This is a genomic window from Falsiroseomonas algicola, from assembly GCF_011040385.1.
GTDB lineage: Bacteria > Pseudomonadota > Alphaproteobacteria > Acetobacterales > Acetobacteraceae > Falsiroseomonas > Falsiroseomonas algicola.
Genome location: NZ_JAAIKB010000002.1, coordinates 448,610 through 563,952, shown reverse-complemented (window position 1 = coordinate 563,952; position 115,343 = coordinate 448,610). Strand labels below are relative to the sequence as shown.

74 protein-coding genes and 2 pseudogenes (1 of these 76 cut by a window edge) are annotated in these 115,343 nt (G+C 72.7%); 51 read left to right on the top strand and 25 right to left on the bottom strand.

What is annotated here, in order from left to right; all coding sequences use genetic code 11:
* The 9 genes and pseudogenes from G3576_RS32235 to G3576_RS07770 form a co-directional block, all read left to right on the top strand.
* A protein-coding gene (locus tag G3576_RS32235; protein ID WP_164693788.1) for an SDR family NAD(P)-dependent oxidoreductase crosses the window boundary here: on the top strand, window positions 1–1,828 show its 3' portion. It extends 1,688 nt beyond the left edge of the window; only the last 1,828 of its 3,516 coding nucleotides appear in the window; its start codon lies beyond the left edge, outside the window; its stop codon occupies window positions 1,826–1,828.
* Window positions 1,825–2,919, top strand: a pseudogene (locus G3576_RS32785) (condensation domain-containing protein); the annotation flags it as partial. The gene G3576_RS32235 and the pseudogene G3576_RS32785, both read left to right, overlap by 4 nt.
* Before the next feature lie 12 nt (window positions 2,920–2,931).
* Window positions 2,932–4,515: pseudogene (locus G3576_RS32780) on the top strand (amino acid adenylation domain-containing protein); the annotation flags it as partial.
* 303 nt (window positions 4,516–4,818) lie between these two features.
* On the top strand, window positions 4,819–5,544 hold the full coding sequence (locus G3576_RS32775) for a phosphopantetheine-binding protein (RefSeq protein WP_456237331.1): 726 nt from the start codon (window positions 4,819–4,821) through the stop codon (window positions 5,542–5,544).
* Window positions 5,541–11,201, top strand: coding sequence for a beta-ketoacyl synthase N-terminal-like domain-containing protein (locus G3576_RS07790; protein ID WP_164693786.1), 5,661 nt, complete (start codon window positions 5,541–5,543; stop codon window positions 11,199–11,201). Before G3576_RS32775 ends, G3576_RS07790 begins: the two co-directional genes overlap by 4 nt.
* Window positions 11,198–20,644, top strand: coding sequence for an SDR family NAD(P)-dependent oxidoreductase (locus G3576_RS07785; RefSeq protein ID WP_164693785.1), 9,447 nt, complete (start codon window positions 11,198–11,200; stop codon window positions 20,642–20,644). Before G3576_RS07790 ends, G3576_RS07785 begins: the two co-directional genes overlap by 4 nt.
* Window positions 20,631–26,642 carry a type I polyketide synthase gene (locus G3576_RS07780; protein WP_164693784.1) on the top strand — a complete coding sequence of 2,004 codons (6,012 nt, stop codon included), beginning with the start codon at window positions 20,631–20,633 and terminating at the stop codon, window positions 26,640–26,642. Before G3576_RS07785 ends, G3576_RS07780 begins: the two co-directional genes overlap by 14 nt.
* Window positions 26,635–27,096, top strand: coding sequence for a nitroreductase family protein (locus tag G3576_RS07775; RefSeq protein ID WP_164693782.1), 462 nt, complete (start codon window positions 26,635–26,637; stop codon window positions 27,094–27,096). Before G3576_RS07780 ends, G3576_RS07775 begins: the two co-directional genes overlap by 8 nt.
* A complete protein-coding gene (locus G3576_RS07770) occupies window positions 27,093–27,989 on the top strand; it encodes a methyltransferase domain-containing protein (protein ID WP_164693780.1) in 897 nt (298 codons plus the stop codon). The genes G3576_RS07775 and G3576_RS07770 overlap by 4 nt, the downstream gene beginning before the upstream one ends.
* Before the next feature lie 3 nt (window positions 27,990–27,992).
* Here G3576_RS07770 and G3576_RS07765 read toward each other — a convergent pair whose 3' ends face one another.
* The 3 genes from G3576_RS07765 to G3576_RS07755 are packed head-to-tail and all read right to left on the bottom strand — an operon-like array spanning window position 27,993 to window position 31,330.
* The gene (locus G3576_RS07765) at window positions 27,993–29,282 is read right to left on the bottom strand and encodes an MBOAT family O-acyltransferase (RefSeq protein WP_164693778.1); all 1,290 of its coding nucleotides are present in this window, start codon (window positions 29,280–29,282) and stop codon (window positions 27,993–27,995) included.
* A gap of 58 nt (window positions 29,283–29,340) precedes the next feature.
* Complete coding sequence (locus G3576_RS07760) at window positions 29,341–30,963, bottom strand: radical SAM protein (protein ID WP_164693776.1); 1,623 nt, start codon at window positions 30,961–30,963, stop codon at window positions 29,341–29,343.
* Window positions 30,956–31,330, bottom strand: a complete 375-nt coding sequence (locus tag G3576_RS07755; RefSeq protein WP_164693774.1) for a MaoC/PaaZ C-terminal domain-containing protein — start codon at window positions 31,328–31,330, stop codon at window positions 30,956–30,958. Before G3576_RS07755 ends, G3576_RS07760 begins: the two co-directional genes overlap by 8 nt.
* Window positions 31,331–31,529: 199 nt before the next feature.
* On the opposite strand from G3576_RS07755, the gene G3576_RS07750 reads away from it, so the two are divergent.
* From G3576_RS07750 to G3576_RS07725, 6 genes are read left to right on the top strand one after another with little or no spacing between them, the layout of a single operon-like run.
* On the top strand, window positions 31,530–33,395 hold the full coding sequence (locus G3576_RS07750; protein ID WP_164693773.1) for an HAD-IIIC family phosphatase: 1,866 nt from the start codon (window positions 31,530–31,532) through the stop codon (window positions 33,393–33,395).
* Window positions 33,388–33,633, top strand: a complete 246-nt coding sequence (locus G3576_RS07745; protein ID WP_164693771.1) for an acyl carrier protein — start codon at window positions 33,388–33,390, stop codon at window positions 33,631–33,633. The genes G3576_RS07750 and G3576_RS07745 overlap by 8 nt, the downstream gene beginning before the upstream one ends.
* Entirely contained in the window at window positions 33,630–34,778 is a 1,149-nt protein-coding gene (locus G3576_RS07740; protein WP_164693770.1) for a hypothetical protein, read from the top strand. Before G3576_RS07745 ends, G3576_RS07740 begins: the two co-directional genes overlap by 4 nt.
* A 19-nt stretch (window positions 34,779–34,797) precedes the next feature.
* Window positions 34,798–45,834: a non-ribosomal peptide synthetase gene (locus G3576_RS07735; RefSeq protein WP_164693769.1), complete on the top strand. Its 11,037-nt coding sequence runs from the start codon at window positions 34,798–34,800 to the stop codon at window positions 45,832–45,834.
* Window positions 45,831–47,270: a cytochrome P450 gene (locus G3576_RS07730; protein ID WP_164693768.1), complete on the top strand. Its 1,440-nt coding sequence runs from the start codon at window positions 45,831–45,833 to the stop codon at window positions 47,268–47,270. Before G3576_RS07735 ends, G3576_RS07730 begins: the two co-directional genes overlap by 4 nt.
* Complete coding sequence (locus G3576_RS07725; RefSeq protein WP_164693766.1) at window positions 47,270–48,496, top strand: cytochrome P450; 1,227 nt, start codon at window positions 47,270–47,272, stop codon at window positions 48,494–48,496. The genes G3576_RS07730 and G3576_RS07725 overlap by 1 nt, the downstream gene beginning before the upstream one ends.
* Before the next feature lie 6 nt (window positions 48,497–48,502).
* On the opposite strand, the gene G3576_RS07720 is transcribed toward G3576_RS07725, so the two are convergent.
* Window positions 48,503–49,297 carry an IclR family transcriptional regulator domain-containing protein gene (locus G3576_RS07720; protein ID WP_164693765.1) on the bottom strand — a complete coding sequence of 265 codons (795 nt, stop codon included), beginning with the start codon at window positions 49,295–49,297 and terminating at the stop codon, window positions 48,503–48,505.
* Between the two features lie 93 nt (window positions 49,298–49,390).
* On the opposite strand from G3576_RS07720, the gene G3576_RS07715 reads away from it, so the two are divergent.
* Genes G3576_RS07715 through G3576_RS07685 form a run of 7 tightly spaced genes read left to right on the top strand, consistent with a single transcriptional unit; the run spans window position 49,391 to window position 56,458 of the window.
* The gene (locus G3576_RS07715) at window positions 49,391–50,713 is read left to right on the top strand and encodes a Rieske 2Fe-2S domain-containing protein (RefSeq protein WP_164693763.1); all 1,323 of its coding nucleotides are present in this window, start codon (window positions 49,391–49,393) and stop codon (window positions 50,711–50,713) included.
* Complete coding sequence (locus G3576_RS07710) at window positions 50,710–52,134, top strand: glutamine synthetase family protein (protein ID WP_164693762.1); 1,425 nt, start codon at window positions 50,710–50,712, stop codon at window positions 52,132–52,134. The genes G3576_RS07715 and G3576_RS07710 overlap by 4 nt, the downstream gene beginning before the upstream one ends.
* 42 nt (window positions 52,135–52,176) lie before the next feature.
* Window positions 52,177–52,950 carry an ABC transporter ATP-binding protein gene (locus G3576_RS07705; RefSeq protein WP_164693761.1) on the top strand — a complete coding sequence of 258 codons (774 nt, stop codon included), beginning with the start codon at window positions 52,177–52,179 and terminating at the stop codon, window positions 52,948–52,950.
* Window positions 52,940–53,701, top strand: a complete 762-nt coding sequence (locus tag G3576_RS07700; RefSeq protein ID WP_164693760.1) for an ABC transporter permease — start codon at window positions 52,940–52,942, stop codon at window positions 53,699–53,701. Before G3576_RS07705 ends, G3576_RS07700 begins: the two co-directional genes overlap by 11 nt.
* A 14-nt stretch (window positions 53,702–53,715) precedes the next feature.
* Window positions 53,716–54,681, top strand: coding sequence for an ABC transporter substrate-binding protein (locus G3576_RS07695; RefSeq protein WP_164693759.1), 966 nt, complete (start codon window positions 53,716–53,718; stop codon window positions 54,679–54,681).
* Complete coding sequence (locus tag G3576_RS07690; RefSeq protein WP_164693758.1) at window positions 54,681–55,442, top strand: ABC transporter permease; 762 nt, start codon at window positions 54,681–54,683, stop codon at window positions 55,440–55,442. Before G3576_RS07695 ends, G3576_RS07690 begins: the two co-directional genes overlap by 1 nt.
* 59 nt (window positions 55,443–55,501) lie before the next feature.
* Window positions 55,502–56,458, top strand: coding sequence for a radical SAM protein (locus tag G3576_RS07685; protein ID WP_164693757.1), 957 nt, complete (start codon window positions 55,502–55,504; stop codon window positions 56,456–56,458).
* Between the two features lie 157 nt (window positions 56,459–56,615).
* Here G3576_RS07685 and G3576_RS07680 read toward each other — a convergent pair whose 3' ends face one another.
* Window positions 56,616–57,305, bottom strand: a complete 690-nt coding sequence (locus G3576_RS07680; RefSeq protein ID WP_164693756.1) for a cyclase family protein — start codon at window positions 57,303–57,305, stop codon at window positions 56,616–56,618.
* A gap of 208 nt (window positions 57,306–57,513) precedes the next feature.
* Here G3576_RS07680 and G3576_RS07675 point away from each other — a divergent pair, with 208 nt between their 5' ends.
* Window positions 57,514–58,449 carry a glutathione S-transferase family protein gene (locus G3576_RS07675; RefSeq protein WP_407926103.1) on the top strand — a complete coding sequence of 312 codons (936 nt, stop codon included), beginning with the start codon at window positions 57,514–57,516 and terminating at the stop codon, window positions 58,447–58,449.
* Here the strand turns inward: G3576_RS07675 and G3576_RS07670 are convergent.
* Window positions 58,425–58,940: a MarR family winged helix-turn-helix transcriptional regulator gene (locus tag G3576_RS07670; protein ID WP_164693753.1), complete on the bottom strand. Its 516-nt coding sequence runs from the start codon at window positions 58,938–58,940 to the stop codon at window positions 58,425–58,427. The two genes, G3576_RS07675 and G3576_RS07670, sit on opposite strands and share 25 nt — an antisense overlap.
* Before the next feature lie 134 nt (window positions 58,941–59,074).
* On the opposite strand from G3576_RS07670, the gene G3576_RS07665 reads away from it, so the two are divergent.
* On the top strand, window positions 59,075–60,121 hold the full coding sequence (locus G3576_RS07665) for a glycosyltransferase family 2 protein (RefSeq protein ID WP_164693752.1): 1,047 nt from the start codon (window positions 59,075–59,077) through the stop codon (window positions 60,119–60,121).
* Here the strand turns inward: G3576_RS07665 and G3576_RS07660 are convergent.
* Together G3576_RS07660 and G3576_RS07655 are read right to left on the bottom strand one after the other, a co-directional pair.
* Entirely contained in the window at window positions 60,100–61,680 is a 1,581-nt protein-coding gene (locus G3576_RS07660) for a DUF6311 domain-containing protein (protein WP_164693751.1), read from the bottom strand. The two genes, G3576_RS07665 and G3576_RS07660, sit on opposite strands and share 22 nt — an antisense overlap.
* Window positions 61,681–61,783: 103 nt before the next feature.
* On the bottom strand, window positions 61,784–61,987 hold the full coding sequence (locus G3576_RS07655) for a hypothetical protein (RefSeq protein WP_164693750.1): 204 nt from the start codon (window positions 61,985–61,987) through the stop codon (window positions 61,784–61,786).
* Window positions 61,988–62,270: 283 nt separating this feature from the next.
* Here G3576_RS07655 and G3576_RS31225 point away from each other — a divergent pair, with 283 nt between their 5' ends.
* The 8 genes from G3576_RS31225 (at window position 62,271) to G3576_RS07615 (ending at window position 70,278) form a co-directional block, all read left to right on the top strand.
* Window positions 62,271–63,020, top strand: a complete 750-nt coding sequence (locus G3576_RS31225; RefSeq protein WP_235951566.1) for a sugar transferase — start codon at window positions 62,271–62,273, stop codon at window positions 63,018–63,020.
* A gap of 72 nt (window positions 63,021–63,092) precedes the next feature.
* Window positions 63,093–64,646, top strand: coding sequence for a flippase (locus G3576_RS07645; protein ID WP_164693748.1), 1,554 nt, complete (start codon window positions 63,093–63,095; stop codon window positions 64,644–64,646).
* On the top strand, window positions 64,643–65,701 hold the full coding sequence (locus G3576_RS07640) for a glycosyltransferase family 4 protein (RefSeq protein ID WP_164693747.1): 1,059 nt from the start codon (window positions 64,643–64,645) through the stop codon (window positions 65,699–65,701). The genes G3576_RS07645 and G3576_RS07640 overlap by 4 nt, the downstream gene beginning before the upstream one ends.
* Entirely contained in the window at window positions 65,698–66,819 is a 1,122-nt protein-coding gene (locus G3576_RS07635) for a glycosyltransferase (RefSeq protein ID WP_164693746.1), read from the top strand. The genes G3576_RS07640 and G3576_RS07635 overlap by 4 nt, the downstream gene beginning before the upstream one ends.
* Entirely contained in the window at window positions 66,816–67,694 is an 879-nt protein-coding gene (locus G3576_RS07630; RefSeq protein ID WP_164693745.1) for a glycosyltransferase family 2 protein, read from the top strand. The genes G3576_RS07635 and G3576_RS07630 overlap by 4 nt, the downstream gene beginning before the upstream one ends.
* A complete protein-coding gene (locus tag G3576_RS07625) occupies window positions 67,694–68,566 on the top strand; it encodes a glycosyltransferase family 2 protein (RefSeq protein WP_164693744.1) in 873 nt (290 codons plus the stop codon). The genes G3576_RS07630 and G3576_RS07625 overlap by 1 nt, the downstream gene beginning before the upstream one ends.
* Window positions 68,566–69,363, top strand: coding sequence for a YdcF family protein (locus tag G3576_RS07620; RefSeq protein ID WP_164693743.1), 798 nt, complete (start codon window positions 68,566–68,568; stop codon window positions 69,361–69,363). Before G3576_RS07625 ends, G3576_RS07620 begins: the two co-directional genes overlap by 1 nt.
* A 120-nt stretch (window positions 69,364–69,483) precedes the next feature.
* Entirely contained in the window at window positions 69,484–70,278 is a 795-nt protein-coding gene (locus G3576_RS07615) for a calcium-binding protein (protein WP_164693742.1), read from the top strand.
* 4 nt (window positions 70,279–70,282) lie between these two features.
* On the opposite strand, the gene G3576_RS07610 is transcribed toward G3576_RS07615, so the two are convergent.
* On the bottom strand, window positions 70,283–71,161 hold the full coding sequence (locus G3576_RS07610) for a LysR family transcriptional regulator (RefSeq protein ID WP_164693741.1): 879 nt from the start codon (window positions 71,159–71,161) through the stop codon (window positions 70,283–70,285).
* A gap of 84 nt (window positions 71,162–71,245) precedes the next feature.
* Between G3576_RS07610 and G3576_RS07605 the strand changes: the two genes are divergently transcribed.
* Both G3576_RS07605 and G3576_RS07600 read left to right on the top strand, forming a co-directional pair.
* Window positions 71,246–72,391: a mandelate racemase/muconate lactonizing enzyme family protein gene (locus G3576_RS07605; RefSeq protein WP_164693740.1), complete on the top strand. Its 1,146-nt coding sequence runs from the start codon at window positions 71,246–71,248 to the stop codon at window positions 72,389–72,391.
* A complete protein-coding gene (locus G3576_RS07600; RefSeq protein ID WP_164693739.1) occupies window positions 72,388–73,350 on the top strand; it encodes a tripartite tricarboxylate transporter substrate binding protein in 963 nt (320 codons plus the stop codon). The genes G3576_RS07605 and G3576_RS07600 overlap by 4 nt, the downstream gene beginning before the upstream one ends.
* 16 nt (window positions 73,351–73,366) lie before the next feature.
* Here G3576_RS07600 and G3576_RS07595 read toward each other — a convergent pair whose 3' ends face one another.
* Entirely contained in the window at window positions 73,367–74,920 is a 1,554-nt protein-coding gene (locus G3576_RS07595) for an ArnT family glycosyltransferase (RefSeq protein WP_164693738.1), read from the bottom strand.
* Between the two features lie 268 nt (window positions 74,921–75,188).
* Window positions 75,189–76,169, bottom strand: a complete 981-nt coding sequence (locus G3576_RS07590; protein WP_164693737.1) for a Bug family tripartite tricarboxylate transporter substrate binding protein — start codon at window positions 76,167–76,169, stop codon at window positions 75,189–75,191.
* A 127-nt stretch (window positions 76,170–76,296) separates the two neighbouring features.
* Here G3576_RS07590 and G3576_RS07585 point away from each other — a divergent pair, with 127 nt between their 5' ends.
* Window positions 76,297–77,274 carry a Bug family tripartite tricarboxylate transporter substrate binding protein gene (locus G3576_RS07585; protein WP_164693736.1) on the top strand — a complete coding sequence of 326 codons (978 nt, stop codon included), beginning with the start codon at window positions 76,297–76,299 and terminating at the stop codon, window positions 77,272–77,274.
* A gap of 97 nt (window positions 77,275–77,371) precedes the next feature.
* Here G3576_RS07585 and G3576_RS07580 read toward each other — a convergent pair whose 3' ends face one another.
* From G3576_RS07580 to G3576_RS07570, 3 genes are read right to left on the bottom strand one after another with little or no spacing between them, the layout of a single operon-like run.
* Window positions 77,372–77,800, bottom strand: coding sequence for an acyl-CoA thioesterase (locus G3576_RS07580; protein WP_207622701.1), 429 nt, complete (start codon window positions 77,798–77,800; stop codon window positions 77,372–77,374).
* On the bottom strand, window positions 77,797–79,026 hold the full coding sequence (locus tag G3576_RS07575; protein WP_164693735.1) for a thiolase family protein: 1,230 nt from the start codon (window positions 79,024–79,026) through the stop codon (window positions 77,797–77,799). Before G3576_RS07575 ends, G3576_RS07580 begins: the two co-directional genes overlap by 4 nt.
* Complete coding sequence (locus tag G3576_RS07570; RefSeq protein ID WP_164693734.1) at window positions 79,023–80,882, bottom strand: feruloyl-CoA synthase; 1,860 nt, start codon at window positions 80,880–80,882, stop codon at window positions 79,023–79,025. Before G3576_RS07570 ends, G3576_RS07575 begins: the two co-directional genes overlap by 4 nt.
* 117 nt (window positions 80,883–80,999) lie before the next feature.
* Between G3576_RS07570 and G3576_RS07565 the strand changes: the two genes are divergently transcribed.
* The 3 genes from G3576_RS07565 to G3576_RS07555 all read left to right on the top strand — a co-directional run bounded on the left by G3576_RS07565 (window position 81,000) and on the right by G3576_RS07555 (window position 83,082).
* Complete coding sequence (locus tag G3576_RS07565; RefSeq protein ID WP_164693733.1) at window positions 81,000–81,470, top strand: MarR family winged helix-turn-helix transcriptional regulator; 471 nt, start codon at window positions 81,000–81,002, stop codon at window positions 81,468–81,470.
* A 65-nt stretch (window positions 81,471–81,535) separates the two neighbouring features.
* On the top strand, window positions 81,536–82,309 hold the full coding sequence (locus tag G3576_RS07560) for a crotonase/enoyl-CoA hydratase family protein (protein ID WP_164693732.1): 774 nt from the start codon (window positions 81,536–81,538) through the stop codon (window positions 82,307–82,309).
* A gap of 2 nt (window positions 82,310–82,311) precedes the next feature.
* Window positions 82,312–83,082 carry an SDR family NAD(P)-dependent oxidoreductase gene (locus G3576_RS07555; protein ID WP_164693731.1) on the top strand — a complete coding sequence of 257 codons (771 nt, stop codon included), beginning with the start codon at window positions 82,312–82,314 and terminating at the stop codon, window positions 83,080–83,082.
* 254 nt (window positions 83,083–83,336) lie between these two features.
* Here the strand turns inward: G3576_RS07555 and G3576_RS07550 are convergent, their stop codons facing one another.
* From G3576_RS07550 to G3576_RS07510, 9 genes are read right to left on the bottom strand one after another with little or no spacing between them, the layout of a single operon-like run.
* Entirely contained in the window at window positions 83,337–84,056 is a 720-nt protein-coding gene (locus G3576_RS07550) for a PP2C family protein-serine/threonine phosphatase (protein WP_164693730.1), read from the bottom strand.
* Window positions 84,053–84,559 (bottom strand): type VI secretion system-associated protein TagF, encoded by a 507-nt coding sequence (tagF, locus tag G3576_RS07545; RefSeq protein WP_164693729.1) that lies wholly within the window; start codon window positions 84,557–84,559, stop codon window positions 84,053–84,055. Before tagF ends, G3576_RS07550 begins: the two co-directional genes overlap by 4 nt.
* A gap of 2 nt (window positions 84,560–84,561) precedes the next feature.
* Window positions 84,562–88,059, bottom strand: coding sequence for a type VI secretion system membrane subunit TssM (gene tssM / locus G3576_RS07540; protein ID WP_164693728.1), 3,498 nt, complete (start codon window positions 88,057–88,059; stop codon window positions 84,562–84,564).
* Between the two features lies 1 nt (window position 88,060).
* Window positions 88,061–89,428 (bottom strand): type VI secretion system protein TssL, long form, encoded by a 1,368-nt coding sequence (gene tssL, locus G3576_RS07535; protein WP_164693727.1) that lies wholly within the window; start codon window positions 89,426–89,428, stop codon window positions 88,061–88,063.
* Window positions 89,425–90,765 carry a type VI secretion system baseplate subunit TssK gene (tssK, locus tag G3576_RS07530; protein WP_164693726.1) on the bottom strand — a complete coding sequence of 447 codons (1,341 nt, stop codon included), beginning with the start codon at window positions 90,763–90,765 and terminating at the stop codon, window positions 89,425–89,427. The genes tssL and tssK overlap by 4 nt, the downstream gene beginning before the upstream one ends.
* 47 nt (window positions 90,766–90,812) lie before the next feature.
* Window positions 90,813–92,213, bottom strand: coding sequence for a type VI secretion system-associated FHA domain protein TagH (gene tagH, locus G3576_RS07525; protein WP_164693725.1), 1,401 nt, complete (start codon window positions 92,211–92,213; stop codon window positions 90,813–90,815).
* 7 nt (window positions 92,214–92,220) lie between these two features.
* Window positions 92,221–92,523, bottom strand: a complete 303-nt coding sequence (locus G3576_RS07520; protein ID WP_164693724.1) for a PAAR domain-containing protein — start codon at window positions 92,521–92,523, stop codon at window positions 92,221–92,223.
* A gap of 1 nt (window position 92,524) precedes the next feature.
* Window positions 92,525–93,115 (bottom strand): DUF6931 family protein, encoded by a 591-nt coding sequence (locus G3576_RS07515; RefSeq protein ID WP_164693723.1) that lies wholly within the window; start codon window positions 93,113–93,115, stop codon window positions 92,525–92,527.
* A 2-nt stretch (window positions 93,116–93,117) separates the two neighbouring features.
* Window positions 93,118–95,100 carry a type VI secretion system Vgr family protein gene (locus G3576_RS07510; protein WP_164693722.1) on the bottom strand — a complete coding sequence of 661 codons (1,983 nt, stop codon included), beginning with the start codon at window positions 95,098–95,100 and terminating at the stop codon, window positions 93,118–93,120.
* A gap of 276 nt (window positions 95,101–95,376) precedes the next feature.
* Between G3576_RS07510 and G3576_RS07505 the strand changes: the two genes are divergently transcribed.
* Together G3576_RS07505 and G3576_RS07500 are read left to right on the top strand one after the other, a co-directional pair.
* Window positions 95,377–96,405: a glycine zipper domain-containing protein gene (locus tag G3576_RS07505; protein ID WP_164693721.1), complete on the top strand. Its 1,029-nt coding sequence runs from the start codon at window positions 95,377–95,379 to the stop codon at window positions 96,403–96,405.
* 2 nt (window positions 96,406–96,407) lie between these two features.
* The gene (locus tag G3576_RS07500; protein ID WP_164693720.1) at window positions 96,408–99,362 is read left to right on the top strand and encodes a caspase family protein; all 2,955 of its coding nucleotides are present in this window, start codon (window positions 96,408–96,410) and stop codon (window positions 99,360–99,362) included.
* A gap of 86 nt (window positions 99,363–99,448) precedes the next feature.
* Here the strand turns inward: G3576_RS07500 and G3576_RS07495 are convergent, their stop codons facing one another.
* On the bottom strand, window positions 99,449–99,928 hold the full coding sequence (locus G3576_RS07495) for an Hcp family type VI secretion system effector (protein WP_164693719.1): 480 nt from the start codon (window positions 99,926–99,928) through the stop codon (window positions 99,449–99,451).
* A 65-nt stretch (window positions 99,929–99,993) separates the two neighbouring features.
* Window positions 99,994–102,645, bottom strand: coding sequence for a type VI secretion system ATPase TssH (gene tssH, locus G3576_RS07490; protein ID WP_164693718.1), 2,652 nt, complete (start codon window positions 102,643–102,645; stop codon window positions 99,994–99,996).
* Window positions 102,646–102,818: 173 nt separating this feature from the next.
* Between tssH and tssA the strand changes: the two genes are divergently transcribed.
* The 11 genes from tssA (at window position 102,819) to G3576_RS07435 (ending at window position 115,208) form a co-directional block, all read left to right on the top strand.
* The gene (gene tssA / locus G3576_RS07485; protein WP_164693717.1) at window positions 102,819–103,937 is read left to right on the top strand and encodes a type VI secretion system protein TssA; all 1,119 of its coding nucleotides are present in this window, start codon (window positions 102,819–102,821) and stop codon (window positions 103,935–103,937) included.
* A gap of 193 nt (window positions 103,938–104,130) precedes the next feature.
* Window positions 104,131–104,637, top strand: a complete 507-nt coding sequence (gene tssB, locus G3576_RS07480) for a type VI secretion system contractile sheath small subunit (RefSeq protein ID WP_164693716.1) — start codon at window positions 104,131–104,133, stop codon at window positions 104,635–104,637.
* Between the two features lie 3 nt (window positions 104,638–104,640).
* Window positions 104,641–106,134, top strand: a complete 1,494-nt coding sequence (gene tssC, locus G3576_RS07475; RefSeq protein ID WP_164693715.1) for a type VI secretion system contractile sheath large subunit — start codon at window positions 104,641–104,643, stop codon at window positions 106,132–106,134.
* A gap of 22 nt (window positions 106,135–106,156) precedes the next feature.
* Entirely contained in the window at window positions 106,157–107,689 is a 1,533-nt protein-coding gene (tssC, locus tag G3576_RS07470) for a type VI secretion system contractile sheath large subunit (protein WP_164693714.1), read from the top strand.
* Between the two features lie 29 nt (window positions 107,690–107,718).
* On the top strand, window positions 107,719–108,498 hold the full coding sequence (locus G3576_RS07465; RefSeq protein WP_164693713.1) for a type VI secretion system accessory protein TagJ: 780 nt from the start codon (window positions 107,719–107,721) through the stop codon (window positions 108,496–108,498).
* Entirely contained in the window at window positions 108,495–109,004 is a 510-nt protein-coding gene (tssE, locus tag G3576_RS07460; protein ID WP_164693712.1) for a type VI secretion system baseplate subunit TssE, read from the top strand. The genes G3576_RS07465 and tssE overlap by 4 nt, the downstream gene beginning before the upstream one ends.
* Before the next feature lie 2 nt (window positions 109,005–109,006).
* Window positions 109,007–110,836 (top strand): type VI secretion system baseplate subunit TssF, encoded by a 1,830-nt coding sequence (tssF, locus tag G3576_RS07455; protein WP_164693711.1) that lies wholly within the window; start codon window positions 109,007–109,009, stop codon window positions 110,834–110,836.
* Window positions 110,833–111,807 (top strand): type VI secretion system baseplate subunit TssG, encoded by a 975-nt coding sequence (tssG, locus tag G3576_RS07450; RefSeq protein WP_164693710.1) that lies wholly within the window; start codon window positions 110,833–110,835, stop codon window positions 111,805–111,807. Before tssF ends, tssG begins: the two co-directional genes overlap by 4 nt.
* On the top strand, window positions 111,804–113,345 hold the full coding sequence (locus G3576_RS07445; protein ID WP_164693709.1) for a class I SAM-dependent methyltransferase: 1,542 nt from the start codon (window positions 111,804–111,806) through the stop codon (window positions 113,343–113,345). Before tssG ends, G3576_RS07445 begins: the two co-directional genes overlap by 4 nt.
* A gap of 83 nt (window positions 113,346–113,428) precedes the next feature.
* A complete protein-coding gene (locus tag G3576_RS32225) occupies window positions 113,429–114,109 on the top strand; it encodes an OmpA family protein (protein ID WP_164693708.1) in 681 nt (226 codons plus the stop codon).
* Between the two features lie 22 nt (window positions 114,110–114,131).
* Window positions 114,132–115,208, top strand: a complete 1,077-nt coding sequence (locus G3576_RS07435; RefSeq protein ID WP_164693707.1) for a hypothetical protein — start codon at window positions 114,132–114,134, stop codon at window positions 115,206–115,208.
* Window positions 115,209–115,343: the final 135 nt, after the last annotated feature.

Below are 115,343 nucleotides of genomic sequence, written 5' to 3'. Positions count from 1 at the left end.
GCCCGATGGAGCACTCCGCGTCGCCTCCCGCGCCGGCTCGGGCTGGCTGTCGCACGCGACGGCGCGGGTCGCCGTGCCGGCCGCGCCGCTGGCCCTTGCCGCGCCATTGACCGAAACCACCGACACCCGCGCGACCTGGATCGCGCATCTGGCCGCGCTCGGCATCGATATCGGCCCGACCTTCCAGGGCATCGCCCGCATCGCCCGTGGCGAGACCACGCAGGCGACGATCGAGGCATTGCCCGCCATCCCCGGCGCGCCCTTCCACCCCGCGCTGCTCGACGCCGTGCTGCAAGCGGCAGGCGGCACGCTGCCGGCGGAACCCGTGCTGCCCATCGGCATCGCGCGGCTCGACCTGCATGCGCCGCTCGCCGGCCCGCTCACCGTCACCGCACGGCGGCAGGGCGAGGTCATCGACCTGCTGGCAACCGGCGATGCCCCCATCGCGTCCATCCACGGCCTCGCCATCCGCCGCCTGGCGGAGGCGCAGGCCGCGCCGGTGCTGGCCGCCCTGTCCTGGGTGCCCGCGCCCCCGCCCGCACCCGGGCCGCCCGCCACGGCGATCGAGGATCCCAGCCTCGGCCAGGCGCTGGCGCTGGTGCACCGGTCGCTGAGCCCGCCCGCGCCGCTGGCCTTCGTCACGCGCGGCACCGGATGCCAGGCGCAGCTGCATGGCCTCGCCACCGCGCTGGCGGCGGAACGCCCGGAACTGCGCGCCCGCGCCATCACTGTCGCGCCCGATGCGCCACCGGCGCTGCTGCGCGCGGAACTCGAGGGCGATGGCGCAGAACCCTCCGTGATGCTGCGCGCCGAGGGCCGCTTCGTGCCGCGCCTCGCGCGGATCGATCCCCCCGGCGGCCAGGTCGCACTCTCCGGCACCGTGCTCATCACCGGCGGCCTTGGCGGCATCGGGCGGCAGGCGGCGCGCTGGGCGCTGGACCGGGGGGCGCAGGCGCTGCTGCTCATCGGCCGCACCGCGGCCGAGGCGCCCTTCCCGCAGGCACGCGTGCTGGCCTGCGACATCGCCGCCCCCGACGCCACCGCCCGCATCGCGCAGGCGCTGTCCGGCATGCCGCCGCTGCACACCATCATCCATGCCGCCGGCGTGCTCGACGACGCGATGATCGAGGACCAGACCGAGGCCCGGATGCAGCGCGTGATCGCGCCGAAGCTCGTCGGCGCCCAGGCGCTGCACGCGCTGCCGCAGCGGCCCGAGCACTTCCTGCTCTTCGGCTCCGTCGCCAGCGTGATCGGCGCCGCCGGCCAGGCGGGCTATGCCGCGGCCAATGCGGCGCTCGATGCCTTCGCGCTGCAGCGGCGCGCGCAGGGCCTGCCCGCGCAATCCATCCTCTGGGGCCGCTGGGCCGAGGTCGGCATGGCCGCGGCGCTCGACGCCGCCCGCGCGACGCGCGTCTCCGCCCGCGGCCTGCTGCCCATGGCGCCGGATCGCGCCATGGCCGCGCTCGACGCCGCCATCCTGTCGCAAGAGCCCGCGGTGATGATCGCCGCCTTCGACTGGGCGCGCTTCGCCGAAACCGCCCCGCCCGCCTTCGCCCCCTTGCTGCCCGCCACCACGATGAGCGACGGCCCGGTGCGGGACCAGGTCGCGGACCTCATCCGCCAGATCCTGGGCGAGGTGCCGCCCCCCGGCCGCGCCCTCGTCGCCTGCGGGCTCGACAGCCTCATGGCCATGGACCTGCGCAACCGCATCAACCGGCGCTTCGGCACCGCGCTCGGCCTGGCGGACCTGCTCGGCGGCGCCGATGCCGAAACGCTGGCCGCGCGGATCGAGGCCGAGGCGGAGGAGACGGAGGTGCTGACGCTGTGACCACCGCCGCCTTCCTGCAGGACCTGGAACGCCGCGGCGTCACGCTCTCCGTCAGCGGCGACGAAGTCTCGCTGCGCGCGCCGCGCGGCGTGCTGACGGAAGCCGATCGCGACCGGCTGCGGGCAGAGAAGGCGGCGATCCTCGCCCTGCTGCGCGGCGATGACACGCCCGCCGACGAGCCCTTCCCGCTGACGGAGATCCAGCAGGCCTATCTGGTCGGCCGCTCGGCCGAACTCGAACTCGGCCGCGTCGGCTGCCACGCCTACCGCGAATTCGAATCCGACAGCATCGACCTCGACCGGCTGGAGGAAGCCTGGAATCGCCTGGTCGCGCGCCACCCGATGCTGCGCGCCGTCGTCACGCCCGATGGCCGCCAGCGCGTGCTGCCGGAGGTCCCGCGCGTGACGATCGAGCGCATCGACCTGCGCGAGGCCGCCGATGCCGGGGCCGTGCTGGCGGCGGAGCGGGAGACGCGCTCACACCACGTCTTCGACCCGCAGGCCTGGCCGCTCTTCTCGCTGAAGGCCGCGCTGCTGCCGGACGGGCGGGTGCGGCTCGGCGTCGGGATCGACCTGCTGCTGGCGGATGCGGCCGCGCTGGTCACGCTGTTCCGCGACTGGGGCGCGCTTTACGCCGCGCCGGATGCGGTGTCGCCACCACCCGCCGCGCGCTTCGCCGACCATGCGCGGCGCCTGCCGCAGCCGAGCGATCGCGACCGCGCCTATTGGCAGGCGCGGCTGGCCGATTTCCCGCCCGGGCCCGATCTGCCGCTGCTGCCGGTCGCCGGCCCGCCGCGCTTCACGCGCCGCACGCATCGCATCCCGGCCGCCGAGTGGCAGGCGCTGCGTGCCGCCGCCGCCGCGCGCGGCATCACCGCCTCCGTCCTGCTCGCCACCGCGCTGGCCGATGCGCTGGCGGGATGGAGCCGCCGGTCACGCTTCGCCATCACCCTCACGCAATTCGCCGCACCACCGGGGATGGAGGGCGTGGTCGGCGACTTCACCTCCACGATCCTGCTGGAAGCGGACGTCACGCCGCCGCGCTTCGAGGATCGCGCCCGTGCGCTGCAGGCGCGCCTCGCCGCCGATCTCGACCATGCCTCCATGAGCGGCGTCGCGGTGCTGCGGGAGATCCGGCGCCTGCGGCCGGAAGCCGCGGCCGTGCCCGTCGTCTTCACTTCCACCGTCGGGCATCCCTCGCTGGGCGGCGCGACCTCGCCGCTCGCCTGGCTGGGCGAGACGGTCTTCGCGGTGACTCAGACGCCGCAGGTGGTGCTGGACCACCATGTGTTCGAGGAAGCCGGCGCGCTGGTGCTGGGCTGGGATGCGGTGGAGGCCGCCTTCCCGCCCGGCGTGCTGGACGCGCTGGTGGCCGCGCAGGCGGGCCTGCTCGCCGCGCTGCTGAGCGGGGAAGGCTGGACGCGCGACGCCAGCGCCTGCCGCCCGTCCCAGCCCCGCGCGAGCCTGACCGAAGCCGCCCCGCCACGCCTGCTGCACGTGGCGCTGGAGGAAGCGGCCCGCGCCACGCCCGACCGCCCGGCGGTGATCGATGCGGAGCGCGTGCTGGACCACGCGACCCTGCACGCCGCCGCCGGCCATTTGGCCGCGACGCTGCGCGAGCGGCTCGGCGGCGAGACGCGGAATCGCCTCGTCGCCATCGTGCTGCCGAAGGGCTGGCGCCAGGTCGTGGCCGTGCTCGCCGTGCTGAAGGCCGGCGCCGCCTACCTGCCCGTCGACCCCGCGCTGCCGTCCGAACGCCGGCGCCACCTGATCGCACAGGGGGAGGCGCTGCCGATCAAGGATCCTGCCGACATCGACGCGGCGCTCGCCGCGGCGCATCAAGGCCCGCCGCCCGCGCTGCCCGCCATCGATGACCCCTCGCGCCTCGCCTACGTCATCTACACGTCCGGCTCCACCGGCCAGCCCAAGGGCGTGATGATCGAACACCAGGCGGCGGTGGCCACAGTGGATGAGATCAATCGCCGCTGGGCCATCGGCGCGGAGGATCGCGCCTTCGGCCTCTCCGCGCTCGGCTTCGACCTCTCGGTCTGGGACATCTTCGGCCCGCTCGCCAAGGGCGGCGCGGTAGTGCTGCCGCCGCCGGAAGCCGCGCGCGATCCCGGCGCCTGGGCGGCGCTGCTGGCGCGCCACCGCGTCACGGTCTGGAACAGCGTGCCGGCGCTGATGGCGATGCAGATGGAACACGGGCTGCCCGTGGGCCATGCGCTGCGCCTCGTGATGATGTCGGGTGACTGGGTGCCGGTGGAACTCGTCCGCCGCCTCCAGGCCGCGCTGCCTCAGGCCGCGCTGGTCGCGCTCGGCGGGGCGACCGAAGCGGCGATCTGGTCCAACGCACATGAGATCGGCGCCCTCGACCCAGCCTGGCCCAGCATCCCCTATGGCCTGCCGCTGGCGGGCCAGATGCTGCATGTCGTCGATGCGCGCGGCGCGCCCTGTCCCGATTGGGTGACGGGCGAGATCGAGATATCGGGCGCGGGCCTGGCCCGCGGCTATTGGCGCGACCCCGTCCGCACGGCAGAGCGCTTCGTCACCAACCCCTTCACCGGCGAACGCCGCTACCGCACCGGCGATCTCGGCCGCTTCCGGCCGCATGGCGATGGCACCGGCCCGACGCCGATCGAATTCCTCGGCCGCGAGGATTTCCAGGTGAAGATCCAGGGCTACCGGATCGAATTGGGGGAGATCGAGGCCGCGCTGGAATCGCACCCCGAGGTCGCCGCCTCCTGCGCGACGGTGGTGGAGGGTCCCGGTGGCAAGGCGCTGCACGCCTTCGTCGCACCGCGTCGCGAATCCTGGGACCGCGCGCGCCGCGTCCTCTGCCGCCCCGGTCTGCGACGAGACGGTACCGCGCGCCTTCCCCTGCCGCATCGCGCGAGCGAGGAGAGCTACGACACCCGCCGCACCATCCGCCGCTTCACGGAGGCCACGCCGCCGCCGGCCGCGTTGGAAGCGGTGGTCGCGGCCGCCGGCATGCCCGTGACCGTGCTGAACCGGGCGGAGGCCGGCTGGCCCGGCATCGCCATCCCCGATCCCGCCACCGCCCGCGTCGCGGCCGCCGCCGGCGCGCTGCTGCTGCTGGAAGCGCCGCGCAGCCGCACCGCGCTGCTCGCCGCCGGGCGCGCCGGGCAGCGGATGATGCAGGCGGCGGAGGCGCAGGGCCTCGGCCTCTGCGCCATCGGCCTGCTGCTGAAGGATGGCGCGCCGGTGCTGCACGCCTTCGCCTGCGGCGTGCCCGCCACCGAGGTCGCGGGCATCGACCTGGCCGGCGCACTGCGTGAACACTGCGCCGCGCTGCTGCCCGCCTATATGGTCCCGCGCCACCTGCATCTGCTGGAATCGCTGCCGCTGAGCGCCAACGGCAAGGTGGACCGCGCCGCGCTGAAGCCGCCGAGCCAGGAGACCGCTGCGCCCGCGGGCGCCACCGAATCCGGCGTGGCCGCGCTGGTGGCGGAAGCGCTCGGCCAGGCCGTCGCGTCGCAGCGCAACCTCTTCGATGCCGGCGCCACCTCGCTGCACATGGTGCGCCTCCAGCGCCTGCTGGCGGAACGCATGGGCAGCCGCCTTTCCGTCGTGGACCTGTTCCGCCTGCCGAGCATCGCCGCCATCGCCGGTGCCCTGGCCGGGGAGGCAGCGGAGGGCGCGGTGCAGGGCGGGCTCGACCGCGCCGCGCGCCGCCGCGCGGCCCAGCGCCGATGAGCGGCATCGCCATCATCGGCATGGCCGGCCGCTTCCCCGGCGCGCCGGACCTGCACGCCCTCTGGTCGCTGCTCGCGAACGGGCACGAAGGCATCACGCGCCTCGACCGCGCGACGCTGCTGGGCGAGGGCGTGCCCGCGGCCGCGATCGACGATCCCCGCTACGTCCCCGCCGCCGCGGTGCTGGACGGCATCGACCGCTTCGACGCCGGCTTCTGGGGCATGGCCCCGCATGAGGCCGCGCTGATGGACCCACAGCAGCGCGTGCTGCTGGAGACCGCCTGGCATGCGCTGGAGGACGCGCATTGCGACCCGCGCCGCACCGAGGGCCAGGTCGGCGTCTTCATCGGCAGCGCCATCAGCACCTACCTGCTGTTCCGCCTCCGCGGCCGGATCGAGGGCCCGAGCCGCGCGGGCCAGCTCCTCGCCATGGCGGGGAACGACAAGGATTACGCGGCGACGCAGCTCGCCTATCGGCTCGACCTCAAGGGCCCGGCCATCGCGGTGCAGACCGCCTGCTCCTCCTCCCTCGTCGCCGTGCACCTGGCCTGCCAGAGCCTGCTGTCCGGCGAATGCGACGTCGCCATTGCCGGCGGCGTCAGTATCCGCGTGCCGCATCGCGTCGGCTACCGGCATGAGGAAGGCGGCATGCTCTCGCCGGACGGGCATTGCCGCAGCTTCGCGGAGGGCGCGGCCGGCACCATCTTCGGCAGCGGCTGCGGGCTGGTGGTGCTGAAGCGGGCAGAGGATGCGGCGGGCGACCGCGTGCGCGCGATCATCCTCGGCACCGCCGTCAACAACGATGGCAGCCAGAAGGTCGGCTTCGCCGCGCCGAGCCAGGACCGCCAGGCCGCCGTGATCGCGGAGGCGATGGGCGTCGCCGGCATCACGCCCGCCGAGGTCGGGCATGTGGAAGGCCATGGCACCGGCACGCCGCTCGGCGACCCCATCGAGGTCGCGGCGCTCGCCGCCGCCTTCCGCGGTGCCGCGCCGGGCAGCGTCGCGCTTGGCAGCCTGAAGAGCGCGATCGGGCACACGGAAACGGCGGCCGGCGTCGCGGGCCTCATCAAGACCGTGCTGATGCTGGAACAAGGCCGCATCGCGCCGACGCTGCACGCGGCCGAACCCTCCCGCCGCATCGACTGGTCGCAGACGCCCTTCCGCCTGGCGACCGAGGCGCGGCCCTGGACGGAGCGCCGCATCGGTGGTGTCAGCTCCTTCGGCATCGGCGGCACCAATGCCCATGCGGTGGTCGCCGCCGCGCCGGCCCGTGGCGCCATCGCGCGCCAGGTCCGGCCACGCCTCGTGATCACCGCGAAGGACCCGGCAGCGCTGGAGGCACTGCGCGCCGCCTATGCCGCGCGCCTCGCGGAACCGGGCGCCGATTTCGCCGCCATCGCCGCCGCCGCCGCCCGCCGCCCGCGCCTGCCGCTCGCGCTGGTGGCCGACAGCGCCTCGGCGCTGGCCAGCGCGACCCCCACCAGCGACCTGCCGCCGGAAGCCCCACCGGAGCCGGGCCTGCCGGTGGACCTGCCCGCCTATCCCTTCCAGCGCCGCCGCCACTGGGCCGCGACGCCGCGCCTCGGCACTCCTATCGCGCTGCCTTCCGGGGAAACGCTGCGCCTCGCCACGCCGGAGCCCTGGCTGCGCGACCATGTCGTGGACGGCGTCGCCCTGCTGCCCGGCGCCTGGCACCTCGCCTTGCTGGCGGAAGCCGGCGCCGCCACCCTCGCCGACCTCGCCTTCACCGCGCCCCTTCCGCTCGATGCCGCCGGCGCGATCCAGCTCTGGCAGGACCAGGCCGGGCGCTTCCGCCTGATGGCGGAGGTCGAGGGCAGCTGGCGCCAGGTCGCCGAGGCGCGAGCCGGCACGGCGGCACAACCCGCCGCGGCCTTCGACATCACGCCCGCCGACATGATCGAGGGCGAGGCCTGGGCCCAGACCCTGGCCGAGGCCGGCCTCGCCTTCGGCCCTGCCTTCCGCCGCATCACCCGCCTCGAACGCGGCGCCGATGGCGTCGTCGCGGCGATCGCCGAGGACAGCGAGGAGGTCGCGATCCTCGATGCCGGCTTGCAGGCGCTGGGCGCCGCGGTGCGCGACGCCGGCCTCGGCTTCCGCCCCGCCGCCATCGCGCGCTTCGCGATCCATGCGCCCGTCGCCGCCTGCCGCCGCGTCGTCGCACGGCTGACCGAGGACGGCTTGGAGACCAAGAGCGGCGATGTCCTCTGGCTCGACGCCGCCGGCGCCGTCCTGGCGGAAGCACGCGGCGTCGCCTGCCGGCGCGCGGGGGGCACGACCTCCCGCCTCCTCTTCACGCTGGGCTGGCGCCCCGCCACGGACCCGGCGCTCACCGCGCCGCATGAGGCGCTGGAGCGCTTCGCCCGCCTCTTCGCCCGGGATGCGCTGGCCGCCGTCCCGAACCCGACGCGGCCCGCGCTGCGCGCCCTGCTGGCGCCGCACGCCGCCGCGGCCGATGCCGGGGACGCGGCAGCCGGCTGCGCCGCCCTCGCCCGGCAATTCCCGGCGCAGGCGGCGGAGATCGAGCTCGTCGCCCGCTGCGGCGCGGCGCTGCCCGATGTGCTGGCCGGACGACGTGATCCGCTGGACCTGCTTTTCGGCGATGGCAGGCCGGACGGCGCCTATCGCGGCAGCCCCCTCGCCCGCCACCTGAACGAGGTGGCCGCCGCGGTCGCCAAGGGCGCGCGCCGCGTGATCGAGATCGGCGGCGGCACGGGCGCCACCACCACCGCATTGCGCGCCGCCCTGCCCGGCGCCCGCTACCTCTTCACGGATATCGGCACCGGCTTCCTCGACGCCGCTGCACGCCGGCTTGGGGTGGAGACGGCGCGGCTCGACATCGCCGCCGATCCCGCCGCGCAGGGGATCGATTGCGGCGCGCATGACCTGGTCGTCGCCGCCAATGTCCTGCATGCCACGCCCGATCTGCGCGCCGCCATCCGCCACGCCGTGGCGCTGCTGGCGGCCGGCGGAAGGCTGCTGCTGGTGGAAGGCACGGGCCCGCTCGCGCGGCTCGACATCACCTTCGGGCTGACGGAGGGCTGGACGACCCGCAGCGACCACGACCTCCGCCCCGACCATCCGCTGGTTTCCGCCGATCGCTGGTGCGCGTTGCTGCGGGAAGCCGGCCTCGACAGCCGGATCGTCGTGGCGGAGGCCGGCGGGCAGGTCGTCATCACCGCGACGCGTGCCGCCCTGCCCTGGGTTACCCTGGCGCCCGGCGCGGCGCTGCCCACCGCGCCCATCGCCGGCGCCATCGTCCAGGCGCCGATCGCCCCGGAAGCCCTGGTCGCGCTGGCCGATGCGCTGGCCGCGCGGCCCGAGGCACCGCGCCTTCTGCTGGCGGCGCGCGGGGCCGAGGCCGTGGCGCCCGGCGAAATCCTCGCCCCCGATGCCGCCGCCCTTGGCGGCCTGTTGCGCACGCTGGCCCGCGAATATCCGGGCCTCGCCGCCCGCGCCGTCGATCTCGACGGCACCGACGACGCCGGCGCGCTGGCCATCGAGGCCGCGCTTCAGGACGGCGAGGACCGCGTCGCCTGGCGCCAGGGCCAGCGCCACCTGGCGCGCCTTGCCCGGCCACAGCCCGCCGCGCTGCCGGGCCCGGCAATCCTCACGCCCGCGCTCAACCTCGCCCCGCGCGATCCGCCGCGCCCCGGTCCGGGCGAGGTGCTCATCCGCATCCGCGCCGCCGGGCTCAACTTCAAGGATGCGCTGACCGCCGCCGGCCATGTCCCTGCAATCGGCCCAGGCCTCGGCGGCGAGGCCTCGGGTGAGGTCATGGCGCTCGGCGAGGGCGTCACCGGCCTGCGCGAGGGCGATGCGGTCCTCGCCGTCGCGCCCGGCGCGCTGGCCACGCATCTCGTCGCCGATGCGCGGCTGGTGCTGCCCCTCCCGCGCGGCCTGTCCTTCACCCGCGCCGCTGCCCTGCCCATCGCCGGCGTCACCGCCTGGCACGCGCTGCGCCACCTGGCACCGCTCCGCCCTGGCATGCGCGTGCTGGTCCATGCCGCGACGGGTGGCGTCGGCAGCATCGCGCTCCGCCTCGCGCGCGCCGCCGGCGCCACCATCATCGGCACCGCCGGCAGCGAGGCGCGTCGCGCCGCCCTGCGCGCCGAGGGCATCGCGGAGGTGCTGGATTCCCGCGGCGCCAACCTTGCCACCACCGCGCCGCTCGACGTCGTGCTCGGCGCCCTGCCCGCGGCCCTTCGCGACGCCGCGCTGGATCGGCTGCGCCCCGGCGGAACCTATATCGAGATCGGTCGCCTCGGCATCGCGAGCCCCGCCGAGATCGCCGTGCGCCGTCCCGACATCGCCTATCACGTGGTGGCGCTGGACCAGGTGGAGGCACCGGTCTTCGCCACCCTGCTGCGGGAATTGCTGGCCGCCGTCGCGGCCGATCCCTCGCTGCTGCCCCCCGTCACGACGCTGCCGCTCTCCGCCGCGCCGGCCGCGCTGCAATCCATGCTGCGTGCGGAGCATCGCGGCAAGCTCGTCGCCATCCCGGACCTGCCGCGCGCCATCCGCGGGGATCGCACCTACCTCGTCACCGGCGCCGCCGGCGGGCTTGGCCCCGCCATCACGGCGTGGCTGCGCGCCCGCGGGGCCGGCGGCGTGCTGCGCCTGGCGCGGCGGGGCGATCCCGCGCCCGACCTCGTGCTGGGCGACGTGACCGATGGCGCGGCACTGGCCGCCGTCACCGCCCGCGCGGCAAGCCTCGGCCTGCCACCGATCGGCGGCGTGATCCATGCGGCGGGGCTGCTGGAGGATGGGCTGGCCGCCCACCTCGCCCCCGGTGCCTTCGATCGCGTCGCGGCGCCGAAGCGGGGAGGGCTGGCCGCCATCCTTTGCGAATGGCCGCATCTCGACCTGCTCATCGGCTTCTCCTCCGCCGGCGCGCTGTTCGGCTCCGCCGGCCAGGCCGCGCACACCGCCGCCAGCGCCGGCCTCGATGCCGCGCTGCGCCTCGTCGCGGCCGAGGGCATCGGCGCCGTCGCGGTGGATTGGGGCGCCTGGCGCGGCATCGGCGCGGCCGCCACGCGCGGCGTGGACGTGACCGCCGCCGGCATGGGTGACTTCAGCGCCACCGAAGCCTTCGAGGCCCTCGACCAGATCCTGGCGCTGTCGCTCCCCCAGGCCGCCGTGCTGCCGCTGCGGGAGGAGGCGCTGCGGGAAGCCGGCGCGCCGCCTTTGCTGCGGGACCTGCTCGACACGCCCGTGGCGCCGGCGCCGCCGCCTGCAGCCGATCCCTCGCCCCCCGACATGCCGCCGGAGGATCGCCGCGCCTGGCTGCGGGACCGCGTCGCCGCCGAATGCGCGGGGCTGCTCTCCCTACCCGGCCCGATCGACCCGAAGCGCGCCCTGCAGGAATACGGCCTCGACAGCCTCGGCTCGCTCGAGCTCCGCAACCGCCTCTCCCGCCTGGCCGGCGTCGCGCTGCCCGCCACGCTGCTCTTCAACCACCCGAGCATCGCCGCCATCGCGGAGCATCTCGCCGTCACGCATTTCGGCGCCGCCGCGAAGGCCGCGCCCGCGAAGCCCGACGCGGTCGAGGCGCCGGACGACCTGGCGCAAGCCTCCGACGAGGAACTCGACGCCGCCCTGGCCGGCTTCGCCGCCCTGCTGGGGGAGGAGGCGCGATGAGCACCGACCGGCAGGTAAAGGAACAGGCCGTCCGCCTGCTGCAACGGATGCAGGAGAAGCTGGATGCCGCCGAGGCCCGCTTCCGCGCGCCCATCGCCATCATCGGCATGGGCTGCCGCTTCCCCGGCGCCGAGGATCCTGACGCCTTCTGGACCATGCTCGCGGAAGGCCGTGATGCCGTGCGCCCCGTGCCGCCGGATCGCTGGGCCGCGCCGGCCGAGGGCGGTACCGCGCAGGGCGGCTTCCTCGACGGCATCGACCTCTTCGACGCGACCTTCTTCGGCATCGCGCCCCGCGAAGCCGCCGCGATGGACCCGCAGCAGCGCCTGGTGCTGGAAGCCGCCTGGCGCGCGCTGGAGGATGCCGGCGTCTCGCCCGACCGGCTGGAGGGCACGGCGACCGGCGTCTATCTCGGCTGCTGCACGGCGGATTACGCCCGCATTGGCGACCCGGCCGCGATGTCGGAGGAAGGCTACGCCGCGACCGGCGGCGCGCCCGGCGTCGCGGCGGGCCGGCTGGCCTATCTGCTCGGGCTGCAGGGGCCGGCGCTGGTGGTGGACACCGCCTGCTCCTCCTCCCTCGTCGCCACGCATCTCGCGGTGCAGGCGCTGCGGGCGGGCGAGTGTTCGCTGGCGCTGGTGGGCGGCGTGAATTTAACGCTGCTGCCCTGGGGCGCGGCAACGCTCGACCGGCTGCACATGCTCTCCCCCGATGGACGCTGCCGCGCCTTCGATGACGGCGCCAACGGCTTCGTCCGCGCCGAGGGCTGCGGCGTGCTGGTGCTGAAGCGCCTCGATGACGCGCTGGCCGATGGCGATCGCGTGCTGGCCGTCATCCGCGGCAGCGCGGTGAACCAGGATGGCCGCAGCAGCGGGCTGACGGCACCGAACGGCCTGGCGCAGGAAGCGGTCATCCGCGCGGCGCTGGCCAATGCCGGCCTGGCGCCGGCCGATATCGACGCGATCGAGGCGCATGGCACCGGCACCACGCTCGGCGATCCGATTGAGATGCAGGCGCTGCGCGATGTCTTCGGCGCAGCGCGCGAAACGCCGCTCCGCGTCGGCTCGGTGAAGACGAATATCGGCCATGCGGAGGGTGCGGCCGGCGTCGCCGGGCTGGTGAAGGCCGCGCTGATGCTGCGCCACCAGGCGGTGGTGCCGAGCCTGCATTTCACCCGCCTCAACCCGCATATCGACCTCGGCGGTGCCGCGATCGAGGTGCCGGTCGCGACCGCACCGGCCGCGCTCCGCCGCGTCGGCGTCAGCAGCTTCGGCTTCTCCGGCACCAATGCGCATCTGATCCTGGAAGCACCGCCGGAAGTGCCGGCGCGCGAGATCGAAGCAGCAGAGTCACCCCGCCTGTTGCTCAGCGCCCGCACCCCGGCGGCGTTGCGCGCGATGGCGGCGGCGACACTGACGAAACTGCGGGAAGGCGCCTTCAGCTTCGCCGATGCCTGCCACACCGCCGCCGTCGCGCGCCCGCGCCTGCCCTGGTGGATCCTGGCCGACAGCGTGGAGGCGCTGGCCACGGCCGAACCCTCCGACGCGCCGATCCCCGACCTGCCCGCGCCGCCCGGCCGCCGCGTGGACCTGCCGGGCCATCCCTTCGACCGCCAGCGCTTCTGGCTCGACGAGGTCGAGCTGCTGCCGGGCCGCCGCCTGACCCAGGCCGGCCAGGCCCCGGTCTTCGAGGCGCTGCTGATGCCCGGCGCCCGGCTGCTGGCGGACCATCGCGTGCGCGGCACCGCCCTGCTGCCCGCGGCCGACATGCTGGAACGCCTGCGGGCTTCGGCCGAGGCCTCCGGCCAGGGCGGCGCCCTCACCGACATCACGCTGGATCGCCCGCTGCCCGTCACCGTGCCGCGCCGCGTGCAGGTCGTGGCCGGGGAGGAACTCGCCCTTTTCGCCGAACAGGATGCGGGCTGGGATCGCCACGCCACCGCCCGCGCCGCCGCCGCCGCCGCCGCCGCGCTGCCGGACCAGCCCCTCGCTCCGCTCCGCGCCGCCTGCGCGGAAGCACTGGACGCCGGGGCCTTCCACGCCTGGCTCGCCGAGGCCGGCATCGAGTTCGGCCCGCATTACTGCTGCATCGAGGCGCTGTGGCGCGGCCGCGGCCAGGCGCTGGCGAAGCTCGGCCCGGCCCCCTTCCCCGTGCTGCTGGACGCGGCGCTGCGCACGGCCGGCGCCATCGCCATGGGCAGCGGCGGCGCGGCCCGCCTGCCCGCCGGCGCCGCCCGCTACGCCCGTGCCCCGCGCGCGCCCGGCGCCACCTGCTGGGCGCATGCCGCCATCACGGGCGATGCCCGCGGCGTCACCACCGCCGATATCCGGCTGCTGGACGAGGACGGCACGGTGCTTGCCGCCGTGGAGGGCCTTCGCCTCGCCGCCGCGCCGGAAGCCTGGCGCGGCTGGTGCCACGCCATCAATTGGGTGCGCCGCACGCACCCCCTCGGTGAATTCACGGCGCTGTGCCAGGGCCTGGACGACCACGCCCATCGCGAGGCGCTGGAAGGCGCCGCCACGCTCCATGCCCGCGCCGCCATTGCTGCCCTGACGGCGGAGGAGGTTGCGCCCCGCCACCGCCGCCTGTTCGCGCATCTCGGGCGCCTCGCCGCCCGGCCGCTGCCAGCAGACGCCCCACGCCCCGCCCCGACGCCGGAAGCCGTGCTGCTGGACCGCTGCGGCACCGCCCTGCCCGATGTCCTGCGGGGCATCGCCGATCCGCTGAAGCTGCTGTTCGAGGGTGATGGCGTGGCGGCCATCTATCGCGACAGCCCCGCCTATGCCGCCGCAAACCACGCCATGGCTGCGGCGGCCGACGCCGCGGCGCCACCCACCGGCCGCCTGCGCGTGCTGGAGATCGGCGCCGGCACCGGCGCCACTGCCGCCGCCATCCTGGCCCGGCTGGACCCCGCCCGCATCGACTACTGGTTCACCGATATCGGCCGTTCGCTGGTGGAACGCGCACGCGGGACCATCCCCGCCCAGCATTTCGCCGTGCTGGACATCGAGGCCGATCCCATCGCGCAAGGCATGCCGGAGGCGGGCTTCGACCTCGTCATCGCCGCCAATGTCCTGCATGCCACAAGGGATCTGGAAGTGGCGCTGCGCCATGTCGCCACCCTGCTGGCGACGAATGGCCGCCTGCTGCTGCTGGAGACCAATCCCCAATCCCCGGCGGGCGGTTCCACCCCCGGCGGCTGGGTGGACCTGGTCTTCGGCCTGACCGAGGGTTGGTGGCGCTTCGCCGATACGGCGCTCCGCCCTGACCACCCCCTCCTGACCACCCCCGCCTGGCTGGCTTTACTGGAACGCCTCGGCTTCCAGGCGCTCGCCAGCATGGGCCTTCCCGGCAACACGCTCCTCATCGCGCGCCACGCAGCGCCGGAGCTGATCTTCACCGACCCCGGCGGCCCGGCGGAGGCGCGCTGCGCCGCCCTGCTCTCGGCGGTGCAATCCTTGAAGCCCGACCAGCGCCGCATCACCCTGCGGACACGCGGTGCGCAGGGCCCCGCCCCCACGGACCCCGACGGCGCAGCGCTCTGGGGCATGCTGCGGACGCTACGGCTGGAACGGCCCGAACTCGATATCCGCCTGGTGGATGGCGAGGGCGATGCGTGCCTCGACGTGGAACTGGCCGAGCCCGATATCGTGATGCGAGACGGCGAGGTGCTGGTACCGCGCCTCGGCCCTGCCAGCGATGGCCCACCCGCCGCGATCGATCCGGACGGTCCCATCCTGGTGACCGGCGCCTTCGGCGGCCTTGGCCGCTTCGCCGCGCAATGGCTGGTGCGGCGCGGCGCGCGTAACCTGGTGCTGACGGGCCGGCGCATCCCCGACGACCTCGGCTGGCTGGAGGCGCTACGGGATGCCGGCGCCACTGTGGTGCTGGAAGCCTGCGACCTCGCCGATGCCGCCGCCCGCGCCGCGCTGATCGCGCGCCTGCCACGGCTCCGCGGCATCGTCCACGCCGCCGGCACGCTGGCGGATGCCACGCTCGCCCAGGCCACGCCGGCCGATTTCGCCAAGACGCTGGCGCCGAAATTCGAGGCCGCGCGGGACCTCGACGCCGCCTTCCCGGACCTTGACTTCTTCCTGCTGTTCTCCTCCGCCGTCAGCCTGTTCGGCCAGGCGGGTCAGGCCGCGCATGTGGCGGCGAGCGCCGGGCTGGATGCGCTGGCCGCTGCGCGCCGCGCCCGCGGGGGCCGGGCAACGAGCCTCGGCTGGGGGCTCTGGCGCGACATCGGATCGCAGTCCGGCAATGCGGCGCTGATCGACCGTCTCGCGGCCCAGGGCCTCGGCACCATCCCGACCGAGGCCGGCGAGGCGCTGCTGGACTGGGCGCTCGCCACGCCGGAGGCCTCGAGTGCCATCCTGCCGATCGACCGCCCGCGCTTCCTCGCGAGTTTTGCGGCCACGCGCCCACCGGCATCGCTGCGCGGTTGGGCACTGGCAAAGCCCGTCGCCGCCGCGGCGGTCACCACGCCGCAGGCCGCCCCCACGGCCGCGCTGGCGGACCTGATCGCCGCGGAGGCCTCTGCCGTGCTCGGCGTGCCGCCGGGCCAGGCGCTCGACCGCCGCGCGAATCTCTTCGAACTCGGCCTCGACAGCCTGATGGCGGTGGAACTCCGCAACCGGCTGCAATCGCGCCTCGGCCGCGGGGCGCTGAGCGCCACGCTGCTCTTCGACCACAGCAGCGTCGCCGCGCTGGCCGCGCATCTTGGCGACGCCCCCGCCCCGGTCACCGCGCCCGCGCGGGCGACCGCCAGCGAGGAGCCCATCGCCATCATCGGCATGGGTTGCCGCTTCCCGGCCGGCGGCGAGGACCCCGACGCCTTCTGGCAGGCTCTCGCGGAAGGTCGCGACGGCATCACCGACCGGCCGGAGGGCCGCAGCCTCGGCCCGCAGGACCTGGCCGGCCCGCCAGCCGGCTACCTGCCCGATGTCGCAGGTTTCGATCCGCTGGCCTTCGGCATCGCCCCGCGCGAGGCCCCCTTCATGGACCCGCAGCACCGCCTGCTGCTGGAAGTGGCGTGGGAGGCGCTGGAGGATGCGCTGATCCCCGCGGACAGCCTGGCCGGCAGCAGCACCGGCGTCTTCATCGGCCTCTGCAACTACGACTACGCCCAGCTGGCGGCGAGCGCCGAGGGTGCCGAGGCCTTCGCCGGCACCGGCGGCGCGCCGAGCATCGCGGCGGGCCGCATCGCCTATCTCCTCGGCCTGAACGGCCCCGCCCTGGTGCTGGACACCGCCTGTTCCTCCTCCCTTGTCGCCCTGCACCTGGCGGTGCAGGCGATCCGGCGCGGCGAATGCGGGATGGCGTTGGCGGGCGGCACGAACCTGGCGCTCGGCAGCGGCACGACGAGCGCGCTGCAGGGCCTGTCGATGCTGGCGCCGGATGCACGCTGCAAGGCCTTCGATGCCCGTGCGGATGGCTTCGTCCGCGCCGATGGCTGCGGAATCGTCGTGCTGAAGCGGCTGAGCGACGCGGAGGCAGCGGGCGACCGCATCCTCGCCGTCATCCGCGGCACCGCGGTCAACCAGGATGGCCGGAGCAGCGGGCTCACCGCGCCCTCCGGCGCCGCGCAGGAAGCGGTGATCCGCGCCGCGCTGGCCGATGCGGGCCTCGTGCCCGGCGACATCGACGCGATCGAGGCGCATGGCACGGGCACCGCGCTCGGCGACCCGATCGAGATGCATGCGCTGCGCAACGTCTTCGGCCCGGGGCGCGACCGGCCGCTGCTGGTCGGCTCGGTCAAGACCAATATCGGCCATGCGGAAGCGGCGGCCGGCATCGCGGGCCTCATCAAGGCGGTGCAGATGCTGCGCCAGGGAGAGGTCGCGCCGAGCCTGCATTTCGGCACGCTCAACCCGCATATCGATCTCGGCGGCGTCGATCTGCGCGTGCCGGTGGCGCGCGCGCCGGTCGCCTTCCGCCACATCGGCGTCAGCTCCTTCGGCTTCTCCGGCACCAATGCCCATGCGGTGCTGGAAGCGCCCCCCGCGCCACCACCCGCGCCGCCGCCGCCAGCCGCGCCGCGCCTGCTGGTGACCGCCCGCAGCGAGGCAGGCCTGAAGCGCCTCATCGCCGCCTACCAGGCGCGGCTGGACGCGGGCGCCGATTTCGCCGCGCTCGCCGCCAGCGCCGCCACGGGCCGCGCACGCCATCCCTGGTGGGTGCTGGCGGAGACGCCGGAGGCGCTCGCCACCGCCGTGCCGAGCAACGCGCCGCATCCCGAGCTGCCGCCGCAATCCGGTGCCCGCATCGCCCTGCCGCTGACGCCCTGGGACCGGCAGCGCCACTGGGCGAAGCCGCTCCGCGCCGCGCTGCCGCCCAGCGCCCATCCGCTGCTCGGCCGGCGCCTGCGCAGCCGTCGCGGCGAACGCCTCTTCGAGGCCGACCTCGCCCCGGACCGCCCCGCCTGGCTTGCCGACCACGCGCTGGCCGGCCGCGTCGTGCTGCCCGCCGCCGCCATGGTGGAGATGCTGCTGGCCGCCCTGCCGCCGGAAGCAGCCGCGGTGCTGGAGGACGTCACCTTCGACCGCCTGCTCGCCCCCGCCGAGACGCCGGTGGTGCAGACGAGCCTGGAGGACGGCGCCCTCACCCTCTCCGCCGCCGCCGAGGACCCCGACGCCGCCTTCGAGACGGTCTCGACCGCCCGCGCCGGCCAGCCTGGCGCGGCGCTCGCGCCCCCGCTCTCCGAAGCCCGCGCCCGCTGCACGCGCGCCATCGACATCGCCGCGCTCTACGACCGCTTCGCCGAGGCGGGCCTCGCCTATGGCCCCGCCTTCCGGGGGCTCCGCGCCCTCTGGGCCGGGGATGGGGAGGCGGTGGCGGAACTCGCGGAGGGCAAGCCCGGCTTCCGCATCGACCCCTGCGTGCTGGACGCCGCCTGGCAGGCGCTCGCCGCCGCACTGCCGCCGGATAGCCGGGACGCGCTGGTGCCGCAGGGGCTCAAGCGCTTCACGCTGTTGGGCGGCACGCCGCGCCACGCCGCGCTCCGCCTCTCCGCGCCCGATCGCGCGGAGATCGTGCTCTATGACGCCGCCGGCGCGCCTGTCGCGCTCTGCGAGGGCCTGGCGCTCGCCGTCGCGCGCCCCGGCACGGTGGTGCAGGAGACGGTGTGGGAAGCGCTGCCCCCGGGCACCGAAACGCCGCTCTGGATCGATTTGCGGGCGGAGGCGGATGCCGTCGCCGCCGCCTGGCGCGTGCTGGAAGCCGCCCGCGCCGCCCCCGCCCGCCTCGCCGTGCTGGCGACGCTGGAGGCCGGCCCCGCCCAGGCCGCACTTGCCGGGCTGGTCCCGACGCTGGCGCTGGAACACCCCGAGCTGCGCCCGGTGCTGCTGGACCTGCCCGCCGGCGCCACGCCCCCCGCCATCCCGGCCGAATCCCCGCCGGTGCTGGCGTTCCGCGACGGCACGCTGACGGCCCGCAGCCTCGCCACCCGGCCGACGCCGCCACCCAGCCCCGCGCCCTTCTTCCTGGCCCGCGGCGCCGATGCCTCGCTGGAGGCGCTGCGCTGGGACCGCGCCGCCCGCCCCGCGCCCGGACCCGGCGAGGTCGAGATCGAGATCGCCGCCACTGGCATCAATTTCCGCGACGTGATGAACCTGCTCGGCGTCTATCCCGGCGATGGCGGGGCGCCTGGCGTCGAATGCGCGGGCCTCGTCACGGCGATCGGTTCGGGCGTCGCGGGCCTGGCGCCCGGCGATGCCGTGCTGGCCATCGCGCCGGGCTGCTTCGCGAGCCATGTGGTCGCCGATGCCCGGCTCGTCCGCCCGCTGCCGGAAGGCCTCGGCTTCGCGGAGGCCGCGGCGCAGCCCGTCGCCTGGCTGACCGCGCGCCTCGCGCTGCTTGAAGTGGCGCGGCTGCAGCGCGGCCAGCGCGTGCTGATCCATGCCGCGACCGGCGGCGTCGGCCTGGCCGCCGTGGCGGTGGCGCGCGCGGTCGGTGCGACGGTGGTCGCCACGGCCGGCAGCCCTGCCAAGCGCGCGCATCTCGCCGCACTCGGCATCGCGGAAATCCATGACAGTCGCGGCACGGATTTCGCCGCCGCCGCGCCCGTCGATGTCGTGCTGAACAGCCTGACCGGCCCCGCCATCCCGGCCGGGCTAGGCCTGCTGAAGCCCGGCGGCGTCTTCCTCGAGATCGGCAAGGCGGAGATCTGGGACAACGACCGGGTCGAGGCGGTCCGCCCCGACATCCGCTACCGCCCCGTGGCGCTGGACGGCCTCATCCTCTCCAACCCCGCCCGGGTCGGCGAGATGCTGGAAGCGCTGTGCGACGATCTGGCAGCCGGCCTGGCGCCGCTGCCCGTGGAGCGCTGGCCCTTCGCGGAGGTCACGCCGGCGCTCCGCCGCATCCAGGCCGCACGGCACATCGGCAAGCTGGCGCTGGCGCGCAGCCTCTTCCGCGGCGATGCGACCTATCTGCTGACTGGCGGCACCGGCGCACTCGGCCAGCATCTGGCGCGCTGGCTCGTGGCGCGCGGCGCGCGGCATCTGGTCCTGCTGGCGCGCAACCCCGGCGAGGTGGCGATCGAGGGCGCGGAAATCCGCGTCGTCGCCGCCGACATCGCCGACCCCGTCGCGCTGCGCCGCGCCCTGGCCGGGCTGAAGCACCCGCTCCGCGGCATCTTCCACCTCGCCGGCGCGCTGCATGACGCGACGGCGGCGCGGCTGGATCGCGACAGGCTTGCCGCCGCCTTCCCCGCCAAGCTCGCGGGGGCGGAGGCGCTGGACCGCATCGCGAGCGCGCATCCCATCGAGCATTTCGTGCTCTTCGGCTCCCTCGCGGCGCTGCATGGCTCCGCGGGCCAGGCGAACTACGCCGCGGCCAATGCCGCGCTCTCCGCCATCGCCGCGCGCCGCCGCGCCCGGGGCGAGCCCGCGACGCTGGTGCAGTGGGGCGCCTGGCAAGGCGCCGGCATGGCGGAGGGGCGATCGGGCCTGTCGCCGGAGGCCGCGCTGGCCGCGCTCGATTCCGCGTTGTCGGCGGGGCTGGCGGAGGTCGCCGTCTCCACCGCCAGCGCCGCCGCGCCGCCGCCGCGCCTTGCGCTGCAGGAAAGGCTTGCCGCCGCCATCGGCAGCGCGAAGCGGGACGCGCTGGCCGATGCGGTGGCGGAGGCAATCGGGCGCATCCTCGGCCTCGGCGACACGCCGCTCGACCGCGCGCGGCCGCTGGCGGAACTCGGGCTCGACAGCCTGATGGCGGTGGAGCTCCGCAACACGCTCTCCGCCGCCATCGGCAGGCCGCTCCGCGCCTCGCTCGTCTTCGACCATCCGAGCGCGGAGGCGCTGATCGCGCATCTTTCCGCCGAACTCGGCCTCGGCGCCACGCCGCGGGCCGAGACGCCGCCACCGCCGCCTGCCGAAGCCCCCACCGACGACGACGACGCGATGCTCCTGCTGCTCGAACGGAAGCTGGCCCATGCCGGGTACTGACACAGCCGCCCGCGAAGCCAGCGCGGTCCGCCGCGCCCTGGCCATGATCCAGGACCTGGAAGGGAAGTTGGAGGCCGCCGGCCGCGCCGCACGCGAACCCATCGCCGTGATCGGCATCGGCTGCCGCTTCCCCGGCGGCGCGGAAGGCCCGGACGCCTATTGGCAGCTGCTTTCCCAGGGCCGCGATGCGGTGACGGAGGTGCCGCCGGATCGCTGGGACGGCGCCGCGCTGTTCGACACCGATCCCGATGCGCCGGGCCGCGCCAGCAGCCGCTGGGGCGCCTTCCTCGACGCCATCGACCGCTTCGACGCCGCGCTCTTCGGCATCTCCCGCCGCGAGGCCGAGGCGATGGACCCGCAACATCGCCTGCTGCTGGAGAATGCCTGGGCGGCGCTGGAGGATGCCGGCATCGCGCCGGATCGCCTGGCGGGCCACCCGATGGGCGTCTTCGTCGGCCTCAGCACGGCGGATTACGGCACGCTGCTCGGCCGGCAGCGGGATCTCGGCTGGATCGATGCCTATGCCAGCCTCGGCAATGCGCCCTCCATTGCCGCGGGCCGCATCGCCTATGCGCTCGGCACGCAGGGGCCGACCATGGTGGTGGACACGGCCTGTTCGTCCTCGCTGGTTGCCACGCATCTCGCGGTGCGCGCGCTCCGCAGCGGGGAGTGCAAGGTGGCGCTGGCGGCCGGGGTGAATGCGACGCTGTCGCCCGAGCTCACCATCGGCTTCTCCAAGGCCCGCATGCTGGCGGGCGACGGGCGCTGCAAGACCTTCGACGCGGCGGCCGATGGCTATGTCCGCGGCGAGGGCTGCGGCGTTGTCGTGTTGAAGCGCCTGTCGGATGCGGTTGCGGCGGGCGATCGCGTGCTCGCCATCATCCATGGCAGCGCCGTGAACCAGGATGGCCGCAGCGCCGGCCTCACCGCGCCCTCCGGCCCCGCCCAGGAAGCCGTGCTGCGCGCGGCGCTCGCGGACGCATCGCTGTCGCCCGCCGACATCGACGCGATCGAGGCCCATGGCACCGGCACCGCGCTCGGCGATCCCATCGAGATGCATGCGCTCCGCAGCGTCTTCGCCGGTGATCGTGCGCGCCCGCTGGCCGTCGGCTCCGCCAAGACGAATATCGGCCACACCGAGGCCGCCGCCGGCATCGCCGGCCTGATCAAGGCCGTGCTCATGCTCCGCCACCAGCAGGTAGCGCCGAGCCTCCACTTCACCCGTCTCAACCCGCATATCGACCTCAGCGGCGCGCAGATCGAAGTCCCGACGCGGCTGGAAGCCGCGCCGCTCCGCCACATCGGCGTCAGCTCCTTCGGCTTCTCCGGCACCAACGCCCACATCGTCCTCGGCGCCGCACCCGTGGCCGAGCCCGCGGTCGATCCACGGCCCGCGCAGGTGCTGCCCCTCAGCGCCCGCGATCCCGCCGCGCTGACCGCGCTGGTGGCGCGCTGGCAGGGGGCGCTGGCGACGCCGGGCGCCGACCTCCCCGCACTCGCCCGCACCGCCGCCACCGGCCGCGCCGCGCTCCCCCGCCGCATCGCCATCGTCGCGTCCGATGCCGCCTCCGCCGCCCAGGCGCTGTCCGTAGCGCAGGCCACCACCGCCGGCCGTCCGCGCATCGCCTTCCTCGTCACCGGCCAGGGCAGCGCCTTCCCCGGCATGGCCCGCGGCCTGGCCGAGACCGCGCCCGTCTTCCGCCGCGTGCTCGACCGCTGCGACGCCGTGATGGGCCTGCCCGCGCCGCTCGCCCGCCTTTTCGAGGATGGCGCCGCCCTCGCCCGCGCCGACATCGCCCAGCCCGCCCTCTTCGCTCTCTCCGCCGGCCTCGGCGCGCTCTGGCGAAGCTGGGGCGTGGAGCCCGTGGCCCTCCTCGGCCACAGCCTCGGCGAATACGCAGCCGCCCATCTCGCCGGCGTGCTCGCGCTGGAGGATGCGGCCCGCCTCGTCGCCGCACGCGGCCGCCTGACGCAGGCGCTGCCGGCCGGCGGCGCCATGGCCGCGGTGCTCGGCCCCCATGGCCAGGCCATCCTCGCCCGCCACCCCGCGCTGGAACTCTCCGGCGAGAACGGGCCGGAGGCCATCACCGTCGCCGGCCCGCAGGCCGCCATCGCCGCGCTGCTCGACGATCCCGCGCTGGCGAAAACGGGGCTGGAGGCGCGGCCCCTCGCCGTCTCCCACGCCTTCCACTCGCGCCTGCTCGACCCGATGCTGGACGCGCTGGAAGCGGAGGCGCGCGCCATCCCGCACAACCCGCCCGCCATCCCCGTCATCGGCAACCTCGCGGGCAGCGTCGTCGCGCGGCACGACGCGGCCTATTGGCGCGCCCATGCGAGGCAGCCCGTCCGCTTCGCGCAGGGCCTCGCGACCTTGGCCGCGATGGGCGTCACGCATGCCGTCGAGCTCGGCGCCTTGCCGATGCTGTCCGGCTTCGCGCGCGCGGCCCTGCCCGCCCTGGTCACGCTGCCCTCCCTGGCCCGCGCGCGGCCCGGACAGGATGGCGCGACGCGCGGCTGGACGACGGCGATGCAGGGCGTGGCCCGCCTCTGGCAAGACGGCGCGGAGATCGACTGGCCCGCCTTCCACCAGCCCTACCCCACGCGCGCCACCTCCGCGCCCACCTATCCGTTCCAGCGCCAGCGCTACTGGTTCGCGCAGGAAGCCGCCGCGCTGCTCGATGCGCCCATCGCGTTGGCCACCGGCACGCGCCTGGCCCAGGCCCGCTTCGACACGCAGCGCCTGCCCTTCCTGGCCGACCACGTCGTGATGGGGGACCTCATCGTCCCCGGCGCCAGCCACGTCGTCGCCATTCTGGCCGCCAGCGGCGGCACGGCGCTGCGCGACATCGTCTTCGCCGCCCCCTTCAAGCTGCCCGCCACCGGCTGCGCCGTGCAGGTCCTGGTGGAGGGCGACCAGGTTTCCCTCCATGCCGATGCCGGCGGCACCTGGACGCGCCACGCCGCCGCCACCCTCGCGCCTGCCCCTGCGGCCCCCGCGACGCAGGACCCGCAAGCCCTCGCCACCCGCGGTGTCGAGGAGCAAGGCGGCGCCGCCGCGCTGCACGCCATGCTGGCGGAGCGCGGCATCACCCTCGGTCCGACCTTCCGCGGCATCCGCCGCGTCTTCCGCGGCGCCTCCGAAGCCATCGTCGATGTCGAGCTGCCGGAAGGCACGCCGGCCATCGCGCCGCTGCACCCCGCGCTGCTCGATGCCTGTTTCCAGGCGCTCGGCGCCACCTTCAGCGGCCAGGGCGAATCCGGCGCCTTCCTGCCCCTCGCCATCGATGCCGTCGTGCTGCACAAGCCCCATGCTGGCCCCGTCCGTGCCTGGGTCCGCGCGCGCCCGGCCAGCGGCGGCGGCGTCGCCACCGGCGATGTCGAGATCATCGACACCGACGGCGCGCCCGTCATGACCGTCACCGGCCTCACCATCCGCCGGATCGAGGCCGGCGGCGCCGATCCCTCCGACCGCTGGACCTATGAGGTCGAGTGGGTCGCGCTGCCGCCGGAGACACGCATCCCGCCCCTCGGCGAAGCCGCCGCCCGCGCGGGCTCCGCCACCGCACCCCGCGAGGAGCCGGGCTTCGCAGAGGCGCTCGAATCGCTCGCCGCCGGCTACGCCGCCCGCGCCCGCGCCGCGGTGCCGGAAGCCGCCGTCACACCCGCGCTCGCGCGCCTGCACCGCCATCTCCCCGCCATGGCGGAGGGCGCCGCCGCCGACCCCGATGCGCTGGCCGCTGACCTCACCGCCCGCCATGGCGACCGCATGGAAATCGGCCTCGCCCGCCGCGCCGGCACCGCTCTCCCCGCCGTGCTGCGCGGCGAGGCCGATGCCCTGGCCGCGATCTTCGGCGATGGCGGCTCCATCTACGCGGACCCGCCCTTCGCCCGCATGCTGAACGCCATGCTGGTCGCCGCGATCGGGGAGGCTATCGCGGCGTTGCCGGAAGGCCGGAAGCTTCGCCTGCTGGAGATCGGCGCCGGCACCGGCGCGCTGGTCGCGGCGCTGGCGGAGGCCGGCCTCACCGACCGCCTCGCCATCACCTTCACCGACATCTCCGCCGGCTTCCTCGATGCCGCGACCGCACGCTTCGGCACGGCGATCGCCGCCGCGCTGCCGCTCGACATCGAACGCACGCCCGACTCCCAGGGCTTCGCGCCAGGCAGCTTCGACCTGGTCGTCGCCAGCAACGTCCTGCACGCCACGCGGGACATCCGCGACAGCCTGCGCCACGCCGCCAGCCTTCTCGCCCCCGGCGGTGCGCTGCTGCTGCTGGAGGCCTGCCGCCGCAGCAACTGGGCGGACCTGGTTTTCGGCTCCACCCCGGGCTGGTGGCGCTTCGCCGACACCACGCTCCGCCCCGACCACCCGCTGCTGGCGCCGGAGGCCTGGCATGCCGTGCTGGCGGAAGGCTTCGGCGCGGTGGAGGTCGTGCCCGCCCCCGGCGGCGCCCAGGCCATCGCCATCGCGCGCGCGCCCCGCGCCGCCCGCGCCTTCCGCGTCGTCGAACCCGCAAGCGCTGCCGACGCCCTGGCCGCGGCGCAGCAGGCCGCGTCGGCCACCGAACCCACGGCGCTGCACCTGCTGACCCGTGGCGCCCAGCCGATCGGCCCGGTCACGCGGCCAGACCTTGCCGCCATCATCGGCCTGGGTCGCGTCGTCGCGCTGGAACACGCCGAACTCGACCTCCGCCTGCTGGACCTGCCGCCCGGCGAGGCCCCGCCCCCGCCGCCCGAAGCCGAGCGTGAGGCCGCCTGGCGGGACGGCGCCTGGCACGTGCCGCGACTGAAGCGCGTGGCGCTGCCGCCCGGCCCCGGCTTCGCGACCAGCGGCAGCCACCTCGTCACCGGCGGCCTCGGCGGCCTCGGCCCGCTGCTGGCCGAATGGCTGCTGGCCCGCGGGGCGGAGCGCGTCGTGCTGCTAGCGCGGCGTCCCGCGGCCGGCACGCCCCTGCCGGCGCGCTGCGACGTCATGGCCGGGGACGTGGCCGATGCCGATGCGGTGCGGCGCATCCTCGCCGCGATCGAGGCGGAGGGCCCGCCCCTGCGGGGCGTCTTCCACCTCGCCGGCAGCCTCAGCGACGGCGCCATCCTCCGCCTCGGGCCGGAGGACCTCGCCAAGGTCGCCGCCGCCAAGGTGCAGGGCGCGATGAACCTGGAGGCCGCGACCGAGGGCCGGGCGCTCGACGCCTTCGTCCTCTTCGGCTCCTCCGCGGGCCTGATCGGCAATGCCGGCCAGGGCGCGCATGCCGCGGCCAATGCGGTGCTGGGCGCCATGGCCCATGCGCGCCAGGCGCGCGGTCTGCCTGGCCTCTGCATCGACTGGGGCGCCTGGGGCGAGGCCGGCGCCGTCGCCGCCACGCCGGCCGGCGCGCGGCTGACGGCCGCCGGCGCGGCGCTGATGGCGCCCAAGGATGCGCTCGGCGCCCTCGGCCGCGCGATCGCCTCCGGCAAGCCGCGCCTGCTGGTCGCCGCCATCGACTGGCCGCGCTTCCTCGCGGGCTATGGCGCCGCCGTGCCGGGCTTCTTCGCCGCCGTGGCGCCGCCCCGCACCGCCGCGCCCCGTCCGCGCGCCGCCGCCCCCGGCGCCGATCCCCGCGCCAGCCGCGATGCGTTGGCAGGCTTCATCGCCGCCGAAGCCGCGCGCGTGCTGCGCGTCGGCAGCGGGGAGGCGCTGGCCCTCGACCAGCCGCTCAGCGATGCCGGCCTCGACAGCCTCATGGCGCTGGAATTGCGGAAGGCGCTCGGCGACGGGCTCGGCCTGACGCTGCCGGCGACGCTGCTCTTCAGCTATCCGACGGTGGAGGCACTGGCCGCGCATCTGTCGGAACAGCTCGGCCTGGACGCCCCGCCCGCCGAGGCCGCGCCGCGTCCCGCCCCACCCCCGCCACCCCCGGATGACGAGATCGAGGCCAGTGTCATGCGCATGTCGGAGGATGAGATGATGGCGCTCATTGCTCAGGAATTCGCTTTGGCCACGGAGGATGGCCGTGGCTGACCTGTCGAGCGACAGCCTCGGCCGGCTGCTCGGCGTCCTGGCCAGCCGGCCGGGCCCGCTGCCGAAATACCGCTACGCCTCCGCCGGCACGCTCTATCCCGTGCAGGCCTACCTCTCCGTGCCTGCGCCTGGCCTGCCCGGCTTGCCGCCCGGCTGCCACTACCACGACCCGGAGGCGCATGCCCTGGCGCCCCTGTCCCCGCGCCCGGTAGGCGAGGCGCCGCTGCTGCTGCTCGTCGCGCAGATGGCCGCGATCGAACCCGTCTATGGCGCGCTGTCGGAGGATTTCTGCATGCTGGAAGCCGGCTACATGACCGCCGCGCTGGAGGACGCCGCCGCCGAGGCCGGCCTCGCACTCACCGATGCCGGCGACCCCGCCAGCTGGGCCTGCACCGCCCTGGCACTCGATGCCACGCACAAGCCACTCCTCGCCCTTCGGATCGATGCGGCATGAGCACCACCATCCCGGCCCGTGGCAAGCTGCGCGAAGCGCTCGACTACATCCTCTGGTTCTACACGCCCTTCAAGCGCATGAGCGCGCGGGACATCTACGAACTCGTCTCCACCCATTCCTTCAGCAAGCGCGGGCTCTACCTGAACCTCGGCTACTGGCGGGACGCGAAGACCATCGACGAGGCCTGCGAGGCCATGGCGATGCTGGTGGCGGAAAGCGCCGGCGTCGGGCCCGGCATGGATGTCGTCGATGTCGGCTTCGGCTTCGCCGACCAGGACATGCTCTGGATGCAGCGCCTGGCGCCGCGCTCCATCACCGGCCTCAACGTCACGACATCCCAGGTGCTGACAGGGCAGAAGCGCGTGGCGGAGGCCGGCATGGCGGACCGCATCACGCTGCTGGAGGCCTCTGCCACCGCCATGCCGCTGCCCGATGCCAGCGCCGATGCGGTGCTCGGCGTCGAATGCGCCTTCCACTTCGACACGCGGGAGCAGTTCTTCGCCGAAGCGATGCGCGTGCTGCGCCCCGGCGGGCGGCTCTCGCTGGCCGACGTCATCCGCAATGACCCGGAAGCAGGCACCTTCGGCCGCCGCGTGCAGGACTTCAACTGGAAGTTCTTCATGCAGAAATACGCGGTGCCCGAAGCGAACGCCGACGACCGCGCCAGCTACGCCGCCAAGCTGCGCGCCGCCGGCTTCACGGATGTCGAGGTCCGCTCCATCCGGCACGAGGTCTATCCCGGCCTGCACCACTTCATGGCGACGGACCCAGAGATGCTGCAGCGTTTCCACCCCATCGCGCGCATGCCCTACAAGCTCTCGCTGCGCTTCAGCCACGAGAAGGTCTACAACGCCTATGACTACGTGCTGGCCACGGCGCGCAAGCCGGGCTGAGCGTCAGAAGAACTGATAAAGCAGCGGCGGCGGTGAGAGCCCGAGAGCGAGCGCCGCCACGAGCACCACCAGCTGCATGGCCGCAAGCTGCCCGCGATGGGCCTCGATCCGAAGCGCGGCGCGATCCGCGACGACGCGGCCGGCCGGCAACACCGTCGCCAGCACCGCTGCCACGATCAGCGCCGCCGGCAGGATCGCCAGGGACACGGCCTCGGCCGGCAGCCACAGGAACATCAGCGCCATGACGAAGGTCCCGACCGCGCCGACCGATGATGCCAGCGCATAGTCCCGCCGCCGCTTGAGCGCCGCATAGCCCTGCTTGCCGAGCCGCCGAGCCAGCAGCGTCTGCGCCGCCTTGTTCACCCCCGCCGCGACGCCAAGCAGCAGGCCGTAAAGGGCGAAGCGCCAGCCGATGCCATGCCACAGCCCCATCAGCAGGAAGGTGACGACATAGGCGATCGCGCCCAGCCAATGCGCCTGCTTCGTCGCGCCGGTCGTCGCCAGCAGCATCTTCAGCAGCGGATTGAAGACATAGAGCCGGAACCAGTCGGACAGGCTGATATGCCAGCGAGACCACACGGCCAGCATGGTCTCGGCCGCCCAGGGCCGGTCGAAATTCTCCGGCAGCCGCACGCCCATCAGCGCGGCGAGCGAGACGGCCAGCCGCGAATACCCCGCGAAGCTGATCCAGAGCCAGGCCGCGAAGCCAAGCGCCGCGGCCGCCAGCCCCACCGCACCCGGCGCCGCCAACCCCTGCCGGAACACCCACCACGGCCCCGCCGCCAGCACCACCACCCCGAACAGCCCACCCACGATTCCCGCGCCATGGCGCAGCCAGGCATCGCGCGAGGGCCAGGCCGCCGGTGCCGCCAAATCCTCGAGAAAGTCCTGCGCCCGCCCAATCGGCCCAGCGAGGAAGCTCGGCGGGAAGAGCAGCCAGGCCAGCAGGGACAGCAACGGCGCCTCCGCCGACGCCTCGCCTTCCGCCGCATCGACCAGCAGCTGGACCAGGCGGAACATGACGTAGGACAGCCCGATGCTGCCCCCGAGCCCGATCGGCGGCAGCCAGCCCAGCGCCGGCAGCACCTCCCGCACCAGCAGGAACAGCCCGACCAGCGCCGCGATGGACGCGGGCAGCAGGCCGGGCCGCCGCGCGACCGGCCGCAGCATCGCGCAGCCCGCCAGCGCCATGGCCGGCACCGGCAGCATCGCCGCCGGCGTGGGCGCCAGCCAGGCCACCAGCGCCAGCCCGCCCGCGACGAAGGCGACCGCCCGCGCGCGCCGCGCCAGCACCAGCGCCGCCGCGATCAGCAGGAAGACCGGCGAGACGAGGTCCCAGGCCGGCGGCAGGTCACTCGGCAGCTTGGGTGAACTCCGCAGCCTCTGGCAGCGCGGCGAGGTTGCCCGCGGCCAGCTGGCGCTTCATCAGCGCATTGATCTCCGCCTGCCACTGGCGGATCTGCCCGAAGTCGTAGCCCTGGTCATACAGGTACGCCATGTACCAGAGCGAGGTATCGGGATCGATATGCGTGCTCTCGATCGCCTGGAACATCTCCAGCTTGATGCGCGAGGCCTGCTCGTGGCTCATCGTCGCGTGCGACCATTTGTTGCCCATGCCGGTCAGGCCGTATTCCGCGCGCTTCTCATGCACCAGCGTGTGGGGCATGTAGTAGAATTCCTTGAGGGAATAGAACCGCACGCCGTTGTCGCGGATGAAGTCGATATTTTCCTGGATCGTCCCGTCATCCTCGCCCGGGAAGCCCAGGACGAAGGCCGCGAGGTAGTCGATGTCGTGCTTGTTCAGCAGTTGCACGCCCTCGGCGAATTGCCGTGACGTCGCGCGCTTGTTCATGTTCCGCAGCACCTTGTCGCTGGCGGATTCGATGCCGAGGTACACGCCCTTGCAGCCGCTATCCTTCATCATGCGGACGACCTCGTCATCCACATACTGCACCCGCAGGAAGGAGAACCATTCGAAGCGGTACTCCGCGAAGATCTTGATCAGCTCGCGGAAGCGGTGGGGGGGCACGTTGAAGGTATCATCGATGAAGATGATGCGGTCGATGGTGCCGATGCGCATCAGGCTGTCGAGGTGCGCCCGCACATGGTCGGCCTCCACCGTCTGCCAGGGCCCGGCCGTGGTGGGGTAGGAACAGAAGGCGCAGGCGAAAGGACAGCCGGAGGCGGTGCGGATCTGGATCGTCCGGTTCAGGAATGGCAGATGGTGCTGGTCCCAGGTCGGCGGACAATCCTTCAGCGACAGCAGCGGCTCGTTCCACACCTTCGGGCCCAGCTCGAAGCTTCCGCCCGCCAGCTTCCCATCGATGCGCGCCAGGTTGCGTACCGCATCGATCGCGGCCTTGCCCCGCCGTGCCGCCAGCAGGTCCCGCAGATCGGTCTCCGAATTGAAGGCATGCAGCACGTAGCGGATGCCGTAGCGCCGCATGCGCTGCGCGAAGGCGGCGGGGTCGCCGTTGATCGTCTCCGCATTCGCGAAGGCGCCGCCAAGCACGATGTCCATCTCCGGGTCCAGCGCCCGCAGCCGCTTGGCCACGCCGCCCACTTCCTTCCAGGAGAGGTAGAAGGTGGAGGAGATGCCCACCAGCGGCGGCCGCCGGCAGTTGCGATAGGCCTCCTCGAACCAGTCCCATTCGCTGTCGAGGTTGTTGATGACGCGGACACGGTAGCCGAACTGGGCGAGGTAGTTGATCAGGTGGACACCCGCCATGGAGGGCAGGTTCCAGATATTCAGCATCTCCCGCCGCTGCGCCATCGTGCCCTGGTCGAAGTAGCGGCCATGCACACGGCGGTTGATGTAGTCGAGGTGGGAGCGGAACCGCCCCTCATGCAGCACCATCCGCGGATAGACGAGGTGCTTGTAGAGGTCGCTGCGGTCGAGCGGCAGATTGCCGAAGCCTTCGTAGTCCACGACGTTGGACTGCGTGACGAGGATGAGGTCGAGCTGGTCATCCATGCGCCGCGACCTCCTGCGTGAAGCCGATCGTCGCCTTCCCCCGCGCCACGACGGCGCCGCCTTCGTCCCGCGCCTCGATCTTCAACACCACGGACCGCACGGCGTCGGACACCTGGTCCACGACGCCCGCCACGGTCACGCGCGTGCCGGCGATGACCGGCGCGACGAAGGACATGTTCACCCCCAGCAGCAACGCGTTCCGCCCCGGCAGCACCATGCCCACCAGCTGCGAGACATAGCCGACCAGCAGCGCCCCATGCGCCACGCGGCCGGCGAACCCGCGGGATGTTGCGAAGGCGGCATCGAGATGCAAGGGGCTGCGGTCGCCGGTCACGGCCGCAAAGGCATCGATCGCGTCCAAATCCATGAGACACGTGATCTCCGCCCGGCGGCCGGGCGCGAGATCCTGGAACTCCAGCGATGACGCCCCGCCTGCCACGCGATGCCAGTCCCCAGCTTCAATTCCTTCTGCCACGACGCCGCTGCGCGGATCAAGCAGAACGCTTTGCAAGCGAAAGCGGCGCCGGTATCGTGCCACCGCCGATCAGGGGGATGGGCACGTCAGAATGCCGCTGGACATGGTGGACCGAACCCGGGTGAAGGACGGCTTGGCCCGCGCCCGCGCGGCCATCGCTGCCGGCACTCCGGGTGCCGGCCTCGCCATCCTGCGGGAGACGACCGGCGCCGGAACCGATTTTCTCGACCAGCTTCGCGCGGCAAGGCTTGTCGACGGAATTGATGCCGCGGCCCTCGGCCTGCGCCCGATCCGCCTCGCCATCGCGGGCGCCAGCACGCTCGACCATGTCGTACCGCTGCTGCGCTACTGGCTGACCATCGCGGGCTTCGCACCCACCATCCATCTCACGCCCTTCGATACGGCGACGGCCTCGGTGCTCGATCCCGCCAGCGCCCTGCATGACTTCAAGCCGGATGTCGTCTGGCTGTTCACCACGCATCGCGACCACGCCTTGCAGGTGCCGCCCGGTGCTGCGCCGGAGACCCTGCGCGACGCCGTTGCCCGCGCCATCGCCGCGCGTCGCGCGCTGTGGGATGCGCTGCGCGCGAAGGCCTGCCTGGTCATCGACAATCTCGCGGACCTGCCAACGGAGGATCCGGCAGGCAACCTGGCAGGTGCCGCGCCCTGGGGTCACCGTACCGCGCTCCGCCTCCTCAACGCCGAACTGGCTCTCACGGCGCCTCCCGGTGTCGTGCTGCTGGATCTCGACCATCTCGCAGCGCGGCACGGCCGCCAGCGCTGGCACGACCCGCGCTACTGGCATCATTCCAAGCACGCGGTCGCGCCCGATTCCTCCGGCGTGTTGGCCCATGCCGCCGCGCGGCTCATCGCCGGCGCCCGTGGCCTGGCGCGGAAATGCCTGGTCCTCGACCTCGACAACACGCTCTGGGGCGGCGTCATTGGCGATGACGGGCTGGCCGGCATCGCCCTCGGCAGCGGTGCGGCCGGCGAGGCCTTCGTGGCCTTCCAGGCGCATGTGAAGGCGCTGAAGGACCGCGGCATCATCCTCGCCGCCTGCTCCAAGAACGAGCCCGCCACCGCCTCCCTGCCCTTCCGCGAACACCCCGACACGGTGCTGCGCATGGAGGATTTCGCCGTCTTCCGCGCGGGCTGGGGCAACAAGGCCGATGTGGTGCGCGACATCGCCACGACGCTCAACATCGGCCTCGATGCAGTGGTCTTCGTCGATGACAACCCGATGGAGCGCGACATCGTCCGCCGCCATCTGCCGGAAGTCGCGGTGGTAGAGATGCCCGACGATCCGGCCCACTACATCGCGGCGCTGGAAGCCGGCGCCTGGTTCGAGGCCATCGCCTTCAACGCCGAGGACGCCGCCCGCACCCAGCTCTATGCCGAGAATGCCCGGCGCGACGAACACCGCGCCGGCTTCGTCGACATGCAGGCCTATCTCGCGAGCCTCGACATGGTGGCCGCGACCGGCGGCGCCGATCCCTTCCACCTGCCGCGCATCGCGCAGCTCATCGGCAAGAGCAACCAGTTCCACCTGACCGGTACGCGGCCGACGGAAGCCGAGATCGCCGCCCTGGCGCAGCATCCCGACTGGACGGTCCTGCACATCCGCCTGCGCGACCGCTTCGGCGACAATGGCCTGATCGCGGCCCTGCTGCTGCACCAGCAGGGCCAGGACCTCGTCATCGACACCTGGGTGATGAGTTGCCGCGTGCTGGCGCGCGGCGTCGAGGAATTCACCGCGAGCCTGGTGCTGGCCGAGGCGCGCCGCCGCGGTGCCACCCGAGTCCTCGGCCGCTACAAGCCATCGGCCAAGAACCAGATCGTCGCCGGCCTCTATCCGAGGCTCGGCTTCGTGCCGGCGGGCGAGGATGGCGGCGCGTTCCTTTTCTCCACGCCCGCGGATCGCGATCCCTGGCCCAGCATGGTGCAACACGATGCCTGACCGCGCCGCGATCGTCGATCGCCTCACCACCGTCTTCCGCGAGGTGTTCGAGGACGAGGCCCTGGTGATCCAGGACAGCACGACCGCCGACGACATCGACGAATGGGACAGCCTGCAGCACATCGTCCTGGTGCTGGCGGTGGAGCGCGAGTTCAAGGTGCGGCTGAACCCGGCGGAGGTCGGCAAGCTCGAGAATGTCGGCGCCATGGCCGACCTGCTGGCCGCCCGCGCCGCATGATGCGCCTGCTCAGCCCGAACGAGGCGAAGTTCTGGCTGCTGGACCAGGTGGCGCCGACCAACAGCATCGTCGTGCTGCAGCGCGCCGAAGGCGGATTCCCCATGCAGGCGCCGCCGGGCTTCGACCTGCCCGTGGCGCGCCTCGGCCGCCGCGCCCGGCCGCGCTGGACGGCCGCGACGCGGCCCGGCGTCATGGCCCGTATCACGCTCGCCGCGGAGGCCGATTGGGTCGGCGTCGCGGAGGATCTGCTCGATGCCCGCATCGGCACCGATGACAACCCGCCCTGGCAGGCGGTAGTCGCGGACCATCCGGGCGGGCAGACGCTGCTGCTGGCCGTCAGCCATGCGCTGACGGATTACCGCACCGCGCTCGCCATCGGCCGTGCCTTCGCGGAGGGCACGCCCGTTGGCGACCTCGCCCCCGCCTGCGAGGAATTGCTGCCCGGCCGCGTCTTCGCCGATGCCGAAGCGGGCGACCTGATCGAGGGCTGGTGGTCGGACCGCGCCGGCGCGCGGTGGGAAGCGCTCGGCCTTCAGCGCCTCACCGCCATCCTGCCGCCGGCGTCGCGCACGCAGCTCACGCTGCATCGCTACGACGAGACTGAGACGGCGCGCATCCTGGAGCGCTGCGACGCGGAAGGGGCGAGCCTCAACAGCGCGCTCGCCATCGCGCTGCGCGATGCCGCGGGCACGGATGCCTGTGCCTTCTCTGTCGATCTCAGCCGCTTCATCCGCCCGGCCCTGCCGCCCGGCCCCGGCATGGCGATCAGCCATGTCTATGCCGACCTCGCCCCCGGGGAGTTCTGGGAATCCGCGCGGGACAACCGCGCCGTGGTGTTCGAGCGCATCGAGGGCGGCGAGGCCGGCGACAGCCTGCTGATCCTGCCGCGCCTGCTGCAACGCCCGGGCACGCCGCCGGAATGGCGGCGCAGCGGCCTCACCATCACCGGCGCCCCCACCTGGCGCGCAGCCGGGGAGGATGGCTACGACCAGCAACTGGTGCTCAGCGCCGCGCGCGCCGGCGGCGGCGTGGTGATCCCGACGCTGTGGCGCGGGCAGCTGCAACTGCTCGGCTGCTCGCCGGAGGACGATGTCGCCATGCCGCTCGCATCCCTCGCCGCCGCGCTGCTGCGGGCCTGCGACTGATGGCAAGGGATCGCGCCTGATGCTCGACCGCCCCGCCATGACACCGATGCAGCAGGCCGTCGTCGCCCTGCAGCGGCTCCGCGCCCGCAATGCGGAGCTGGAACGCGCCGGCAGCGCGCCCATCGCCATCATCGGCATGGGCTGCCGCTACCCCGCGGGATCGGACAGCCCGGACGCGATGTGGCAGGCGCTGCTGGAAGGCCGCGACGGCAGCCGCGAAGTGCCGCGGGACCGCTGGGACATCGACGCGCTCTACGACCCCGAGCCCGGCCGCGCCGGCCGCATGTATGTGCGGAAAAGCTGCTTCCTCGACCGCGTCGATGGGTTCGAACCGCTCTTCTTCCGCATCTCGCCGCGGGAGGCGATCGGCATCGACCCGCAGCAGCGCCTGCTGCTGGAAGTCACCTGGGAAGCGCTGGAGGATGCGGGCATCGCCCCGCCCTCCCTCGTCGGCAGCCGCACCGGCGTCTATGTCGGCATCAGCACCAACGACTATTCGGCGCTGCTGTCGCGCACGGCGCATGGGTCGGGCAGCAATGCCGCGGCCGGCGCGGGCAATGCGGCCTCCGTCGCCTCGGGCCGCATCAGCTACAGCTTCGGCTTCCAGGGCCCCTGCATGGCGGTGGACACCGCCTGCTCCTCCTCCCTCGTGGCCACGCATCTCGCGGTGCAGGCGCTGCGGGCGCGGGAATGCGGGCTCGCCATCGTGGCCGGCGTGAACCTCATGCTCACGCCCGACATCACGATCAATTTCTGCCTCGGCCGCATGCTCTCCCCCGACGGCGCCTGCAAGACCTTCGATGCGGGCGCCGATGGCTATGTGCGGGGCGAGGGCTGCGGCGCGCTGGTGCTGAAGCGGCTGTCGGATGCCGTGGCGGATGGCGACCGCGTGCTCGCCGTCATCCGCGGCAGCGCCGTGAACCAGGATGGCCGCAGCGCCGGCCTGACGGCGCCGAACGGCCCCGCGCAGGAAGCCGTCATCCGCGCGGCACTGGCCAATGCCGGAATGACGCCCGACGACATCGACGCGATCGAGGCGCATGGCACCGGCACCGCGCTCGGCGACCCCATCGAGATGCATGCGCTCCGCGCCGTCTTCGGCAAGCGCGCGGAACGCCCGCTGCATGTCGCCTCGGTCAAGACCAATATCGGCCATTGCGAGGCCGCGGCCGGCACGGCGGGGCTGATCAAGGCGGCGCTGATGCTGCGCCACCAGGCCATCCCGGCCAGCCTCCACTTCACGCGCCTCAACCCGCATATCGACCTGGCCGGCGCCGATATCCGCGTGCCCACCGAACCCGTCCATGGCGGCGTCCGGCGCGTCGGCGTCAGCAGCTTCGGCTTCTCCGGCACCAACGTGCACATCGTGCTGGAAGCCCCGCCCCCGCCGCCGGTCATCGAGGCGGAGCCCGGCGAGGCGCCGGTGCTCTTCCTCTCCGCGCGGACGGAACCGGCGCTCCGCGCCCTCATCGCCCGCTACCGCGACCACCTGACGACGACGACTGATGGCTTCGCCGATATCTGTCACACCGCGCGCGTCGGCCGTGCGCGGCTGCCCTGGTGGGTCGCGGTGCGGGCGCCGGGCGAACTTGCAAGCGCCATCCCCTCCAACGCCCCGCCGCCCAGCCTGCCCGCGACGCAGGGTCGCCGCGTCGCGCTGCCGACCACGCCCTTCCAGCGCGAACGCTTCTGGATCGACGCCCCCGCCGAAGCCGCGCCCGTCGCGACGCCGGATGATGACGGCGCCCATCCGCTGCTGGGCCGCCCCATCCCGCTGCCGCTGTCCAGCGAACGCCGCTGGTCGTCCACCATCGACCTGGCCCGCCCCGCCACCGCCTTCCTCGCGCAGCACCGCATCGAGGGCCAGGCGATCCTGCCCGCCAGCGCCTATGTCGAGATGGCGCTCGCCGCCTTCCCCGGCCAGGCGATCGAGGCGCTGGAGATCACCGCGCCGCTCCGCCTCTCCGATGCCGCGCCCGCGCATCTCCATACCATCGCCGCGGACGGCGCCTTCCGCATCCTGAGCCACAGGCCGGAGGATCCCGCGTCCGCGCCCGTCATCCATGCCACCGGCCGCCTCGCCCCCCGCGCCGCGCCTTCCGCGCCGCCCGCGGCTTCCGGCGACACGCCTGTCGATCCCGCCGCGCTCTATGACGCGCTGAACCAGCGCGGCATCCAGCACGGCCCCGCCTTCCGCCTGCTCGGCACCATCCGGCGCGGCCCCGGCACCGCCAGCGCCACGCTCGCGCCCCCTGCGCCGGAGCCGCGCTTCGCCCTGCATCCCGCGACGCTCGACGCCGCCTTCCAGCTCGTCGCCGCGGCCGTGGCGGCGGAGGCCTGGGCCACGCTCATCCCCGGCGGCATCGGCCATATCGCGCTGCATCGCCGCCCCGGCCCCGCGCCCCGCGTCACCGTCACCGCCCTGCCGGAGGGCGATGGCATCACCGCCGACCTCGCGCTGATCGATGATGAGGGCGTGGCGCTGGAGGTCCGCGGCCTCCGCTTCCTGCCGCGCCCCGGCAGCCAGGCCTTCTGGCACGAAGCCCGCCACCCCGCACCGCTGCTGGAGGGCCTGGCCCCGCCCGCCTTCCTGCCCAGCGCCGCCCGCCTCGGCGCCGCCCTGGCGCCCGAAGCCGCGCGCCTGGCCGCGCTGCACGACATGGATGCCTATGCCCGCCAGGGCGAGGCGCTGGAATCCGTCGCCACCGCCTATGTCGTGCAGGCGCTCCGCCGGCTCGGCCTGCCCTTCAAGCCCGGCGCGCAGCTGACCTTCGGCGCGCTGTCGGAAGCGCTCGGCATCGCGGAGCGGCACCACCGCCTCTTCCGCCGCCTGCTGTCCATGCTGGCGGAGGACGGCATCCTGAAGCGCGATGGCCGCCGCTGGACCGTGCTGCGCGCACCGCCGGAGGCACCGCCCGCCATCGACGCCGTCCTCGCCGCCGCCCCCGCCATGCAGGGGGAGGTCGCGGTGCTGCGCCGCTGCGGCGAGGCGCTGGCCGATGTCCTCACGGGGCGTACCGAACCCCTCGCACTGCTCTTCCCGGCGAATGAGGCCGGCGCGGGCGCCTTCTACGAAACCTCCGCCTATGCCCATACCGTCAACGGCCTGCTGCGCGCCGCTGCCACGCGCCTGGCCGCCGCGACGCCGAAGGGCCGCCGGCTGCGCGTCGTGGAGGTCGGCGCCGGCACGGGCGGCGCCACCGGCGCGCTGCTGGAAGCCCTGCCGGAAGCCGCGCGCCACTACCGCTTCACCGATGTCTCCCAGGCCTTCCTGACGGCGGCCACGCGGAAATTCGCGGGCGCGGACCTCTCCACCGCGCTGCTCGACATCGAACGCGATCCCGCCGCGCAGGGCTTCGCGCCGGGCTGCGCCGATGTCGTGCTCGCCGCCAATGTCCTGCACGCCACCGCCGATCTCGGCGCCACGCTCGCGCATATCCGCGGCCTGCTCGCCCCGGGCGGCGTGCTGCTGCTGGTGGAGAGCACCGCGCGCCGCCGCTGGATCGACATCGTCTTCGGCCTGACCGAGGGCTGGTGGCGCTTCGCCGACACCGCCCGCCGCCCCGACCATCCCCTCCTCACGCTGGACGCCTGGCGCGCCCTGCTGGCGGAATCCGGCTTCGAGGTCCCGTCGGACGCGACCGGAGAGGTCATCCTCGCCCGCCGCCTGCCCGAACGCCCGGCCGCCGGGCCTTCCTGGCATGTCTCCGGGGAAGCCGGGCGCGCCGCCGCCCTGCTGGCCGGCGCCGGCGCGCGCCTCGCCGGTGTATCCCAGGCCGAGGCGATCCTGCACGTCCTGCCGCCCGCCGCTGCGACGGCGCCCGCCCAGGAAGCGCTGCTGGCCGACCTCGTCTCGCTCGCCCGCGAAGCGATGGCCCGCCCGACGCCGCCCCGCCTCGTCATCGTCGCCGACGGCACGCTCGGCCATGCCGGCCTGCCCGGCTTCGTCCGCTCCCTCGCGCTGGAAGCCCCCGCCCTCGCCCCCCGCCTGCTCGTCGCGCCGCCGAGCGCGGAGGCGCTGGTCGATGAGGTGCTGGCCGGGGACGGGGAAGCGGAGGTCGGCTGGGATGCGGAGGGCCGCCGCACCGTGCCGCGGCTGCGCGCCACCCCCGCGCCCCGCGCGCCGGATCGCGTCGGCGGCACCTGGCTCATCACCGGCGGCAGCGGCGGCCTGGCGCGGGAGATCGCGACCTGGCTCGCCACCCATGGCGCCGCGCGCATCCTGCTGCTGAGCCGCCGTGCCGCGACGCCGCCCAGCCTGCCCATCCCGGTGCAGCACATCGCCGCCGATGCCGCCGACACGGCCGCGATCGCACGGCTGCTCGCAGCCACGCCCGACCTGCAGGGCATCGTCCACGCGGCCGGCCTGCTGGCGGATGCGCCGATCGCGGCGCAGGACGAAGCGACCATCGCCCCCGTGCTGGGCGCGAAGATCGCCGGCGGGCTGGCGCTGGACGCCGCCATCCGCGCCCTGCCGGAGGCCGCGCAGCCGCGGCACCTGATCTTCTGCGCCTCCGCCGCCGGCGTCATCGGCTCCGCCCGCCAGGCCAACCACGCCTTCGCCAGCGCCTTCCTCGACGGGCTCGCCAGCCTGCGCCGGGCGGAGGGCATGCCCGTGATCAGCCTGGACTGGGGCGTCTGGCGCGGCACCGGCTCCGCCGCCGCGCTCGGCTTCGACCGCCAGGCGGAGGGGCTCGGCCTCGGCTCCATCGCGCCGGAGGAAGGCCAGCGCCTGTTCGGCGCGGCGCTCGGCGCCGATGCCGCGCGGCTGATCCTGCTGCCCTCCGTCGATTGGCGCCGCTTCGCCGGGCTGTTCGGCGCCACACCCCCCGGCCTGTTCCGCGATGTCGCCGCCGCCCCTGCGCCGCGCGCCCCCGCGCCCGCGCCGCAGCCCACGGCCGCGCCCGCCGCCCCGCGCCCCGATGTCGCGCGGATCGTGGCGGAGGTGCTCGGCCTGTCGGGCGCGGTCGCCACCGATGTGCCGCTGCACGACCTCGGCCTCGACAGCCTCATGGCCGTCGAGATCAGGAACCGCCTCGCCGCCGAGGCCGGCCTCGATGTCTCCGTCCGCGCGCTGATCGAGGGCGCGACGATCGCCTCCCTCACTCCCGCAGGTGCCGCGCCCCCGTCGGCCCCGGCGCGTGGCGATGTCGCGCGGATCGTGGCGGAGGTGCTGGGCCTCGCCACCACGCCGGATGCCGCGACGCCGCTGCACGATCTCGGCCTCGACAGCCTCATGGCGGTGGAGATCCGCAACCGCCTCGCCGCCGAGGCCGGCATCGATGTCTCCGTCCGCGCGCTGATCGAGGGCGCGACCATCGCGTCGCTGACACCCGCCGGCAGCGCGCCCACGCCTGCCCCCGCGCGCGGCGAGGTGGCGCGCATCGTCGCGGAGGTGCTGGGCCTCGCCACCGCCCCCGATCCCGCGACGCCGCTGCACGATCTCGGCCTCGACAGCCTCATGGCCGTGGAAATCCGCAACCGCCTTGCCGCCGAGGCCGGCATCGACGTGCCCGTGCGCATGCTGATCGAAGGCGCCACCATCGCGAGCCTGCTCGGCGCCGCCCCCGCGCCGGCCACGCCCGTGCCGACCCAGGCCGCGCCGCGCGCCCTAGTGCCGGACCTCGCCCGCCGCCACGAGCCTTTCCCGCTGACGGACATGCAGCAGGCCTATTGGCTCGGCCGCCGCGGGGACCTCGCCCTCGGCGCCACCGCCTGCACGCTCTACACGGAATTCGACAGCACGGTGATCGACCTGGCGCGTGCCGAGGCCGCGCTCAACGTGCTGATCCGCCGCCACGACATGCTGCGCGCCATCATCCTGCCGGACGGCACGCAGCGCATCCTGGCGGAGGTGCCCCACTACGCCATCGAGACCCTCGACCTCGACGGCGATCCCACCGCGCGGCTCGCGGCGCTGCGCGAAACACTCGCCACCCGCGTGGCGGAACCCGATCACTGGCCGCTCTTCGACATCCGCGCGACGCGCTTCGGGGGCACGACGCGCCTCCATCTCTCCTTCGACCTCATCGCGCTCGACGCGGCCTCGATCCATGCGCTGCGCCAGGAATGGGGCCGGCTCTACGAACAGCCGGATGCCGCGCTGCCCCCCATCGGCATCAGCTTCCGCGACCATGTCCTGGCCGAGATCGCCTTCCGGGAGACCGCCGCCTATCAGCGCGACCTCGCCTATTGGGCCGCGCGCAGCCTGCCGCCGGGGCCGGACCTGCCGCTGCTGGGCGATCTGGCGGACGGCACGCGCCGCCCCTTCCGCCGCCATCGCGCCACCCTGCCCGCCACCCAGGCGGAGGCGCTGAAGCGGGAAGCGCGCGCCCAGGGTCTGACGCTGCCGACGCTGCTTGCCGCCGCCTATGCGGAGACGCTCGCCGCCTGGGCGCGGCAGGACCGCTTCTGCCTCACCGTCACCGCCTTCAACCGCCCGCCCCGCCACCCCGACATGCCCCGCGTGCTGGGTGACTTCACCTCCACCATCCTGCTGGAGGTCGATGCCCGCCCCGCCGGCTTCGCCGCCCGCGCCCAGGCGCTCGCGCGCCGCCTGGCGGAGGACATGGACCACGCGACGGTCAGCGGGATCGAGGTGCTGCGCCAGGCCGCGCGCCAATCGGGGGAGGCCGCCGCCTACAGCCCCTATGTCTTCACCAGCGCGCTCGGCTTCCGCCGCGCCGGCGATGCGCCGGAGACGGATGCGACGGGCTTCGACCGCCTCGGCCGCACCGTCTTCAACGTCTCCTCCACCCCCCAGGTCATCATCGACCACCAGGTGTCGGAGGAGGATGGCCAGCTTCTCTGTTCCTGGGACGTCGTCGAATCGCTGTTCCCGCCGGGCACCGTGCCCGCCATGGTCAGCGCCTGGCGCGGCCTGCTGGATGACCTCGCCGCCGGGCGTGGCTGGAATCGCAGCGTGGCGGCGATGCTGCCCGCCCTCTCCCGCGCGCCACTGCTGCCGGCCGCCGCCCCCGAACTCCTCCAGGCCGGCTTCGAACGCCAGGCCCGCGCCAACCCCGCCGCCACCGCGCTGGTGACGCCGGAGATCACGCTGGACTACGGCACGCTCGACGCCGCCGCGACCCATCTCGCCTCCACGCTGCTGGAACGGCTGGGTGGCGATCCGCGCGACCGCCTGGTGGCCATCGGCTACCCCAAGGGATGGCGCCAGATCGTCGCGGTCCTCGCCACGCTGAAGGCCGGCGCCGCCTACCTGCCCGTCGATCCGGCGCTGCCCGCCGACCGCCGCGCCCTGCTGGTGGAACGCGGGGAGGCGCTGCTGCTGGAGGAGGCCGCGCCCGCCGATGCCGCGCTCGCCGCCGCCCGCGCCGCCGCGCCGCTACCATGCCTGCCCGCGGTCGAGGACCCGACCCGCCTCGCCTATGTCATCTACACCTCCGGCTCTACCGGGGAGCCGAAGGGCGTGATGAGCGAGCACGCCGCCGCCATCGCGACGGTGGCGGAGGTGAATCGCCGATGGGGCATCGGGCCGCAGGACCGCGCGCTCGGCCTCTCCCAGCTCGGCTTCGACCTCTCGGTCTGGGACATCTTCGGCATCCTCGCCGCCGGCGGCGCGCTGGTGCTGCCCGCGCCGGAAGCCAGCCGCGACCCCTCCCACTGGGGCGAACTCTGCGCGCGCCACGCGGTGACGGTGTGGAACAGCGTGCCCGCGCTGGTCGCGATGCAGGTGGAATACGGCCTGCCGCCCGACCACCGCCTGCGCCTCGTCATGATGTCCGGTGACTGGGTGCCGCTCGACCTGATCCCGCGTCTCCGCGCCCAGGCCCCGGCCGCACGCCTTGTCGCGCTGGGCGGCGCGACGGAGGCCGCCATCTGGTCCAACGCGCATGAGATCGACTCGCTCGATCCCGCCTGGCCCAGCATCCCCTACGGCCTGCCGCTGGCCGGCCAGATGCTCCACGTCGTGAACCGCCGGGGCGAGCCCTGCCCGGACTGGACCATCGGCGAGATCGAGATCTCCGGCGCCGGCCTGGCGCGCGGCTATTGGCGCGATCCCGTGCTGACGGCGGAACGCTTCATCCGCAACCCGCTGACCGGCGAACGCCGCTACCGCACCGGTGACCTGGGCCGCTTCCGCCCGCATGGCGAGGTCACCGGCCCCACCCCCATTGAATTCCTCGGCCGCGAGGATTTCCAGGTGAAGGTGCAGGGCTACCGAATCGAACTGGGGGAGATCGAGGCCGCGCTGGCCAGCCACCCCGCCGTGGCGACGGCCGTGGTCACGGCGAACCCCGTGGGCGGTAGCCGCGATCGGGTGCTGCACGGCTTCTACGTGCCGAAGGCGGATGCGCGGCAGCGCACGGCCCGGCTGCTGGAACGCCCGGGCCTTCGCCGATCCCCGCCCGCCACCCTGCCGCTGCCGCACCGACCCGCCGACGCCACCTATGAGGCGCGGCGAAGCCACCGCCACTTCGCGCCGGACGCCCCACCGCCCGGCACGCTGGAAGCGCTGCTGCGCGAAGGCGGCATCGATGCGCGCATCGTGACCCCTGGCGGCGGCCATCGCTGGCAACAGGCCGGTGCGGCGCTGCGTGACGCACCGCGCCCCGCCATCACGATCCCCGATGAGGCTAATCTCGGTATCGTGGAGCAGGCCGCCTTCCTGCTGCTGCTCGAACCACACAAGGCGGGGCGCGATGCACGCCTGCTGGCTGGCCATGCCGCGCAGCGCCTGATGCAGGCCGCGCCCGCGCTCGGGCTCGGCCTCTGTCCCATCGGCCGGGTCCTGGCCGATGGCACGCTGGCAGTGCATGCGCTGGCGGGCGGCATCCCCGCACCGGACGCCTCCGCCGCCGATCTCGGCGCCGCGCTGCGCGCCCATCTCCGCCAGCGCCTGCCCGCCTACATGGTCCCGGCGAGCCTCACGCCGATCGACCGCGTGCCCCTCTCCTCCAACGGCAAGGTGGACCGCAAGGCGCTGGTGCCGAAGCTGCTGGCGGGCGAGGACGGCCAGCGCCAGGGCCTGGCGCGGGATGTCGCCGCGGATGTCGCCGCCGTGCTCGGCGTGCCGGTGCCGGAGGCTGATCGCTCCCTCTTCGAACTCGGCGCGACCTCCCTCTCCCTCGTCTCCATCCAGCGGCGGCTCGCGGAACACTACGGCCGCGCCATCCCGCTGCAGGCGATCTTCGCCCGCCCCACCGTGGCGGCGCTGGTGGAGGAGCTGCAATCCGGCCGCGCCGCCACCAACGCCGTCGTCACCTTCGGCCAGGCTACCGAGGACCGGCGCCCGCGCCTGGTGCTGATGCCGGGCATCCTCTCGCTGCCCTTCTACCTGCGGGACCTCGCCGCCGCGGTCAGCCGCTTCGCCATCATCTCCGTCCAGCTGCCCGGCCTGGCGGAGGGCGAGACGCCGCTCGACAGCATCGAGGCCCAGGCCGACTACGTCGTGGCGAAGTTGCGCCAGGACCAGCGCCACGGCCCCTACCTTCTGGCCGGCCATTCCTTCGGCGGCCTCATCGCCATCGAGGTCGCACGCCGCCTGCGTGCCATGGGTGAACAGGTGCCGCTGCTGCTGCTGGGCGACACCGTCCGCACCACCGCCACCTTCGATGACGTGCAGACCGACGAGATCGCCTACACCGCCATGACGCGGGGACTGGAGGCGCTGTACGGTGCCGCGTTCCCCGTCGAGGAACAGGACGCGGAGGCGCGCTTCCGCGCCACCGCCGCCGCCATGCAGGCGGCCGGTCGCTTCGGCCCGCTGACCCTGCCACTCGACCGCATGGTCGCCATGTTCAAGGCGAATTTCCGGGCGCTCGGCGCCTATCGCCCGGCGCCGATCGAGGGCGATGTCGCGCTGATCCGCAGCGATGAGGGCTTCCCCGCGGAGCTTCGCGGCTTCGACAGCGGCGCGGCGGGCGAGGATCCCCATCTCGGCTGGGGCGATGTCGTGCAGGGCCGCATCACGCTGCGCCACCTGCCCGGCGACCACCTCGCCATGCTGTCGGCCGCGAACCTGCCGCGCATGGCGGCGCTGATGACGGAACTGGCCGAGGCCGCGACCGCCATCGACCCCGCGCTGGTGCAGGCGGCGCGGGAGGCCGCGACGCGCGCCGGCCAGCCCGTGGCGGAAGCCGACTTCGCCGTCACCGCCGAGACCTTTCGCGACCAGGCCGCCGCCGCCGCCGCCGCCGCGATCCGCGCCATCACCGGCGGCACCGCGCCCCCCGATGCCGCGACGCTGGTGGCGCGGCATGGCGTCATCCCGCGCTACCGCTTCTGGCTGGAGCGCATGCTGCCGGAGGTGGCGCGCATCGGCGCCGATGCCGTACCGCCCTCCACCCATGCCATCGTCGGCGTCGATCGCCTCGGCTTCGGCCCGGCGGCACGGGACTTCCTCGACCGCGTCATCGCCGGCCTGCCTGGCCTGCTGACGGGGCAGGAGCACGCGGCCGCGATCTACCTGGCTGACGAAACGCCCGATGTGTACGGCAAGCTCTTCGCCGAGCCCAATGCCGCGCTGGCCGCCATCCTGGCGCGGCTTGCCACGGCGCGGCCGATCGAGGTGCTGGAACTCGGCGGCGGCCTCGGCACCACCCTCGCCGCCATCGAGGGTCGCTTCCCACTGGGCCGCCTGCGCTACCGCTTCACCGACCTCAACGCCCATCTGCTGCGCCGGGCGGAGCGCCGCTTCGCGGGGCGGGACTGGCTGGCGTTCGGCACGCTGGACATGGACCAGCCGCCCGCGGAGGCGCAGCGCTTCGACGTGGTGCTGGCCTCCTCCGCCCTGCACGCAGCGCCGGATATCGCCCGCGCGCTGCGCCATGCCCGCGCCTGGCTCAAGCCCGATGGCCTGTTGCTGGCGCTGGAGGAGACTCGCTTCTTCCCCTGGTTCGACCTCGGCATGGGCCTCCAGGCCGGCTTCGATGACCGCACGGACCTGGCGCTGCGCCCGCTCCATCCGCTGCTGTCGCGCGAGCAATGGCAGGACGCGCTGGCGGAGGCCGGCTTCCGCGCCAGCGCCTTCGTGGCCGGGAATGGCACCGTCGCCGCCCGGCTCGGCTTCGACGTGATCCTGGCGGCGCCATGACAGGCTGCCCCGTGCATTTCGACCTGCTGGATCCCGCCATCCAGGCCGATCCGCACGCCGCCTATGCGGCGCTCCGCCAGCATGCGCCCGTGCATCGCCTGGATCGCCCGCCGATGTGGCTGGTGACGCGGCATGCGGAGGTGGAGGCGGTGCTGCGCGATGCCGCGACCTTCGCCTCCGACATCGGCATGGACGTGCCGATCATGTCCATGGTGATGAAGGACGCGCCGGACCACACCAGGCTGCGCGGCACGGTCAACAAGGCCTTCACGCCGCGCGCCATCCAGCACCTGGCGCCCCGCATCACCGCCATCGCGGAACAGCTGGCGGAGGCGCTGCCGGAGCGCGCGGAGATGGTGGAGGGCTTCGCCAACCCGCTCTCCGTCACCGTGATCTGCGAGATGCTGGGCGTGCCGCTCGACCAGCGGGATGCGATGAACCGCTATGCCCGGGACGCGCTGCTGGCCGGCTTCGCCGCCACGGGGATGGGCCCGCCCGAATTGCTGGCGGAAGCGCGCATCGGCCTCGACGCGCTGATGCGCATCCTGGATGCCGCCATTGAGGATCACCTGGCCCATCCCCGCGACGACATCCTGGGCACACTGGTGCAGGAGGAAGCGCACGGCACGCTGACGCGCGTGGAGCTTCGCAACCTCTGCGCCCTGCTGCTGATCGGCGGGCATGAGACGACGGCGAACCTGATCGCGAGCGGCCTGCACTGGCTGGCGCGGGACGCCGCGCTCTTCGCCCGGCTGCGCGCCCAGCCCGACCTCATCCCCCGCTTCGTGGAGGAGCTGGCGCGCCTCCTGCCGCCCTTGCAACGCATCGCGCGCCGCACCACGCGCGCCGTCACGCTGGGCGGCACCGCGCTGCCGGAAGGCGCGATGCTCATGCTCTTCCCCGGCGCCGCCAATCGCGACGAGGCGCGCTGGCCCGCCCCCGATACGCTCGACCTCGCTCGCGACAATCGCGGCCATCTCGGCTTCGGCACCGGCATCCATACCTGCCCCGGCGGCCCCCTCGCGAGGCTGGAAGCGCGCATCGCCTTCGAGGCGCTGCTCGCGCGCCTGGACGGCATCACGCTCGACCCCGCGCGCAAGCCGCAGCCGATCGTCGGCTACGCCGCCGGCAATCTCGGCTGGAACACGCTCCCGCTGCTGCTCAGGAAACGCATGAGGCCCGTCATGGTGGAGGATGTCTTCGGGGCGCTGCGCGCGCTGGTGGCGGAGACGCTGGAGATCGACGCCGAGGACATCACCGCCGGCACGAACGCCAAGACCACGCCGGAATGGGATTCGCTCGGCCATATGCGCATCCTGGCGGCGGTGGAGAAGCGCTTCGGCGTGAAGCTCCCGCGCCTCGCCGCCTATCGCGTCAAGGATGTGGGTGAGTTGGCCGCGCTGATCGAGACGACGCAGTCGCAGGCGGGCGCCTGATGTCCGGCCTGCGGCGGACGGTCTTCCGCCCGCTCGACCCCGATTTCCTCGAAGATCCCTACCCCACCTATGACCGGCTGCGGCGGGAGCACCCGATCGGCTGGGCGACGACGCCGGCGCAGGGCTATGCGGGCTTCTGGTTCGTCAGCCGCTATGCCGACGTCAATGCCGGGCTGAAGGATGACCGCTTCGGGCGGGAGGTCGCGAAGGTCCTGCCGCCGGAGGCCTTCGTGCCGATCCCGAAAGCGCATCGCCCGCTCTACGGCATGATCGCGCAGTGGATGCTGTTCAAGGACCCGCCCGACCATGCGCGCCTCCGCCGCATTGCCGCGCCCGTCTTCGCACTCCGCCAAGTCAACGCCATGCGGCCGCGGATCGAGGCGCTGATCGAGAGCGCCTTCGCGCAGGTGCCGGACTACGGCCCCTTCGACATCATCTCCGACTTCTCCTCGCCGCTGTCCATCGACATCGTCTCAGACCTCATGGGCGTGCCCGAGGCCGACCATCCGCTGGTGCGCGGCTGGGTGCGGGAGATCACGCTTTCCCTCGACCTGGTGCGCACGCCGGAACGCATCGCCGCCGGCAGCCGTCGCGCCGCCGAGCTGGTCGCCTATTTCGGCGCGCTGGTGCGCGAACGGCGGACGAAGCCGAAGGACGATTTCCTCGGCCTGCTCATCGCCGCGCATGATGCGGGCAGCTTCCTGACGGAGGAGGAACTCCTCGCCTCCTGCGTCCTGTTCCTCTTCGCGGGGCATGAGGCGTCGTCGCTGCTGATCGGCAACGGGCTTTTCGCGCTGGCCCAGAACCCCGCCGAATATGCGCGGCTGCGCGCCGGCGAGACCCAGGGCCGCCTCGTGGTCAGCGAATTGCTGCGCTACGACAGCCCGCAGCAGATCGCCTTCCGCCATGCGCTGGAGGATGTCGATTTCCTCGGCGTGTCGATCCGCAAGGGCCAGACAATCGGCTTCGGCCTTGGCTCCGCCAATCGAGACCCGGATGTCTTCGCCGATCCCGATCGCCTCGACCTCGGGCGGCACGAAACGCGCCACCTCGCCTTCGGTGCCGGCATCCACACCTGCGCGGGATCGAGCCTGGCCAACATCGAGGCCGAGATGGTCTTCGCCACCATCGCGAAGCGCTTCCCCCGCATCGAGATCATCGCGGCGCAGCGGCAGGAAAGCATCCTGGTGCGCGGCCTGACCCGCCTCATCATCGATTGCGGGTAGCGCGCCCTACAGCAGCAGCGGCGACGCCGCCGCCGCCTCCTCCCGCAGCCTCGGCAACCAGCGCGCGCGGAACTCCTCCGCGCTGCCGCCTTCCGTGTGCATGCCGATATTGAGCGCGGCGACCACGCGCCCATCCTGCCGCGGCAGCGGTACGGCGAGCGAGCGGAACCCCCACTCCGCCTCCTGCTCCACCAGCGCATGCCCCTCCGTCGCCGCGGCCGCGACCAGGACCTTGAGCCGCGCGGCGTCCGTCTCCGTCCGCGGCGTCACCGCGAAAGGCGCCGCCAGCGCCGCCTCGCGCTCCGCCTCCGGCACCCCCGCCAGCAGCACGCGACCCAGCGCGGTGCAGAAGGCGGGCAGGCGGCTGCCCACCATGGTGGAGACGTTCAGCATCAGCCGCGGCCGGCCATAGGCCACGAAGACGATCTCCGCCCCGTCCAGAACCGCCGCGGAACACGGCCCGCCGGCCTCCGCCGCCAGGCGCTCGCAGAGCGGCTGCAGCACGGTCGCCACACCGCTGGCGCCGAGGTAGCCGGCCGCCAACCGCAGCACCTGCGGCGTCAGCCGGAACAGCCGCCCATCGGTCTCCACATGCCCCAGCACCACCAGCGTGTGCAGCGCTCGGCGCACGGTGGCGCGGGGCAGGTCCACCGCCCGCGCGGCCTCCGCCAGCGTCATCTGCCGGCGCTCCGGCCCGAAGGCCTGCAGCACCGCCAGGCCCCGCGCCAGCGCTTCCAGGAAGTCGGCGCCATGCCCCGCCTCCCGCCGCCGCGCCGCATGTTCCTCCCCGATCCGGGGCATGGACCCTCCAACACTGTCTTGCCGCCACTTCCGGCTTGCCTCTATCATCGCACAGACGTTCGGTCAGTGAACACCTGTCCAGGAGCAAAGCCTGTGATCAGTGCGGAACAGAATGAACGGCTGACCCGCGTCGGCCCCGGCACGCCGGGCGGCCGCGTGCTGCGCCACTACTGGCAGCCCATCGCCCTGGTGGATGAGCTGGAGGGCAAGCGCCCCGTCCGCCCCGTCCGCGCGCTGGGCCAGGATTTCGTGCTGTTCCGCGACGAACAGGGCCGCATCGGCCTGCTGGACCGGGACTGCCCGCACCGCAACGCCGATCTGGCCTTCGGGCGGCTGGAGGATGGCGGGCTGCGCTGCCCTTTCCATGGCTGGCTCTTCGACGTGACGGGCAAGTGCCTGGAGACGCCGGCGGAGCCGGAGGGCAGCACGCTCTGCACCCGCATCAAGCAGCGCAGCTATCCGGTCGAGGTCCGCAGCGGCATCATCTTCGCCTATCTCGGCGAGGGTGCGGCGCCCCCCTTCCCCGCCTTCGACTGCTTCGCCGCGCCCGATACCCACACCTTCGCCTTCAAGGGCCTGATCGAGTGCAACTGGCTGCAGGCGCTGGAGGTCGGCATCGACCCCGCCCATGCCAGCTTCCTGCATCGCTTCTTCGACGATGGCGACGAGAAGGAGGCGTACGGCAAGCAGTTCCGCGCCACCAGCGACGGCTCCGACCTGCCGATGACCTATGTGCTGCGCGAATTCCCGCGCCCGCGGATCGAGGTGGACAACACGCCCTACGGCCTGCGCGTCACCGCGCTGCGCAGCATCAATGACGCGACGACGCATGTGCGCGTCACGAACCTGTTCTTCCCCCAGGCCTTCGTCATCCCGATGAGTGCGGAGATGACCATCACCCAATGGCACATGCCGGTCGATGACACGCGCTGCTACTGGATCGCCATCTTCACCAGCTTCGCCGGCCCCGTGGACCGCGCCCGCATGCGCGCGCAGCGGCTGGAGAACTATTCCCTGCCCGACTACCTGCCGAAGAAGGGCCGTCAGAACGACTACGGCTTCGACCCCGATGAGCAGGAAAGCAAGACCTACACAGGCATGGGCGAGGACATCAACGTCCATGACCAATGGGCTGTGGAGTCGCAAGGCGCCATCCAGGACCGCACCCGCGAAACCCTCGCCAGCAGCGACAAGGCCATCGCCGCCAATCGCCGCCTGCTGATGCGCGCCATGGCGGCCGTCGAGGAGGGCAAGCGCCCCGCCCTGCTGCAGGAAGACACAACGGCGGGCCTCACCGGCCCCGGCACCATCGACACCATGGCCCCCGCCGCGACGTGGGAGAGCCATTGGCGCCAGGCGGTGGAACGCCGCCGCGGCGCCGCGCCCTGGGCGCCCCCGGCCCTCGCTGCCGAATGACCTTCGCTGACCGATACGGCCTGACCACGGCCGAGGCGCGGGCCGAAGTCCTCGACCGCATCGCGGAGGATGGGATCGAGGTCGTGCGCCTCGCCTGGCCCGACCAGCACGGCATCCTGCGCGGCAAGACCATCGTGGCCAGCGAGGTCGCGCGCGCCCTCGAATCCGGCGTCGCGATGACGACGACGCTGCTGCTGAAGGACACCTCGCATCGCACCGTCTTCCCGGTGTGGAGCGCGGGCGGGGGCCTCGGCGAACGCGCGCTGGAAGGCGCCGCGGATGCGCTGCTGGTGCCGGATCCCAGCAGCTTCCGCCGCCTGCCCTGGGCGCCCCACACCGGCTGGATGCAATGCGAGGCCTACTACCAGGATGGCCGCGTCGTCCCCTTCTCCACCCGCCACCTGCTGCAACGGCAGATCGCGAAGGCGGAGGCGCTGGGCTTCGACTACGTCACGGGCCTCGAGGTCGAGTTCCACCTGTTCCGCGTGACCAACCCGCGCATGGCGCCGGAAGATTCCGGCCAACCCGGCACGCCGCCCGACGTCTCCCTGCTGACGCAGGGCTACAACTACCTGACCGAGCTTCGCTACGACCAGCTCGACCCGGCGCTGGAGATTTTGCGGCGCGAAATCCAGGCCCTCGGCCTGCCGCTGCGCTCCATGGAGGTCGAGTTCGGGCCGAGCCAGGTCGAGTTCACCTTCGCCGCGCAGGATGCGCTGGCCAGCGCGGACCTGATGATCCTGTTCCGCTCCGCGGTGAAGCAGGTGGCGCGGCGGCATGGCTTCCACGCCACCTTCATGTGCCGCCCGCGCATCCCCAACGTGATGAGCAGCGGCTGGCACCTGCACCAGTCGCTGAAATCCCGCGCCACCGGCCGCAACGCCTTCGCGACGGAAGGCGATGGGCTGCTGTCACCGGTCGCGAAGCACTTCCTCGGCGGGCTGCTGGCCGAAGCCCGCGCCGCCGCCGCCTTCGCGACGCCGACCTTGAACGGCTATCGCCGCTACCGTCCCAACAGCCTGGCGCCGGATCGCGCCATCTGGGGCATCGACAATCGCGGCGTCATGCTCCGCGCCCTCGGCACCCCCGGCGACAGCGCCACGCGGATCGAGAACCGCGTCGGCGAACCCGCGGCCAACCCCTATCTCTACATGGCTTCCCAGCTCGCCTTCGGCCTGCACGGCATCGCGACGCAGGCCGACCCCGGCCCGCCCGCCGATACGCCCTATGAGACCAAGGCCGCGCCCCTGCCGCGCAACCTGTCTGAAGCGCTCGGCGCCCTGGAAGCCAGCACCGTCGCGCGCGAGGCCTTCGGCAGCGCCTTCATCGACTACTACCTCCGCCTCAAGCGCGCGGAGATCGCCCGGTTCGAGGCCGAGGTCTCGGAATGGGAACAGCGGGAATACTTCGAACTTTTCTGAGGGCGGAAAACGCCGCACGGATTCCTCTGAACGGAAGACACGATGCGGTTCCTGGAACTGGATGAGGTCACGAAGGAATACCCGACGCGCGGCGGCCCACCAGCGCGCGTGATGGATCGCGTCTCGCTTTCCGTGCAGGAGGGCGAGTTCCTCGCGGTGCTGGGTCCCTCCGGCTGCGGCAAATCGACGCTGTTGCAGATGGCCGCTGGCCTGCTGCCGCCCACCAGCGGCGCCGTGCGGATCGCCGGCCGCCCCGTCAACGCGCCGCCGCCGGAAGCGGTCTATGTCTTCCAGCAATACAGCCGGTCCCTGCTGCCCTGGCGCAGCGTGCGGGACAATGTCGCCTTCGCCACCGAACACCGCCTCGGCCGCCGCCGCGCGCGGGAGGCTGCGGATGAGCCGCTGAAGCTCGTCGGACTCGAGGGTTTCGGCGACCATTTCCCCTGGCAATTGTCGGGCGGCATGCAGCAGCGCGTCGCCATCGCCCGCGCGCTGGCGGCCGAGCCTGCGATGCTGCTGATGGACGAACCCTTCAGCGCGGTGGACGCGCTGACGCGGCTCGACCTGCAATCCCTCGTGCTCGACATCTGGTCCCGCCGCCGCCTGACCGTGATGCTGGTGACGCATGATGTGGAGGAAGCGATCCAGCTCGCCGACCGCATCATCGTCCTGACCAACCGCCCCACCACGGTGGCGGAGGAGATCGCGGTCGCCCTCCCCCGCCCACGCGACCCGATCGCGACGCGCGAACACCCACGCTTCCTCGAACTCCGCCACCATTTGCTGGAAAGGCTGCTGGCGCGCCATGCGGGTTGACCGCCTGCTGGCGCCGCTCTCGGGCCTGGTGGTGCTGGCCGCGCTGCTGCTGGGCCTGGAATGGGCCGTCGAGGCCGGCCTCATCCGGCGCGCGCTGATGCCGGCACCCAGCACCATTGCGCTCCGCCTCTGGGACCTGCTGGCCAGCGGCGATGCGATGGCGCCGATGATGCAGACGCTGCGCCTGGTCTTCACCGGCTTCGCCATCGGCAGCGCCATCGGCATCGCGGCCGGCCTCGCCATGGGATGGTGGCCATCCGTCTTCCGGCTGCTGGAGCCGCTGGTGGAACTGGTCCGCCCGATTCCTAAATCCGCGCTGGTGCCGCCGCTGATGCTCTTCCTCGGCATCGGCTTCGCCATGAAGGTCACCTCCGTCGCGCTGGTCGTCACCTTCCCCGTGCTGGTGAACACGCTGCAGGGCGTGCGCGGCGTGGATCGCGTGATGCTGGATGCCGCGCGCACCCATGGCTGGCCCGCACGCCACACGCTGCTGCACCTCGTCCTGCCCGCCGCGCTGCCGCTGGTGCTCGCCGGCATGCGCATCAGCCTCGGCCTCGCCATGGTGCTGGCCGTGCTGTCGGAGATGCTGGCAGGCGAGGGCGGCCTCGGCTTCCTCATTCTCGACATGCAGCGGAGTTTCCGCGTGCGCGACATGTATGCCTGGCTCGTCATCCTCGCCGTGCTGGGCCTCGCGCTGAACTGGCTTTTCATCCTCGCCGAACGTCGCGCGCTGCATTGGCAGCGGCGCTGAACAGGAGACATCGCATGAGCCTCACCCGCCGCACCGCGCTGGCCGCCGCGCTCGCGACACCGCTCGCCGCCCCCGCCTTCGCGCAGGGCGCGCTGACCCGCATGCGCGTCAGCGTCATCCCCGTGCTGGACGTGGCGCCGCTGCATGCCGCGATCCGGGAAGGCTTTTTCGCCGCCGAGGGAATCGAGATCGACACCTCCACCACCGCCGGCGGCGCCACCGGCCTGCCGGGGCTCGTCGCGGGCCAGTTCCGCGTCGTCTTCTCCAACGTTGTCTCCATCATGCTCGGCGTGCGGGAGGGGCTCGATTTCCGCTTCGTCTCCGGTGCCTCCCGCGCCAAGGACAGCCCGCCGGACATCCTGGCGCTGTTGGTGCGCAAGGGCAGCGGCATCCGGACGGGCCGCGACCTGGAAGGCAAGCGCCTCGCCTCCAACACCCGCAACAACATCGTCTGGCTGCGCGGCATGGCCTGGGTGGAGAAGACCGGCGGCGACTGGCGCCGCGTCAACACCGTGGAGGTCCCCTTCCCGCAGATGGCGGATGCGCTGGCCGGCGGCCAGGTGGATGCCGCCATCTTCTCCGAACCCTTCGTCGCCGCCGCGCTCGAAACCCATGGCGACCGGCTGGAGCGCATCGGCTGGCCGATGAGCGAGACCGCGCCCGGCGGCACCAACGCGCAATACGTCGCCATGGCCGATGACCTGGCCCGCAACGGCGACCTCTTCGACCGTTTCGGCCGCGCGCTGCACAAGGGCGTGGACTGGGTGAACGAGCGCCAGGGCCAGCCCGCGCTGCTGGAACTGATCTCGGCCTTCTCCCGCGTCCCCCTCGCGCGGCTGCAGAACACCGCGCTGCCCGCCTATCCGAAGGCGGTCACATCAGCGGAGCTGGATGAGATCGTGGCGACCATGACGCGCTACGGATTGGGCGGCCGCTACCCCGCCAGCGCCTCCCTCATCTTCCGCACCGCCCGCGGCTGATGCGGATCACCTCCGGCACCTGGCTCATCCTCGGCCTGCTGGCGCTGTGGGAGGCCTCCGCCCGGCTCGGCTGGGTGGATTCCCCCAATTGGCCGGCGCTGAGCCAGGTGCTGGCGGCACTCGCCGCCGACATGGCGACGGGCGAACTCCCCGCCCGCATCTGCGGCTCGCTCTGGCGCATGGGCGCCGGGCTGGCGGCGGGGGGCCTGGCGGGCGTGCTCACCGGCCTCGCCTTCGCCCTCATCCCCCTCACGGCCCGGCTCTTCGGCGTGGTGGTGGAACTGCTGCGCCCCATCCCCGTGCCGGCCGTGATCCCGCCGCTGGTGCTGTTCCTCGGCCTCGACGATCCCATGAAGATCACCGTGGTCGCGCTGACGGTCTTCTTCCCCGTCCTGACCAACACGCTGCAGGGCGTGCAGGCGGTGGAGCCCGATTCCATCGCCATGGGCCGCACCTTCGGCATCGGCCCGCTCCGCCGCGCTGGCTTCATCATCCTGCCCGCGGCCCTCCCCGCCATCCTCGCCGGCTTCCGCGTGGCGCTCGCGCTGGCGCTGGTCGTGACCGTGGTGGCGGAGATGATCGCGGGCGAACAGGGCATCGGCAGCTATCTGGTCCTGATGCAGTTCGCGGGCCGGGCGCCGGAGATGTATGGCGTGATCGTGCTGCTCGCCGCCCTGGGCTACGCCCTCAACCGCGGCTTCGTGGCGCTTGAACGCCGCCTCATCGCCTGGTGGTACGCCGCGGGGCGGGAGGCCGCGTAACCCCTCCCCTATTCCGCGCGAAGCCCTATCTTCAGGCTACCGCGTCGAAAGCACCGCCCTTGTCCATCGCCCTGCCGAAGCCGCTCCTCCCCGGCAAGTTCCAGGACCCCGTCACCACGCTGAAGGGGGAGCGCCGTGCGACCGTGGCGCTGACGGGGCTGCGCACCCTCTGGTTCAACACCGGCACGCTCTGCAACATCACCTGCCAGGGCTGCTACATCGAGAGCAGTCCGCGCAACGACGCGCTCTCCTACCTCTCGGCCGCCGATGTCACGACCTTCCTGGACGAGGCCGAGGCGGACGGCTTGGCCCTGGAGGAAGTCGGCTTCACCGGCGGCGAGCCCTTCATGAACCCGGCCCTGGTGCCGATGCTGGCCGACGTCCTGTCCCGCCCGGGCCTGCGCGCCCTGGTCCTCACCAACGCCATGCAGCCGATGCGCCGCTACGCGCAGCCGCTGCTGGAGCTTCGCGACCGCTTCGGCACGGACCGCCTGACGATCCGCGTCAGCCTCGACCATTTCGAGGCCCGCCACCACGATGCCGAACGCGGCGAGGGCAGCTTCGCGAAGACCATGGAAGGCCTGGCCTGGCTCGCCCGGGAAGGGTTCCGGCTGAACGTCGCCGGCCGCGCCAGCTTCGGCGGCCAGGACGAAGCCGCGATGCGCGCCGGCTTCGCCACCCTCTTCGCCGCCCACGCCATCCCGATCGACGCAAGCGACCCCGTCGCGTTGATGCTTTTCCCGGAAATGGATGCCCGGGTGGATGTGCCGGAGATCACCGAGGCCTGCTGGGGCATCCTGAACAAATCCCCGGACAGCCTGATGTGCGCGTCATCCCGCATGGTGGTGAAGCGCCGCGGCGCCGCGGCGCCGGCCGTCATCGCCTGCACCCTGCTGCCCTATGACAGCCAGTTCGAGCTGGGCGCCACCCTGGCGGAGGCCGCGCGCCCGGTCGCGCTCAACCACCCCCATTGCGCCAAGTTCTGCGTGCTCGGCGGCGCCGCCTGCAGCCGCTGAGCGCGCATCTGGAAGTCGGCGGCCGGTACAGCGGATTTAGCCCTTTTAGTGCTTTTAGCACCGATTCCGAGGGCCCCCGCCGGGCGCAGGGGTGGCGTTGATGTTCCGAACATAGCAGGAACATCGCGCCGGGGCCAGCGAAACCGGGCCGCCGCCCCTATTCGAAGATGGCCACCGCCCGGATCGGGCTCGCCGTCCCGCCCCGGATCTTCAGGGGGAAGGCCACGAAGCGGAACCGCCCGCGGCCGACCAGCGCCTCCAGGTTATACAGGCACTCGATATGCGTGATGCCCCGCTCGGCGCAGGCCATATGCGCCAGGAAGTTGGGCTCCCCCTCCGGCGCCGGGCTGATCGCCTCAACCCCGAACATGCCGATCCCGCGATCAGCCAGCCAATGCACGCTCTCCAGCGCCAGGCCCGGGAAATCATGCAGGTAGCCCGGCTTGCCGAGCAGCCGCGCATTCACGCCCATATGGATCAGCACCGTGTCGCCGGGCCGGATCTCCTGCCCGCTCGCCGCCAGCGCCGCCTCCATCTCCGCCACCTCGATCGCGTGCTTCAGGGGCACATGCGACAGGTCCAGGCAGATGCCCTGGGTGTAGAACTTTTCCAGCGGCACCTGGTCGATGGAGGCCGCGCCCGGGCGCGGGTCGAAATGCACCGGCGCGTCGACATGCGTCCCCGCATGGTCGCTCATCGCCAGCGACATCGCCTTGCTGCTGAAGGTGGTCTTCCCCGCCACCTTCTTCTCCGCATGGTCGTTCCACACCGTCATCACCACCGGCGGGTGGGAGGGGTGGGTCTGCGTCCGGTGGAAGATCTCCCGGCTCAGATCGACGAATTCCATGCATCCCTCCCTGGAGTGCGATCGCCTGAGGCGGAATCGCCGAAAGGCGTGAATCGCACGACAAACCAAAAGGCTAGAGTCTGTCGGGCGCTTCTATCTGCGCCTGACAGACTTCAGGCATCACGACCCGCATCAGGGCCGCTGACGCGCGCCCCGTCCAGCCCCACATCCCACCTCTCAGGCAGGAGCACGCGCATTGGGCCAATTGGTGGACGGCATCTGGACCACGGAGGACCGCAAGACCGGCAGCGACGGTGCCTTCCAGCGCGCCGCGACCAGCTTCCGCGACCGGATCGAACCCGGAGGGCGCTTCCCGCCGGAGGCCGGTCGCTACCGCCTCTACGTCTCCCTCGCCTGCCCCTGGGCCCACCGCACCCTCATCTTCCACGCGCTGAAGGGCCTGGCGGACCTCATCCCCGTCTCCGTCACCCATTGGCACATGGGCGAGAATGGCTGGGGCTTCGCGCCCGGCCCCGGCGTGGTGCCCGACCCCATCTTCCACGCCCGCCACCTGCATGAGGTCTATACGGCCGCCAAGCCGGACTTCACCGGCCGCGTCACCGTGCCCGTTCTGCTGGACACCCACACCCGCCGCATCGTGAACAACGAATCGGCTGAGATCATCCGCATCCTGAACTCAGCCTTCGATGCCATCGGCGCCAAACCCGGCGACTACGCGCCCGCGGACCTGCTGCCCGAGATCGAGGCGGTCAATGCCCGGGTCTACGAGACGCTGAACAACGGCGTCTATCGTTGCGGCTTCGCCCGCAGCCAGGCCGCCTATGACGCCGCCATCACCCCGCTGTTCGAGACGCTGGACTGGCTGGAGGACCGCCTCTCCCGCCAGCGCTTCCTCTGCGGGGACCGCATCACGGAGGCCGACTGGCGGCTTTTCACCACCCTCATCCGCTTCGACGCCGTCTATCACGGCCACTTCAAGTGCAACCTGCGCCGCATCGCCGACTACCCCGCCCTCGACGACTACCTGCGGTCCCTGCTGCATTGGCCTGGCGTGGCGGAGACGGTCGATCTCCACCACATCCGTCATCACTATTACGGCAGCCACCGCCACCTGAACCCCTCCGGCATCGTGCCGGCGGGGCCCATCCTGGACCTGTCTCAGCCCGGCTCCCGCGGTCCCTGATCCACCAGCGCGGCCTGGCGCCGCGCCTCGGCCGTCAGCAGGCGGATCGCCTCCTCCAGCATCGCCAGGCTACCCTCCGGCAGCGCGGCCCGGAACGCCGCCTCCCGCTCCCGCGCCGCCCGCATCAGCCCCTCCTGAACCCGCGCGCCCTCCGCGGACAGGCGCAGCGCCACCTCCCGCGCGTCGGTGGAACCCGGCGCCCGCTCCACCAGGCCACGCTCCACCAGCGCCTTCACCGCCCGGCTCGCCTGCGCCTTGTCGAGCCCGCTCTCCCGCGCCAGGTCGCGCAAGGTCAGCGGCGCGAAGCCGCCCAGCAGGGCCAGGATGCGCCATTCCATCAGGCTGACGCCGAATTCCTGCCGGTAGCGCAGCGCCGCCCCCCGGCTCAGCGCATTCGCCAGGCGGTGGATGCGGTAGGACAGCAGGTCACGAATGGTTGCGACGGCGGCAGGTTCGGGGGCTGGCCCAGGGGCTTTCGGAGGGGCGGACATCGGCCGGAATCGTCGCGGCAGCGCCGCCCGCCGTCAACGCCCGCGCGCCGGCCCGGCACCAAACCGGTTGACCTGCCGTGCCCCTGCCCGCAGATCGCCGTGGAACCGCCGCATGGCGGAAGGATTCATTGCGCATGTCCACGCAACTCGCCGCCCGCCCGCCGCTGGCCGCCTCCCCCGGCCTGACGCCCGCCACCCTCCGCCCGGCCGAGGCGCGCCCCGCCCTCTCGGTCGTGGTGCCCGCCTACAACGAGCAGGAGGTCCTGCCCGCCTTCCACGCCCGGCTCACCCCGGTCATGGAGGCGATCGGCCTGCCCTGGGAAGTCGTCTATGTGAATGACGGCAGCCGGGACCGGACGCTGCCGATCATGGAGGGGCTGCGCGCCGCCGACCCGCGCGTCGCGCTGGTCAATCTCAGCCGCAATTTCGGCAAGGAGATCGCGCTGACCGCGGGCCTCGACCACGCCACGGCAACCGAGGCCGTCATCGTCATCGATGCCGACCTCCAGGACCCGCCGGAGGTCATCCCGGACCTCGTCGCCGCCTGGCGCGGCCAGGGGGTGGACATCGCCTATGCCCAGCGCCGGGTGCGGGAAGGCGAGACCTGGGTCAAGAAGGCCACGGCCAGCGCCTTCTACCGCGTCATGCAGCGCATCGGCGGCAAGGTGAAGCTGCCGCCCAATACCGGCGATTTCCGGCTGATGTCCCGCCGGGCGCTGGATGCGCTGCTGTCACTCCGCGAACAGCACCGCTTCATGAAGGGCCTCTTCGCCTGGGTCGGCTTTCCCTCGGTTGCCGTGCTCTACGACCGTGCGCCACGCGCGGCGGGCGAGACCAAGTGGAACTACTGGAAGCTCTGGAACCTGTCGCTGGAGGGCATCACCTCCTTCACCGTGGCACCGCTGAAGGTGGCGACCTATCTCGGCCTCGCCACCGCGGTCTTCGCCTCGGGCTACGGCCTGTTGATCATCCTGCGCACGATGATCTGGGGGAACCCGGTCGCGGGCTATCCCAGCCTGATGGCGGTGGTGCTGTTCCTCGGCGGCGTGCAGCTCATGACGCTCGGCATCATCGGCGAGTATCTCGGCCGCATCTTCAACGAGACCAAGGGCCGCCCCCTCTATCTGGTCGAGCGGCATCTGCCGAGCGAAGCGCCCCTTCAGCGGCACACCACGAGCTGACCGAGGGGCCCGCAGCGCGCCGCGCCATCCGGCACCAGCGGCGCGAGGCTCGGCGTGGCGGCGGGCAGGATCACCCTGACCTCGCCCTCCGCCAGCGGCGCCGAAGCCAGCGCCTGGTCGCGGCAGGAAGGCGGCGTCCGCCAGCGCGCGACATACATGGTGCTGGCCGGCACCGGCCGTTCTGACGCCAAGGCCAGCGTCTCCAGCAGCAGGGCGAAGGTGTCGCCCCCTGTCGCATGGTCCACGCAGGGCCAGGAGGGCAGCAGGGTCAGCGACCTCCCCTCGCTGAACGCCTCGCGCAGCGCCGGAGCCTCGATCGTCCAGGCCGGGTGGCCCCCCGCCCACTCCGCGATGGCGCGGCGCAGCGGCGTTGCGTCCGCCACCTGGACCAGCCCCGCCGCCAGGCACAGCACCGGCCCCGCCCGCCCCGCCTTCGCCAGCAGCACCATGCCGCCGACCAGCAGCGCATAGCCGACCGGCCAGAAGAATCGGCCCGAGGCCCTGAACTGCTCCAGCGCCGTCGGCGCCGGGCCGAGGTCGAGCACGATCTCCTCGCCCAGGCCCACGCGATGCGTCACCGCCAGCGCCGTCAGCGCCGCCAGCACCAGGGCGAGCCCGGCATGCTTGCGGAGCAGCTTCCACGCCCCGCGCGGCCGCGCCACGACGCCAAGCACGAAGGCGCCCAGCAGCCCGAAGCCCAGCCAGTTGTAGCCCTCCCACCCGCCATGCCCGGTCGCGTCCAGCTGCGGGGACCAGGGCCAGCCGGAAAGCCAGGACCCCGCCGGCCAGACGGGGGAGAGCAGGTTCATGGCGAACTGGCCGTAGCCACCATCCCCCTGCGCGCCGAGATAGCCGAAGCCCGCCATCACGCCCGCGACCGCCGCCAGCGCCACGCCCACCGCGAGCCCCGGCCCGATGAAGGCCTCGCCCCGCAGCAGCCGCGTCGCGGGGACCGCGCCCAGCAGCGCCAGCGTCATGGCCGCGAGGTAGGGGTGCACCAGCAGCGCCGCCACCTGCAGCGCGCCGGCGCCGATCCAGCGCGCCACCGTCGGCCGCCGCACCAGCCGCAGATACACACCCAGCCCGAGCAACAGCAGAAAATGCCCGCAGAGTGCCGCATGCCCGAAGCGCCCGATGAAGGCGGGCATGGAGGCAGCGGCCAGCGCCACGCCGATCGCCGGAAGGATGCGCGTCTCCCCCGCGCCGCGCAGCGCCCAGACCGCCGCCACCGGCTGCATCACCCAGGCCAAGCCATAGAACAGCCCGACCCCGTGGAAGCCTTCCGGCAGCAGCGCCCGAACCCCCTTGAGCGCCAGCGCCAGCAGCGGAATCGAATCGGCGAAGACGGTGTTGAGCCCGCCTTCCTGCGTGTTCAGCGTGGCGACGAAGGTCGGCGGCCAGCGCCAGGCATCCGCGATCAGGTAGCGCTGCGCCACCATGTGCTGTGCCGCATCCCCCGCCGGCCGCCAGGGCAGCCCTGCCACGGGAAACAGGAAATCCAGCGGGAAGACGTGCAGCGCGAGGGCCAGGCCAACGAGGAAGGCGGCGAGGTAGGACACCACCGCGTCTCGGCCGTTATCGGGGCGGGGGTGGAGCAGGGCGGGAATCCTCGGGGCCTACATCCGCGCCCTTACGCCTGCGGCGCCCGCCCCTGCAAGCCGGTCACAGCAGCGTGGCCAGCCCCACCCAGAACACCGCGGAAATCAGCACCGCCAGCACGATCCCGCGGGCGGGAGACCCCGATTCGGGCTTCGGCAGCGGTCGCCACGCCTCGTAGCGCACAGGCCCTTCGCGCCACGACAGGCGCGGCGCGGGCGTCGGTATCTGGCTTTCGGCGCCCCTCATGGGCTGGCGGTACTGGGACATGGCGAAATTGTGGCACAGACCGCCACGAAGTGCCCGCAAAAAGCGCGTCCAACGCGAAAACTCAATGACTCACAGCCAGATTGACCCGCCGCCACAATCTCGCCCCAACCGCGTCGCAAACCCGCCGGTCAGTAGGGCTAACCCTTATTGTCGAAGGGTTCGGTTACGAGGATTGAACCGCCCGCGATCCAAGGCCACCTCGCCTTGGCCTGCGGCCGGAATGGTTCCGGATCGGACTCAGCTCAACGCCAAAGCGGCCCCCCCGCCGCACCACGAGGACCTCATGCCTGGCCTGGAAGCCGTCCAGACGCTCGCCCCCGAGCCCGAGACGAAGCGATCCGCGCTGCCGCACCCCCTCTTCGCCCCGGGCCTGCCCGGGCAGGTGCGGATGGGCGCCGACTCCGTCGCGCCGGCGGAACGCGCCCGGCAGGTCGCGAAGCGGACGCTTGATATCCTCGGGGCCGGCGCCCTCCTGATCGCCACCCTGCCCGTCTTCCTCATCCTCGCCCTGCTGGTGAAGATGGACGGCGGCAAGGTCTTCTATGCACATGAACGCGTGGGCCGCGGCGGCCGCCTCTTCGGCTGCCTGAAGTTCCGCTCCATGGTCGCCGACGCCGATCGCCGCCTGGCCGCGCTGATCGAGCGCGACCCGATCGCCCGGGCGGAGTGGGAATCGACCCGCAAGCTGAAGAATGACCCGCGCGTCACCTGGGTGGGCCGCTTCCTCCGCGCCTCCTCGCTGGATGAGCTGCCGCAGATCATCAACGTGCTCCGCGGCGACATGAGCCTGGTCGGCCCCCGCCCGGTGCAGGCGGCGGAGCTGGCGGCCTATTACGGCCAGGCCGCGCAGCACTACCTGGCGGTGCGCCCGGGCATCACCGGCCCCTGGCAGGTCAGCGGCCGCAGCGACACCTCCTACGCCCAGCGCGTGGCGCTCGACGTGGCCTATGTCTCACACCCGTCGCTGCTGAACGACATCCGCATCCTGCTCCGCACCCCGGCCGCCGTCCTGGCCCGCCGCGGCGCCTACTGATCCCCCGCTGAGCCCATCGCTTCCGGGCCCGCGGCTCCAGCCGCGGGCCCTTTCATAGGAACGGCGCACGCCATGGCCGACCTGGCCGAACAGCGCGCCTCCGGCGTATCGGAGGAGCGCGCCTCCGGCGGCCGCCTTCTCTCCGGCACGCTCTGGAACGCCGCGGGGCGGGGTCTGCCCCTGCTCCTCGCCCTCGCCCTCACGCCTGTGCTGGTCCATCAGATGGGGCTGGACCGCTGGGGCCTCTTCACCCTGGCCCTCGCTTTGGTCGGCGTCTTCGGCGTCTTCGACCTCGGCGTCGGCGCGGCGCTGACCCGGGCATTGTCCGCCCGCATCGGCGCGGGGGAGACGAAGGGCGCGGCGGAACTGGCCGGCGCTGCCATCACCGCGCTGTTCCTGCTCAGCGCCGTCGTCGCCGCCGTGGCCTTCGCCTTCATCCCCTGGCTCGTCACCGGCCTGCTGAACACGCCACCCGCCCTGCAGGCGGAGGCGACCACCGCCTTCCGCCTGCTCTGCGCCGCGGCACCACTCGTGGTCGTGAATGCCGCGCTTTGGGGCGCGCTGGCGGCGCATCAGCGCTTCCGCGAAGCCAACCTCGTCACCATCCCCGTCGCCGTCATGTACTATCTCGGCCCCGTGCTGGTGCTGCTGGCCTGGCAGAGCCTGGTCGGCGTGATCCTGGCGCTGGTGCTGTGCCGGCTGGCGAACACGATCTGCTACGCATGGCTGGCGCGGCGGGACCTGCCGGGCCTCGCCCCCACCTGGCCGCGCTGGTCGCTGGTCGGGCCGCTGGTGCGGATGGGCGGGTGGATGAGCGCGTCGGGAATCCTGACCCAGGCCCTGCTCTACGCCGACCGCTTCCTGGTGGGCGCGGTGCTGACGCTGACGGCCGTCGCCTTCTACGCCACGCCGCTCGACCTCGTGATGCGCATGTGGATCCTGCCCGTCGCGGTGGCGCAGGCCTTGCTGCCCGCCATGGCGAGCGTCTTCGCCACCCATGCGGAAGCGACCGCCGGGCTGCTCCGCCGCGGTGCGCTGATGGTCATGGCCATGGTCCTGCCCGCCTGCCTGGTGCTGGTCGCCGCCGGGCCGCTGGTGCTGCAACTCTGGCTCGGTGCGGAGTTCGCCGCCGGTGGCGGACGCGTGCTGCAGATTCTCTCGGTCGGCATCTTCTTCTCCTGCGCCGCCTTCGCGCCCGGCGCGCTGCTGGACGCGATCGGCCGGCCGGACCTCAACGCCAAGTGGCAGCTGGCGCAGGCGCTGGTCTTCCTGCCGCTGTCCGCCGCGCTGCTGCTGTGGCTGGGGATCGAGGGCGCGGCGGCCGCCTGGGCGCTGCGCTGCGCCGCGGATTGCCTGGGTCGGCTGGCCTTGGTCGCGCGCTTCTACCCCGCCGCCGCCGACGCCGCGCGCCGCCTGGCCGCGCCGCTGCTGGCCGGCGGCGCGGGCCTGTCGCTGCTGCTGCTGCCGGCGGGCCCCTGGGCGCTCGCCGCGCTTGGCCTGCTGGCGCTGGCCGCCTTCACCGCGGCGGGCCTGCCCGCCCTGACCCAAACCGAACGCCGGAATGCGCGCGGCCTGCTGCGTCGCCCCTGGCGGATCCGCGCCGTGCTGCGCGGGGAACCCGCATGACCATCGCCATCAATGCCCGCTTCCTGACGCAGAACATGTCAGGCGTGCAGCGCTTCGCGCGCGAAGTCACCACCGCCATGGCCGCCCTGGCGGAAGCCGGCCAGGCGCCGCGGCTGCGCCTGCTGGCCCCGAAGGGCGCGCCGCGGAGCTTCGCCGGCCTGCCCGTGGAGATCGTGGGCCGCCTCTCTGGCCAGGCCTGGGAACAGCTGGAATTGCCGCGCGCCGCCGGCCGCGACCTGCTGCTCAACCTCGGCAACACCGCGCCCCTGCTGCGGCGCGGCGGCCAAGCCGTGGTGATCCATGATGCCGGCGCCTTCGACACGCCCGAATCCTACTCCTTCGCCTTCCGCAGCTGGTATCGCAGCCTGCACCTGGCCCTGCCGCGCCTCGGCGCGCAGCTCATCACGGTCTCCGACTTCTCCCGCACCCGCCTCGCCCGCCGCCTCTCCGTCGATCCCGCGACGATCGGCGTGGTGGCGGAAGGCGGCGAGCATGCGCTGCGCGACCCCGCCGACGCATCCGTGCTCGCGAAGCACGGCCTCGCGCCTCGAGGCTACGCGCTGGCCGTCGGCACCCGCGCCGCGCACAAGAACCTCGATGCGTTGCGCGATGCCGTGTCGCTGCTGGCGCAGCGCGGCCTGGTGCTGGCCGTCGCCGGCGCCGCCGATGCCAGTGTCTTCCGCAACGCCGCCGACGTGGATGCCGCCAAGGCGCTCGGCCGCGTCACGGATGCGGAGCTGCGCGCGCTCTATGAGAACGCGCTCTGCCTCATCTTCCCCTCCCGCTATGAGGGCTTCGGCCTGCCGCCGTTGGAGGCGATGTGGTGCCACTGCCCCGTCCTCGCCGCCTCCGCCGGCGCGGTGCCGGAAGTCTGCGGCGACGCCGCGCTGTGGTTCGACGCGGAGGGCCCCCGCACCCCCGCCGCCGCGCTGGCCCGCCTGCTGGACGAGCCCGGGCTTTCCGACCATCTCCGCGCCGCCGGCCGCGCGCGGGCGGAAACCTTCTCCTGGCCCGCCGCCGCGCGGCGCCTGCTTGACCTGGTGGAGCCCCGATGAGGGTCGCGATCGTCCATGAATGGCTCGAGACCTATGCGGGGTCCGAGCGCGTGCTGGAGCAATTGCTGGATGTCTGGCCCGAAGCAGACCTTTTCGTCGTCTGCGACTTCCTGGCCGACAAGGACCGGCACTTCCTGCGGGGCAAGGTTCCCACCACCAGCTTCATCCAGCGCCTCCCGCGCGCCCGCCAGTGGTTCCGCTACTACCTCGGCCTGATGCCGATCGCGGTGGAGCAGTTCGACCTCTCGGCCTATGACCTCGTCGTCTCGTCGTCGCACGCGGTCGCCAAGGGCGTACTGACGGGGCCGGCGACCCTGCATGTCTCCTACGTCCACAGCCCCATGCGCTATGCCTGGGATTTGCAGCACCAGTATCTGCGCCAGGCGCGGATGGAGACGGGGCTGAAGGGCCTGCTGACGCGCTGGCTCCTCGCCCGGATGCGCGCCTGGGACCATGCCTCCGCCGCGCGCCCCGACCTCATCGCCGCCAACAGCGCCTGGATCGCCGCGCGCATCCGCAAGACCTGGCGGCGGGAGAGCACGGTCATCCACCCGCCTGTGGACATCGAGGGATTCCCCTTCGAGCCCGCCAAGCAGGACTACTATTTCGTCGCCTCCCGCATGGTGCCCTACAAGCGCATCGACCTGGTCGCGGAGGCCTTTCGCGCGATGCCCGACAAGCGGCTCCTCATTGCCGGTGACGGCCCCGAGATGGGCCGCGTCCGCGACGCTGCCGGTGACGCGAGAAACATCGAGATCCTGGGCCGCGTCCCGCAGCCCGAGTTGATCCGCCTGCTGCAGGGCGCGCGCGCCTTCGTCTTCGCGGCGGAGGAGGATTTCGGCATCGCGATGGTGGAAGCGCAGGCCTGCGGCACCCCGCTCATCGTCTATGGCCGCGGCGGCGCCAGCGACATCGTGGTCCCCGACACCACCGGCGTGCTCTTCCCCGAACAGGCCGCGCAGAGCATCCGCGACGCCGTCGCGCGCTTCGAAGGCCTCGCCATCGCGCCCGAATCCTGCCGCGCCAATGCCGAGCGGTTCAGCCGCGCCGTCTTCCGCGACCGCATCCAGGCGCTGGTGGCCCAAGGGCTGGCCGCACAGGGGCTCGCCGCCCGATGATCCGTTTCAGCCTGGTCATGGCGACGCGTGGCCGCACCACGGAAATCGCCGAGTTCCTCGACAGCCTGCTCGCGCAGGGCCGCGGCGATGCCGAATGCATCATCGTGGACCAGAATGGCGACGACCGGCTGGCGGCAGTGCTGGCGCCCTACGCGGCACGTCTGCGCCTGACCCATCGCCGCTCCGCCATCGCCAATGCCAACCACGCCCGCAACCTCGGCCTGCGCGACGCGGTGGGGGAGATCGTTGCCTTCCCGGATGACGACTGCCTCCTCCCCCCAGGCACCCTCGCCCTGGTGGACCAGGCCTTCACGGATGACCCGCGCCTCATGGTCCTCACCGGCCCCGCCGCCAGCCCCGAAGGCGGCCTCGGCAGTGGCCGCTGGCGCACCGAAGGCGGGGCGATCGACTCGAGAAACGTCTGGACCAGCGTGATCGAGTTCAACCTCTGGCTCCGCCGTCCCGTCGCCCTCGCCCTCGGCGGCTTCGATGAGGGCATGGGCCCCGGCACCCTCATCGGCTCGGCGGAGGGCAACGACCTCGTGCTCCGCGCCGTCGAAGCCGGACACGAAGCCCGCTACGAGCCCGCCTTGCGCGTCGCCCACCCCGACAAGCGCCTCTCCGATGTCGCCACCGCCCGCGCGCGCCTCTATGGCCGCGGCCTCGGCTTCGCGCTGCGGCGCCATGGCGTGGCGCCCGGCGTGTGGCTGCCCTTCGCCATCCGCCCGATCGGCGGCGTCGTCGTCTCCCTGCTCAAGGGCCGCCCGCGCGATGCCGCCTACTATGCCATGACCTTCGCCGGCCGCGCCGCCGGCTTCCTGCGCGGTGACGCGAAGGATGGCCTGAAGCGCACCCCCATCGAGGGCCAGCCCTGATGCGCATCGCCATCGGCATCGCCACCCGCGGCCGCGCCGCCATTCTGGGCGAGGTGCTGGCGGAACTTCGCCTGCAATCCCGCGCGCCCGATCGCATCATCATCTGCCACGTCACGGCCGACGACGTCACGGGCCTCGCGGATCGCTTCCCTGCGGTGGAATTCCTGCAATCCCCCGCCGGCCTGCCACGCCAGCGCAACGCCATCCTGGATGCCGCGGCCGATTGCGACGCGGTGCTGTTCCTCGACGATGATTTTCTCCCCGCCCCCGACTACCTCGCGGTGACGGAGCGCGTGCTGGACCTGCACCCGGACTGCGTGGTCACGACCGGCACCGTCATCGCCGATGGCGCCAAGGGCCCGGGGATCGAGGTGCCGGAAGGCCGCGCCATCCTGGCCGATGACCGCCACGAAGGCGATGCGCTGGCCGTCACGCCGCATTTCAACGGCTACGGCTGCAACATGGCCTTCCGCCTGGCGCCGCTCCGCGCCCACGGCATCCGCGTCGATGAGCAACTGCCCCTCTATGCCTGGTACGAGGATATCGACGTCACGCGCGCGCTCGGCCGGCACGGCTCCATCCTCCGCCTGGCCGGTGCGCGGGGCGTGCATCTCGGCACCAAGTCGGGGCGCGTCGCTGGCAACCGCCTCGGCTACAGCCAGGTGGCGAACCCCATCTACCTCGCCCGCAAGGGCACCTTCCCCTGGAGCCACGCCCTCCCCTCGGCGGCGCGGCACATCGCCATGAACGCGCTGCGATCCCTGGCGCCGGAGCCGCATGTGGACCGCTTCGGGCGGCTCAAGGGCAATCTCCTCGCGCTCTGGGACCTGCTCCGCGGGCGCGCGCATCCCATGCGGATCATGGACCTCTAGTGGACACCATCACCTTCATCGCCTCCAAGGCGCTCTGGATGGTGCTGGCGCCGAACACGGCGGCGCTGCTGCTGGCCCTGCTCGGCCTGGCGCTGGTCTGGCGAGGCCGCCGCTTCGGCCGCTGGCCGCTGCTGCTCGGTCTCGGCTGGTATGCCCTGGTCTTCGCCACCCCCATCGCCGCCTGGCTGACCGTGCCGCTCGAGACCCGCTTCACGCGCCCCGCGACCCTCCCCGGCCCCGTCACCGGCATCGTCGTGCTCGGCGGCGCCGTGGACCAGGAGATGACGCAGCGCCACGGCATCCCCGCCCTCAACGGCGCGGCGGAGCGGATGACGGAGGCCGTGGCCCTCGCCCGCCGCCACCCCGGCGCCCGCCTGCTCTTCACCGGCGGATCGGCCGCCATCATCCCCGGCGGCCCAACCGAGGCCGATACCGCGCGCCTGCTCTTCACCGATCTCGGCGTGCCCGCGGATCGCCTGGTCTTCGAAAGCGAAAGCCGCAACACGCATGAGAACGCGGTGCTGTCCTTCCGCGTGGCGCAGCCCAGGCCCGGCGAGACCTGGCTGCTGGTCACCTCGGCCAGCCACATGCCGCGTTCCATGGGCGTCTTCCGCCAGGCCGGCTGGACCATTACCCCCTGGCCCGTGAACTACACGACGATGGGGGGATACGGCCTCGACTATTTCGGCCCCTTCCCGACGCGGCTGAACCAGGCGGAATGGGCGCTGCGGGAATATGTCGGGCTGGTCGCCTATCGCCTGATGGGCCGGACGGACGCCCTCTTCCCGGCGCCCTGACTCGCGACCCGCCCATCGGCGCCACCGATCGCCGCGATAGGCGCTGCCCATCTGGGCATCTCGCGCGAACTGGGTATTGTCTGCAATGTCTGATCAACCATTGCAGGAAACGCCACCCCGATGAAGCGCGCCGCCGGGCCCACGCCTATTCCGCTGGATGATGCCGCGCTGGATGCCGTGACGGGCGGCGTCTCCTTCAGCGCCTTCATGCTCAACGGCAAGGTGGAGAACGGCAATGTCGGCGCCGGCGAGCATTGGGAAGGCTGGACCGATGCCGAGAAGAACTGGGGCCAGGGCGGCGACGACACCCTCGAAGGCCATGGCGGCAACGACACGCTGCGCGGCAACCAGGGCGACGACGTGCTCGAAGGCCAGGATGGCGACGACAAGCTCTATGGCGGCCTCGGCACGGATGTGCTGAGCGGTGGCGAGGGCCATGACCGGCTGGAGGGCGAGGCCGGCAACGACTTCATCTCGGGCGACGAGGGCAACGACACCGCCCGCGGCGGCATCGGGAATGACGAGATCTCCGGCGGCACCGGCGACGATCACCTGGATGGCGAGATCGGCAACGACACGCTGTGGGGCGATGAGGGCCGCGATACGATGGTCGGCGGCTGGGGCAGCGACACCTTCGTCATCGATGGCCGCCATGCCGGCCAGGATTCGGTCGCCGGCCACAATGAGAGCGCGGTCGGCGAATGGCTGTCGCGCCACGACGACGACACCATCGTGCTGACCCATGTCAGCTGGGCGGATATCCGCATCGAGTTCAGCAGCGGCGGCTTCTCCGGTGCCGTCGGGCCGGATGGCACGCAGCAGCTCCGCACCAATTCCGCCGGCACCATCTGGTTCGGCGACCAGCGGGTGGATTTCCGCGGGATCGAGGAGATCCAGGTCAAGCCACAGGGCTGAGGCGTCACGCCGCGGCTGCCACCAGCCGCTCCCGGAACGCTTCGGCGAGCAGGGATGGCGCCCGCGCGCGGGAGACCACCATGGTCACCGCCAGCTCCAGCCGGGGCGTGACCGGCCGGGTCGCGAGCCCCTGCGCCCGCGCCTCCGCCAGCCCGTAGCCGTCCAGCAGCGCGATCCCCGCCCCCGCCCGCACCAGCGCACAGGCGATGCTGGATTGGGAGACCTCGATCGCGATGTGCACCACCCCCTGAGCCTCCCCGAGCGCCGCCCCCACCGGCTGCTGCGGGCTGAGCGAGATCACCGCCTCCCCCGCCAGTTCCACCAGCGACAGGCGCCGCTTCGCCGCCAGCCGGTGGCGCGGCGGCAGCGCGCAGCCGATCTCCGACCGCGCGAGCGCCGTCGCCTCCACCCGCGGATCGCCGGAATGGCCGAGGATGACGCCGATCTCCGCCCGGTGCTCGGCCACCTGGTTCACCGCCTCCAGCGCCGTCGTCGCGCGCAGCCGGACCATCACCTCGGGCCGCCCGTCCCGGAAGGCCTGGATGGCGCGCGGCAGCAGCGCCGTCGCCAGCACCGGCACGGCGGCGATGGTGAGCTGCCCGCTTCGCCCCGCGCGCAGCGCCGCCGCCAGCCGTTCGACGCCGCCGATCGCCGCGAAGGCGCCCATGAGTTCCGGCAGCAGCGCATGCGCCTCCGCCGTCGGCACCATCCGGTTGCGGTCCCGCGCGAACAGCGCGAAGCCCAGCCGCGCCTCCGCCTGGCGCAGCATCTTGCTCGCCGCGGGCTGGGACATGCCGAGCTGCGCCGCGGCCCCCGTCACGCCCCCCGCCTCCATCACCGCGCGGAACACCTCCAGCTCCCGCAGGTTCAGACCCATAACCATCCGTCTATGATCCCGGCCATCCCGGCTATTTGACAGAATGGCCGCCGCTTCGCACCGTCCGCGTCAAAGCATGACGGAGGAAGCGTGAAGGTCATCGGCATCAGGGGATTCCTCGTGGGTTTCGCGCCCCGCCCCGCCCTCGGCAACGCCGCCACCTTCATCCGGCGGCGGGAGGTGCTGCTGGTCCAGCTGGTGGGGGAGGACGGCACCACCGGCTGGGGGGAGGCCTTCAACGCCCCCGCCGCCGCCGCCGCGCTGATCCGCACGCGAATGGCGCCCCTGGTGCTCGGCCAGCAGGCGGATGCGATGGGCCGGGTCTACAACGCCATGCTCGGCACGCTGGGCTATGACCGCCGCGGCGCGGGCATGATGGCGATCTCCGCCATCGACATGGCGCTGCATGACCTCGCCGCCCGCGCCCGCGGCATCAGCGTGGCGCGGATGCTGGGCGGCGCGCTGCGCGACCGCATGCTGGCCTATGCCAGCGGCCCCTTCATCGCGGAGGGCCCGGACCCCTACGGCGCCTATCCCGCCCAGGTGGATGCGCTGCTCTCCCGCGGCTTCCGCGCCATCAAGCCGCGGGTCGGCGTCGCCCCCCGCGCCGATGGCGACGTCATGCGCGCCATGCGCCGGCAGGTCGGCCCCGACACCGCGCTGATGGTCGACATCAACCAGGGCTACACGGTCGGCGCGGCGCTCGCGAGCCTCCGCCACATGGAGGAGGCGGACCTCCTCTGGGTGGAGGAACCCCTCCAGCCCGAGGATCTCGGCGGCTACCAGGCCGTGGCCGCCGCCGCCCGATGCGCCATCGCGGGCGGGGAGGCGCTGGCCAGCCTGGCCGGGTTCCGGGACTTCCTGGTGGCGCGGACCTTCTCCGTCCTGCAGCCGGACATGGCGGTCTGCGGCGGCTTCACCGGTTTCCGGCGCATCCTGGCGCTGGCCGATGCCTTCGACGTGCCGGCCATGCCGCATGTCTTCGGCAGCCTGGTGAACGCCCATGCCGCGCTGCAGATGGGCGCGCTGATCGGCGCGCGGCGCGGCGGCGGGCCCGCCCCCTATCCCTTCATCGAGGTCGATGTCACGCCGAACCCGCTGCTGACGCTGCTGGGCCCGGTCGAGCCCGGCGCGGATGGCTGCATCGCCGTGCCGGATGCGCCGGGCCTCGGCTTCGAGCTTGCGCCGGAACGCCTGGCGCCCTTCGTCACCGACCATTGGGAGATCACGCCATGAAGCGCCGCGCCCTGCTGGCCGCCGCCGCGGCTTCCATCCCTGCGATCGCGCTCGGCCAGGGCTGGCCGTCCCGGCCAATCCGCCTCGTGGTCCCCTACCCCCCCGGCGGCGCCAGCGACATCACGGCGCGGCTGCTGGCACAGGATCTGTCCGCGGCGCTCGGGCAGCCCGTCGCGGTGGAGAACCGCGGCGGCGCGGCCAGCATCACGGGCACCCAGGCAGTCGCCACGGCGGCGGCGGATGGGCATACGCTCGGCGTGGTGGATACCGCCTTCGTCGTGAACCCCGCGCTGTTCGGGGCCCGCCTGCCCTATGACACGCTCCGGGACTTCACGCCGGTGTCCCTGCTGGTGCGGGCACCCCTTGCCCTCGTCGTGCCCGCCGCCGCGCCCTGGGCCGACGTCGCGGCGCTGGTGGCGGAAGCCAAGGCGAAGCCGGACCAGCTGCCCTTCGGCTCCGCCGGCAACGGCACCGCCGTGCACATGGCGGGCGAGCAGTTCCGCCAGGCCGCGGGCTTCACCTACCTCCATGTCCCCTATCGCGGCGGCGGGCCGATGATCACGGACCTTCTCGCCGGCCGCGTGCAGATGGCCTTCGGCACGGTGCCCGCCATCGCGGAGCATGTGCGCGCCGGGCGGCTGCGCGCGCTGGCCGTCACCGGCGCCGCGCGATCCGCCCTGCTGCCCGCCGTGCCCGCGATGGCGGAGGCCGGGCTGCCGGCGGTGGATGCCGCGCTGATCAACGCGCTGATCGGCCCCGCCAGCCTGCCCGCCCCGGTGGTGGACCGCCTGGCGGAAGCCACGCGCGGCGTCATCGCCGGCGCCGCCTTCCGGTCCCGCCTCGCCGAACTCGGCTTCGATCCCGTGGGCGGCACCCCGGCCGAACTCCGGGCGACCCTGGCCGCGGAGATCCCGCGCTGGGAGGCGATCGTGCGGACAGGCGGCGTCACGCCGGACTGACCGGCGGCGCCGGCCGCTACCGCGCCCGGTAGATCTCGACCGGCCCGCGATACTCCGCGACGGTCGCGAACAGCTCGTAGCCCTGCTCCACCGCCGCCATCACCTGCGCGGCGGCGGCGGGGCGCATGGTGTGCATCCAGCCGCGATCCACCACGATGACGCGGGGGCGGGAGGCCAGGACGCGCACCAGTTCCGCCTCCGTGCTCGTATCCGACAGATCCTCGAACACGCCGGTCAGGTGGGCCGGGAAGGGAAAGCGGGTGGACAGCCGGGCGCCGGAGATGACGTAGACGCTCGGGTGGTAGTTCGCGATGAAGGCATCGCCACCCGGCCCCGCCGCTTCCGCCACCTTGGCCGAGACCTCCCGCACGGGGTCGCGATGCATCAGCCCCGGGCCGCGCTCCAGCCGCCCCGTCGCCTCCACCAGCCAGGCCTGGGCGGCGATCACGCCGATGACGGCCATGAAGGCCATCCGCCCGCGTTCCGGCCGAGCCAGGCTGCCCGCGATCCACCAGGCGCCGATCGAGGCCAGCAGCGCCAGCGGCGGGAGCCACAGGAGGAAGTAGTGGGCGAAGAAGAAGCCAGGCCCCGCGATGGCGGCGGAGGTGACGGCGAACCAGATGATCGCCGCCCCCGTCAGCAGCACCACCGGCCCCGGCGCCCAGCGCGGCCGCCAGGCCGCCACCGCCACCAGCGCCGCCCCGAAGGCGAGGCCCAGTTGCAGCGCCGCCGCGCCGATCCGACGCGCGGCCTCCGGCCCCTCGATCCGTTCCAGCGAATAGCGGAAGGGCGCCATCAGCGACCCGTCCAGGTACTGGTCGAGCCAGCCCTGCGTCCAATAGACGAAGCCCGCCAGCACGAAGGGAAAGGCGCAGAGTCCCGCATAGGCCAGCGCCATCAGCGCCGCCCGCCGCCAGGGCAGCACGCCCCGCAGCAGCGCCGGCAGCACCAGCACCAGGAAGGCGAGCGACCCTTCCGGCACCACCACCTGCTTCACCACCAGCGCGCATCCGATCAGCAACCCCATGGCCACCAGCGGCAGCCAGCCCGGCGCGCGGGGCGTCGGTCCCACCGCCTGCGCCGCGCCCCGGATCGCCAGCGCCATGCTGGCGGCGACGAAGGGCGCGATCAGGATCTCCGTATTGGTGCAGAGCCCGCCCAGCAGCACCGACAGCGCCGCGTAGATCACCCCCGCGCCGATGCCGATCCGCGGCGGCGCCCCCGCCGCCCGCGCCGCGCCATACAGCGCGCAGGCCGTGGCGGCGACGCAGATCATGCCGAGCAGCCGCACCGCTTCCACGGAAACGCCGAAAGCGAGGAAGGCCAGCGCGAACATCGCCGGCGCACCGATCGGGTGCATGTCCCAGGCCGCGACCAGCGGCCAGCCGCCATTCAGCCATTCCCGGGCCTGGACCAGGTACAGCCCCTCATCCGTGTCCACCACGGCCGGGACGAAGCTGGTCAGGCGCAGCAGCACCGTCGCGACCAGGATGAGCAGGATCGCCCCCGCATCGCCCAGCAGGGGGGCGCGGGTGCGAACCGGGGCATAGAAACTCTGGCCGTCGGGCATGGGGCCTCACGCGGGCGTGAAATCTCCGCCCGCCAACCCTTCCCAGAGGGCGCGGACGGATGCAACCCCGCTTCCGATCAACCTTGCCCCCGCCGCATGGCGCCGCGCGGGCGCGACTGCGGCGGGGGCAAGGCAAGGAAGAGCCGAACCGTCGAACGAGCTGGGCAACCTGCGGCCGACACCGTCGGCCGAGGCCGCGAATGCGGCCCGCCGCCTATGAGGCGAGCCAAGCCGGCGACGCCGGCGCCCGGCGCCTGAGGGCACGCATTTAATTCTCCGGCTGGAAGCCGCTCTCGCGCACGATGGGACCCCATTCCGCCCGTTCCCGCGCGATGCGCGCCCGGAAATCGGCCGGGCTGGCGGAGACGGTCGGCAGGTATTCCAGCCGATCCAGCGCCGCCACCATGTCCGGCTGCCGCGCGATCTGCGTGATGGCAGCGTGCAGCCCGTTGACGATCGGCGCCGGCGTATTGGCCGGCAGCAGCACGCCGAACCACTCATCCTTGCCGAGATCGGGATGGCCGAGCTCCGCGAAGGTCGGCACATCCGGGTAGCGCGGGTTCCGCTGGGGCGAGGACACCGCCAGCATCCGCGCGCCCGTGCCATGCTGCGGCGAGACATCGCCCAGCACGCCCACGAAGATCGGCAGCCGCCCGCCGATCAGATCCTGCACCGCCGGCACCGCGCCGCGATAGGGCACATGGGTCACCGGCACGCCGATCTTCTTGCCGAACATCACGCCGAGGAAATGCGGTGCCGATCCCGCCGCCGGCGACGCGAAGGGCACCTCCCCCCGCTGTGCCCGCATCCAGGCGATCAGCTCCGGCAGCGTCTTCGCCGGATGGTTCGCCGGCACCGCCAGCGCGAAGGGGAAGGAGCAGACGGTGGAGACGGGGATCAGGTCCGTCAGCGCGTCATACCGCACCTCCCGCGGGAAGACATGCGGCTGGAGGGTCAGCATGGAGGCCGGGGTCTGCAGGAAGATGGTGCCATCCGCCTCGCCCGCCTTCACCGCCTCCACCGCGATGCGCCCGGCCGCGCCGACGCGGCCATCGACGATGACGTTGGGCGCGTAGATCCCGCGCAGCTTCTCCGCATAGAGCCGCGCCACGACGTCGGAGGACCCGCCCGGCGGGAAGCCCACGATCACCCGGGCCGGGCGGTTGATGGTCTCCGCGCGGGCCAGGCCGCCCAGCGCCGGCACCGCCAGCGCACCGAGCAACGCACGCCGCTTGAGCATGAGGGTCATGGAGGTTCCTTCCCTGGTGCTTGGCGGGATGCGCGTCACGACACGTCCCGCTTGAATGCAACCATTATGCGCCATAAGTTTACCAGCAAAGCAAGGTGCATCGGCACCGCAGGGAGGATACGGGACCATGGACACACGCATCACCCGCCGCCTCGCGCTGGCCGCCCTGGCCGCGCCGGCCCTGGCATCCGGCGCCCGCGCCCAGGCCGTGCCGCGCCCCGCCCGCGTGCTGGTCGGATTCGCCGCCGGCGGTCCCACGGACCTGGTCGCGCGCATCTATGCGGAGCGGCTCCGCGGCGCCTATGCCCCCTCCGCGCTGGTGGACAACCGCCCCGGCGCCTCCGGCCGCCTGGCCGTCGACGCCACCAAGGCGGCGGAGCCCGATGGCACGACGCTGCTGGTCACGCCCGCCAGCGTCATGACCCTGCAGCCCCACATCTTCCCGCGGGAGGTGCGCTACGATGCACTCGCGGATTTCGTGCCGGTCTGCACGCTCTGCGACTTCGCCTTCGCCGTCGCGGTGCCGGCCAGCCATCCCGCGCGGACGCTCTCGGACCTCACCACCTGGCTCCGCGCCCAGCCGGCGGAGGTGCCCTACGGCTCCCCCGGCGCCGGCTCCGGCCCGCATTTCGTCGGTGACATGATCGGCCGCGCGGTCGGCGCCCGCCTCAACCACGTGCCCTATCGCGGCGCCGCGCCGGCGGTGCAGGACGCGCTGGCGGCGCGCATCCCGCTGGTGGTGGCGGTGGTGTCGGACCTGCTGCCGCATCACGGCCAGGGCGTGCGCATCCTGGCCATCTCCTCCCAGGCGCGCCTGCCCCGCCTGCCGGACGTGCCGACGCTGGCGGAGGCCGGCTACCCCGCGCTGACCATCAGCGAATGGATGGGCCTCTTCGCCCCCGCCCGTACGCCGGCGCCCATCGTCGCCGCGCTGCACCAGGCGGTGGCGGCCGCCGTGCGGACCGAGGAGGTGCGCCAGGTCCTCGATCGCCTCGAGTTCCAGCCGACCGTCCAGGGCCCGGAGGAATTCGCCGCCCGCATCCGCCACGACCGCGACCTCTGGGGCCCCGTGGTGCGGGCGAGCGGCTTCCAGCCGGAGACTTGATGGCAACACCGTTCCCTCCCCCGTGCTTACGGGGGGTTGCGGCACTGCCGCAACGCCGAAGGCTGGTTAGGGTGGGGGTCGCCGGGCTGTCGCAAGCCTACCCCCCGAAGGCCGCCACGACCTCCGCCGGGATCGCCGCCGCCTTGATGCCCTTCGGGTTGTTCGGGTCCCGCGCCACCCAGACGCGCGTCTCGAACCCCTCCACCCCCAACGCGCCATCCGCCTTCAGCAGCCGGTGCTCGACATCGAAGGAGGACCGGCGGAAGGCGGTGACGCGGCTCTCCACCACCACCTCATCCCCATAGGCGGAAGGCACGGAGAACTTCCCCCGCGTATCGACCATCGGGATGCCGACGATGCCGAACTTCTCCGTCCATTGGATCTTCGGCATCCCCAGCGCCGCCTGGAACAGCGCCGCCGTGCAGGCATCGAAGATCGCGAAGTAGCGGGGGTAGAAGACGATCCCCGCGGGGTCGCAATCCCCCCATTCGATCGTCACCGGGCGGCGATTCACCAGGCTGGTCACGACACCACCTCGATCAGCAGCGCGATGCCCTGCCCGCCGCCGATGCAGGCGGAGGCGATGCCATAGCGCCCGCCGCGCCGCTTCAGCCCCCGCGCGCAGGTCACGGCCAGGCGGATGCCCGTCGCCGCCAGCGGATGCCCGATCGCGATCGCGCCGCCATGCGCATTCAGCTTCGCCTCATCGAGCCCCAGCGCGCGGGAGCACGCCATCACCTGAGCCCCGAAGGCCTCGTTGATCTCGATCAGGTCGATCTGGTCGAGCGTCAGCCCCGTCCGCGCCAGCAGCGCCTGGATGGCCGGCACGGGCCCGATGCCCATGATGGCCGGCGGGCAGCCCACGGCGGCCGACGCCACCAGCCGCGCCAGCGGCGCCCTGCCTTTCGCGAAATCGCCGCTGCACACCAGCGCCGCCGCCGCGCCATCCACCACGGCCGAGGAATTGCCCCCCGTCTGCACCCCCCCGAAGGCCGGCCTGATTTTCGCCAGCGTCTCCACCGGAGACGGCCGGGGATGCGTATCGGCTTCCACGGAAGGCGTGCGCCGCGACAGCGCGATGCCGCGATCCGCCAGACCCTCGCGCGAAAACACCTCGCTCGTCACCGGCACCACTTCATCGTCGAAGAAGCCCGCCTCCCGCGCCGCCAGCGCGCGGTCGAAGCTGCGCGCCGCGAAGGCGTCCACCTCGGCGCGGGAAATCCCGTGCCGCTTCGCCAACTCCTCCGCCGTGCCACCCATGCTGAGCCCGCAAGCCGGGTCGAGCAGCGCCTCCCACAGGAAATCCTTGAACTCGACCGGCGCGCCCAAGGTGAAGCCGTTGCGGTGGGTGTAGGAGGCGATGGGATTGCGGCTCATGCTCTCCGCCCCCACGCAGAGCGAAACCCCCGCGCCCTGTCGCTCGACGGCATTGGCGCCCTGCGCCAGCGCCTCGATCCCCGTGCCGCAGACCCGCTGCACCAGCAGCGCCGGCACCTCCTCCCGCACCCCGGCGTAGAGCCCGACATGGCGCGGCAGCATGTAGGCGTCGAAGCTGGCCTGCGCGACGGAGCCCGCCACCACATGCCCGATCTCCGCCGCGTCGATCCCCGCCTTGCCGATGGCGGCGCGCGCCGCCTTGATGCCGAGGTCGATGGGCGAAACCAGGCCGAGCGGCCCGCCGAGGTCCGCGAAGGGTGTGCGGGCGCCGGCCAGCAGCCAGGCGTCCCGCCATTCATGGATCAGCGCGGTCATGACAGCTCCGGGGTGACGATGACGAGGGGCGGCGGGGGATCGGCATAGAGGTCCTCCACCAGTGCGGCCCGTGCTGACAGCACGGCGCGCTGGTTGATGGAGCCCTTATCCGTGATCTCGCCGGCATCGAGGGAAAGCGGCGCCGTCAGCAGCACGGCACGGGCGATGCGCTGCGACGATCCGGTGGCGGTGGCGCCGAGCGCCGCGAGCTTCGCGGCCAGCGCCGCGCGCAGCGCCGGATGCGAAGCGGCATCCTCCCCCTTCGGCACGAGCGTCGCCACGGCCTCGGGCTCCGGCAGCAGGATCGCGGCCAGGTAGTCGCGATCGACGCCAGCGATCACCGCGTCCTTCACGTAAGGCGCCAGCGCCGCGACGAGCTTCGCCCGCAGGGGCCCGACGCTGACCCAGGTGCCGGTCGCCATCTTGAAGTCCTCGGTGATGCGGCCGTCGAAGCGGAATCCCTTGTGCAGGTCCTGCGCGTCGAGCGGCACCAGCGCATCGCCGAAGCAGTAATAGCCTTCCTCGTCGAAGGCCTTGGCCGTCGCCTCCGGATCCCGCCAATAGCCCGGCGTGATGGAGGGCCCCTTCACCCGCGCCTCCATCTTGCCCGCGACGGGCGCGAGCTTCATGGCCAGCCCCGGCACCGGCAGGCCGACCGCGCCCGATTCGGAAAACTCCTCCCGCACGCAGACGGCGAAGGGCGCGGTCTCCGTCGCCCCCAGCCCGGTGATCATCGGGATGGTGTGCCCGCGCTCCGCCAGCGCCATCCGGTCCAGCTCGTTCCAGATGTGCTGCGGCAGGCCGGCGGCCGAATAGAACATCATGTGCAGGCGACTGAAGAAGATGCGGCGGAGCGCCGCATCCTCCCGCAAATGGTGCACCAGCTCCTCGAACCCTCGGGGGACGTTGAAGTGGATGCTGGTGGCGATCTCCCGCAGGTTCCGCAGCGATTCGCCGTAGCCGCCGGGCACCGGGCGGCCGTCATCCATGTACATCGTGCCGCCATTATAGACGCAGATGCCGATATTGTGGTTGCCGCCGAAGGTGTGGTGCCAGGGCAGCCAGTCCAGCAGCACGGGCGGCTCCTCCCCCATGAAGGGGAAGGCCTCCAGCAGCATCTGCTGGTTGGAGCAGAGCATGCGCTGCGTGTCGATCACGCCCTTGGGCTGCCCCGTGGAGCCCGAGGTGAACAGGATTTTCGCGGGTGCATCGGGATCGACGGCGGCCGCGGCTTCGTCCACCGCGCGGCCCGGCGTCGTGGCGAGCAGGTGCGCCATCATCGTCGCCGCACGCCCGGCGGGCGGGTTCGCGCTGACGAGCAGTTCCACATCCTCCGGCACCACCGCCGCGATGGCATCCGCGAAGCGCGCGCCGTCGTTGACGAACACCATGCCCGGCGTCAGCAGCGCCAGGCAGTGCCGAAGCTTCTGGAAATCCTTGGCCAGCAGCGCGTAGGAGGGGGAGACGGGCGCCACCGGCACGCCGACATGCAGCGCCGCCAGCGTCAGCACCGCCTGGTCGAGGCAATTGCCGGACAGGAAAACCAGCGGCCGTTCGGCCGACAAGCCGCGGTCCAGCAGCGCCTGCCCCACGGCGCGGACCTTGCCCAGCATCTCGCCATAGCTGATGCGCCGCCATTCGCCGCCGGCGGCCTTGTCCCGCTTGGCGATCAGCGTCCGGTCAGGCGCCAGCGCCGCGTGATGCTCCAGCCGCTCCGTCAGCCGCCGCGGATAGGCGCCGAGTTGCGGCTCGGGCGTGACCAGCAGCGCCCCATCCGCCCGCTTCTCGAAGCGCACGGGGGCGGCACCAAGACGGCGGCGCGTGGGCGCCTCGCGCAGGGCTTCTCGGATGGACATCCTCTCCTCCGGCGCCGATCACGGCGTCCTGAATTGTTATGTGCCATAATAGTATGGTCCCGGTTCGCTTCCAAGGCCCCCTTCCGCGATCCGGTCCAGGGCTTATAAGCCGAAGCCATGCCCAAGCCCCGCCGCCAGGCCAGCGCGGCCGCGCCCGCCGAGGCGCCCGACCTCTCGCCCCTCGACACCAAGCTCGGCTTCCGGCTGCGGCTGGCGCAGCAGACTGCCTTCGAGACCTTCCACCGCACCATGTCGCCACTCGGCCTGACCCCCGGGCGGCTGGCCGTGCTGCTGATGCTGGAGGCGAACCCGGCGATCCGCCAGGGCGTGCTGGCGGAGGCGCTGCGCATCAAGCCCTCCAACCTGACGGTCCTTCTGGCCTCGCTGGAGGAGGAGGGGCTGCTGAAGCGGGCGGAGGAGGAGGGCAACCGCCGCGCCAACCTCCTCCAGCTCACCCCCGCCGGCCGCGCCCTGCTGAAGCGCGGCAAGGCCGGGGAGGCCGAGGTCGAGCGGCAGCTGGCCGAGGGCATGACGCCCGAGGAACACGCGACGCTGATCAACGCGCTGCGGCTGCTCGCCCGCGGCTGAGCCCGCCCTTGCCCCCTCCGCCCCACGCCTCTATCGTTATGGCGCATAACTAAGGGGAAACGCCCATGGCCGGGGACCTCGTCAGCCTCGTCATCAGCGGCACCGTCGCCCGCATCGCCCTCGACCGGCCCACCAAGCGGAACGCCATCAGCGATGCGCTGCTGGAAGCGCTGGACGGCGCCGTGGTGCAGGCGCAGCGATCAGCCCGCGCCATCATCATCCAGGGCAACGGCCCCTGCTTCTCCGCCGGCCTCGACCTCGGCGAGCACAAGGCCCGCACGGCGGAGGAGGTCTTCCACCATTCCCGCGGCTGGCACGCCGTGTTCCGGCGCATCCGAACGGGCCGCATCCCGGCCATCGCCGCCATCCATGGCGCCTGCGTCGGCGGCGGGCTGGAACTAGCCGCCGCCTGCCACATCCGCGTCGCCGACAGCACCGCCTTCTTCGCCCTGCCGGAGGGCACGCGCGGCATCTTCGTCGGCGGCGGCGCCAGCGTGCATGTGGCGCGCCTGATCGGCGCCGGCCGGATGGCCGACATGATGCTGACCGGCCGGGCGCTGGATGCCGCCGCGGCCGAACGCGCGGGCCTCGTCACCTATGTCACCGAGGCCGGCGCCGCCCCCGCCAAGGCCACGGAGCTGGCCGAGAAGGTCGCGAAGATGGCACCGCTGACGGTGATGGGCGTGTTGCAGGCCCTGCCGCGGATCCAGGACATGAGCGAGGAGGACGGCCTCTTCGTGGAAAGCATGATGGCCGCCATGGCGCAGACCGGGCCGGAGGCGCAGGCTGGCCTCGCCGCCTTCCTCGAGAAGCGGGCGGCCAAGGCGGGGGAACAATAGCCATGGATATCCCTGGGGACATGCAGGGCGCATCGGCCGTCGTCACCGGCGGCGCATCGGGCCTCGGCGCCGCGACGGCGGAGGCACTGGCCGCCGCCGGCGCCAGGGTTGTGGTGATGGACATCAACCAGGCGGCCGCGGAGGCCGTGGCCGCGCGCATTGGCGGCGTCGCCGTCGCGGGCGACGTGGCGGAGGAAGCGCCGGTCGCGAAAGCGGTGGAGGAAGCGGCGGCGCTGGCACCGCTGCGCCTCGCCGTCGCCTGCGCCGGCATCGCCCCGGCCTCCCGCGTCGCCGGCCGCAACGGCCCGCATGACCTGGCGCTGTTCGAGCGTGTGGTCCGCGTGAACCTGATCGGCACCTTCAATCTGCTGCGCCTCGCCGCCGCGCGCATGACGTCCAACGCGCCGCTGCCGAATGGCGAGCGCGGGCTGGTCGTCGCGACGGCCTCCATCGCCGCCTATGAGGGCCAGATCGGGCAATGCGCCTACAGCGCCTCCAAGGGCGGCATCGTCGGCCTGACGCTGCCGGCGGCGCGGGAACTCGCGAAGTTCGGCGTCCGCGTCGTCACCATCGCGCCGGGCCTGTTCCATACGCCGCTGATGGACACGCTGACGGAGGAGGCGCGGGAAAGCCTCGGCAAGATGCCCCTCTTCCCCTCCCGCCTCGGCCGGCCCGGCGAATATGCCGACATGGTCATGGCCATCGCCGCCAATCCGCTGCTGAACGGGGAGACGATCCGGCTGGACGGCGCGCTGCGGCTGCCGCCGACGTGATCTCCCCACAAAACCGCTTCGCGGCTTTGCGGGGACCCCGGATTGGTACCGCTCCCCGGCGGTAGTGCCAGGGGATCGGGCCGCCGATTTTCATGGCATCGGCGCGGGCGTTCCGTCTATGTTCTGAACGCCACGGGCCGATCCACGTCCAGGGCCTGCCGTTCATCGGGAAGTCCGCCCGGCGGCACCCCGGAGTCCGCGAAATCGGTGCTAAACGCACCTAATCGGCATAATCGGCTAAAAAGGGTTAGTGGCTAAAAAGCCACATCGGCCCGCACCACCACCGCCGTGACATTGTCCCGCGCGCCATTCGCCAGGGCGGCCTCGATCACCGCCGAGGCCCCCTGCCCCGCCGCCAGCATGGCGCCGATCTCGGCTTCCGGCACCGCCTTGAAGACGCCGTCGCTGCACAGGAAGAACCGGTCGCCGGCGGCGAAGCGGGCGCTGACCTTGTCGAGCTCCAGCGACCCGTGGCCGCCCACCGCACGGGTGATGACATTGGCCTGCGGATGGCCCTCCGCCTCCGCCTCGTCGATCACCCCGCCATCGACCAGGTCCTGCACCAGCGAATGGTCCCGCGTCAGGCGCTGGAACTGCCCGTCCCGCAGCAGATAGGCTCGGCTGTCGCCCGCCCAGAGGCAGGCGAAATGCCCGCCCCGGGCCAGCAGCAGCACCAGGGTCGTCGCGATCACCCGCCCCGGCCCCGCCGCCGCGGCGCGCGCCTGGAGGTCCGCATGCACGGCGCCCACGCGCAGCCGCACCTGCGCCAGCAGCTCCGCCGCCGATAGCCCCGGCGGCAGGTCCCGCAGCGCCTCCGCCACCGCGGCGGAGGCGACGTCGCCCGCCCCATGCCCGCCCGCGCCATCCGCCACCGCCCAGAGGCCGATATCGCCGCGATCGACGAAGGAATCCTCGTTGCGCGGCCGCACGGTACCGGGATGGGTGACGGCCTCGCCGGCCAGGACCAGGCTCATCCGCCGCCCTCCGCGAGCACGCGGAAGAGTTCGGGCGGCGGCAGCGCGGGCCAGTCCCAGCGCGCGCCGTCCAGCCGCCACCAGCCCTCCGCCGGCGCGTCATCCTCGCTGGCATCGGCTGCGGTGATCGCGGCCAGCAGCGTGTCGGCATCCTGGCCCGGTCGCCGCGCGGCGGCGTCCAGGGCCGGATACCAGGCGGCGCCCGGCGCCTCCCCGGGCGCCAGCAGGCGGGCCAGGGTCACCGGGAAGAGCCGCCCCACCATGTCCTCGCTCGGCACCAGCAGCCCCGCCACGGCATCCGGCCCGCAGGCGCCGGCGGGCAGGCGGAAGCACCAGGCGGGGGCGGCGGCCCAGGCCCCGGCGAAGTCCTCGCCCAGCGCATCCCGCGCCTCTGCGATGCCGGCCTGCAGCCACGCGTCCCAGGGGCCCACGAAGCTGTCGGGCAGCCCCCGGCGCACGAAGTCCCCATGCGCCGGCAGCTTGCCGTAGAGCCCCGTCGCCATGGTCACTGCGCCGGCAGGGCGGGGCAGCGGAACTCCGCCAGTTCCCGCAGGGCGAAGGGATTCATGACGGAGGAGGCGCGCAGCTCGAACTCCGCGCTGCGCTCCCCCTGCACCATCCGCAGCCGGAAGCGGTCGCCCGCCGGGCCGATCTGCGTCAGCTGCCCCCGCGCCACGAAGCGCATCGCCGCCCAGGCACCATCGGTGTTGAGCGGCGTGCCGCTGCTGGCCGGCGGATCGAAGGTCAGCGTCACGCCGCCGCGGCTCGGCCAGATCATCGGGATCGGCCGGGCGCCGACGGCCCCACGGGCGATGGCGATCCGCTGGCCCTCCACCTCCAGCGTCGCGCCGTTCGCGCCAGGGTCCATGCCCTGGGGCAGCAGCTCGAACCGCAGCCCCATGGCGGCGCCTACCAGGCCAGAGGGGAAGAACCCGTCCCGGATGGCGGCGGCGCGCTGGAACTGCATCAGGTCCGCCGGAGAGATCGGCGGCGCCAGACCATCCGCCGCCACCAGCCGCCAGGGCCGCTGCGTCGTGTCCACGAAGTTCCGCAGGTGCTGGGCGAAGAACTGGTCGAAGACGCCGCCGGGACCGAAGAGGCGGACGAAGTCATCGAGCGGCATCTCCGGCGCGTCGATCGTCCGGCGGAAGGGGAAGCGCGTCTCCAGCCCCCGGCAGAAGGGGCCGAGCGCCTGCCCCCCCGCCGCCGCGATCGCCGCCCGGGCGCCGCCCGACCGCGCATTGGCCGTGGAGACGGACATGGCCTGCAGCCACCGCCCCAGCGGCTCCGGCGCCCGCGCCGCCTCCGCCGCCAGGCGCTGGCCGGGGTCGAGCCCCGCCGCCGGCGGCAGCACCGTGCCGGGCGGCGCGCTCGCCAGGCGCTGCACCTGGACGAAGAGGTCGTTGACGATCTGCAGCGTGGCATCCAGCGGCTGGCCCGAAGCCTCCCGCAGCGGCCGGAACCGCTCCTCCACCACGGTCGCAACCGGCGCCGCGGAGGAAGGCTGCGCCGCCGCCCCCAGCGCCGCCGCGATGCGGCCGGAGCCTGCGGCGGCCTGCGCCGCCTGGCCCGCCACCTGCGCCACCGCCGCACCCGCCGCGCCACTGGGCGGGTCGGGCGGCGTGCCCGGCGACAATTGCCGCGCCGCGCTGCGCAGCACGTCGCGGATGGGCGAGTTCGGCGCGCCGAGCAGGTTCAGCGCTTCCGACGCCTGGTTCAGGTTGCGGAAAGGCGGCAGCACGAGGTCGGCCAGCACGGCCTGCCAGGCGCGGGCGTAGTCCTCCGCATAGAGGCGCAGCACCGCCTGCTCCAGCTGGCGGGGGTCGCCCGACATGCCGGAAGCGGCTTCGGGGCCGAGCACCCAGCTCTCGCTCGCCGCCTCCACGATGGCGGCGGGCAGGCGCGGCAGCAGGCCGCGATGCAACCCCTCCACCGTGTAGAGGCCCGGCACCTGCGCCTCCGCCAGCGGGCGATTGGAGGCCAGCGCGAACCAGCGCTGCCCGGCGGGGCCGAGGCTGTCCGCCGGCTTCCAGGGCGCCGCATTGGCGGCGCTGGTGCGCAGCCGCGAATACAGCCGCTCCGCCATCGGCAGGCGGGAGAAGATGCGCCTCGCCTGGTCCACCAGCGCGCCATCCAGCGGATAGGCGATGAAGTCGCCGCCCAGCATGGCATCGAGGTGCAGCGCCAGCGCATCCCGCATCGGCGCGGCGACCGCGCCCGGGAAGCTCTGCTGCCAGTCGATCGCCATCCATTCCTTCACCAGCGCCCGATCGAGCGGGCCCTGGCGGCCGAGCATCAGGTAGATGCGCGTCGCCTCGTAGAGGAAGTCCGGCCGCTGCATGCCGGCGCGGATCTGCGCCTCCAGCCGCGCCAGCAGGCGGGGCAGCAGCACGCGGTCGAGCGCGCGCTTATAGGCAAGCTCACCGCCCTCGATCAGCTTGGCTTCCTGGCTGAGGCCAGGCAGCGCGCCATCCGCCCGCGCGGAAGGCGGCAGGGCGCGCACGGCGTCGAGGTAGGGGACCACGCGCGGCAACTCATCCGCCGCCATGACGCGATCGAGCGGCAGGCCCTGCGCGGCCTGCTCCGCCTTGGCCAGCGCCTCGGCCAGGTGGGCGGCGCGGGCGCTCTCCGCATTCATCGCCATGAAGCCCCAGGCGCCGCCGCCCAGCACCAGCAAAAGCGCCGCGGCCCAGGCGCCCATCTGCACCAGCCGCCCGCGCTTCGCCTGGCCGCCATCCAGCGCCGCCAGCCGCGCCTCGTTGAACACGACGTCGCGCAGCAGGCGCCCGAGGAAATAGCTGCGCCCCTTCTGCCCCATGATGGCCGCAGGGCGGCGCGGATCAAGGCCGAAGGTGCGCGACAGCGCCCCCGTCAGCCGGTCGATCGGCGTGCCTTCCTGCGTGCCCGAGGTGAAGTAGATGCCGCGCAGGAAGGGCGCGGGGTCGAGCTTCGATCCGCCGAAGGCCGCGTTGACGAAGGCCCCGAGTGGCGCCTCCAGCGAGGCGAATTGCGCCGGGAAGCCGCCGATGCGCGCGCGCTGTTCCGGCCCGCGTTCCGCCTGCAGGCGTTCAAGCAGCCGGTCCTGCAACCGCTTCACCAGCGCCGCGAACTCCTCGCCGAATTTTCCTGAGTGCCCCTCCGGCCCGGCCTGGGGCGGGAAGGTGACTCCCCAGACCTGGGCGCGCGTTTCCTTGTCGAGGTCGTCGAAGAATTCGGAGAAGCCGACGATGAGGTCCGCCTTGCTGACCAGGAGATAGACCGGAAGCCGCTGTCCGAGCTTCTGCTCCAGGTCGCGGATGCGGCGCCGCACGGCCTGCGCATGCTGGTCCCGCTGCGCGGCATCGAGCCGGCTGATCATGTCCGCGCCGAAGGCGACGACGATGCCGTTCAGCGGCTGCTTCGGCCGCTGGCTGCGCAACAGGTCGAGGAAGCGTTCCCAGCCCGCCTTGTCCGCATTCGCGTCGCTGTCCTGCGTGGTGTAGCGGCCGGCGGTGTCGATCAGCACCGCCTGCTCGGCGATCCACCAGTCGCAGTTGCGCGTGCCACCGACGCCGGCGACGCGCCCCGCCGCCAGCGGGAAGTCGAGCCCGCTGTTCTGGATCGCCGTCGTCTTGCCGCTGCCCGGCGGGCCGATGATGACGTACCACGGCCGCTCATAGAGGTAGCCGCCTTTCCCGCCGCCCGCCTGCTTCAGCGCGCCCAGCGCCTCCGCCAGCCGCGCCGCGACCGCGCTTTCCTCCGCCGAGGCCGCGGCGGCCGCCTTGTTCTCGGCGTCCCGTGCCTCGGTCGCGCCTGCCACCAGCGCGGCGTCGCGGCCGGCGCGGCGGCGCACGACGATGATCATCACGACCAGCCACAGCAGCACCGGCACCGCGGCCAGCAGCGCCAGCAGCCACAGCGCCTCGATGCCCAGGAAGACCGGCGCGAAGAGCCAGATGACCGGCACGAGCAGCAGCGCGCCGATGAGCCCGCCGATGGCGGGAATGGTGAGAAAGGCCTTCATGTCAGCGGCCCTCCCGCATCAGGACCACTTCGATGCGGCGGTTGGTCTCCCGCCCCTCCGGCGTGGCGTTGGTGGTGAGCGGCTCGGTATCCGCACGCCCCACCGCGGTGAAGCGCGCGGGCGCGCCGGTGGCGCCGGCGATGATGTCCTTGGCGGCTTCAGCCCGCGCGGCGGAAAGCGCGAAGTTGGAGGGGAAACGCACCGTGCGGATCGGCTGGTTGTCGGAATGGCCGAGCACCGTCACGCGCCCCGGTTCCGTCCGCAGCGCCTGGCCGATTCGGTTGAGCAGCGGGATGAAGCTGGCCTCCACCGTCGCGCTACCCGACGGAAACATGCCCCGCCCCGCGATGCGCACGAGCAGGCGACCCGCATCGCCTTCGACGGTCACGAGGCCCTGCCGGATCTCCGGCGCGAGGAAGGTGCGGACCTTGTCGATCAGGTCGGGCTCCGCCGTCGGCGGCGGTGGCGGTGGTGGCGCGGGCGGCACCGGCGGCGCAGTGCGGTCGATGGCGGGCGGCGCGCCCGGCGGCAGCTGCGCGAGGCGCGCCTGCAGATCGTCGCCCTTCGCATTCACGCTGTCGCTGACGAAGACATAGCCGAAGGCGAGCAGCGCGATGGCCACGGCGCCGGCCACCCAGGCCGGCACGCTGCGGCCGGGCCCGCGATGTGGCGCATCCACGCCCCGCCAGCGTGGCGACAATTCGCGTTCCCAATTGCCGCGCAGCTGCACCAGCAGCTGGTAGAGACCCTCCCGGATCCGATCCAGCTCCGCATGGCCGCGCGGCGCCAGGCGGTAGCGGCCCTGGAAGCCGAGGGCCAGGCAGAGGTAGCAGATCTCCAGCGCGTTCAGGTATCGGCCGGGGTCCTTCTGCATGCCGGAGAGCAGGTCGAAGAAGCGCTCGCCGCTGCGGACCTCCTGGTGGAAGGAGGAGACGAGGGATCGCGTCGCCCAGCCGCTCGACTGCCCCCAGGGTGTCGCCAGCGCCACATCGTCCAGCGCGGCGCAGAGCGCGTAATGCGCGGCGCGGATCTGGTCGGGCGAGACCTCCAGCGCGCGGCACTCGCCCTCGAAGGCCTTCAGCGCGCGCATGGCGCGTTCGCGCAACTCCTCGGGATTCGCCACTTGCGCCGCCTGCGGCCCGGCGCCGATGCGCGCCAGCAGGTCGAGCAGCGGCGCGGCCACGGCCGCCATGGGGGAGAGGCCGACCCGGGGCAGCGCCTCTGCTTCCCCTGCCAGGCGCGGGGCCATGGGTTGCGGCGGCGGCGGCGCGGCGCTGGCCCGCGGTGGTGGCGGCGGCGGCGCGCCGCCGGGTCCGCGCACCACCGTGCGGTCGCTGTCGTCAGGCTCGGAGAAGGGGTTGTCGCTCATGCCCGTATCGCCCAGAGCTCCATGCGCAGGTTCGGGAACTCGCCGGAGACATGCACGGCGAAGCCGCCCGAGGACTGCATCTGCTGCCAATGCGGGGAGCCCCGATCGAGCTCGAAATAGACCGCGCCGGCATTGAAGGGGATCTGCCGCGGCGCCACGGGCAGCGGCCGCACCGCGATGCCCGGCAGCGCCACGTTGACGAGTTCGCGGATGTGCTCCACCGCGCCGATCTTCACCTGGTTCGGGAAGAGGCGGCGGATCTGCTCGCCGGGCACATCGGCCGCGACGGTGAGCACGAACTGGCTGGCGCGCAGCAGGTTGCGGTCCGTGATGGCGCCGACGCGGACGCCGAAATTGCGGTCCTGCAAGGGGATCGCGACAGCGTTGGTTTCCAGCACCTGCGACAGCGAGCGCCTCAGATCGGCAACCACGGGCGCGAAGCTGCGCTGGAGGTCATCGTGCCGATAGGCGGGATAGGCGGTGGCGCGCTTGTCCGGCGCGGTGAAGGTGGCCAGTTCGCCCGCCAGCTGTACGAGCGCGGCAAAGAGTGATTCGGGATGCACGTTCCCCGCATCCGCCCAATGCGCGATCAAGGGCTGCCAGCGGTTCACCGTCTGCAACAGAAGAAAATCGGAGACCTGCGCGACACCCTGCGCGCCGGGCTGGCCGAGCCGCGCGGCCAGTGCCTCGCCCCGCTGCCCCAGCATGCCGACGAGTTCTGCAACCAGATTGTTCAGCACGAAGGCGGCGGAGATGCGGAGGCAGGGCGGGATGAAGCGCTCATCCAGCACGACGCGGCGATCCGCCTGCACCTCCACGACCCGCGCCAGGCCGAGGCAGGCATAGCCCGCGCGTTCCTCCGTCTCCAGCATGTAGCGCATCCGCAGCTTTCCGATGGAAAGCTCCGCCGGCATCGTGCTGTCGGAATGCGTGTCGAAGGCCTCGAAGGCGCGCAGCGTATGGCGCGCGCGCATCGCCTCCGGCCCCGCATCGGGCGCGGCAACCTCCGGGCTGCCGGCCTGGCGCAGCGGCAGCGCCAGGTAGATGACGCAGTTGCGCGTGCCCTCCGGCAGGTCGAGCGGCACGGGCGCATCGGCGGTGCCGGGGATGGCGAAGGGCGTGCCATCCTCCATCACGCCCGCGGCGCCCGAAAGCGCGAAGCGACCCGCGCCAAGCAGATCGCGATCGAGCGCGAAATCCGTGACGCCCCAGGGATGCGGGCGCAGCGGCGCGGCGCGGGCCTGGAGCAGATGCTCCATGTGCCGGTCCTGCTGCTGGAAGTGCTGCGCGCGGAGGAACATGCCCTCCTGCCAGACCACCTTGTCGTGCCAGACCATCCGCTTCCGTCACCCTCTATCGGCCGTGCCGTGGCACGGCATTCGCGTCACCGGCCGCGCTTGCCCGTCGCCTGTTCGTAGGCGCGAGCGAAGGCCTTGCCGAAGGCGCTGTCGAAATCGTCCTCGAACTGGTCGACCAGCTGCGCGTGGCGGCGCTTGTACGCCTCCCACAGCCGCTTCTCCTTCGCCCCCGGCAGCAGGCCGCCGCCGGGGTCTTCCGCTTCCAGCGAAGCCGGCGCCAGCCGTTCCAGCAGCGCGCGGGCCGCGGCCTGCGTCGCGGCGAGCCCCGCCACCTGATGCGCCGTCAAATCGTCCACCGTCTCCTGCACCGCGCGCAGTGCGGGCGATCGGGGGTCGAGCAGCGCGGCCAGGGCCTGCTCCTCGGTCGCCGCGAATTTCAGCGGGTTGTTGTCGCTGGCCCGGAGCATCGTCTGCTCGATGCGGAATTCCCGCTTCACATCGGCCCGCGCGATCAGCAGCGCACGGAGGCCGGCCACCGCCGCGCGCAGCATGGCGCCGGCGGCACGCAGCGCGGCATCGGGATCCTGCTGAGCACGCGCCGCCATGGCGGGCGGCAGGCCCGCACCCTCAAACAGCGCGGCGAGTGCGGCGGCCGCATCACTGGGCATCGGCGCGGGCGCGATAGGCGGTGGCGGGGCAATGGCGGCGGGCGGGGGCGCTGGTGCCACCGGCGGCGGCATCGGCGCTTCGGCGAATGGGTTCATCACCGGCGGCGGCGGCATCGGCGCCGGCGGTGGGGCCGGCGTTGGCGTGGGCGTCAGGCCAAGGTCCCAATCGTCCGGGATCAGCGCCTTGCCGACGGGCCGAGAGGGCGGGACCATGAAGGCCTCGGCCGTCGATGGCGCGTGGTCCGGCATCGGTGCCGCATTGTCGGCGAAGGGATCGAAATCGTCGGGCAGCAGCCCGCCGCGCGCCGGCGGCGAGAGGCCCGGCAGCGGCGTCGAATCGAAGCGCGGCGGCGGCGGCGCGAAGGGGTTCGGCGCCTCCGCCGCGAAGGGATCGCGCGGCGCCACTGCATAGGGATCCCGCGCCTGCGGCGAATAGGGGTCCCGCGCCTGCGGCGCGAAAGGATCGGCCGCGCCGCCCCAGCCGCCGGATGCCGCCGGCGCCTCCGCGATCCGCACCTCGATCTCGTAACTGCCCAGGCGGAGGCGGTCGCCATCCATCAGCGGCTTCACCTGGTCGCGTCCGACCGGCGAGGAAGCGTGGTTGACGAAGGTGCCGTTGGTGGAGGTGTCGCGCACCTGCCAGCCGCCGCCGAAGAACTCCAGCACGCAATGCTTCTTCGACAGCACGCGGTCCGGGTCCGCCAGCACCCAGTCGCATTCCGCCCCACGGCCGAGGCTGAGCTCGCCCCCGCTCGCACGTCGCTGCTCCGGCACCACCGTGTCGGGGCAGCGCAGGACGGATAGCGTGATCTCCGCCATCGCCGCCTCAGCCCCCGATCATCACGGTGGGAAAGCCCATGACGATGACGCCGCCATGCGCGCAATTGTCGCCGATGCGCGCCGCCGGCATCTTGCACACCAGCACCGTCGCACTGCCCTTGATGATGACGTCGGGCGGGCCGACGCAGAGGCACATGTCGCTGATGCGCGCCTGCGGCATCTTGCCGACGATGACGGTGGGCGCGCCGGTCATGATGGGCCCGCCGACATGCGGAATCGGCGGCACGCCGGGCGTCACCATCGGGCAGACATGCATGTCGGTGATGCGGGCGGCGGGCGGTCCGGGCATCTCAGCTCTCCTCCGGCGCGATGCGCCCCGCGCCGCCGGCCGCGATGTCCCGCGCCGCGACGAGGAAGCGCGCCAGGCGATCCTGCGCCCGTTCGGGCCGCAGCCGCACGGCGGCGAGAACGACGCCGCCGCTGACGGCGACGCCAGTCAGGTGATCCGGCGGCGGCACCACGGGCTGGCCCGCCGGCGCCATGCTGCCGCCGGACCAGAAGGCGCCGACGGCGGCCCAGGCCTCGGGCGAGCGGAAGGCCGTGCGCTGTGCCGCCTCCATCGCCGCGCGGCGCAGCGTCTCCTCATTCGGCTTGCGCACCCAGGCCTCGGCGGCCAGCAGCGCATCGGCGTCCACGGGCAGCAGCGCGGGGTCGGGCACGGCGCGGGCGCACATGCAGCCCCACCACACCGCCTCCCGCTTCGGCAGCGCATGGGCGGCGAGGCGCGCGGCCTCGTTCCGCAGGCCCGCGGCTTCCAGCTTCAGGATGCCCTCGGCCGCGGTCGGCAAGCCATCGAGCAGCGACAGCGCCGGCGGCTCGAGCTCCAGCCGCGGCAGCAGCGGCGGAAGCGGAGAGGCCAGCTTGGGAAGGGTCTCGGCCATGGTCAGTTGATCATCACGATGCCGCCCTCGATCTGCGCCAGGGCATCGGCCTTGTCCTGGAGCATGAGGGCCTTGAGCTTCATGAGAAGCTGCGCTTCCGACTGGATGATCATCCCCTTCACGGTCACGCCCATCTGGTCCACCACGATGGAGGACTGTCCGACCTTCAGCGTGATGCTCTGCATCGCCTCGATCGTCACGGCGCCGAGGTCGCATTTGATGGACAGGTTGCCCATCTTCAGCTCGGTCGTGTCATTGCCCATCTTTAGGGTGGTGGACCGGTTGCCCATGTCGATCGAGAGGGTGTCGTTCCCCATCTTGATCGTGTCCTCGCGGTTGCCCTTCTCCAGCGTCAGCTTGTCGTCGCTGTCCTTGATGGTCACGGTGCGGGCGTTCTGCACGACCTCCGTCTGGTCATGCCCGACCTTGCGCTCCTCGTCATGCTCGACCTCGACCGTGAGGTCCTTCTGGGCGTGGAGAAGGACCTCTTCCGATCCCTTCTTGTCTTCGAAGCGCAGGATGTTCGCATCCGCTGCGCTGTCCGACTTGTAGCTGCGCGTGACGTAGCCCGTCTGCGTCTTGTTGGCCGGCAGCTTGAAGGGCGGCGGCGAATCCTTGCCATAGACCGAACCGACGACGACGGGCCGATCCGGATCGCCATCGAGGAAGGCGACCAGCACCTCATCCCCGACGCGCGGCAGGTACCAGGCGCCGCCCCAGCTGCCCGCGACCGACTGCATGACGCGCACCCAGCAGGAGGAGGTGTCGTCATCCTTCCCCCAGCGATCCCAGCGGAACTTCACCTTGATGCGGCCGAACTCGTCCACATGGATCTTCTCGCCCGGCGGCCCGGTGACCTTGGCCGAATGCATCCCCGGCATGGCGGGGCGCGGATGACGTGGCGGCGGCACCCAGCGCCGCGCGGTGAAGGCGAGCGCCAGGTTGGCGCGATAGCTCTCCAGCGTGCCGGCACCCGCGACTAGGCCCGAATTGTCCACCGCCTCATGCCGCGCGGCGGTGATCAGGAACTGGTTGGATTTCTGCGACCCATCCTCGTGCATCACCGTCACCGCGACGCGGGTGCCGACGGCGTGGCGCGGATCCAGCGCCGCGGCGCCGTACTCCTCGCTCCGCGCCTCCTGGTCGCTCATCGAGACCTCGGCAGGATCGAGGCCGGGTCGCGTGCTCATGCCGCCGGGCCAGAAGTAGTTCTCCGCGGCGCCCGGCATGCTGGGCTCCTCGACATAGGTGCGCGTCGGGCGAGTCTTGCTCAGCACCTCCGACGGCCGGCTGCGCTCCGCATCCATGTCATCGAGCACGGTGGTGAAGCCGCGCGTGCGGTTCAGGCGCCGCCACTGGCCATAGGTATCGAGGCTCGCATCACCATGCACCGCGACCACCACAGGCGGGTCGCCCTGCGGGAAACTGGCGGCCGCACCCGCCACGCACAGCTCATGCCCGCCCGCACTGTGCTTGAAATAGTAGCTGAGGCCATGCTCCTCCAGCAGCCGGGAGACGAAGGCGAGGTCCGTCTCGTTGAACTGGGTGCAATAGGGGATGGCCTCCGCCTGCACCATGTTCCAGCTGGGCTCGGGCAGGCCGTGATCCTTCAGCACGGCCGTCACGATCTCCTTCACCGTGCGGTCCTGCCAGATACGGCAGTTGCGCCGCAGGCCGAGCCGCCAGAGATGCGGCACCAGCACCAGACGATAGGTCATCCGGTTGGCCGGGCCGGGTGACAGCTTGCGGAATTCGGCGACCATGCCGTGGAAGTGGCGGATGAAGGGGCTCGGTCCCCGCTGCGTGACCGTGATGGTGACATCCTGGTTCAGCAGCTTCTCCGGCGGCACGATCGCGCCGATGCCCAACACCTCCGCCTCGACCGCATAGGGCAGGCCCAGCTCCTCGGTCGCGCTGAGCTTCACCACGGTCAGCGCACCGTCCCCGAGGGGTGTCCTGATGGTCAGTAGTCGGGGAGGCTGCATGCCGGCCAGGCCCTCCGTTGCAGTCCCCCGTGGCGGCGAGGACCGGATCGCGTTGCGAACCAGGATAGACACGCCGCCGGCGGGACGAAAGCAAGGCCTGCTTCGTGTCGTGTGTTGCGCCATGCTGCGCGGCGCGCATTCCGGGATGGCCCAGGGCCGAAAGGGCTGATAGCCTTCGCGAAACAGTCGGTTACCGAAGGCAGCGCCATGTCGATCACGCACGCCCCGCTTTCGCCCTCGCAGGCGCCTGGGTTGGAACGCCCGAGGCAAGGTCGCTTGCAGCCCCCGCTGCGGAGCCGCTTGCAGCGGAGCATCGCGGTGCTGACGGCAGCGGCGATGCTGACGGCCTGCGTCAGCACGCGTGAGGGACGGATCGGCGCGGATGACGGGACGGATGCCTGCCGCGCGCAGGTCGTGGCGCTGGACAGCACCGGCAACTTCTTCGCGGAGGACATCATCCGCGGCGCGGCGATCGGTGCCGTGGGTGGCGCGGCGCTCGGCGCGCTTCTCGCCGCGGCCTCTGGCGGTCGTGGGAGGAACATCGCGACCGGCGCCGCGATCGGCGCCGTGGGCGGCGCGGTGGTCGGCGGTACGGCGGGCTACTTCTCTGCCCGCCAGCAGCAGGCGCAGGACCAGGCTTCGCTCAACATGGCGGTGGCCAACGACCTGGCAGCGGAGAACGCGCAGATCGATCGCACCTGGGTCGCCTATACCCAGCTGATGGACTGCCGCTTCGGCACGGCGCAGCGCATCCGCCAGGCCTTCCGCGCCGGCCAGGTGACGCGCCCGCAGGCGGAAGCGCAGTTGGCGGATGTGCGCGCCCGCACGCAGCGCGACCTGGCGCTGGCCCGCAGCATCAACGACAAGATCGGCGAGCGTGGCCAGCAATTTGACGTCGCGATCGAGAACATCGCCCCCGGCACCAAGGACCAGGTCCTGTCCGGGGCCCGCGTCTCCCGCGCCGTGCCGGTGCAGGCGCGCAGCACCGTCGCGCTCAAGCTGCGGCCCGATCCGAACGCGCCGGAAGTGACCCAGATCTCGGCGCGGGAGGCGGTGACGCTTCGCCCCTCCTACAACGGCTTCACCATGGTGGAGACGGCCTCCGGCGTGCGCGGCTATGCGCCCAGCAGCGCCTTCCCCGAAGCGAGGACGCTCGGCAGCGCGCCGCCGCCCCCGACGGGCGCCACCGGCGGTGACTTCCGCTCGCTGGCCGCCAGCAACATCGCGCGCCGCGACAACTTCTCCCAGAGCCTTGAGAACACCGAGCGCCTGGCGCAAGGCGCGGGCTTCGAACTGGCGAGCTGACCATGCGCGGTCTGGCGGCCGCGGCCTTCCTGCTGCTGGCGACGATCGGCGGTGCCCTGGCGCAGGGCGCGCCGGAGCCGCCGCAACAGCCCTTCCTGCGCGTGGAAGCCGCGGCCCATACCGCGCCCGTCGCCAGGCTGGCCACGGATGGGGAAGGCCGCATCCTTGCCAGCGTGTCCGACGACAAGACGCTCCGGCTCTGGGACCTCCCGGACGGCACGCTGCGCGCTGTGCTGCGGCCGCCCATCGGGACGGAGGCTGAGGGCGAGCTCTACGCCGTCGCGCTGACGCCCGATGGAAGGCGCGCCTTCGCGGCAGGCTGGACCGGCGCCGCCTGGGACCGCAGCTTCGCCATCTACCTCTTCGACACCTCCACCGGGCGACTGGTGGCGCGGCTGCCGGGCCTGCCCGCGCCGGTGCAGCACCTCGCCGTCTCCGCCGATGGCACGCGCGTCGCGGCGGCGCTTGGCGGTCGCGCCGGGATCAGGGTGTGGGATGCGCGGAACGGCACGCCGCTCTGGGAGGATACGGGCTTCACGGCGCCCGCCCGCATGGTCGCCTTCGATCCCGCTGGCGATCGCCTGGCCGCGAGCGGCGCGGATGGCAGGCTGCGCGTCTATGACCGCAACGGGCGGAAGACGGCGGATCGAGCCCCCGTGCAGGGCGGCCGCCCCTTCGGCCTGGCCTGGTCGCCGGACGGCGCGCTGCTGGCGTTGGGCTTCGAGGATCGCCTGCGCGTCGAGGTGCTGGCCGCGAGCGACCTCCGCAGCCTCTTCGCGCCCGATGTATCGGGCCTGGCGGGAGAGGGCCTACCCGCCGTGACCTGGGCGCATGATGCGCGCGGCGGCGTGCAGCTTCATGCCGCGGGCTATGCACGCCGCAGCGTTACGCCGGTTGCAGGCCGCGGCATCGCGGCGCCGGGCTCCTCTGCTGGCGCTGCGGAAGCGCGGCGTGATTTCGTCATCCGCCGCTGGACGGATTTCGGCCTCGGACCGGCGACCGACATCGCCGCGGCGCGCGACGCCATCGCGCAACTCGTGCCGCTGCCGACCGGTGGCGTCGTCTATGCGGCGGCGGATCCGGGCTGGGGGCGCGTCGCGCCGGACGGCACGCTCGCCCTGGCGCCGCGTCCGCCGGGCGCGGATTTCCGAAACACCGGTGTCTCGCTGATGACCTCGCCTGACGGCACGCGCGTGAGGATCGCGCTGCGTCCCGGCGATGCGCCGCTGGTCTTCGACGCCCTGGCCGGCGCGCTGGCGCGCGATGGCGGTGACGGCGCCGGGTTCGTTGCCACCCGCACCGGCAGCGCGCGGCTCCCGCTGGCGGATTGGCGCAACGCGAACCGGCCGCGAATCGGCCAGGTGCCGCTGCGGCTCGGCGATGGCGAATTCTCGCGCAGCGCGGCGTTGCTGGCGGATGACGCCGGCGTCCTCATCGGCACTGACAACAGCCTCCGGCTGTTCGATGCCGGCGGCAGGCCCATCGCATCCCTCCCCGTCCCCGGCGCCGTCTGGGGCCTGACCATCGCCGGCGATGTCGCCGTGGGTGCGCTCGGCGACGGCACGCTGCGCTGGTGGCGGCTCGGCGCAGGGCGGATCGTGGAGCAGGCAGCGCTGTTCATCCACGCGCAGTCCCTGCGCTGGGTGCTGTGGACGCCGGAGGGGCTGTTCGACCACGCCCCCAATGGCGGGCAGGAACTGGTGGGGCTGCACCTGAATGGCGGCCGGGCGCAGACGCCCGAATGGGCAAGCTTCCAGCAGGCCTATCGCGCGCTCTACGCGCCGGCCGCGGTCCGCGCCCGGATCGCCGGCGATGGCGCGCCGGCCCGTGAACGCCTGGCGCAACTCGGCGAGTTGCGGGCGCGCGTCGGTCGCCTGCCGGTGCTCGCACCGCGCAGCGCCTGCGCCGTGACGCCGGCGGGCTGCACGCCGGTGGCCTGGGATTCGCGAAGCCTGCCGGCGGATGCGACGGCACTGCGCCTTGGCTTCACGGTCACGGATCGCGGCCTCGGACTCGGGCCGCTCGATGTGCTGGTCAATGACCGCATCGCTGTGCGCGCGGAAGCTGCGGCCGGACAGTTGCAAGCCGACGTGCCACTCGATGCCGGCGCCAACCGCGTGACCACGCGCCTTTACGCCGAGGACCGGGCGCTGTTCGCGGAAGGCCCGGCCATGGACGTACGGCGTGCGGGAGAGCCCGAGCCCGCGGCGGATGCCGGACGTCTGATCGTGCTGGCCATCGGCGTGAACCAGTACGCGAACCCGGCGCTGAACCTGAACTTCGCCGTGCCCGACGCGCAGGTCGTCGCGGACACCCTTCGCGCGCGGGCCGGCACGCTGTTCCGCGACGTGCGCGTGACGGTGCTGCGGGACCGCCAGGCCACGCGGCGCGGCGTGCTGGACGCGCTGGAGGAAGTGGCGCGCACGACACTGCCGACAGACACCTTCGTCCTCTACATCGCCGGCCATGGCGTACGGACGGAGCCTGACCAGCGCTTCCTCTTCCTGCCGCATGACGCCACGGACACCAGCAACTGGGCCACGCTCCGCCGCCAGGGCATCGAGGATTCACAACTGGTCGCCGCCATCGCGCGTATCCGCGCCCGCGACGGCCTGCTGCTGCTCGACACCTGCCATGCAGGCCAGCTGACGATGGACCAACTCTCCGCACTCGGGAACGAGACGGGCCGCTTCCTCCTCGCCGCCTCGACCAGCGTGCAGGAGGCGCTGGACAGCTACGATGACCGCAACGGGGTTTTCGCCTTCGCGGTGAGGGAGGCCCTGCAGGGCCGCGCCGCGACGGATGGCGAGGGCCGCGTCAGCGCGCTGGCGCTCGGCGAATGGGTCATGCGCCGCGTGCCGCAATTGGCGCGGGAGAAGCAGCACAACCAGGACGCCGTCTTCCGAACCGCGAGCCGCGAGTTGCGCAGCTTCCCCATCGCCGTCGTGCCCCGCTGAATACAAGAACGCCGCGCCTGGCGGGGCGCGGCGTTCCTGGGGCCGGCGGTGACGCCGGGGGGCTGGCCCCGGCGCCTGGCGATGGTTCAGCCGGACTTCGCCGTGGACAGGTCGTAGATGACATGCCCCGTCGTCGCCGACTTGAACTTGTCGTCGATCTTGATGTACTCGCTGTCGAACTTCGTGAAGTTCAGCGAGATGGACTCGCTCGGACGGTCGCCGCCCGCGCTGATGCTGTAGCCGCTGACCAGCGTGTTCTCCAGGATGTACTTCTGGTACGCGATGTGCTTCCCGCTCTGGTCGGTCTGCGTCATGTGCACCTCGACCTTGCTCGCCGCGCCGCCGATCGCTTCCTTGAGGATGAGCGGCGAGAAGGCGTCCATGGACTTCGTCACCACGATCTCGCTGACGCTCGGCGCCGTCGCCTCGCGCTTCGAGCCGCCGCCGACGCCAGCGGAGATGCCGCGCCCCACGCCCCACTGGAAGCTGTTGACCTCGGCCCAGTCCTTGTAGCCCTCCGCTGTCGCCTCACCCTTGAGGGAGCCATACTTCACGAAAACAGCCATTGGTCGTTCCTTCGCTGCTGGATTGTTCGCCGTCCCCGCCTCGGTCAGCCTCGGTCGCGGGGCCCCTAACCGAGGTCGTACCGGAAGCCGCCGTCGTCAGCGACGCCGACCTGCACCCGGGTGATCTCCTGCCCCTCCGCCAGGCGCGCCAGGATGCCCGCGGAAAGCTCGGGCAGCAGCGTGCGGCTCAGGATGTTGTCGATGTTGCGCGCACCGCTCTCCACTTCCTTGCAGCGGGAGACGATGGTCTCCGGGACGCTGTCATCGAACAGCAGCGGTACGCCGTAATTCTCCATCACCCGCTTGCCGATGCTGCGCAGCTTGAGGACGCAGATCTTCTTCAGGATCTCATCCGCCAGCGGATAGTAGATGACGACGTTGCAGCGGCCGAGGAAGGCCGGCTTGAAGACCTTGAGCAGGTCAGGCTGCAGCGCCTCGCGCAGCGGCTCCGGGTCGGGCGCCGTGTCGGGGTCCGCGCAGAGCTTCGCGATCGTGTCCGTGCCGGCATTGGAGGTCATGATGACGACGGTGTTGCGGAAATCGATATCCCGCCCCTCCCCGTCCTTCATCTGCCCCTTGTCGAAGACCTGGTAGAAGACGTCCTGCACGCCGGGATGGGCCTTCTCCATCTCATCGAGCAGTACGACGGAATAGGGCCGGCGCCGCACGGCTTCGGTGAGCACGCCACCTTCGCCGTAGCCGACATAGCCGGGGGGCGAGCCCATGAGGAGCGATACCTTATGCTCCTCCTTGAACTCGCTCATGTTGATCACTGTAAGGTTTTGTTCGCCACCGTAGAGCAGGTCTGCCACCGCCAGTGCCGTCTCCGTCTTGCCGACGCCCGACGTGCCGGCCATGAGGAAGACACCGATCGGCTTGCGCGGATCGGTCAGGCCGGCGCGGCTGGTGCGGATGGCCTGCGCGATGGCGTCCAGCGCATGGTCCTGGCCGACAACGCGCTCCATCAGCTTCTGCTTCAGGTTCAGCACCGTCTTGATCTCATCGGAGACCATGCGGCCGACCGGGATGCCGGTCCAGGTCGCGACGACTTCCGCGACGGCCTGGCCATCCACCACGGGATGCACCAGCGGCTCCTCGCCCTGCAGCGCCTTCAAGGAGGCGGCGACTTCGGAGAGTTCGGCACGGATCGCGGCGGCGTCCTGTGCCGGCGCGCCCGGCGTGAGGTCAAGCGCCGCGCTCTCCGCCGCTGCGCGAAGATCGCGCATGCGGGCGACGAGCGCCTTCTCCTGTTCCCACCGCGCATTCAGCGCGTCGAGCTCGGACTGCGCCTTGCTGCGATCCGCCTCCAGCGCCGCGATGCGCGCCGCGTGGTCCGCGCCGGTCGCAAGCTCGCGCCCGATGGCACCGATCTCCGTCGTCACCAGTTCGATCCGGCGGATGCGATCCTCGACCGGCGCCGGCACGGAAGCCTGGCTCATGGCGACCCGGGCGCAGGCGGTGTCGAGCAGCGAGACGCCCTTGTCCGGCAGCTGGCGTGACGGGATGAAGCGCGCGGAGAGCTTCACGGCGTCCTCGATCGCCTCATCGAGGATGCGTACGCCGTGATGCTTCTCCAGCGTCTTCACCAGGCCACGCAGCATGGCCATCGCCAGCGGCTCCGACGGCTCCTCGACCTTCACGACCTGGAAGCGGCGGGTCAGCGCGGCGTCCTTCTCGAAGTACTTCTTGTACTCTGCCCAGGTGGTTGCGGCGACGCAGCGCAATTCGCCACGCGCGAGGGCGGGCTTCAGCAGGTTCGCGGCATCATTCTGCCCGGCCTGCCCGCCGGCGCCGATCAGCGTATGGGCCTCGTCGATGAACATGACGATCGGCGTGGGCGAGGCCTTCACCGTGTCGATGACGCCCTTCAGCCGATTCTCGAACTCCCCCTTCACGCCGGCGCCCGCCTGCAGCAGGCCGAGGTCGAGGGACATGAGCTTCACGTTCTTCAACGCGGCGGGCACGTCGCCGGCGGCGATGCGCAGCGCCAGGCCTTCCACCACCGCCGTCTTGCCGACACCGGGTTCGCCGGTGAGGATCGGGTTGTTCTGGCGACGGCGCGTGAGGATGTCGACCATCTGCCGGATCTCGGCATCGCGGCCGAGGATCGGGTCGATCTTGCCCGCCTTGGCCTGCGCCGTCAGGTCGGTGCAGAACTGCTCGAGCGGCCCGCCACCGCGCGGCGCATCGCCAGCCGGCGCGGCCGCGCCCGGGGCCGCGGCAGCCTCGGCCTGCGCGCCTTCCTCGCTGCCTGCGGCGAGGTCTGCCAGGTTCTTGCGGATGGCGTCGGCCGGCAAGGCGGACAGGGTCGGGCTGCTGTCCTTCAGCGCGCGGGCCAGCGCGTCATCGGACAGCAGCGCGGCGAGCAGGTGGCCGCTGCGGATTCGCGTGGCCCCCGCTTCGAGCGATGCGATCAGCCAGGCTTCGCGCAGCCAGGTGACGATGTCAGGCGAGAGCGAGGGCGCGCGGGCATTGCCGGTGCGCAGCCGGTCGAGCGCGCGGGTGAGTTCCGTCGCGACGCGGCCCGCATCGACATTCTGCTTGCGGAGGATCGCCGCCACGTCGCTGCCAGCGGTCTCCACCAGCTTGAGCAGGACGTGCTCGATCTCGACATTGTAGTGGCTGCGTGACAGCGTGAGGCCCGCGGCCGCTTCAAGCTGGCGGCGACCGATCTCGCTGAGGCGACCGACAACGGATTTGAGATCGACTGCGACCATTCGAACGTTGTCCCTTGCCGTGCCGGCGAAAAAGCCGCTGGTCCGCGTCGCCGGCCGATGGCAGGCTGACGATCGACAGCATCCACAACGGCCGGTTGCGGGTCCAGAGCGAAACGAGGCGCGCGAAACAGCGCAACACAAAAGTCACGCCGGGGCGAGGCTATAAGAACGACATGACGGGTCACCCCATCGACATCGATGCATTGCTCGCGCCGATCGACGGCAGCGATGGCGGCGCAGGCCAGGACCTGCGCGATGACTACTCGCCATCATCCCCCTATCAGCGCCTGCGCGATGCGCGCGCCGCTGCGCGGGCGGAGGAACGGGCGCGCGATGCGGATGGCGATACGGAAGCGCCCGTGGCGGATGGCTGGCGCGATGTCGCACGCATCGGCGTCGAGGCGCTGGGGAGCCGCACCAAGGACCTGGAGATCGCGTCCTGGCTGACGGAAGCGCTCGTGCGTCAGCATGGGCTCGATGGCCTGTCGGCTGGTGCGACGCTGATTCGCGGGCTCTGCGACAGCTACTGGGACTGGGCCTTCCCGCTGCCCGACGACGAAGGGCTGGACGGCCGTGCCGCCCCTATCGGCGGCCTGGCCGGCGCCGGCGTCGATGGCACGGTCATGCAGCCACTGCGCCGCCTGCCGCTGTTCCGCCGCGCCGATGGCTCGCCGCTTGGCCTCTACCAGTGGGACCAGGCGGAGGAGACGGACGGCATCGCGAATGAGGAGCGCCGTCAGGCACGCCGCGATGCGGGGGTGCCGGAACTTGCGACGCTGGAAGCGGAGGCGCGGATGGATCGCGCCTTCCTCTCAGGCGTCGCGCAATCCGCGGAGGCGGCGCTCGAAGCCTGGCGCGCCATGGCGGAGGTCACGGAGAACCGCTTCGGGGCCGAGGCACCTTCCACCCGCAACGTGGTGACGGTGGTGGAGCGCATCATCGCCGTCACGCGCCGCCTTCTGGGGCCGGAGACGGCGACACCCGCTGCCGCCGCGGAGGACAGCGTTGCGGCACCGGCCATCGGCGGCGGCGCGGCTCCCGTGTCGACGGCAGCGGCCGCTGGCGCTGCGGGGCCGATCCGCACGCGGGAGGATGCGCTGCGTGAACTCGGCCGCATCGCCGACTTCTTCCGCGCGACGGAGCCGCACTCGCCGCTCGCCTATACGCTGGAGGAAGCGGTGCGGCGCGGGCGGATGACCCTGCCGGAGTTGCTGGCGGAGATCATCCCGGATGAGGAAGCGCGCTTCGGCATGCTGTCGCGCCTCGGCATCCGGCCGGAATCGACGCAGTGACGACAGCGTCGCGAAACACGCGAAACGCGTATCACGCGATCGGGTCGGATCGGGCACCCGGCATGGTTGACGTCCCCGTCAGCCACTGGGCTAAGGTGACGGGGCGACATTCGCTCATCCGCGACGGCGAACGCGCATCCGGCGCGACGCACCGCGGACCAGGGCAGGAACGGACAAGGGGCGGCGAGAGGCCATGAGCAGCGTCCATGACAAGCTGGCACGGGTGCGCAAGCCGCGCGTGCACATCACCTACGAAGTCGAGACGGAAGGCGCCGCCATCGTGCGGGAACTGCCGTTCGTCGTCGGCGTGATGGGCGACTATGCCGGCGATCCGTCGGAGCCGCTGAAGCCGCTGGCGGAGCGGAAGTTCGTCCAGATCGACCGGGACAACTTCAACGACGTGATGGCGCGCATCGCGCCCGGCCTGAACCTGAAGGTGGACAACACGCTCGCCGGCGATGGCAGCCAGATGTCCGTGAACCTCAAGTTCAAGTCGATGGACGATTTCGATCCGGCGAAGGTGGCGGAGCAGGTGCCGGCGCTGAAGGCGCTGCTGGAGACGCGGGCCAAGCTCCGCGACCTCATGAGCAAGGTCGATCGCTCCGACGAGCTCGAGGCGCTGCTGGAGCAGGTGCTGAACGACAAGTCCAAGCTCGACGCGCTGTCCGCCGAGCTCGGCCTCGACAAGAAGGAGGGCTGAGCCATGAGCTCGACCCAGTCACAGGCGGCCGGCGGCGCCACGACGACGGAGGAGACGGGCCTCGGCCTGCTCGACCAGGTCATCGGCGCCACCAAGCAGACCGAGCGTGACCGCGCGCAGGAACTGATCAAGGCGCTGACCGAGGAAGCGCTGAAGGGCACCGTCACCTTCAGCCGCAACCTGACCCAGACCTTCGACCGCGCCATCGCAGCGATCGACGCCAAGGTCAGCGAACAGCTGAACGCGGTGATGCACCATCCCCGCTTCACGCAGCTGGAAGGCAGTTGGCGCGGGCTGCACTACCTCGTCAGCAACAGCGAGACGGGGACGAGCCTGAAGATCCGCATGCTGCAGGCCAGCAAGCGCGACATCAGCCGCGACCTGCAGCGCGCGGTGGAGTTCGACCAGAGCCAGCTCTTCAAGAAGCTCTACGAGAACGAGTTCGGCACGCCGGGCGGCGAACCCTACGGCGCCATCGTCGGCGACTATGAGTGGACCGCCCATCCCGACGATGTGGAGACGCTGCGGCTGATCTCCAACGTCGCCGCCGGCGCCTTCGCGCCCTTCATCTCCGGCGTCGGCGCCGGCATGTTCGGCATGCAGGATTGGCGCGAGCTCTCCAAGCCACGCGACCTCGCGAAGATCTTCGAGACGCAGGAATACGCGAAGTGGCGGTCCTTCCGGGAATCGGAGGATGCGCGGTTTGTCGCCCTCGTCATGCCGCGCGTCATCGCGCGCCTGCCCTACGGCGCCGCGACCAAGCCGGTGGAGGAATTCGCCTATGAGGAAGCGCCGCGCAATGCCGATGGTAGCGCGCGTTCGATGGACCACAACGAATATTGCTGGATGAACGCGGCCTATGTGAAGGCGGCGCGCCTGACGGACGCCTTCGCCCAGTATGGCTTCTGCACCGCGATCCGCGGCGCGGAGGGGGGCGGCAAGGTGGCGAACCTGCCGAACCACGTCTTCACCTCCGACGATGGCGACAGCGATGCCAAGTGCCCGACCGAGATCGGCATCACCGACCGGCGGGAGGCGGAGCTCTCCGGCCTTGGCTTCCTGCCGCTCTGCCACTACAAGAACACGGATTACGCGGTGTTCTTCGGGTCGCAATCCGTGCAGAAGCCGAAGAAGTACGACCGGCCGGAAGCGACCGCGAATGCGGCGATCTCCGCCCGCCTGCCCTATCTGATGGCGACCAGCCGCTTCGCGCACTACCTGAAGGTCATGGCGCGGGACAAGATCGGCTCCTTCATGGAAGCCTCGGATTGCGAGATCTGGCTGAACCGCTGGATCCAGAACTACGTCAACCCGATGGAAGGCGCCGGCCAGGAATCGCGCGCCAAGTATCCGCTGCGGGAAGCGCAGATCGAGGTCAAGGAGGTTCCAGGCAAGCCCGGCGTCTACAACGCCGTCGCGCATCTCCGCCCCTGGCTGCAGATGGAGGAACTGACCACCTCCATGCGCATGGTCGCGCGCATCCCGCAGAAGTCCTGAACACCGCACGGGACCGCCGATCATGCCCGCGGAGGCTTCGCCGCCGCCGCTGAGAGAGGCGGTCCTCGCCGGCCGGTTCATCGGCCGGACCGATGCCAGCGCCGGGGAAGCGCTGGCCTCCCTCATCGCGCAGCAGGACGCCGCCGCGATCCTGCTGGCCTGGTATGGCGAGGCCAGGCTCGCCGTCATCGCACGGGATGAGGAACCCGCGGAGGCGCTGCGCGGTGCGCTGGACCGCGATGTCGCGACCATCGACCGGCTGATTTCCGCGCAGCTCGATGCCGTGCTGCACGCGCCGCGGCTCCGCCGGCTGGAAGGATCCTGGCGCGGCCTCGCCTGGCTGGTGGATCGCCTGCCTGGCAGCGGCGGGCGCATCCGCGTGAAGATGCTGACGGCACGCTGGGCGGAAATCTGCCGTGACCTGGAACGCGCCGTCGAATTCGACCAGAGCCAGATGTTCCGCAAGATCTATGAGGAGGAGTTCGGCACCGCTGGCGGCGAGCCCTTCGGGCTGATCGCGGCCGACTACGAGATCCGCCACCTGCCCGCCCCCAGCCATCCCACCGACGATGTCGGCGCGTTGACGGCGCTGGCGGGGGTCGCGGCGGCGTCCTTCACGCCCATCGTTTTCGCAGCCTCGCCGGAACTCGTCGGGCTCGACAGCTTTGCGGAAGCGGCGCCGGCTTTCGACATCGCCAGCGTGCTGCAGGGGCCGGAACATGCGCGCTGGCGCAATGCGGCCGCGCAGGACGACATGCGCTTTCTCTGCGTCGCGCTGCCCCGCGTGCTGGCCCGTGCGCCCTGGGCGGATGACGGCGCGCGCGCGGATCGCTTCCGCTATCGCGGCCATGCCGCGGGCGCCGCGCAGCGGGTCTGGACCACGCCCGTCTATGCGCTGGCCGCCGTCGCCATCCGCGCCTTCGACCGCTTTGGCTGGCCGGGCGAGGTGCGTGGTGCGGAGCCGCAACAGGATGCGGTCGGGGGTGTGGTCGATGGCCTGGCCTGGGAGCGCTTCGCCTCCGATCCGCCCCACGGTCCACCGCCGCGCGCGCCGCTCGACCTTGCCTTGACCGACGAGCAGGAGCGGCAGATCAGCGATGGCCGCCTGATTCCGCTCTCGGCGCTGGAAGGGCTGGCGGAAGCCAGCTTCGGCGCCCTGCCCTCCCTGCACCGCCCGCCGCGCATGAACACCGCGATCGCGGAGGCCAATCAGCGCCTCTCGACCCAGGTGAACACGCTGCTCTGCGTCAGCCGCTTCGCCCATTGCATCAAGCTGATGGGGCGGGACATGGTCGGATCGGGTCGGGAGGCCGAGGATGTTGAGGCGGAGCTGCAGAAGTGGCTCAACCGCTTCATCAGCGGCCTTGGCACCGGCGGCGCGGAAGTGACGGCGAAGTATCCCCTCCTGAACGCGAAGGTCGAGGTGCGGGAGCGTCGCGGCAAGCCCGGCGTCTATGGCTGCACCGTGCACCTGCAGCCGCATCACCAGCTGGACGAGGTCGGCGCCGCCTTCCGCCTCGTCACCGAATTCGCCCCCCGCCGCGCCGCGGCGTGATCCATGACAGAGGCAGGGAAGACAGGACGATGACCACCGCAGGGGATGCCTTCCGCGCCGGAGACCTGGCCGGCGCGCTCGCCGCCGCTACCGCCGCGGTGAAGGCCGCGCCGGCCGATGCCGATGCGCGCTGGCTGCTGGCGGAGCTCATGCTGTTCAGCGGAGAGGCGGAGCGCGCCGACCGCATGCTGGACGCCGCCGCGCTGCATGAACCGAACCCCGCCGTGCTGGAGTTCCGGCGGCTGCTGCGCGCGGAAGTCGTGCGCGGCCAGGTGCTGCGGGAGGGCCGTGCGCCGAAGTACCAGGGCGATGACGCGACACCCGCCCAGCAGGCGGCGCTCCGCGCCCGCATTGCGCTCCGCGCCGGTGACCTGGCGGCGTCGGCCGAGGCGGCGGCGGAGGCCGAGGCGCTGCGGCCGCGCACGCCCGGCAAGGCCGGCGACACCGCCTTCGACGACCTCCGCGACGCCGATGATCTGATGGCGGCGGAGTTCGAGGTGCTGACCACCGCCGGCGAACACATGCTGGTGCCGGTTGAACGCTTGCGCTCGCTGAGCTTCGATCCGCCGCGCCGGCCGCGCGACCTTTACTGGCGACGCACCATGATCGAGCTGAAGGACGGGACGGAGGGCGTGGTCTTCATGCCCGCGCTTTATCCAGGCCCGGAGAGCGACAATGGCTTGAAGCTCGGCCGCGCCACGGATTGGACGGAGGATGCGGGCCCGGTCCGTGGCCGCGGCCAGCGCGTGCTGCTGGCGGGCGAGGAAGCCCTGCCGATCGCCAGTGCCACGACGCTGGTGTTCGATTGAGCGGCAGCCGACCCGGCAGCGGTCCGCGCGCACCCGTCCAGCGGGCGCGGCTGCCGCTGCTCGACCGCCTGCTGGATGCGGATCCGGCCACGCCGGAACCGCCGCCACCAAGCGCCGCCATGGCGCTCGACCTGCTGCGCAACGCGGTGCGGCGCGACCTGGAGGCGGTGCTGAATGCGCGGCGCCGGCGGTTGCCGCTGCCGGCGCATCTGCCAGAGTTGCAGGCCTCGCCGCTGGGCTACGGGATTCCCGATGCGACGTCCGGCGCCTATGCCGTGCCGGAACGCCGCCTCGCTTTGGCGCGGGAGGTGGAGGCGACGATCCGGCGCTTCGAGCCGCGGCTGATGGCGGTGCATGTGACGCTGATCGAGGATGACGAGAATCTCGGCCGCGCGCTGCGGCTGAAGGTGGAAGGCGTGCTGCGCGCGGACCCGGTGCCGGAACCCGTGAGCTTCGAGACGCTGCTTGAGCCGGTGTCCCGCGACGTGACGGTGCGGGAGGGCTGACGGTGTCGGACGACCTCCTTCCCTTCTACAACCGGGAGCTCGCCGCGATCCGTCGCCTGGCGGGGGAGTTCGCGGAGGCCAATCCGAAGGTCGCCGGCCGGTTGCGCATGACCCCCGATGCGGTGGACGACCCGCATGTCGAGCGGCTGCTGGAAGGCGTCGCCTTCCTGGCCGCGCGGGTGCAGCACCGGCTGGATGACGAGCTGCCGGAGCTGACGGATGCGCTGCTCGAACTGCTCTGCCCGCATCTCCTGGCGCCGGTACCCTCCATGACCACGCTGCGGCTGCTGGCGAAGCCGGAAGCGATGGGCGCGTCGCTCGTGCCGCGCGGCACGCCGGTGGAGACGGAGCCGGTGCGCGGCGAACGCCTGACCTACCGCACCTGCCACGACGTGACGCTGTGGCCCATCGCGGTGGAGGCCGCGCGGCTGTCCGGCCTGCCGCTGCCCGCACCGGCCAACCCGCAGGCCGCCGGCGCCGTCGCGGTGCTGCGGCTCACGCTGGCGACGACGCTGCCGGACCTGCGGATCGCGGCCACGGGGCTCGACCGGTTGAGGCTGCACCTGCGCGGCGCTGCACCGCTGCCGACGCAGCTGCTGGAACTGCTCTGCACCGCCACCATCGGCATCGCTCTGGCGGATGGGCCGGGCGACCCGCGGCCGACGCTGCTGCCGCGGGAATGCCTGCGCCATGCGGGGTTCGAGCCGGAGGAGGCCGCCCTGCCCTGGCCGCCCCGCGCCTTCACCGGCCACCGGCTGCTGACCGAGTACTTCGCCTTCCCCGAGAAGTTCCTCTACCTGGAGCTGGACGGGCTGGAGGCGCGCAGCCTGGTGCAGCGCAGCGGGCGGATGGAGGTCTTCATCTACCTCTCCCGCGCCGTGCCGGAGTTGGAGCGCAGCGTCTCCGCCGAGCACATCGCGCTGGGCTGCACGCCCGCCATCAACCTCTTCCGCCAGCCCTGCGAGCCCATCGCGCTGGATGGCACGCAGAGCGATTGGCTGGTGGTGCCCGATGCGCGGCGGCCCGCGGCGCTGGAGGTCTATGCGGTGGAGACGGTGCGGCAGAGCCGGCCGGAAGATCCCCGACCCAAGCGCGTGCCGGCCTTCCACCGCCTGCGGCATGAGGAAGGGGCGGATCAGGCGGCGCAGGGTGTGCACTGGATCGCCGCAAGGCGCCCCGCCCCCGGCGTGCTGGGCGGCAGCGAGACACGGCTGATGCTGCGCGACCCGCATTTCGACCCGGCGCTGCCGGCCGATGGCGTGCTGGGCATCGATGCGCTGTGCTGCAACCGCGACCTGCCCTCCCTGCTGCCCTTCGGCGGCGGGCAGCCGCGGCTGCGCATCACGGACCCCACGGCGCCGGCCGCGGGCGCCGAATGCCTCTCCCCGCCCACGCCGACGCTGCGGCCGCAACTGCGGGAGCGCAGCGGCTGGCGCCTCGTCTCGCACCTCGCGCTCAACCACCTCGGCGTCACCGGCGGCGCGGAGGCGGCGATGGCGCTGCGGGAGATGATGCGGCTGCATGACCTCCGCGACACGGCGGAGACGCGGCTGGCGCTGGAGGGCCTGGTTTCCGTCAATGCCCGGCCCGGTGTCGCGCGGCTGCCGGGCGTGCGGCCGGGCAGCTTCGCGCGCGGGCTCGATGTCACCCTGACCTTCGAGCCGCAGGCCTGGACGGCGGGTGGGCTGTTCCTGCTGGCGGGGGTGCTGGAGCGCTTCCTGGCGCTGCAGGTCTCCGTGAATGCCTTCGTCCGCACGGGCGTCAGCCTGCGCGGCCGGGGCGGCACCGTCGCCGCCTGGCCGGCGCGTAGCGGCACGCGGGTGCTGCTGTGACGGAGCCCTCGCCGCTCGATCGCCTGAAGCGGGAGCCCGCGCGTTTCAGCCTGGACCAGGCGGCGGCCGTTGTTGCGCCGGGGCGGGACCCGACGGAGATCGATTTCCGCACCAGCCCGCGGCTCGGCGCACCGGGGGGCGAGGTTTCGGCCGTGGCGCCGGAGGAAGGGCAGATCACCACGCCGACCTTCGGGCTGATCGGACCCGGTGGCGTGCTGCCGCGGCACTACACGGCGCTGGTGGGGGCGGAGGCGCGGCGGCGATCGACCGCGCTGCACCGCTTCCTCGACCTGCTGGCGCGGCGCTTCACGGGGCTGTTCGTCAAGGCGGGCGCCAAGTATCGCCCGGCGCGGAACCCCGAACCGGCGGAGCGCGTGCTGGCGGCGGCGGCCGGGCTCGGCACGCCGCACCTGGTGCAGCGGCTGGCGACGCCGCTGCCGGCGCTGCTCTACCACGCCGGCGCGCTGGCCTCCCGCAGCCGCAGCGCGGAACGGCTGCGGGGCCTGCTGTCGGAGGAAGCCGGCGTTCCTGTGAGGATCGTGGAGTTCGCCGGCGGCTGGGTGCGGTTGCCGCCTTCCGAACAGTCGCGCCTGCCGCGTGGCGGGCGGAAGCTGGGCGGCGGGCAGCTTGGCGTGGATGTCGCGGCGGGGGCGCAGATCTGGGACCCCTCGGCGCGCTTCCTGATCGAACTCGGCCCGCTGAGCCTCACGCAATTCCAGGCGCTGCTGCCCGGGTCGCCCCTGCATGGGCGGCTGGTGGAGCTGGTGAGGCTGCAACTCGGGCTCGAGCAGGATTTCGCCTTCAACCCCATCCTGGCCGCCGATGCCGTGCCGAAGCTGGCGCTGGGCGGCGCGCAGGGCGCGCGGCTCGGCTGGACCAGCTGGATGACCAGTCCCCGACCCCGCAAGCGCGACGCCGCCGAGGCGATGCTGAGCCCGATCGCCCCCCAGACCGAGAGACTGACCGCATGAGCACCCCGGCCGCCTGGTCCCGCGGCTACCCCGTGGCGGAACCCTACCCGCCCGCCTGGCACGGCTTCCAATCCCCCGCCCACCTCCGGGCCATGCTGGCGATGATGGGCGTGGCGTGGGAGGTCGGGCCGGAGACGCCGCTGCGCATCGCCGAGATCGGCTGCGGCAGCGGCTACTCCGCCAACATCCTGGCCGCGGGCTGCCCGGCGGCGGAGGTCATCGGGCTCGACTACAACCCCGCCCATATCGCGGAGGCGCGATCCTTCGCGCGCGAAGCCGGCCTCTCCAATGTCCGCTTCGAGGAGACGGACCTGGCGGAGCTGGATGGCGCGGCGCTGGAGGCGATGCCGCCCTTCGACCTGATCCTGATCCACGGCCTCTGGTCCTGGGTGGATGACCGGGTGCGGGATGGCGTGCTGCGGCTGATCAGGCGCCGCCTGGAACCGGGCGGCGTGGTGCTGCTGACCTACAATGCCATGCCGGGCTCGGCGACGGGGCTCGCGCTGTGGCGGCTGGTGCGCGGGATGCTGGCCAGTGCCCCGCCCGGCACCGATGCCTTCGCCGCGGCGCGCGACCAGGTGCAGAAGCTGGTGGCGGCGGAGGCGAAGCACCTCCTGCCCTCGGTCTGGCGCAGCCTGCTGGCCGGCGAGATGGGCGCGGCGCGCCCCGGCTACCTGCTGCATGAATTCGCCACCGAGCATTGGCGCCCCGCCTTCTTCGCCGATGTCGCCTCCGCGATGGCCGGCGCGCATTGCCAGTTCGCGGGCAGTGCGACGCTGTCGGAGAACTTCCCCTCCATGACGCTGTCGGCCGCGCAGCAGGCGCTGTGGCGGGAGGCACCGGACCAGGCGGCGCGGGAGTTGGTGACGGATCTCTGCGTGCCGCGCGCCTTCCGGCGCGACGTCTTCGTCCGCGGCGTCCGGCGCATCGGCGCGGAGGCGGCGACGGATGGGATCGAGCTGGTGCTGACCAACCTGGCGCGGCGCGACGTGAAGCTGATCGCGCAGGCGGGCGAGGCGGTGCTGCCGCCGCAGATCATCGATCCGATGCGCGAAGCCCTGTCGCGCGGCCCGCAGACCATCGGCGCGCTGCGCGCCCTGCCGGGCTGCGGGGGTGCCACGCCGCAGGAGACGCTGGCGATGCTGGCGGGCAGTCACCTCGCCATGCCGCTCTGGCAGCATCCCGGCACGGTCACGGCGGGGGCGATGGCCGCGGCGCGGCGGATGAATGCGGCCTCCATGCGCCGCCTGGCGCCGCATGGCGTGAGTCCCCTGGCCGGCGAGGGCACCCGCCTGGCGCTGGCGACGCCGGTGGTGGGCGGCGGGCTGTTCGCGGATCCGCTGGAGGTCGCGGTCGCGACGCTGATGGCCGAACAGCCGCCGGGGCCTGAGGGCGCGGTCGACCTGCAGGGGCTGATGGGCCGCCTGCTGCCGCCTGGCCCCCCGCCGCCCGCGGAGGCCTTGGCCTGGCTGCAGGAGGCGATCGTGACGATGCTGCGGGAACGCTGGCCGGTCTGGCGGGCGATGGGCATCGCATGACCACGCCGATGCCATCGCGCCGACATGGCGCGGTCGACAGGATTTCCGGCGCTGCGGCGCCGCGCTTTTCGAGGAGACGACCCATGCGACGTGCTTCCCTTCCCCTGGCCGGGTTGCTGCTGGTCTCCGGGCTCGGCGTGCCGGCGCCGGCCCTGGCGCAGCGGGACCCGGCGGCGCTGGAGCTGATCGAGCAGCTGCGCCCCCGCACCCGCGGCATCCGCCTGCCTGCGCCGGCCGATGCGACGCCGCCCGCGGCGCCGGTGGCCCCGGCCGCCGTGCCTTCCCCGGACCTGCCCGCGACGCCGAGCCCGGGCTTCCCGCCCCAGACGCCGGCGCCCGGCGCCAGTGCCGGCAAGCCGGAGGCAGCGCCACCAGTCGCCTCCGTGGCGCCGGGCACCACGGCGCCGGCGGGGGTCGCGGCGGTGTCCATCACCGTCACCTTCCCCAGCGGATCGGCAATGCTGACGCCGCAGGCGGAGGCGACGCTGGCGCCGCTCGGCCGGGCATTGTCCTCCCCGGACCTGGCGCCCTATCGCTTCCGGATCGAGGGCCATACCGACAGCGTGGGCGATGCCACCAGCAACCAGCGCCTGTCGGAACGGCGGGCGGAGGCGGTGCGGGGCTACCTCGTGGCCAAGCACGGCGTGGCGCCCGGGCGGCTGGAGGCGATCGGCCTGGGCGAGACGAGGCTGCTGGTGCCGACGCCGGATGGCTGGGACGAGCCGCGGAACCGTCGGGTGCAGGTGATCAACCTCGACGATTGAGGCCAGCCCCGCGGAGGGTCCGATGAGCGGCGAGGACGACACCATCCGCGTGACGCCGGCCCGCCCGGCGCCCGCGGCGGAGCCGTTGAGCTGGGGCAGTCCGGCGCCGCCGCCCCCACCACCGCCGCGGCGGCCTGGACCGGCGCCGGCGCTGCTGGCGGTGATGGGCGTGGTGGCGGCGGGCGGCGCGGCCGGGCTGCTGTGGTGGACGCTGCTGGCGCCGGGGGCGGAGGCGCCTGCGCCCGCGCCGGTGCCGCCCTCGGCGCCACCGATCGCGTCGGCCCCCGCCCCGCCTGTCGCGACAACGCCCGCACCCCCCGCGCCCGTACCGGAACCGCCTTCCCGCCTGGCGCGGATGCCGGTGCTGATGGACCTCCCCTCCATCCTGGGGCATCGGGCGACCGTGCCGACCATGCTGCGCCTGGCAGACGAGACATCGATCTTCATCATCGACTTCCCGAGCCTGGAACAGCAGGGCGCCGCGCTGAACCGGGTGGCGGCGCTGGTGGAGAAGGCCGGGCTGCCGCGCGACCGGGTGCTGACGCCCGAGGAGCTGGCGGCCGCCATCGTCCGTGCGGGGGACACGCCCGCCACCTACTATTACGGCCACAACTACCGCGGCGCGGAGCTGGAGCGCTTCTTCGCCCTTGCGGCGCGGGACGGGCTGGCGCTGTCCCCCGACGAGGCCTGGGTGGAGGCGCAGTTCCGCCTGGCGCGCGGGCTGGTGCCGCGGGACCGGGAGATCGCCGTCATCTCCATGGCCGCGCCGGGGCCACTGATGGATGCCAGCGCCCGGGCCAGCGTGCTGCGGCATGAGCTCAGCCACGGCTATTTCGCCACCCGCCCCGCCTATGCCGAGCATATCCGCCGGGTGTGGCGGGCGGGCTTCACCGAGGCGGAGCGCGAGGCCTTTCGGCAGTTCCTGGCGCGGGAGCAGTATGACCGCAGCAATGAGGAGGTGATGCTGGACGAGGCGCAGGCCTATCTGCTGCACACCCCCGATCCGCGCTTCTTCAGCCCGGCGCATCTCGGCCTGCCGGCGGAGCAGGTGGCGCGGATGCGGGCGCTGATGCGGCGGGGCGCGCCCGGGCTGGAGTGACGGTCGCGGCCCAAAAGGCCAGTACTACGACTTAAGCCGATTAGGTGCATTTAGCAACGAATTTCGCGTGTCTGACTGGATGAATGGCGATTTCATCCGGATGAATGTCGCGGCGGATGCCAGTGGGAGAGCAGG

Bases quoted from the DNA above. Each gene is read 5' to 3' on its own strand.
- G3576_RS07680 (WP_164693756.1), bottom strand. From the start codon at position 57,305: ATGGAATTCGTCGATCTGAGCCGGGAGATCTTCCACCGGACGCAGACC.
- G3576_RS07725 (WP_164693766.1), top strand. From the start codon at position 47,270: ATGTCCGGCCTGCGGCGGACGGTCTTCCGCCCGCTCGACCCCGATTTC.
- tssC (WP_164693715.1), top strand. From the start codon at position 104,641: ATGAGCTCGACCCAGTCACAGGCGGCCGGCGGCGCCACGACGACGGAG.
- G3576_RS07635 (WP_164693746.1), top strand. From the start codon at position 65,698: ATGAGGGTCGCGATCGTCCATGAATGGCTCGAGACCTATGCGGGGTCC.
- G3576_RS07655 (WP_164693750.1), bottom strand. From the start codon at position 61,987: ATGTCCCAGTACCGCCAGCCCATGAGGGGCGCCGAAAGCCAGATACCG.
- G3576_RS07640 (WP_164693747.1), top strand. From the start codon at position 64,643: ATGACCATCGCCATCAATGCCCGCTTCCTGACGCAGAACATGTCAGGC.
- tssK (WP_164693726.1), bottom strand. From the start codon at position 90,765: ATGGTCTGGCACGACAAGGTGGTCTGGCAGGAGGGCATGTTCCTCCGC.
- tssH (WP_164693718.1), bottom strand. From the start codon at position 102,645: ATGGTCGCAGTCGATCTCAAATCCGTTGTCGGTCGCCTCAGCGAGATC.
- tssC (WP_164693714.1), top strand. From the start codon at position 106,157: ATGCCCGCGGAGGCTTCGCCGCCGCCGCTGAGAGAGGCGGTCCTCGCC.
- G3576_RS07705 (WP_164693761.1), top strand. From the start codon at position 52,177: ATGCGGTTCCTGGAACTGGATGAGGTCACGAAGGAATACCCGACGCGC.
- G3576_RS07565 (WP_164693733.1), top strand. From the start codon at position 81,000: ATGCCCAAGCCCCGCCGCCAGGCCAGCGCGGCCGCGCCCGCCGAGGCG.
- G3576_RS07500 (WP_164693720.1), top strand. From the start codon at position 96,408: ATGCGCGGTCTGGCGGCCGCGGCCTTCCTGCTGCTGGCGACGATCGGC.
- G3576_RS07745 (WP_164693771.1), top strand. From the start codon at position 33,388: ATGCCTGACCGCGCCGCGATCGTCGATCGCCTCACCACCGTCTTCCGC.
- G3576_RS07510 (WP_164693722.1), bottom strand. From the start codon at position 95,100: ATGCAGCCTCCCCGACTACTGACCATCAGGACACCCCTCGGGGACGGT.
- G3576_RS07735 (WP_164693769.1), top strand. From the start codon at position 34,798: ATGCTCGACCGCCCCGCCATGACACCGATGCAGCAGGCCGTCGTCGCC.
- G3576_RS07615 (WP_164693742.1), top strand. From the start codon at position 69,484: ATGAAGCGCGCCGCCGGGCCCACGCCTATTCCGCTGGATGATGCCGCG.
- G3576_RS07435 (WP_164693707.1), top strand. From the start codon at position 114,132: ATGAGCGGCGAGGACGACACCATCCGCGTGACGCCGGCCCGCCCGGCG.
- G3576_RS07695 (WP_164693759.1), top strand. From the start codon at position 53,716: ATGAGCCTCACCCGCCGCACCGCGCTGGCCGCCGCGCTCGCGACACCG.
- G3576_RS07570 (WP_164693734.1), bottom strand. From the start codon at position 80,882: ATGTCCATCCGAGAAGCCCTGCGCGAGGCGCCCACGCGCCGCCGTCTT.
- G3576_RS07630 (WP_164693745.1), top strand. From the start codon at position 66,816: ATGATCCGTTTCAGCCTGGTCATGGCGACGCGTGGCCGCACCACGGAA.
- G3576_RS07785 (WP_164693785.1), top strand. From the start codon at position 11,198: ATGAGCACCGACCGGCAGGTAAAGGAACAGGCCGTCCGCCTGCTGCAA.
- G3576_RS07590 (WP_164693737.1), bottom strand. From the start codon at position 76,169: ATGACCCTCATGCTCAAGCGGCGTGCGTTGCTCGGTGCGCTGGCGGTG.
- G3576_RS07755 (WP_164693774.1), bottom strand. From the start codon at position 31,330: ATGGATTTGGACGCGATCGATGCCTTTGCGGCCGTGACCGGCGACCGC.
- G3576_RS07700 (WP_164693760.1), top strand. From the start codon at position 52,940: ATGCGGGTTGACCGCCTGCTGGCGCCGCTCTCGGGCCTGGTGGTGCTG.
- G3576_RS07465 (WP_164693713.1), top strand. From the start codon at position 107,719: ATGACCACCGCAGGGGATGCCTTCCGCGCCGGAGACCTGGCCGGCGCG.
- tssM (WP_164693728.1), bottom strand. From the start codon at position 88,059: ATGAAGGCCTTTCTCACCATTCCCGCCATCGGCGGGCTCATCGGCGCG.
- G3576_RS07625 (WP_164693744.1), top strand. From the start codon at position 67,694: ATGCGCATCGCCATCGGCATCGCCACCCGCGGCCGCGCCGCCATTCTG.
- G3576_RS07610 (WP_164693741.1), bottom strand. From the start codon at position 71,161: ATGGTTATGGGTCTGAACCTGCGGGAGCTGGAGGTGTTCCGCGCGGTG.
- G3576_RS07770 (WP_164693780.1), top strand. From the start codon at position 27,093: ATGAGCACCACCATCCCGGCCCGTGGCAAGCTGCGCGAAGCGCTCGAC.
- G3576_RS07585 (WP_164693736.1), top strand. From the start codon at position 76,297: ATGGACACACGCATCACCCGCCGCCTCGCGCTGGCCGCCCTGGCCGCG.
- tagF (WP_164693729.1), bottom strand. From the start codon at position 84,559: ATGGCGACGGGGCTCTACGGCAAGCTGCCGGCGCATGGGGACTTCGTG.
- G3576_RS07645 (WP_164693748.1), top strand. From the start codon at position 63,093: ATGGCCGACCTGGCCGAACAGCGCGCCTCCGGCGTATCGGAGGAGCGC.
- G3576_RS07740 (WP_164693770.1), top strand. From the start codon at position 33,630: ATGATGCGCCTGCTCAGCCCGAACGAGGCGAAGTTCTGGCTGCTGGAC.
- G3576_RS07780 (WP_164693784.1), top strand. From the start codon at position 20,631: ATGCCGGGTACTGACACAGCCGCCCGCGAAGCCAGCGCGGTCCGCCGC.
- G3576_RS07520 (WP_164693724.1), bottom strand. From the start codon at position 92,523: ATGCCCGGACCGCCCGCCGCCCGCATCACCGACATGCATGTCTGCCCG.
- G3576_RS07595 (WP_164693738.1), bottom strand. From the start codon at position 74,920: ATGCCCGACGGCCAGAGTTTCTATGCCCCGGTTCGCACCCGCGCCCCC.
- G3576_RS07790 (WP_164693786.1), top strand. From the start codon at position 5,541: ATGAGCGGCATCGCCATCATCGGCATGGCCGGCCGCTTCCCCGGCGCG.
- G3576_RS07720 (WP_164693765.1), bottom strand. From the start codon at position 49,297: ATGCCCCGGATCGGGGAGGAACATGCGGCGCGGCGGCGGGAGGCGGGG.
- G3576_RS07575 (WP_164693735.1), bottom strand. From the start codon at position 79,026: ATGACCGCGCTGATCCATGAATGGCGGGACGCCTGGCTGCTGGCCGGC.
- tssL (WP_164693727.1), bottom strand. From the start codon at position 89,428: ATGAGCGACAACCCCTTCTCCGAGCCTGACGACAGCGACCGCACGGTG.
- G3576_RS32775 (WP_456237331.1), top strand. From the start codon at position 4,819: ATGCCCGTGACCGTGCTGAACCGGGCGGAGGCCGGCTGGCCCGGCATC.
- G3576_RS07665 (WP_164693752.1), top strand. From the start codon at position 59,075: ATGTCCACGCAACTCGCCGCCCGCCCGCCGCTGGCCGCCTCCCCCGGC.
- G3576_RS07555 (WP_164693731.1), top strand. From the start codon at position 82,312: ATGGATATCCCTGGGGACATGCAGGGCGCATCGGCCGTCGTCACCGGC.
- tssB (WP_164693716.1), top strand. From the start codon at position 104,131: ATGAGCAGCGTCCATGACAAGCTGGCACGGGTGCGCAAGCCGCGCGTG.
- tssA (WP_164693717.1), top strand. From the start codon at position 102,819: ATGACGGGTCACCCCATCGACATCGATGCATTGCTCGCGCCGATCGAC.
- G3576_RS07750 (WP_164693773.1), top strand. From the start codon at position 31,530: ATGCCGCTGGACATGGTGGACCGAACCCGGGTGAAGGACGGCTTGGCC.
- G3576_RS07710 (WP_164693762.1), top strand. From the start codon at position 50,710: ATGACCTTCGCTGACCGATACGGCCTGACCACGGCCGAGGCGCGGGCC.
- G3576_RS31225 (WP_235951566.1), top strand. From the start codon at position 62,271: ATGCCTGGCCTGGAAGCCGTCCAGACGCTCGCCCCCGAGCCCGAGACG.
- G3576_RS07690 (WP_164693758.1), top strand. From the start codon at position 54,681: ATGCGGATCACCTCCGGCACCTGGCTCATCCTCGGCCTGCTGGCGCTG.
- G3576_RS07515 (WP_164693723.1), bottom strand. From the start codon at position 93,115: ATGGCCGAGACCCTTCCCAAGCTGGCCTCTCCGCTTCCGCCGCTGCTG.
- G3576_RS07445 (WP_164693709.1), top strand. From the start codon at position 111,804: ATGAGCACCCCGGCCGCCTGGTCCCGCGGCTACCCCGTGGCGGAACCC.
- tagH (WP_164693725.1), bottom strand. From the start codon at position 92,213: ATGGCGGAGATCACGCTATCCGTCCTGCGCTGCCCCGACACGGTGGTG.
- G3576_RS07495 (WP_164693719.1), bottom strand. From the start codon at position 99,928: ATGGCTGTTTTCGTGAAGTATGGCTCCCTCAAGGGTGAGGCGACAGCG.
- G3576_RS07560 (WP_164693732.1), top strand. From the start codon at position 81,536: ATGGCCGGGGACCTCGTCAGCCTCGTCATCAGCGGCACCGTCGCCCGC.
- G3576_RS07670 (WP_164693753.1), bottom strand. From the start codon at position 58,940: ATGTCCGCCCCTCCGAAAGCCCCTGGGCCAGCCCCCGAACCTGCCGCC.
- G3576_RS07730 (WP_164693768.1), top strand. From the start codon at position 45,831: ATGACAGGCTGCCCCGTGCATTTCGACCTGCTGGATCCCGCCATCCAG.
- G3576_RS07550 (WP_164693730.1), bottom strand. From the start codon at position 84,056: ATGAGCCTGGTCCTGGCCGGCGAGGCCGTCACCCATCCCGGTACCGTG.
- G3576_RS07600 (WP_164693739.1), top strand. From the start codon at position 72,388: ATGAAGCGCCGCGCCCTGCTGGCCGCCGCCGCGGCTTCCATCCCTGCG.
- G3576_RS07760 (WP_164693776.1), bottom strand. From the start codon at position 30,963: ATGGATGACCAGCTCGACCTCATCCTCGTCACGCAGTCCAACGTCGTG.
- G3576_RS32225 (WP_164693708.1), top strand. From the start codon at position 113,429: ATGCGACGTGCTTCCCTTCCCCTGGCCGGGTTGCTGCTGGTCTCCGGG.